The following is a 115,343-nucleotide window of genomic DNA, read 5'->3' on the forward strand; positions in this document are numbered from 1 at the left end:
AGGTAGGCACGTGCCTCATCTGCCGAGCGGAGCGCAAAGTGCCGCGCTGTCGCGGAATTCCCAAGGCCCTCGAGTTGCGGAAAAATGTACCACATCCAGTGGCTACGCTTTTGCCCGCTCCGCAACTCCTTGAGCGCTTGCGCATAGCCCTCTGCCTGTGCAGCGAGGAAACGCCCTAGATCCAGCTCCGGATCGCCGTCCATCATCAAGTCCTCCTTCTGGTCCGAGGCGGGGCCCCGTTGAGACGTTGCGCTGACTTTGCCCACCAGATCCACCGCGCCGCCCTCCCCGCGTTAAATCTTGACCTTTGAGCAATGTTCGTTAACAAGAACGTGAGGCGCCGTGGTTTCAGCATCACCGCGTCCAAACCTGGTGCCGGGCCCCTCTGGCGAGAGTTTACGGCGCTCTCGTGATGTCGGTACCGCCAGCAATTTGAGCCGGCGGATTCTAAAACAATGAACACTTGGATCATGCTTCATGCGAAGGCGTGCAGGGCACTTCGCATCTCGACTCTTGCCACCTCCTTTCGCCTGGAGGTCCGCTCATGAGCACTTCATCAGCAACGGGCGCAAAGTCCACCCTCGGTTATTTCCGCTGGGCCTTCATCGTCACGGTCATTGGCCTCATCCTCGGCGGCGTCCTCGGCTGGCAATCGACCGGCACCTTGGGCGGCATGGCGACTGTCTTCTTCATCTGCGCGGTTCTGGCCGTCCTCGAGATTTCGCTCTCCTTTGACAACGCGATTGTCAACGCCAACAAACTCAAGGACATGACACCGGTCTGGCAGCATCGCTTCCTGACCTGGGGCATCATCATCGCCGTATTCGGCATGCGCATCGTCTTCCCGCTGCTGATTGTGGTCATTGCCGCCCAGATCGGCCCGATCGAGGCGATCATTCTGGCAGCTCGCGAGCCGGCCGAATACGCTCGCATCATGAACGATGCGCATCTTCCGATCGCGGCCTTCGGCGGCACCTTCCTGATGATGGTTGGCCTCACCTATTTCTTCAACCATGAAAAGGATGTGCACTGGATCGAGTGGCTCGAGAAGCACATGGCACGCTCGGCCTCCATCAAGGGTATCGAGATTGCGCTCGTCTTGCTCCTGATCCTGTTGTTCTCCTACCTTCTCGACGGCGAAGAAGCGACGACCTTCGTCTATTCGGCCATTTACGGGCTCGTGACCTTCCTGGCCGTCGAAGTGCTGGGGGGCCTGCTTGACGCCTCGCAGAAGACCATGAGTGAAGCGGCCAAGGGTGGCCTCGGCGCCTTCATCTACCTTGAAGTACTCGACGCCAGCTTCTCGTTCGATGGCGTCATCGGCGCCTTCGCGCTGACGCAGAACTTGTTCATCATCGCGATCGGCCTCGGCATCGGCGCCATGTATGTGCGCTCGATGACCATCATGCTGGTGGAGAGGGGCACGCTGGCCGAGTACCGCTATCTCGAACATGGAGCATTCTACGCCATCCTGATCCTCTCCGTGATCATGTATGTCCAGACTCTCTTCCATATCCCGGAAGTGATCACCGGCCTTGGTGGCGCGGCCCTCATCGGTATCTCGCTCTGGTCCTCCATTAAATACAATCGCGAGGAACGGGCAGAGGAAGAACGTCTCGCCCACGAAGCCGTCGCCGAGAACATCTGATCACGTGCGTACGAGACACATCAGAAGGCCGGCGTTTTCGCCGGCCTTTTGCGTTGCAGTGATGGCTGCTCAATCGGGACCCACATCGGTACCGCGGGAGCCGACTTTGGGCAGCGACCCCGTTCCCGGTGTCTTCATGGGATCCTGAAGCTCCGGCTTGTCATGGGGGCCGGCGGCCGGCATGCCCTCAGCCTTGGACTTGTCTTTCTCCGCCCGGTGCTCGCGCGGCTTCTCGCTCTCTTCGCTCATGGGATATCTCCGTTCCTGGGACAGGAGAAACATGCGCCGAACCTTCATGGTTCCGGGTTCACCTTTGAGAACCCCGCTAATTTTTGAATCTGGAGAACAGTCGCTGCCTATGGCAGCAAAGCAAGAACGTCATGAGACCGCTGATGAACCCCACCCAAGTAGCTACAATGTCTTCGTCACAGGTATGAACTTGCAATCGTCGCCGCCGGCAATCTTGTCCAGACCACTGACCGGAGCCTGCTCGGCGCCCGTCCTCCGAAACCATGTGCGAAAAAAATTGGCTGAGGATGGAATAGCATCACGTCCAGCTCCGTATACTGGAGCATGACGACGAATTCGAACCCGTTCAACGTGATCGGCCAGCTCGCAGCCCTGCGACGCTACGCCCGTTCGCTCGTCAGAAATCCGGACGAGGCGGAAGATCTGGTTCATGACGCCCTCGTACGGGCGCTGGAGCGCAGGTCGACCTTCAGGAGTGACGGCAGCATCCGCAACTGGCTGATGTCGATCCTGCACAATACCCATATCGACCGGCTCCGCCGCGACCGTTCTGTCAATCGCCGTCACGACGCAGCCCGCGAGCTGTCCGAGACGGTGACTCCAGCAGGACAGGAACACACCGTGCGCCTCTCACAGGTGCGAGACGCCTTTCTCGCCCTGCCGGAAGAGCAGCGCGAAGCACTGCATCTCGTGGCCATCGAAGAGCTTTCCTATCAGGAGGCGGCTGATGTCCTGCACATACCCGTGGGAACGCTGATGTCCCGCATATCGCGTGCCCGTGCCCGGCTTCGGGCCATGGAAGGCGGCGAGGATGCGAACCCCGTTTCCCACCTTAGAATTGTTGGAGGAAACCCCGATGACCAGCCATGACCCCGTGATCGAGGCCGACCTGCACGCCTATGTCGACGACCAGCTGGATGTCGGTCGTCGCATCGAGGTCGAAGCCTATCTGTCGGAGAACCCATCCATCGCTGCCAAGGTCATGGCAGATCTCCGGGTCCGTGATGAATTGCGTCTGGCATTGGCGGGCATGCCGACAGCGGTGCGCCAGGAGACACGCGATGCGGCACGGGTCCTCGAAAACGCCATGAACCGCCCCCGGACCGTCGACGTGATGCGTCGTGCGGCGGCCGTCGCTCTGCTCGTCGGCGCCGGCTGGGTCGCCCATGGCTGGATCGACCCCGGCAGCATCGGCGAGGTGGTGGCCTCGGTTCCGCCGCCGCAATTTGTCGAAGAAGCCATGCGCGCCCACCAAACGGCGGAACTGCGCAAGCAGATGCCATCGCAAATCGAGGCAGGCCGCTTCGATCCCGCAGAAATCCGAGCGGCGACAGCGATCGTGCTTCCTGCCATGCCGACGGAATGGTCCGTGCGGGATGCGCAGGTTTTTCCCTCGACCTATGGCCCGAGCGTTGAGCTCGAAGTCGAGCCCCAATCCGGTGAAAGGATGTCCCTTTTTGCCGTCCGGCCTGGCAATTTTTCTGTTCAGCAGGTGCTGCTGAAGCAGGAGGGTCAGACCAACGCCGCCTACTGGCAGATCGGCGAGGTAGCCTACGCGCTGATCTCCGAAACTGAAAACGCGGACAAGCTGGCCGAACAGGCCCGCAAGCTTGCCCGCACCCTTTACTGATCCCAAGGAGGAAACTGACTATGGATCCCATCCAGAACCGCTTCGGCTACGGCGCTCAGGCCCAGTCCGCTGCACTCTTCGACGAAGGTCTGCGCAAGCACATGCTGCGCGTCTACAACTATATGGGCCTCGGGCTGGTCATCACCGGCATCGTCGCCTTCTTCGTCAGCCAGACACCGGCTCTCTATGTGCCGATCTTCTCGACCCCGCTGAAGTGGGTCGTGATGCTGGCACCGCTTGCCTTCGTCTTCTTTTTCTCATTCCGCATCCACGCCATGTCAGCCGCCACCGCGCAGATGGCCTTCTGGGCGTTTGCGGCCGTGATGGGTCTGTCGCTGTCATCCGTGTTCCTGGTCTTCACCGGAACCTCGATCGCCCGCACCTTCTTCATCACCGCCACCATGTTCGGCACGATGAGCCTCTACGGCTACACGACCAAGCGTGACCTCTCGAAGTTCGGCTCCTTCCTGGTCATGGGTCTGATCGGCGTCATCATCGCCTCGGTCGTCAACATGTTCCTGGGCTCAAGCGCCCTGCAGTTTGCGATCTCCGTCATTGGCGTTGTCGTCTTCGTCGGCCTGACCGCCTGGGATACACAGAACATCAAGGAACAGTATGCCGAGAACGTCGACCAGGAGAGCCAGCAGAAGCTCGCCGTCTTTGGTGCGCTGTCGCTCTACCTCAACTTCGTCAACCTGTTCCAGCTGTTGCTGAGCCTGACGGGCCAGCGCGAGGAATAACAATAAACGCGTCGGGAGAACGACGAAAGAAGACGTGCCCGGGTCGCAGGCCCGGGCACGTCCGTGTTCGAGGCGCAGCAGAACTTTCTCTAGCTATGGCTTTATCTTGGTCGAACGATCCAGCCTGTACCGCGTTATACGGGCGACACAAACCCAATCGGAGTTTCCATGGACGTCGTTCGCATTCTTCTCGCAATCCTCCTGCCGCCGGTCGGCGTTTTCCTCCAGGTGGGCATCGGACTGCACTTCTGGCTGAACATTTTGCTGACGCTCTTCGGCTACCTGCCGGGCATCATCCACGCGATCTGGGTCATCATTCGGAAATAACCCGTCGGATATACCGAGGCTTGCAGGCAGAGCGGGAACGAACGCCCGCTCTCTCGCATCGGCACGCCGTGAGAACAGCCGGTCCGCGTCCAGCGACCTATCACGGGCACAACATTGGGAATGCCTGGCCGCCTACGCGACGCTTCTGGCAAGCAGGAATTGCCAGGTTCCGTGCGCCGTCAGAGCGTAACGACCAGAGCGGCCAGGAACAGGATCGAGATCGCAACGGCCGCCATTGCCACTCGCTGCCGACAGATGTCGAGTGAGTGTGTGGATTTGGATTCACCGAAAATCTTTGCGATCGCATCTGACATGGCAGTCTCCGACGACGCCCGGCCATTCATTGGCCCCGGCTTATATCGACACATTTTCGTCATAATTGGGCCGAGGTCAATAATCACGACTAGATTGGTATTCTAAAGATTCCACGCGTTGGAAAAACAGCACCCAACTTGCCCCCAGCCTTGAAAATTTCAGCGTCTGCCCGGCCTCAATACCCTTTGAACGGCGTTTTCATCTGAGCAGCGGTCGGTTTGGCGAGAATTGCGGTGATGGTAAGTGAGTTCGTCGCCTCGTCGACGTCGATTGCGGGGAGAGAACATCGATGGTGCTGACGATCTCAGGCGCGGTCGGGATGCCAGACTCAGATCGCTCTTCGCGACAAGACGGCTTCAGGCCATGGACTTGATGAAAGCTGCCTCAGCTCCTGCTCGCGAAGTGCAGCGACAGCCTCGTTTCCGACTTGCCAATTTTCGAATGATCGGAGAAAACAATCAAATTTGTCAGGCAACATGACAAAAATGAAACCCGGCTGGGATCGACTTGGGAGGAGTGATGACGATGCGCACGACTGATGACCGCGGGCAAAGCGCCTTGCGTTTTGCCGGCATGGCAGGCCCGGCCGTCATGCTGCTCGGTATGCTGCTCTTCGCCATGAACGACGCCATGGGAAAGTGGCTCGTCGCGAGTTATGGCATCGGGCAGGTCATTCTGATCCGGAGTATCGCGGCTCTGCTCATCCTTGCGCCCTTCCTCTGGATGGCCGGCCTCAAACCGGTCGTCGAGGCGGAGAGACCGGGACTGCAGCTGATGCGGGTCGTCTTCTCGACCCTCGAGCTGTTCTGCTTCTACTATGCGGTCATGTACCTGCCGCTTGCCGATGTCATGACGTACTGGCTGGCGGCCCCGATCTACGTGGCTGCGGCAGCGCCATTCCTCTTGGGTGAAAAGGTCGGCTGGCGGCGTTGGGGCGCAATTGCCGTAGGCTTTATCGGTGTCGTCATCACGCTCGAACCGTCGAGTGCAATGTTCACGGCACCAGCATTGATTTCCATCATCGGCACGGCCGCCTTCGCACTCATGATGCTCACCGGGCGCAGCCTCAGGGGCACACCCGACAAGACCCTGGTGCTGTTTCAGACAGGCGGCGCGGCCGTTGTCGGACTGATCGCTGCCCCCTTTGGCTGGGCTCCGCTCAATTCCGGGACGGAAGTGCTTCTGCTTGGCCTGCTCGGCATCGTCGCGATGAGTGCGCATATGCTGGTCAACCGGGCGCTGAAGATTTCGGACGCAGCGACGGTCGCTCCGCTGCAGTACACGCTTCTGCTGTGGGCCGTGGTGTTCGGATACGCCTTCTTCAACGAAGTCCCCCGGCTGACCATGCTGGTGGGCGCATCGCTGATCGTCGGGTCCGGCCTTTTCATCTTCTTCCGTGAACAGCAATTGAAGAAGAGGGACAAGGTTCTGCCCGCCATCCCGGAATAGCAATGAAAAAGCCCGCAGCGGAATGTCCGCTGCGGGCTCTTTCTGGTGCGGCTCCTTAAGGAGAGCCACGACCAGGGAGGTTTTACTTCCGGATTTCGGCGAGCTGAGCCATGATGCTGTCGACTACGTCAGCGCCAATCGCGTCCTTGTGCTTCTCGTAGACCACCATCGACTTTTCGCGAATACGTGCCTGTTCCTCGTCTGACAGCGCGTTCACTTCAAGGCCGGCAGCCTTGATCTTCTCGAGGGACTGCTTGTTGAGGTCGGCGATGACACTGCGCTCGACGTCACGGCCGACCGTCGCGCATTCACGCAAGGCTGCCTGCTCTTCCGGCGTGTAGGTGTCGAAGATCGCCTTGGAGAAGAGGAACAGGAACGGCGTGTAGGCGTGGTTGGTCTCCGTGACATACTTCTGCACTTCGAAGAACTTCGAGGTGTCGATCGTCACATAGGGGTTTTCCTGCGCATCGATGGTCTTGGTCTCGAGCGCCGAGAACACTTCACCGAACGCCATTGGCGTTGCATTGGCGCCGAGGTTCTGGAAAGTGTCGAGGAAGATGTTGTTCTGCATGACGCGAACCTTCATGCCCTCGAAGTCTTCCCACTTCGTCACCGGACGAACCGAGTTGGAAAGGTTGCGGAAGCCGTTTTCCCAGTAACCCAGATTGACCAGGCCGACGGCCGCCATTTTCTCGTTCATCATCGTGCCGAAGTCGCCGTCCAGCACCGTGTAGGCTTCCTGGGCGTTGGCGAAGAGGAACGGCAGATCGAAGACGCCGAGCGCCGGCTCGATGCCGACCAGCGGCGATGACGATGTCACCACGGCTTCCTGAACGCCGGAACGCAGGGCCTGCGTTGCCTGAAGGTCGCCGCCGAGGGCACCGCCCCAGAAAGCCTGCAGCTTCAGCTTGCCGCCGGACTTGTCATCCAGGCATTTCTGCATGGCTTCAATTCCGTTGCCGACCGGATGGTCGGCATTGATGCCGTTCGAGACGCGAATGGTGCGCTCGTTGAATTCGGCGAAGGCCGGAGCGGCTCCGGAAACGGCGAATGCCATTGCTGTCGTTGCGAGTAGTATCTTTCTCATAGTGTATCCTCCCTTGGATTGAAATGAGTGGGTTGAGCTTGGGTCGTTACCGGAGCCATTGCGCCGGCACGATGACGATGTCGGGGAATATGACGAGCAGGACCAGAACCAGAACCTGCGCCAGCAGGAAAGGAACGATACCCGTCACGACCTTGCCGAGCGGTACGCGCCCGACCCCGCTGACCACGTTGAGCACGACGCCGACGGGCGGCGTGATCAGGCCGATGCAGCAGTTCATGATGAACATGACACCGAAGTAGACCGGGTCGATGCCTGCCTGCTTGATGATCGGCATCAGTACGGGTGTCAGGATCAGGATGGTTGGCGTCAGATCGAGTGCTGTGCCGACCACAAGAACCAGCGCCATGATGACGAACATCAGAAGCATGGGACGATCGATCAGGGGCTCGATGTAACGCGTGATCTCACCGGGAATGTTCGCGGCGGTAATCAGCCATGCGGACACGAGAGCAGCGCAGACCAGGAACATGATGATCGAGGTTGTCTTGGCTGCCTGGAGAATGACCCGTGGCAGATCCTTGGGCTTCAGCTCGCGATAGATCACCATACCGACGAACATGGCATAGGCCGCCGCGATGACTGCCGCTTCCGTAGGCGTGACCACACCGGCCTTGATGCCCCCGAGGATGATCACCGGCATGCCGAGTGCCCATGCGGCACGCCCTGTCGCGCGCAGTCGATCTTTTGCCGGCGCCTTTGGCAAGGGCAGGACTTTGTCCTTCCGCACCACGACCTGCCAGGCAATGACAAGCGCGATCCCCATCAACATGCCAGGAACGATGCCGGCCATGAAGAGCTGCGTGATCGAGACATTCGCCGCCACACCGAAGACGATGAATGCCATTGACGGCGGGATGACGGGCGCGATGATGCCGCCGGATGCGATGAGACCAGCGGAGCGCGGCACGTTGTATCCGGCCTTGGCCATCATCGGAATGAGGATCGCGGCAAGAGCTGCCGTATCGGCTGCGGCCGAGCCGGAGATGCTGGCCATGATCACGGCAGCCATGATGGCAACGATGCCGAGGCCGCCCCTGATATGCCCGACACAGGCAATGGCGAATTCGATGATGCGGCGAGACAAACCGCCGGAATTCATCAGTTCACCTGCCAGGACGAAGAACGGGATTGCGAGCAGCGTGAACGTGTCGGCGCCCGCGATCATGTTCTGAGCGATGATCTGGCTGTTGAACATGCCCATGTACCACATGAGCGTGACGCCGCAGAACATCAGCGCAAAGGCGACGGGAACGCCGATGGCCATGGCGCCGAGGAGAGAGACAATAAAGACGACGAGGGTCATCAGGCGCGCTCCACCAGCTTCTCGATGCCGTGGTGTTCGCCTGCAAAGGCGGCGATTTCACTTTCGGTGACACGCCCGGTGACCAGGCGGAAGAGGCGTTCGAGTGCGATGAGGCTGCAGCCGGCGCCAGTGAAGAAGCCGATACCATAGACCCATCCCATGGAGAGGCCCGTCACGGGCGCACTCATGCTGGCATTGATCGGCAACTGCTTCCAGGTCCCCCAGAAGAAGATCGCCGAAACGCCGAAAATCAGAAGATTGGACAAGATCATGCAGGTTACGCGTCCGCGTCGACCGAAGGTCGCGACCAGACTTTCAACACCCATATGTCCATATTCGCGAAATCCGACGACAGCGCCGACGAAGGTCAACCAGACAAAGAAGTATCGGGACATCTCATCCGAAACCGTGAGACCGGAATTGAAGCCGTAGCGCAAGATGACGTTGACAAACACCATGATTGCCATGCCCGACAGGAGCAGGATCAAAAGCAATTCAAGGAACTTGTAGAAAAGATCGACAGCTCTGGTCATACGCATCTCACGCCTTGTCGAGCAGGCCGCGCTGGGCCAGGTTGCGGAAAAGGGCACGCGTCCCGAAGACCCATTCCGGACAGGAATCCGTGCGATCGACCCAGTTGACCAGACGTCCCAGCTTCGGCGTGGCAATCTCGACGCGATCTCCCACTTCGTGGGTAAAGCCGAGACCGGCGCCACGTCGGTCCTTGACCGGGGCAAACATGGTCCCGAGAAACAGAACCGCGCCGTCGGGATATTGATGGTTTCGGTTGCGCAATTGGGAAGCCAGATTTTCCGGCGTGCGACTGATCGCTTCCATCGGACTTTCCCCCGTCATCTCGAAGCCGTCTTCTCCGCGCACGAGCAGCGAAACACGAACCTTGCGCAACACATCCATCGTGAAGCTGCCGTGGAAGAGCCGGATGAAGGGCCCGATCGAGCAGGACGCGTTATTGTCCTTCGCTTTTCCGAGAAGCAGTGCAGACCGGCCTTCGACATCCCGCAAATTCACGTCGTTGCCGAGCGTCGCGCCGATGATCTTGCCGTCGGAACGAACTGCAAGAACGATTTCCGGCTCCGGATTGTTCCACTGCGAAATCGGATGAATTCCGACGGCGTCACCGCAGGTGACCGAGGACATCGGCTGGGCCTTGGTGAAGATCTCGGCGTCTGGCCCGATACCGACTTCCAGATATTGCGACCATAGCCCCATGTCCTGCAACAGCGCCTTGACCTTGGCTGCCTGTTCCGAACCTGCGACAAGCCCACGAAGACTGTCACCCAATACTGGCGCCAGCTCCTTGCGGATGGCTTGGGCGCGGGCCGCATCACCCTTTGCCTGCTCTTCGATCACACGCTCCAACATGCTGTCAGCGAAGGTCACGCCGGCAGCCTTCACGGCCTGCAGATCGATCGGTGCAAGCAGACGTCCCGCCTGACCGGAAAGAAAATCGTCGAGCGTACCGAGTACGGGAAGGTCGTCCTGCGACGAGAGGCGTTCTGCCAGGTCTTCGATCTCGAACAGGCCGGAGGCCGTGGGCGCGATGGCCGTCAGGTCGAGCACTTCGCCGTGGCGAACGAGAACCACGCAGGGACCGCCGGCGACATTTGACCAGACGCGACCAACCAGCAGCGCTTCCGATGCATCTTCCGGCAGAATATATGCGGATTCCAGGCGTACTCCAGACTGCAAGACGGACCTCCTCCCTGTCCTTGGGCCGGGACTGACGTCGCCTTGCCCTATTGTCAGGATGTCTGACAACTCTTCATGTGCATTCTTAAGGTCAGAATTTCAGGCTGTCTACCCCGTAGAAGCACCTTGTTGACAACCCGCCCACCGGTTCGGCGGTCAGAACTGCTCGAGACTGAGGTCGATACGGCTCGCGGCGCCATGCAGATGGGCCCGCATCGCCTCGCGTGCCTCAACCGCATTGCCGCTTGCAATCGCGTCCCTCAGGCGAACATGCTCGGCGATCGTCACCTCCACGATCTCCTCGAGAACAGCACGGGACCGGGCGGCATTGATTGCGAGGCTGATCCGCTCCGCAATGAAACCGATGAAAAGTGCAAAATATTCGTTGTGCGTCGCCTCGGCGACCGCCCGGTGAAAGGCGAGATCCGCAACAATCCCCTGCTCCGTCCACTTGGCGGCCCCGGTCATATGCGACAGGGCGTCGTCGATCCTGGCGAGATCATCTGGCGTATGGTGGACAGCCGCCAGACCCGCCGCCTCGATTTCGAGCGGCACGCGCAACTGGAAGAGCGCCCGGAAACTCTGCGGCTCGAACAGTTCACCATCCTTTATCCGGATCGGCCGGGCAGAGGGTTCGCTGACGAACGCGCCCACACCCTGGCGGGTTTCGACGAGCCCTTCACTACGCAATTGCGCAATCGCTTCACGGACGACCGAACGGCTGACGGCAAGCGTCTTGGCGAGAACATGCTCCGTGGGCAAACGCTCGCCTGGCTTCAGCCGCCCCTGGCTTATCTCATCGGCCAATTGGGCGGCGATGCGAGCAGGCAGGTGCTCGCTGCGCCTGATTTGTCCGAAGTTGATCTGCCCGAGGTCGATCGCCATACCTGCTCCTCTCCTTGCCACCGCTCCGGTATTTCATGAATCCGTATCGGAATTCAATTGGCAACCCGGGTTCATGATCCAGTCCGGATCGATTGCCTGCTTGACGGCGGTCAACAACCGCCGCTGGACGGGTGGCAGGCGCTGGAGGAAATCGGCCTTCTTCAGGCGACCAATCCCGTGTTCGGCGCTGATCGACCCTCCAAAATCATCGAGCACCGCATTGATCACGCCTTTCGCCTCATAGATCTGCTGCTGAACCTCCTCACCTGAGAGCCCGCCAGGAGGGAGCACATTGAGATGCACGTTCCCGTCACCGACATGGCCATAGGAGACACAGATGCAGCCGGGCAGACGCACCGTGACCGCAGCCTCTGCCGCCTCGACGAAAGTAGCCAGACGCGACAGCGGGACAGAGATATCGGTTCGCAAATGGGGCCCACGCCTTGCCTGCCCTTCGTTCATCCCCTCCCGGAACAACCAGAGGTTCTTCGCCTGGCTTCGGGAGGCGGCAATCACCCCGTCCAGCACCAGACCATCCTCCATCACGCCTTCCAGGAAGCGATGCATGAGGTCTTCGATATCGACGAGCCCGGAGCCCGAGATCTCCATCAACACATATGCCGGATAGTCAGCGCTCATGGGCATTGCGAGATCGGGTATCGCCTCTTGCGCCAGAGTGAAGGCGATCGGAGGCATGAACTCGAAGGCGGACATCAGATCGCAGCAATCGCGGCGCGCCCGACGATAGAGCGCGATCGCATCCGACAGCGTACCCAGACCCAGAAGTGCCGTCGCAACCTTCTCGGCCGGAGGCATGAGCTTCACGGAAACGGCCGTGATGATCCCCAGTGTTCCCTCAGCACCGATGAACAACTGCTTGAGATCGATCCCGCGATTATCCTTCCTGAGCGTCGACAGGCCTTCGAAGACCGAGCCATCCGGCAGCACGACTTCAAGGCCCAGAACCAGTTCACGCGTCATGCCGTAGCGCAACACGTTGATACCGCCGGCATTGGTCGAGACATTGCCGCCGATCCGGCACGACCCCTGCGCTCCGAGCGCCAGCGGGAAGTAGAGACCCGCTTCCTCCACCCGATCCTTGAATTCCGACAGGATCACGCCTGCCTCGACGACGGCGGAAAAATCATCCTCGTCGATCCGCCGGATGGCCGTCATGCGCTCCAGGCTGACAATCACCTGGCGACTTGGATCGTCGGGTGTGCAGCCGAGCACAAGCCCGGTATTCCCCCCTTGAGGAACGATCGAAAGGCCGAGGGCACGGATGGCGCGAACGGCGGCACAAACCTCCGCTGTCGAGCGGGGCCGGATCACCGCGACCGCTCCGGTCGTCACGTCACCGTGCCAGTCGCGGCAGTAGCGCTCTATGTCCTGACCGCTCAGGACGAGATCGCCTCCCAATGCTGTGGCAAGGGCAGCGACCATCTCGCTGGACGAACCGCTGGTTTTCATCTGGCCATTTGCAGCCTGCATCACTCTTGCTCCTCGACACTTGGGACCGGGCGAATATCCAAGAATTGGGTTTTCAAACTGATGATATAAGGTTATCAGACAACCTTACAATTGATTTTTTGAGTTTCCGCCCTTGCCTCATTGTTTGGCCGGGCGGATGAATGCCAAGGGAGGAAATCACAAAATGCACGTGCTCATCATCGGCGCGGCCGGCATGGTCGGTCGCAAGCTAGCAGAACGCCTCACCAGGGATCGCACCCTGGCCGGCCAGACCGTCGAGGCCATGACGCTCGTGGATGTCGTGGCGCCGGAAGCACCCGCTTCGTTCACGGGGAAAGTGTCGCTTCAGACGCTGGACCTGTCCAATCCGGGCTCCGCCGAGACCCTGATCGCGTCTCGCCCCGATGTGCTCTTCCACCTCGCCGCCATCGTCTCCGGAGAAGCCGAACTCGATTTTGAAAAGGGCTACCTGATCAATCTCGACGGCACGCGCCACCTGTTCGAAGCGATCCGATTGGCCCATCTGGCCGATGGCTATCGCCCGAGGCTTGTCTTCACCTCCTCCATCGCGGTCGTCGGCGCCCCACTGCCCTACCCGATCCCTGACGATTTCCACACGACGCCGCTGACCAGCTACGGAACGCAAAAGGCGATCTGCGAACTGTTGCTGTCGGACTATTCGCGGAAGGGTTATTTCGACGGCATCGGCATCCGGCTGCCCACGGTCTGCATTCGCCCCGGCAGACCGAACAAGGCCGCATCCGGCTTCTTTTCCAACATCCTGCGAGAACCTCTCGTTGGCCAGGAAGCCATCCTACCGGTGAATGAAGATGTGCGCCATTGGCATGCTTCGCCACGCTCGGCGGTAGGCTTCCTCATCCACGGCGCTACCATCGATCTCGAGGAGGTCGGCCCGAGACGCAATCTCTCCATGCCGGGGTTGAGCGCAACCGTCGGCGAACAGATCGAGGCCCTGCGGCGCGTTGCGGGTGAAAAAGCCGTCAAGCTCATCCGCCGCGAGCCGGACGAGACAATCATGCGCATCTGCGCTGGCTGGGCTCCCGGTTTCGAGGCGACCCGCGCACGCGCACTCGGCTTCACTGCGGAGAACTCCTTCGACGAGATCATCCGCGTTCACATCGAGGACGAGCTGGGAGGAAGCCTGTGACCGCAAGAGCCATACGACAGATAGCTTTTCTCGGCACGGGGCTGATGGGCGCCCCGATGGCGAAACGTTTGCTCGCCGCTGGCTTTCCGGTAACCGTGTGGAACCGTGATCTCCGCAAGGCAGAAATATTGGCGGCCTTCGGCGGCGCGATCGCACAGAGCCCGGCCGAAGCAGTCAATGGCGCCGACATCGTCTTCACCATGCTGTCGGACGGCGCGGCCGTCACGGACGTGCTGTTCGCGCAAGGCGTTGCCGATGCCCTGAAACAGGGCGCCGTCGTCGTCGACACCTCGTCGATTGCACCTCCCATCGCAAGGGAGCATGCATCAAAACTCGCCGATCGCGGGGTCGTCCACATCGACGCTCCCGTCTCCGGTGGGGTCGTGGGCGCCGACGCCGGCACGCTCGCAATCATGGCCGGCGGGGATGCGGACATCGTCGCTGAGCTTGCCGAGGTCTTCGCCCCGCTGGGCCGAGTGACGCATGTCGGCGGCTCGGGTGCCGGACAGATCTGCAAGCTTGCCAACCAGCAGATTGTCGCCATCACTATCGGTGCGGTTGCTGAAGCCATGATGCTGGTCGAAGCGGGTGGCGCATCCCGCGAAAAATTCCGGGAAGCGATCCGGGGCGGCTTTGCCGAGAGCCGCATCCTCGACTTGCACGGCCAGCGCATGGTCGATCGGAACTTCAAGCCGGGAGGCCTTTCACGCCTGCAGCTGAAGGATTTGAATGCCGTTGCGGCCATGGCCGAAGTATTCAAATTGGAGCTGCCACTCACCGCAGACATCCGGCAGGCCTTCGAGACATTCGTGGCCGAAGGAAACGGCGAACTGGACCACAGCGCGCTTCTTCTCCACCTTGAAAAGATCAACCACCGCAAAGGTGCCACCGATGACCGAGACTGAAAAGCCGAAACGCCGGCTGCGCTCGCAGGACTGGTTCGACAATCCTGATCATCTCGACATGACAGCGCTCTATCTCGAGCGCTTCATGAACTATGGCACCACGCCAGAGGAGTTGCGTTCCGGCAAGCCGATCATCGGCATCGCCCAGTCAGGCTCTGACATCAATCCCTGCAACCGGCATCACCTCGATCTTGCCAAGCGCGTACGCGACGGCATCCGCGACGCCGGCGGCATCCCGATCGAATTCCCTTCGCATCCCCTTTTCGAGAACTGCAAGCGCCCAACTGCGGCCCTCGACCGGAACCTTGCCTATCTCGGCCTTGTCGAACTGCTCTATGGCTACCCCTTCGACGGCGTCGTTTTGACCACGGGCTGCGACAAGACCACACCATCCGCCCTGATGGCCGCCTCGACCGTCGATCTGCCAGCTATCGTCCTGTCCGGCGGACCAATGCTCGACGGTTGGCACGACGGCGAACTGGTCGGATCCGGCACCGTCATCTGGCGGTCACGGCGCAAATACGCCGCCGGTGAAATCACTCGGGAAGAGTTCCTCGAACGGGCGCTCGATTCCGCCCCCTCCATTGGCCATTGCAACACCATGGGCACGGCCTCGACCATGAATGCGATCGCGGAGGCACTCGGCATGTCGCTGACAGGCTGCGCCGCTATCCCGGCCGCTTATCGGGAACGTGGTCAGATGGCCTACCGCACCGGCAGACGGGCAGTGGAACTGGTCCTGGAGGATGTTCGCCCCTCTGACATCCTGACACGAGAGGCCTTCCTCAACGCCATACGGGTCAATTCCGCGATTGGCGGCTCGACCAATGCCCAGCCCCATCTGATGGCCATGGCAAAACATGCCGGCGTGGAGCTGCTGCCTGAAGATTGGCAGGTTCACGGATATGACATCCCCCTTCTGGCCAATGTCCAGCCCGCTGGCGCCTATCTCGGTGAGCGGTTCCACCGGGCGGGCGGCGTGCCAGCGATCATGTGGGAACTGATGCAGGCCGGCAAGATCGACGGGGATTGCTCGACAGTGACCGGGCGCACCATGGGAGAAAACCTCGAGGGCCGCGAGGCGACAGACCGCGAGGTGATCAAACCCTATGGCGAGCCCATGCGCGAACGAGCGGGCTTCGTCGTGTTGAAGGGCAATCTCTTCGATTTCGCCATCATGAAGACAAGCGTCATTTCGGAAGGTTTCCGCATGCGCTACCTTCAGGAGAAGGGACGCGAGGGCATCTTCGAGGGCCGCGCGATCGTCTTCGACGGATCCGAGGATTATCATCGGCGGATCAACGACCCCGGTCTCGACATCGACGAGAACTGCGTTCTGGTCATTCGCGGTGCCGGTCCGCTCGGCTGGCCGGGTTCGGCCGAAGTGGTGAACATGCAGCCACCGGACCACCTCATCAAGCGCGGGATACTGAGCTTGCCGACGATTGGCGATGGCCGGCAATCGGGCACGGCGGACAGCCCCTCCATCCTCAACGCCTCGCCCGAAAGTGCGGCCGGTGGTGGCCTCGCATGGGTGCGGACCGGCGACCTCATCCGGATTGATCTCAATCAGGGTCTCTGCGACATGGTCGTTGATGATGCCGAGATCGCGCGGAGAAAAGCGGAAGGGATTCCGCCGGTGCCCGCAGACGCGACACCGTGGCAAAGGCTGTATCGTCAGACTGTGACACAGCTCTCCGATGGAGCCACGATCCGAGACGCGCACGAGTTCAGGCAGATCTCAAAGGTTCCACCTCGCCACAATCACTGAAAGTGCGTTTACCAAACGACCCGCAAAAACAAGCTGCAATCAGTTTCACCGGGAACCGCATGCCGAGATTTTCATTCTCCTGTCATGACACGACAGAGGGAGATCCCGATGAAACCCGTTCTGGAACTGCTTGCAGCTTCGGCCCTCTCGGTCGGGATGGTGATCGGCGGCGTGGTGGTTGCCTCGGCAGCATTCGCGCCTGACGAGGAAAAACAGCACCACTTCACCGGCCTCGACATCGCCGACCTGTGGACGTCTGAACCGGTTCGCGTCGATCGCAGCCAGCAGAATTTGGAGCGCCTGCCCCCGCGTTATGCCAGCCATGTTGTGATGACGGAACCGCAGGCGACAGAACTTGCGGACCAGGCAAAGCATGGGAACGTCGGATCAGGCGCCGACGGTCTCGATTTCGCCTCGACCAGTTCCGTTATGGACGCCTCAACCGACACAACGTCTGCCGCCCTGGCACCGCAGCATGTCTCGTGGTGCAAGGAACGGTACCGTTCCTATGATCCTGCTAGCAACACCTATCGCAGTTTTAGCGGAGAGTTGCGTGACTGCGCCTCGCCTTATCAGGTGTACAATGCACCTGAGGAAGCCGGCGAAGGACGACTGATCGCCGTCAGCAGCGATCAGACGGAGGTTGCCCCTTCCATGGCTGACAATCAGAACATTCGGGCCTGCATGGAACGCTACCGCTCGTACCGTGTGGAGGACAATACATATCAGCCTTACGGGTCCGGTCCCCGCAGGCAATGCCAGATCGTCTCCTTCTAGAGAGATGCCAGCTCCAGATATATCGTTTCTAGAATCCGCGCCTTGAAGCTCGGTTCGCAGTCCTGCTGGAAAAGCGTCAGGAGGCTGGCGCGCGCTCGCAGAGGATGAGGCCGGATGGAGCGGCGGCCTCAAGGCCGGCGACCGTTGCCGCGATGTATGTCAGAGCGTTCTGCAGTCCGTTCATTGTATAGGGCTTCTCGATCGCACCGAGCGCACCGACGAAATCATCTGGAATCCGTTTGACGTTGCCCGTCACGAATACGAACGGGATCTCACGCTCGGCCAGGCGCCGGCCGATGTCGATGCCCGTTGGGCCGTCACTCAGGTGGACGTCCACGAAGGCGAATTCGGGAACGCTTGTTTCTATGATGTCGAAGGCAGCCTTTCGCGATGCTGCGGTCCCAACGACCACATGGCCAGCCGATTCCACTTCGAGTTCCAGCTCCAGAGCCAGCAGCGCCTCATCTTCGACGATCATGATCTTCAAGTGTTCGTATCCTCTTTCTCTTCGACCAGCATGGTGACCAGCACATCCGTACGATGCCCGTCCACCTCCCGACGGATTTCGGCACCCAATTGCCGGGCACAGGTTTCCAGCATCAGCTTGCCGAATGCATCTTCCTCCGGATTGACCGACACCGGTGTCGTGGTGTCGGTGACCCGGATCAGGAAATGTCCGTTCGTCCGCTTCACCTGCAGATGGATGTCGCCACCCCCGTCGCTCAACCCGCGCCGGACGGCATCGAGCACCAACTCATTGATGATGAGCGCGAGTGGCGAGGCCTTCACCGCAGGAACGAGAACCGGAGAGAGATCGGTCACGACACGAATGTCGTCGCGCTTGAGGGCGCCGACGAGATCCTCGATCAGGTCCTTGGCAAATTCGGAAACATCGAATCGTCCGAGATCACTGCTGGTGAACAGCTTGCGCTGGACAGTGCTCAGCGCCTCTACCCGGTTAAGCACCGAGAACAGCGTCCGTTTGACGACTTCGCTATCCGACATGCGTGCCTGAAGCTTCACGATGGAGGCGATCGTCAGGAGATTGTTCTTCACGCGATGATCGACTTCATGGACAAGAATCGTCTGAGCCTTCAAGGCTTCCGACAGGTCATGAGTACGCCTGGCCACTTCCTCCTCGGCGAGGTTGCGGGCCTCGGCGAGCTCGCGTTCCTTGCTCTTGATCGTCGTGAAGTCGAGTTGCGATGCGAAGAAATAGATGACGTCTCCATCGACATTACGAACCGGACTGACAAACAGAGCGTTCCAGAAGGATGTTCCATCCTTTCGGTAGTTGAGGATATCCAGCGCGACATCCTCCTCTGCCGCGATCGCTTTACGCAGTGTGTCTACGGCCTCGGGAGAGGTATCCGGTCCCTGCAGGAGGCGGCAATTCCGCCCGATCAGTTCGTCGAAGGAGTAGCCCGTGAGTGTCACGAAAGCCTGATTGCAGAAGATGATAGGGTTGTCGGGCTGCCTTGGATCAGTGATCAGCATGGGCATGCGCGTGGCCTTGAAGGCCGCAGGAAACGGATCTTCGGCCAGATGCGAGGCAAGCAGTCTGTCGCCAGCATCCTGTGCGCCGCGTTGTGAGGAGTTTTGTTCGGTCATTCACACCCTGCCTTGGATCAGGCCGCTGACTAAATGATGCATTCCGGAAAAAGTTCCAGGCCCACGCAAGGATTCTCAGCCTAGGCCCACTTGCGAAGCAGACGATCCAGGCCCACACCTAGCCAGTTAAGGGAATGGACTTGCATCCTTATTTCCCCTATCTCACGAGAGTAAAGCCGAAAAGCGCAGCTCAACGCAGTAGGAACGAATGTCCACCGACCCGCAACGAAACGCCACACCCGGCTTTCTGAAGAATGGCGGAGCGATGGCGGAGCTGATCCGCAATCGCGACTGGTCCGATGGCCTTGGTCCGTTGGAAGAGTGGCCTGCAGCACTGCGGTCTGCTCTTTCGATTTGTCTGAACTCGAGCTTTCCCACCGCCATCTATTGGGGTCCGGAACTCCGATTGCTATACAACGACAGTTGGTCGCATATCCCTGGAGAGCGCCACCCATGGGCCCTGGGAAGACCTGGAGCCGAAGTCTGGTCGGACATATGGGAAGTGGTCGGGCCTCAGTTCGAAAAGGTGATGCTGACCGGCGAGGGCTTGTCCACCTACGATCAGATGCTTCCCATGGTACGCCAGGGGGTCCAGACCGAAAGCTACTGGAATTACAGCTTCACCGCCATCCGCGACGAGCTTGGTGAGGTTGTCGGCGTTTTCAATCAGGGCAACGAGACGACAGCCGCGGTGTTGGCGAGGCGTGAGGCACAGGAAGAGATCGCCCGTCTGGGGCGGCTCTTTGCTCAGGCCCCAGCGGCGATTGCCATTCTCGAGGGCTCATCTCACACCTTCAAACTCGTGAATCCAGCCTACGAGGCACTCGTACAGCGCACGGATCTTGTCGGGAAGACCGTGTCGCAGGCACTGCCTGAAGTGCAATCGCAGGGCTTTATCAACATTCTCGATGCCGTTTATTCAAGCGGCGAGCCTTACCAGGGCAAGGCCGTCCCAGTCGAATTCCTGCGTCCGGACGGCGAGCGACAACTGCGTCATGTCGATTTTGTCTTCCAGCCGATTACGGACACCTCCGGCGAACGCGTCGGGATCTTCGTCCAGGCCACGGATGTCACCGAGGCGGCCAATGCCATGGCTGCCCTCAGGGACAGCGAGCAACGTTTCGAAGCGATCGTTAACTCCATCGACCAGATGATCTGGTCGACATTGCCCGACGGCTACCACGACTATTTCAACCAGCGTTGGTACGAATATACCGGTGTACCGGCAGGTCAGACCCATGGAGTGGAATGGGAGAAGGTCTTTCATCCGGACGACCGGCCCGAGGCCTGGGAGAGATGGAAACACAGCCTGGCGACGGGTGAGCCCTATCACGTCGAATACCGCCTGCTGCATCACACCGGCGTGTACCGCTGGGTGATCGGCCGTGCCCAGTGTGTGCGCGACGGAAACGGCGAGATCACCCGGTGGTATGGGACCTGCACCGACATTCATGATCTCAAGGTCGCCGAGGAAGAGCGCCAGCTGCTGTTGCGCGAGCTCAATCATCGCGTGAAGAACCTGTTTGCGATCACTGCAGGCATGATCACGATGACCGCCCGCTCCTCTGCGTCCGTGGCTGCGATGGCCGAAGCCTTGCAGGGCCGGCTGCAGGCTCTGGCCAAGGCGCACCAGCTGATCCAGCCCGCCATCATCTCCGGGTCTCAACGCGGCGAAACAGTCGCTTTCCGCTCGCTGATCGAAGAAATCCTCTCGCCGCATCTTGCCGACCGGGCTGCTCAGCTATCGCTTGCAGGACCGGACCTTCATCTCGGCCCGCATGCATCGACAAGCTTTGCCCTGATATTCCATGAGCTTGCCACCAACGCGGCGAAATACGGACCGTTCCGAGATGCCGATGGCCGTCTCGACGTCAGATGGCACATGGATGGATCGTCATTCAATCTGGAATGGCGGGAAATGGTCGCACGATCTCAGTCTCAGATTACCGCGCCCACAATGGAAGGGTTCGGCAGTAAACTCGCACGCACGAGCGCGACCCACCAACTGGGCGGCAGCATCGATTTTCAGTGGTTGCCCGGTGGTGTCAGCATTGCGTTGACGGCAGCGAGCGATCGCCTGAACACATGAGACGATGACATCCCCGTCCCAAAGCGTCCGCCAAAACGCAAAACGGGCCTCGCGGCCCGTTTGATCGTCCTGAGGGCGCTCGACGAGCGCCCGAGAGTTCATCCCCGTGAGGATTAATAACGCGGAAAATCTGCCGGGTTGATGCCGAGCGTCTTGAGGTGGTGATCCTTCGGACGACGGTGTCCCTCGACAGCGGCCGCTGCGGAACTTGCAGCGCCGATAACGGCGATCGCACGACCGAGGAAACCCTGCTGGATGGACTTGCGGAGGCTAGACATTTCTTTGCTCGCTTTCTTTGTTTGCAAGCAGAAGATGGTCCTCCGACGGTAGAAATACAATGCACGGGAAGTCACGCCAGCCATGCAGCCGATGCAGACCCTGCGAACGAGGCCCTGCATCGGCAGCAGGCGTGATAAGGCTCAGTCCTCGCTGCCGGCGACCTGCGCCAGGACCTGGCCCTTGCCCCGTGCTCGGAGGATCAGGGGGAGGAAAAGCGCGACCGCTGCAAGTATCAGCAGCACGCCCGCAATCGGCGAGGTGAAAAGGACCGTCGCGTCACCCTGGCTGATCGACAGCGCACGGCGGAGCTGTTGCTCGGCCATCGGCCCGAGGATCAGGCCGACGATGACAGGCGCGATCGGATAGCCGAAGACACGCATGAAATAGCCGAGCACACCGAAGGTGAGCAGCAGCCCGAGCTCGAACACGGACGGATTGGCACCGATTGTCCCGAGCGTTGCGAACACCAGGATGCCGGCATAGAGCCAAGGCTTCGGAATGGTCAACAGACGCACCCAGAGGCCGATCAGAGGCAGATTGAGCACCAGCAACATGAAGTTTGCGATCAAGAGCGAAGCGATAAGGCCCCAGACGAGCTGCGGATTGGTGGCAAACAGAAGCGGTCCCGGCTGGAGACCGAATTGCTGGAAGCCTGCAAGCATGATCGCAGCCGTCGCGGTCGTCGGCAGGCCGAGCGTCAGCAGCGGAACGAGCGTACCCGCGGCCGAAGCATTGTTGGCCGCCTCCGGTCCGGCAACACCCTCGATGGCGCCATGGCCGAATTCCTCGGGATGTTTGGAAAAGCTCTTCTCCGCGGAATAGGACAGGAAGCTCGCCACGTCGGCGCCGCCGGCCGGCATGGCACCGATCGGAAAGCCGATCGCCGAGCCCCGAAGCCAGGGCATCCAGGAGCGCTTCCAGTCGGACTTGTCCATCCACAGCGAGCCCTTGACGGCTTCGACCTTTTCCGGAGCCCGATCGCCTTGCGCAGCGACGTAGAGCGTCTCTCCGATGGCAAACATGGCAACGGCGAGTGTCGTGACCTCGAGGCCGTCGAGAAGATCCGGAACACCGAAGCTCAGGCGTGTCTGCCCCGTCAGCTGGTCGATACCGACGATCGAGAAAGCGAGACCGACGAAGAGCGCGGTAAGACCACGCAGCGTGGAATCGCCGAAGGCAGCCGAGACCGTGACGAAAGCCAGCACCATCAGCGCGAAATATTCACGCGGCCCGAAGGACAAGGCGAACTTGACGACAAACGGCGCGATGAAGGCAAGCGAGATCGTGGCCAGCAAGCCGGCGACGAACGAACCGATAGCCGCCGTTGCGAGTGCCGGGCCGCCACGGCCCGCGCGGGCCATCTTGTTACCCTCGAGCGCCGTGACGATGGAGGCACTCTCGCCGGGCGTATTGAGCAGGATAGACGTGGTCGAGCCACCATACATGCCGCCGTAATAAATGCCGGCGAACATGATCAGCGAACCCGCAGGATCGAGCTGATAGGTCACGGGCAGCAATAGCGCGACGGTCAGCGCCGGGCCGATGCCCGGCAGGACGCCGACAAGGGTCCCGAGCGTGACCCCGATCAGCGCATAAAAGAGATTCATCGGCTGCGCGGCAATCGCCAGCCCCTGGAGAAGGAAATCAAACGTATTCACGGGGTTCCCCTCAGAAGAACAGCCGTTCAAGTGGGCCGGCTGGCAAGGAAAGTTGCAGGAAGCGCGCGAAAATGATCCACACGACAAACGAGAGTGCGATGCCCGCAGGTAGCGAGATCCAGAACTTCTTTTTGCCAAATCCGGCGGCCGTCATGGCAAACAGCACCCCGGTGGCGAGCGAAAACCCGGCAGTCTTCAAAAGCAGCATCTGCGCGGCGAGCCCCGCGACGATGAACAGGACGGGAGGAAGCTCCTGATGCTCCCTCTCGGGGAAGTCACGACGCATCGCAGCGAAGACCGTCCATATGCCAAGCACGATCAACCCGATGGCGATACCCTTCGGCACGGTGGCTGGACCAAGACCGGAATAGATGTTGCCACCCTGGAGGCGCGCGACATCGAAGAAGATCAGGCCGGCAACCGCGAACATCACGATCGCGATGGCCAGCGCCGCCCAATCAGGGCGGCGCGTGCGATGCTCGGAAGAACGCTCTTCCATGCTCATTTCACGAGACCGATGTCTTTGAGGATCGTCTCTGTGGCAGCGATGTCCTTGGCCAGCTGCTCTTCAAAGGCCGGGCCGGCAAGGTATGTATCCTGCCAGTTCTTGGTCTTCAGCGTTTCCTGCCAGGCAGCCGATTTGGCGAGCTTTTCGACGTCAGCCATGACCGCAGCCTTCTGCTCGTCGCTCAGGCCCGGAGCAGCGGCAACCATGCGCCAGTTCTGCAGCACGACATCGAGGCCGCTCTCCTTGAGCGTCGGAGCATCGGCGCCTTCAATGCGCTCGGCGCTGGAGACGGCGAGAAGGCGCAGGGTGCCGGCAGCAATCTGGGCCTGGAATTCGCCGTAGCTGGAAATGCCGACCGTGACCTGACCGCCGAGAATGGCCGCAAGCGCTTCACCACCGCCCGAATAGGCGATGTAGTTGATCTTGGTCGGGTCAACACCGGCAGCCTTGGCAATCAGGCCGGCACCGATGTGGTCGGTACCACCCGCCGAGCCACCAGCCCAGGAGACGGAACCCGGATCGGCCTTCAGCATCTCGACCAGCTGGCCGATGTTCTGAACTTCGGAATTGGCCGGAACCACGATGGCTTCGTATTCGCCGGTCAGGCGCGCAATCGGCGTGACATCGGCGAGAGTGACCGGAGACTGGTTTGTCAGGATCGCGCCGACCATGACGTAACCACCCACGATCAGGGCGTTCGGATTGCCCTTCTGCTGGCTGGCGAACTGGGCGATACCGATCGTGCCACCGGCGCCGGGCACGTTCACGACCTGAACATTGCCGGAAATGCCTTCGGACTGCATGACTTGCTGAAGCGAGCGGGCCGTCTGGTCCCAGCCGCCGCCAGGCGCTGCCGGAGCCATGATCGTGTAATCGGCAGCAACGGCCGGAAGGGCCAGGGCGCCTGCGAGAATGGATGCCAGGAAAAAGTGCTTCAAGATAGTCCTCCACCATCAATGCGGCTCTTGCCGCTTTCAACTGATCTGTGGGGAGAACGCAGGTTTGCTCACTGCGGATAGAACCGCTTCAGGCTGTGCCCGCTCCTCCCATGTCCCATCTGTCCCGCCTCCACGGGACGATGTGACCATACGCCTAGCAGCAGAACCTGTCACCCACCTGTCACCGGCCGATGGCAGCTGTGCGAGATGTGGAAAGCCCGGATAGCAAGCCTTGTCGAAGCCTTCGCCTCAGGAAACCCGGGCCCGATCATTCAGGTCACGGACCAGCCTCTGGTGGCTGCGAAGACTGGCCAGAACGTCACCGAAGCGTGACAGTCCGCGCCCGGCCAGCATGTCCTTCAGCTTGATGAACACATCCGCAGTCGCAATGGCGTCACCGAGGGCCGTGTGCCTGTCCTCCTCGTCGATGCAGACACCGAGCCTTTCGGCGAGAGCATCAAGGGTATGGGTCTCGGCGCGACCGAAGACCGTCGCCGACACAAGCACGGTATCCAGGATCGGGTTGAGGAAACGCAGGCCCAGTTCCTTTTCGCGACGGGAGAGGAATTCCATGTCGAAGGGCGCATTATGCGCCACGAGAACTGCCCCCTCGGCGAAGCGATGAAACTGCCGAACGGCCTCCTGAACGCTCACGGCATCGGCGACCATCGCATCTGTCACCCCGTGAATGGCCGAGGATGACGGCGGGATGGGTCGTCCCGGATTGACGAACAGGTTGAAAACCTCGCTCTTGACGCGCTTTCCGTTGACGATCCGCACCGCTGCAATCTGCACCATCTCATCCCCCTGCTCGGGCAGCAGGCCTGTGGTCTCCGTGTCGAAGACGACATAGGTCAGGGCATCAATCTGTGCGTCCGATATCTTCTCGTAGTTGAGGCGAGACAAGAGATCGAAGTCGTAAACCACATGACGGGAAAGGTCTGCTCCGATCGAACGCAGTCGCTCGACCGAGCGCAACCGCGTCAAGATCGCCGGCCTATCATCGGCACGATCGACGACAAGAACATTGCCATGCGCCTTCAGGATCGTCTCGCAAGTCATTCCGCCTTCGAAGACAGCCTCGCCGAGCCAGGCATTCAGGGCCTCAGGCGGGATCATCGAACCGGCCCAGGAAAGGACGACATCTGCAGCCCCTCCGGCATCCGATATGACCAGACGAAAATGCGTGGCTGAGGTCACGCCGTGGATATGCGAAACGAGGTGAGACAGCAGGTTGACGATATCGAACACGTTGCATCGCACGGCAAACTCGCCGACGTCGAAGTCGAGCATGAGCCCTTGACCTTCGACTGCTCTCCTCACTTGCCCGGCAAGCTCCCGTGTGTCCGTCGCGGCCATCGGCCAACCATCGGAGCGACAGGTCTCGAAGCGCGCTTCGAGTTCGGCGAGCATCTCATCCAGAGCCTGCAATTGCTGCACGACAGGGTCATTCGCGAGACCTGACACCGCTTTTGTCTCCGCAGCCCGTCGCAGATCCGACAAGGCCGGACGAACCTGCTGGAAGACGTCACCGAGCAATGCGTCGCGCCTTGCATAGGCTTCGAAGTCGTTGGTGACATCCCGCAGGGTCATCACGTAAGCCGCATGGTCCCCGCCATTGTCACCGGCGAGCCGCATGCGACCGGCAAGACGGCGACGCCCGCACGGGCTCAGACAGATGAATTCGACCACAGCATCGGGAACGGCCCCCTCGAGCAATCTGTGGTGCGCGTCGCGGATCGGCCCTTCGGTCAGATAGTCGAAGATGTTGCGGTCGAGGCAGACCGGCCGCTGGGATCCGGCCAGGAATTGCTGCGCAACACCGTTGTAGAAGACCAGATGATGCCGGCCCGTGCAGAGAAGAACCGCAGGTGGAACATCGGCCAGCAACTGTTCGAGCTTGTTTTTGTCGGAAGACAGGCGTGTGGTTTCCCGCTGAACCTGCTCTGCCAGCGCGCCGCGGGTCTGGGCAAGCGTGGTCGCGGTGGCGGAGGCGGCGGCGGCAAGATCGCCCAGGTACCGCGCATCCTCGGCCTCGAAATCATGCGCGACGTCGGCATGTGCACGAGCCCGCATCGCGGAGGCTACCTTGTCGATCGGCCGTGCAAGATGTGTGTCGAAGAGAAACCAGACCCAGGTCACCAGCGCCAGAATCAGAAAGCCGGCCGCGATCGCGCTCTGCATGAAGGCATTGAGCATATCCTGACTGCCGTCGCGGTGGTAGCCGAACCACAGACCCAAAGCCAGGGCGACGACCGTCCCCGCAGCCAAGGCCACGAAGAACATCAGGATACGTCCGCGCAAGCTGATCCTGGTCATCTCTCCCTCACCCGCTCGAACATGCAATCTTCAAGGCAGCATCGTCCGGCTCGACCTTGATCCACTCGGCGCCCACCAGACGGCCGTCGTCGGCGATGTTCATGCTGGAATCGATGAGATCCGCGCGCCGGGCATTCTGGCAATCATAGACCACCTTGACCGGCTTCACCGGTTGCCACCGCGCCGCAAGCAGGATGTCGACCATGACCAGGCCCGGCTGGGCCGGATGCCGCTTGGCACCTTTCAGATCGACCGCGGTGAAACGTGTGGTGACGGGCTCGATATAGGACCAGGGCCGCCAGAACGCCGTCTGCTCGTTCTTCCACGAAACCGCAATGCCAGGCAGAGCAATGTTCATACGGTCGAACCAGCTGTATTCGCTCCAGATCGAATAGCTCAACATGCCGACGCCAGCCATGGCCGGGATGATCCACTTGGGCAACCGGCCACGGCTCAACCAGCGCAGCAGCATCGCCAATCCGGCCAGGGCAACGCCGGCAACCACTGCGGCAATCAACTCAAACAGCATTCTTCATTCCTCTAGACAGGCGCCCGTCCGCCATTGGCGAGCGCCGATTGCATGGTCCTGACGACAACGAAGGCGTCGCGCAGATGAGAGCGCTCGAAATCGCCGAAATCATAGGGCGCAAGAAAGTTATCCGGCTTTTTGCCGTCACGCACTTGGCGAAACTGATTTCGCAGCCGCATGTCTGCGATGAGGTCATAGGCCGCAATCAGATCACGCGCGCCGGCGCCCGAAATGATCCCCGCCTCCTCCGCCGCCAGCAATCGCGCGCGGGTGTTGACGGGAGGGAGCCGCCCCATCAGGGCATAGACCCGTCCCAGATCCACCACCGGAACGACGCCATTGTGCTTCATGTCGATCTGGTTGCGATGCTCGCCACTGCGGATGGTCGCAAAGCCACGGAGCAGCCCGAGCGGCGGCGCGTGCTTCAGGGAATTGCTGATCATGTGGGCGGTGAAGATCGAGTTGCGGCTCGCCTCTTCCAGTGTTTCCGCCTGCAGATCCTGGTAAAGCGAAGACGCACCGCAGATCGGCCGAAGATCGAACATCACGCTGGCCAGCATCTGCGCAGTCGGGTCCGGCTTGTAGATCCAGTCGCGGAAATAGCTGCGCCAGACGGAGACCGGTTGGCACCAGCGCGGATTGCTCGCCATCATGTCCCCTGGGCAATAGAAATAGCCGCAGATATCGAGCCCTCTGCTCACCTTGGCAGCCAGTTGCTGGTACCAGGGCATCTCCTCGGGCTCGACGCCATCCTCGATGAAGATGCAATTGTCCTGATCGCTGACCCCACTTTGCTCCTGGCGGCCCTGGCTGCCGCAGGCGAGCCAGACGTATGGCACCGGTGGTGGGCCCAGCTCACGCTCGGCGAGCATGATCAATCTGCGTGTCACACTGTCGGCGATGTCGGTGATGAGGCGGGTCACGACCTCATGCGCATTGTTGCTGCCGACGAGCTGGACCAGCAGTTGCGGGATCCGCGCCGTGATCGCGCGCATGTCCTCGGCGCGATCGGCAGACGCGATGTCCCTGATCAACTGGGCCGAACTGATGGCGTGGAAGCGGATGAGATCCGTCTGCGTGATCATGCCGATCAGCCGGTCCCCCTCCACGACAGGAAGATGACCGACGCGGCGCTCCAGCATCAGATGCAGGATGTCCGAGCCGAGCGCCTCGCCACGCAGGCCGACGGGATGGGGTGTCATGACCGCCGACACCGGCGTCGTCTCGGGATCGAGCCCTTCCGCGAGCACCCGGCCGGTCAAGTCGCGGGTCGTCAAGATCCCCTGAAAACGTCCGTCCTCGACGACACCGAGACTGGAGACATGCCGCTCCCGCATGAGTGTCGCAGCAGACCGGACGGTGTCGGACGGCGAACAGACGATCGGCGGTCGCGACATGAGCTCGCTGACCTTTTGAATCGTCATGTCGCCGCGACGGCTGTCGGCAAATCTGCCGCGCGTGAAAAAGCGGGAAAAGACGGGCTGCTCCTGCATCAATCGATGAAATTCATCTTTCGGCAGGATCAGAAGCGTGCAGGCGCTCCGCGCCGTGGCCGTGGTGGCTGCAAAACCGTCGGCCAGAAGGCCACGTTCGCCGAACGAGTTGCGCGGGGCGAGTTCGGAGACCACCGTATTGGTGACATCCATGATTTCGACCGCACCGTCCATGATCAGGTAGATGCCCGGCAGAGGATTTCCGCGGTGATAGATTTCTGCACCAGCTGAAAAGGAAATCTCTTGAAAGCGGGTAGAGACCCGCTCGATCTCATCTTTCGGGAGACTGTCATAGGGATGGACCGTCTCGAGAAAAGCCAGCACGGCGGACTGCAACTGGACCATGTGCCTCGCCCTCATTGGGCGCCCTGGCGCCTTGTTTGTTTGAGGGACAGGAGGGGCGACTGTGCCGCCCCTCCCGATAGGTTGATATCAGTGACCGGTCGCCTGACCCGCACCGCGCGGAACGCGGATGGATTCGACGAGATCCTGGACATGCTGCGGCGGAGCTTGCGTCATCATCGACACGACGTAGGCCGTGGCGAAGTTGAGCAGCGCACCGATCGGGCCGAACGCCGTCGGCGGAATGCCGAACAGGTAGTTGGCCGGAACGTTTTCGAGCATGTTGGTCCCTGCGACGAAGAACCAGCCCAGATAGGTGAACAGGTACAAGCAGGTGACCACGAGGCCGACGATCATGCCGAGCGTGGCGCCGAGCGAGTTGATGCGCTTCGAGAAGATGCCCATCATCAGAGCCGGGAAGATCGTTGCAGCGGCAAGGCCGAAGGCGAGTGCAACGGTCTGGGCAGCAAAGCCGGGCGGGTTGAGACCCAGGAGCGTTGCGACCAGGATTGCGCCTGCCATGGCGACACGTGCCGCCATGAGTTCTCCCTTTTCCGAAATGTCCGGCTTCAGGAAGTCCTTGATCAGATCGTGGCTGATCGCCGACGAGATGGCGAGAAGCAGGCCGGCTGCGGTCGACAGAGCGGCTGCGAGACCACCGGCCGCAATGAGGGCGATGACCCAGCCCGGAAGCTGTGCGATTTCCGGATTGGCGAGAACGAGGATGTCGTTGTTGATCGTCAGCTCGTTGCCCGTCCAGCCACGCTGAGTGGCCGTGTCGGTGAAGCCGGCGGCAGCATCATTGTAATACTGCATGCGGCCGTCGCCATTCTTGTCCTCGAACTTCAACAGACCCGTAACTTCCCAGTTACGCATCCAGTCCGGGCGCTCTTCGTAGAGAACCGCTTCCTGCTGCGTGCCACCCGGATAGATGGTGTCGATGATATTCAGGCGTGCCATGGCGCCGACAGCCGGAGCCGTCAGATAGAGCAGCGCGATGAATACGAGAGCCCAACCGGCGGACCAACGCGCATCAGACACCTTCGGAACAGTGAAGAAGCGGATGATGACGTGCGGCAGACCAGCCGTACCGATCATCAGCGACAGCGTGAACAGGGTCATGTTCAGCATGGAGCCTTGAGCGGTGTAGGCATTGAAGCCGAGATCGGTAACCACCTGGTCGAGCTTCTGCAGGAGCGGAAGCGCGGATTCCGTATGCGTGCCGAAGAGGCCGAACCACGGGATCGGATTGCCGGTGAGCTGCAGCGAGATGAAGATCGCCGGGATGGTATAGGCGATGATCAGAACGATGTACTGTGCGACCTGCGTGTAGGTGATGCCCTTCATGCCGCCGAGAACGGCATAGACGAAGACGACCGCAGACGCGATCCACAGACCCGTCGACACATCAACTTCCAGGAAGCGCGAGAAGGCAACGCCGGCACCCGTCATCTGACCGATGACGTAGGTCACCGAAATGACAATCAGGCAGACGACAGCCGTCAGGCGAGCGCCCTGGCTGTAGAAGCGGTCACCGATGAACTGCGGAACCGTGTACTTGCCAAACTTGCGCAGGTAGGGCGCGAGCAGCAGTGCGAGCAGCACATAGCCGCCGGTCCAACCCATGAGGTAGGTCGAGTTGCCGTAGCCGACGGTGGCGATGAGGCCGGCCATGGAGATGAACGAAGCCGCCGACATCCAGTCGGCCGCGGTTGCCATGCCGTTCAAGACCGGGTTGACACCACGGTTTGCGGCATAAAACTCGGCCGTGGTTCCGGCTCGAGCCCAGATGGCGATGCCGACGTAAAGCGCAAAGGACGCGCCTACGATCAGCAGATTGAGTGTATACTGATCCATTATTGGTCCGCCTTACTGCTCATCGACGCCGAATTCGCGGTCGATCTTGTTCATGTAAATCGCGTAGCCGAAAATCAGAGCGATGAAGACCACGATCGAGCCTTGCTGGGCGAACCAGAAGCCGAGATCGGTTCCACCGACGGCAATACCCGACAGAGCGGGGCGAAGCAGGATGCCGAATCCGTAGGATACGATGCCCCAGATCGCCAGGCAGATGTAGATGATGCGAATGTTCGCTGACCAGTAAGCGTTAGACGAAGATTTATCCGTCACGAGTGCTCCTCCCTTTCCTCGACGAGACGTCCTCCAAGACCCCTCGTCCTCCACGTCTTTTCCGCCAATCCTTGTCCCAAGGCGGAATAGACAATTGTCTAGGAGTAACGAATCCGGTGCAGATCGTACATTCTCCGTTAGTCGCAGGGCAGACCGTTGCCCACAACAAGCTGTGCCGCAACGAAACGAGACGAAACGCGGGTGCAGCATCTTAAGATGACGTCAACCATGTCGATTAGATCAGGCTTAGGACTTTCATAAACCCAAACATCCGAAAACCCGGAAATTCCAATGAACAATAGCGTTTGAAATCAGCATATTACGCTAAATTTCATACGGTCAGAATCCCACATTTGCGTCACGGGAGAGCCCCGTGACCTTAGCAATTTACTAAGAAATACCCCCCTTTATGCCGGATGTTCCTTGCGAGGGATCGCCGCAGATGACGCTGCGGTGGGGTGAAACATGGGGTTTGGCACATGATGTGCGTTGCGTTGCCCGCGATCTTTGCGGGCCTTCTTGGTGTGTTCCTGCTCTGGCTGCCAATCAGCCTCCAGGCGCAACTGGTTCTCAGTCTGGCCATTTTGGGGCTGATGCTCCTGTTCATGATGCGCCCGCAGAACAAGACTTTCCGTCTGATGACCTTCGTCTTCTCGGCCGTCCTCGCGTTGCGCTATGCTTTCTGGCGCACGACGGAGACACTGCCGGACATCCACGAGCCGTTGAACTTCATTCCCGGCATCATTCTCTACGCGGCGGAAATGTATTGCCTGGTGATGTTGGCGATCAACTTCTTCATCGTCGCCGATCCCCTACAGCGCAACCCGGCACCACGGCTGCAGGACAGCGAAAAGCCGACGGTCGACGTCTTCGTTCCATCCTACAACGAATCTGCCGACCTGCTCGCGCTGACACTTGCAGCTGCGAAATCGATGAACTATCCGGCGGACAAGCTGACTGTCTATCTTCTGGACGACGGCGGCACGGACGCCAAATGCAGCCAGTCCGATCCGCGCGCCGCGATCGCTGCCCGGCGGCGCCGGGAGGAACTGCAGGCGCTCGCCGCGGCCCTGGGCGTTCACTATCACGCCCGTGCCGAAAACAGCCATGCCAAAGCCGGCAATCTCAATGCCGGGCTTCAGATCTCATCAGGGGAACTGGTGGTCGTCTTCGATGCCGACCATGCACCGGTGCGCGAATTCCTCAACGAAACGGTCGGCTATTTCTCCAAGGATGAGAAGCTCTTCCTCGTGCAAACCCCGCACTACTTCCTCAATCCGGACCCGGTGGAAAAGAACCTTCAGACCTTCGGCAAGATGCCGTCGGAGAACGAGATGTTCTACTCTGTCGTGCAGCGCGGACTGGACAAATGGAATGCCTCCTTCTTCTGCGGTTCTGCAGCCGTGTTGCGCCGTAAAGCCCTGAAGGAAACCGATGGCTTTTCAGGTCAATCGATCACCGAGGATTGCGAAAGCGCGCTGGCGCTTCATTGCCGCGGCTGGCACAGCCTCTATGTCGACAAGCCGCTGATTGCCGGTCTGCAGCCGGAAACCCTGGTCTCCTTCATCGGCCAGCGTGTGCGCTGGGCGCAGGGCATGCTCCAGATCCTGACACTCAACCGTCCCTTTCTGCAACGCGGCCTGACCACGGCGCAGCGCATCTGCTACGCCGGCACGAACCTCTTCTGGCTCTTTCCGCTCACACGGCTGACCTTCATGTTCTCGCCGTTGCTCTACATATTCTTCTCGCTGCAGATCTTCGAAGCCAACATCACCGAATTCGTATGCTATTCGGTCACCTACCTCATCTCGTCCTTCGCCATGCAGAGCTATCTTTTCGGCCGCGTGCGCTGGCCCTGGGTGTCGGAACTCTATGAATATGTGCAGTCGGTCATGCTCTTCGGCGCGATCCTCAGCGTCGTGCGCAATCCGCGCAAGCCGACCTTCAACGTCACCTCGAAGGGACAGACACTCGACGAGAGCAAACTGTCTCCCCTCGCCCGCCCGTATTTCCTGGTCTTTTTCCTGCTGCTTGCGGCCAGCTGCTATGCCATCTGGCGCTACACCACCGAGGCCATGCCATCGGAACTGCTGCTGATCGTTGCCGGCTGGAACATCATCAACATGGGTGTCGCCGGTGCGGCATTGGGGTCGGTCTCCGAGCGCCGGGAGCGCCGACGCAACCAGCGTCTTCACGTGCGCCGCCACGCGATCCTGCATCTCGACGGCACCGGATACGCCGTCATCATCGGGGACGTCTCGAGCGGTGGCCTTGCCCTGCAGTTCATCGATGGCAAGCCGGTCGATGGGATCGACAAGGGGCATGAGGCCGTCATCGAAGTGCGTCGCCACGGTCGCAGCATGGAGGTCCCGCTCGTCTGCAGAAGCGTGATCCGACGCCCTGACGAGACGGACTTCGGCTTCGCCTTTGCCGAACGGACCCCCGAGACCTTCGTCGCCATTGCCGAGATGATGTACTGCGACCAGCAGCCGCTGCAGGATCGCTGGAACCGTGTCCAGAAGCACAAGGGCTTTTTTACCGGCACGATCCGGTTTGCCCTGTGGACGATCACCGAGACGCTTCGCGGCTTCACCTATGCACTCCGTCTGGTGCGGGAAACCACGGAAGTATCGCATCCGGATGCGCCGATGGTCATCCATGCTCCGGGCTTACGCCGGGACACTCCCGCCGCCGTGTCGGCGACACAGAGAGGAACGGCATATGCGTAAGCGAAACCTGACCGTTTTTTTGTCCGCCGCAACCGCACTCTTGCTGGTAGCACCGAACCTTTCGACCGTCGCGAGCGAGCTCACACCGCCGACGATTTCCTCCGGCGCAACCGCACCGGTTTCCGGTGGCCAATCCCAATTGGTGTCGTTTCGCCAATCGGCGAGCGAGATGCGGATGGAGGGCGAAGATGCCGTCCGTGAACTCACATTCTACCTCTCGCCCGACCAGGCAGCGACCAGCGGCGCATTGCGCCTCAGCTATACGAATGCGGTATCGGTCCTTCCCGACGATGCAACTGTCGATGTCGAACTGAACGGCAAGCCGCTTTCGAGCTTCCCGATCCGCTCACCGCACGGTCCGACAACCCATGATTTGCCGGTTGCGGCCAAAGACCTCGTGACCGGTTGGAACACTGTTCGGATCCGTGCTCGCCAGCACCACCGCATCGATTGCAGCATCGAAGCGAGCTATGAATTGTGGAGCCAGTTTGACACCCTCGTGAGCGGCTTCGTGGCCGGAGTCCCGGCAAAGGACGGCGATCTTGCGAACCTGCTTTCGGTCGGCCGCAATGGAGATGCAGCAACCGAAATCCGACTGATTGCAAAGTCGGAAACGGCACACGCCGCCCTCCGGGATAGTCTCCCACTGATGCAGACGCTTGCTCTGGTCCTCGGGCGCAAAGACATTGTCGTCAGCCTTGGTGAACTCGAAGGCACGGGGCCGGGCATCGACGTCTACGTGGGGGACCTGGATGATGCCGATCTGCCGCAATCGGCGCACGATGCGCTGGCGGGGGCGCCGCGCGGCCTTTCCGTGCGCCGGGGCGATGCCGGTCGGTACGCCGTCACCCTGCGTGCCTCCGGCAAAGCCGAGACCCAGGCATTCCTGCTGGCCGCCGTGAATGGTCCGCTCCAACCCCTGATTCGGGCTAACAAGTTGGCGGCCGCGCGCGGCATCATTGACGGCAACCAGCCGGGCACCCACGAACTCTCCGAGGTGGGCTACCGTACCACCCCATTTTCCGGGCGCCTGTTCCAGACGAGTTTCGACATCGTGATGCCGGCCGACCTCTACCCGGGTGACTACGCCACGGTAGACCTGCATCTGAATGCGGCAACGGCACCGGGCCTTGCTGCGGGAACCCAGATCCTCGTGCGCGTCAACGAGCGCGCGGCGGCAAGCCAGATTCTCCACGACCCGGAAGGCGTAAGGCTCGAGAACAAACCCCTCGAACTGCCGCTGCGGGCCTTCCATCCTGGCGTCAATCATGTCCGCATCCTCGCGGAACTGCCGACATCAGGCGATCTCGCCTGCGATCCGGCGGCACGCGATGAAAGCCGCTCCCGTTTCCTGCTGCTGCAGGAGACCACCGTCAAGATCCCGCCACTGGCACGCGCAGGGCGCTTGCCGGATCTCGCAGCATTCGCCGGAAAATCATTCCCCTTCGCCGGCGCCGGCGCATTCGACATCTACGTCGATGCCCCAACCCCGGCGCGCCTGGGCTCGGCACTGTCCGTCTTTGCGCGCATGGCGATTTCGGCAGGCCACCCCTTGCCTGCCGAGGTGAAGATCGGTCGCCCGGACCCGGCCAAGACGACGGGGAACGTTCTCGTCGTGAACGTCGACGGAGGCGCGATGGAAAGCGCTGAATTGGTAGCCCCCAAGGGAAATCGACTTCATATGGCGGCGACCGACGCATTGGTCACGGCGTCCATCGGCGGAACTGGTCCGTCGTCCCACTCCGAGGCACTGCTCAACGCTTTTCAGGTGGAGACCCAGCTGGAAGAGGACAAACTATCCGCGAAAAGCCGGATCACGGCTTGGCTGTCTGCGGCGGCAACCACGGTAAACCGCTGGCTGACCTACAGAGAGATCGGCGACGACGTCCACATCGAGACCCAGGACCGTCTGGTGAGCTTGACGCAGTCTAAAGTGCCGGACAGCGATGCCGTCTGGACCATTGTCAGCGCAACCGATGAAGTCTCACTTTCACTGGGTGTGGCCGCCCTGACAAGGCCCGGAACATGGACTGCGCTTGAGGGCGAGGAGTCCGTTATCCGCCGTTCCGATCTGGAACTCGTCAACCGCAAACCCCAAGCCTACAGCTTTTTCCCGATCACGGACACGAGCCCCGCCAATCTCAGACGCCTCGCGGCAGCCTGGCTCTCGGACAACTTCATGATCTACGTCGCGCTCGTCGTTTTCTTGATGGGCGGGTTTGGCTGGTGGATTGGCTACACGGTGCCGCGCAAGGGCGTGAGGACAGTCGAATGAACAAGAACAGCAGAGCCGCCGCACTGTGTGCCGGCACGATACTCACCACATTCGTCTTGGCCATGCCCCTCACGGCGACGCCATTGGTCGTTCGTCAGGCCGCATCGACCATGGCGCCACCATCCATGGAAGCGGTGAACGAGGCCGCGAAGCCGCAACCCAAGTCAGCACCCGATAGCGTCGATCTTGCCGCACTCTACTTCTATGCGAAGAATGGCGAGGCCGATCGGGTCGAGGCTGAAACCCGCCGCCTGGAAGTGAGGTTTCCCGACTTCGTTCTTCCCGCAGATCTTTACGCCCCGGACGCCGGCAACACGGTGGATGAAAGCAGCCTCTGGCAGCTGTACGAGCGTGACGACTATGCCAGGATCGACCAGGAGACCAGCCGGATCGCGGCCGCAAATCCCGGTTGGGAACCGTCTGACGACTTCCGCATGAAGCTCGAACGCCGAAAGCTGCGCAACACAATCACAGCGGCCCATGAGGCCAAGGATTTTGCGACACTCGTTCGAATTGGCGCTGGCCTCGATCCGATGCAGGAGACCGAGATCGACCTGCTCTGGATGATGATCGATGCCTACAGGGCAAACGATATGCGCGACGCCCTGACAAACCTCTACCGCGGCATCCTGTTTCGCGGGCAGGACAAGGCGTTCTCCAAGGAGCTCGTGCTGACGACCCTGCAGAAGGCGATCGAAGACGTTTCGGCCGCGGACCTTCGCGAAGCCATGCAGGTCCTGTCGGCCGATCCCGACCTCGCACTCGGCATGGGGCCCCTGCAACTCGACCTGATGCGTCGGGAGATCGGGGACTATGCCGCGAGTGTCCCGGGCGCACCGCGCCCCGATGACGCGGTCCTGGCTGCAGTCCGGCAGGTGGCCGAAACGGCCGGGTCCCCGAAGGATCTCGCACTGATGGGCTGGTATCTGCTCAGGATCGAGCAGCCGAAAGAGGCATCGTCGTGGTTTGAGCGCTTGATGGAGGATCATCCGACGCCGGAAGCCGTGCGCGGCCTCGCGCTGAGCCATGTCCATCTCTCGGAGGATGCGGAGGCCTTTGCCTTCGTGTCCGAGCATCTCGATTTCTTGAGTGCGGAAGACGCATTTCTCGCGGATCAATTGTCGTTCGCCTTCAAGGGCGAAGGCAAGACGAAGATCGATGACCGGGTTGTTACCCGCTATTCGGAGGCCATCCAGAAGACGGAGTCGGCAGACCATGCCCGCCTTCTCGGCTGGTATGCCTACAACTCCCGACAGTTCCAGCCGGCCAGCGCCTGGTTCGCCAAGGCATTCGACTGGCAGCCGGAAGCGGACAGCCTGAAGGGGATGCTCCTGTCAATGACGCGGCTTGGTCAGAAGGCCGAGATCAACGAACTTCGCGCACGGTACGGGGAGGTCTATTCTACCGTTTTCGCCGAAATCAAGTCTGCTGCCGAGCCCAAAGGCAAGGGTGGCAAAGCCGTGAACGCTCCGGGCGGGATCGAAGCGCGCTATCTCTCCAGCCTGCAGAAGAAGGACTATGGCGCCTGCATTGCAGACCTCAGGAAACTCGAGGCAAGAGGGCAGCTCAGGCCGGACGTGCAGGTGTCCAAGGGGTGGTGCCTTCTCGGGCTCAATCATCTGGCCGAAGCCCGCCAGGCATTCACGGACGGCCTGGCCCGCGGCGGCGGCAAGGCGGATGATGCAGCTTACGGCTTGGGCCTCACATTGCTCCGCGCCAAGCTCACCGATGATGCCGAAGCCCTTTTGATGAGACAGCCCCTGACGCCCCTGCGCGAACGTGAACTGCGGGCCGAACTCCTGTGGCAGAAGGCACGGAGCGCTTTCGACCGCAAGCAATATCGCCAGACTCTCGAAGCGCTCAATGTACGCCTTCAGCTCGTGCCGGAACCGGTGGGCATCAGCCAGATGCGTGCCTGGAGCCACTACCACCTCGGCAATCTCGCCCAGTCCCGATCAATATTCGCGCAGCTCAACCAGGTTATGGCGGACCCGGCCAATAGCCGCGGCATAGCGGCGATCAACGAGCGCATGGGGATCACCCGATGAAGGCATCCGGTCTCCTTATCCTGGCACTCCTTGGGCTTCACGGTTGCACCACCGTCGAAGATCCCTTTCTCGACGGCATGACGTCGGCTGCCGGAACGGCGCAAACCGGCAACCGCGAGCTACCGGCTCATATGGCCCGCGCGAGCCTCACCAGCCTCGGCGAAGCCCCGCTCAGTGTGCGGCAATCCATGGGCAGCGACGGAACCACGCAGGACATCATCTATGTCAACAGGACCACCGTGCCCGGCGACAACAGGCTCACTCTGATTGCAGCATCGGCATCGACCCGATATGGCCAACGCGGGCCAAGCCGGAATGAAATCGCCAAGGCGCTTCAGGCCGACTTTCCCGGCGTCCGCATGAGCATCGACCCCGTCGTCGGACGAAACAGCTATGGGCCATATGGCACGGCTACCGGAAAACTCGGCAACAAGGGCGGCTGCGTCTATGCTTGGCAGGCCCTCGACAAGACTGCCTCCGTCGCGCTCGCGGAACCCATCACAATCCGCCTCCGCTACTGTCACCCCGACATCGGGCCGGAGATATTGGCAGGCCTTCTCGGCGGACTGACACTTGGAGGTGCAGGGGCACAGCCCGGACTGGCGCTGGGATCGCTTCACCAGACCACAACCACCTATGCCTATTCGGCCCCGGCTGCCGACGCGGCACTCACAAGAGCACCAGCCCCCGTCTCACGCAGCGAGCCATCTCGCGACCAGCCTGAGCAGGCTGTGGCTTCGAGCGAGCAAGCACTACCGTCAACGGCCACGGCAATTCCAATGCCCCAGTGAAAGAATTGTCCCCGGCCTCTCAGGCTTCAGCGCAACAGTCGTTGAAGCCGAGGCCGGATCCGAAGGAAACCGCGATAAGCCGCGTCGAAGGCCGGTGTGAGAGCTGGCCAGCCGGCCGCGATCCCAAGCGGACGGAGCACGGGAATGGCCCGCCACATCGCGGCGAAGGCCGCCGCCCCGGACAAAAGCCGGCCATTCTCCTCCGCATGGAAGCGAGTGAGGATCTCGGCACGATCGACCGGACAGCCGACCGTAGGATCGCAGGCATCCAGGAATTGGATCGCCCCGCGCCGGTCGAGGCGTCGCATGAATGCAATCTCGCGCTGACACAGCGGGCAACTGCTGTCGAACCAGACGGTGACCTCGGGGTGCATGATCGGCTTTCCACAGTTGAAGTACAGACGCGATCGTTATCTGGGGCGGAGCAGGCACATCGACAATGCGTCTTCGCGTCGCGATTGCCTCGCAAGCGTGCTCCAGCGTGAGCACTGCGCATTCAGGGCGACAGAGCGACAGGGCGACAGGGCGACAGGGCGAGACAAAAAAGGAAGGACCAGGAATGAGCATCCCGGTTTGGTCTTTTGACGCCATGCGCAGCGTCAGGGAGGCCAGCGCGCATGTCTGCGAGCGCAATTAGGCAACGGCCCGCACTGAATATGATGCTTTTCGCAGCCCGCTGTTTTGTCTTATCGATCGGAAGAACGAGACAGCGAGGCACGGCCATGGCGAAACCCTTTTTCTGGAATGAACTGACCACGACGGATTTCGCCACTCTGCCTGCGGATACTACGATCGCCATTTTGCCGATCGCCTCGACCGAGCAGCATGGCCCCCATCTGCCGATCGCAACCGATGTCGCGATTGCGAACGGCATGCTGGCCGAACTGAAGGTTCAACGTCCCGATGACCTCGACTTTCTCGTCCTGCCCACACAGGAAATCGGCAAGGCCAATGAACACGTCTACGGCCCCGGCAGCCTTTCCTTCGGTCCGGAAATTCTGATCCCCGCCTGGACCGCTATCGGCACCAAGGTCGCCGAAGCTGGCATCCGCAAACTTGTCATCGTCAACTCCCATGGCGGCAATGTCGATGTCATGAGCATCGTCGCCCGCGAATTGCGCGTCCGCCACCAGATGGCCGTCGTCTCCACCCAATGGGGCCGCTTCGGCAATCCGGACGGCATGATCTCCGAGCATGAAAGCCGCTATGGCATTCATGGTGGCGAGGTAGAGACCTCGCTGATGCTGCATTTTCGTCCCGAACTGGTGCGCATGGACAAGGCTCAGAATTTTGTCTCCAGGGCCGAGGAGATGAAAGCAAATTCAAAATTCCTCACGCCCCTGCCGCCACATTCCCTCGCCTGGATCGCCCATGACCTCAACCCGCACGGCGTGGTCGGCGATGCCTCGAAGGGCACGGCGGCAAAGGGCGAAGCGATCTGCAGGCACCAGGTCGCAGGCTTCATCGAGCTCCTGCGCGATCTCGCGGACTACCCGCTCTCCAGTCTCTACGCTCCCGACTAAGGCCCACCAGCGAACCTCAGCCTTGACCGCGAATGGTCTCAGGGATGTGCCCCTGCGCCTTCAGATCCTGAACCTGTGCCAGCAGCTCCTGCATCAGATACTCGACAAAGAGACTGGTCGCAGAATCGAGCGGCGCCCGCGCCCGGGCAAACAGCTTCATTGGCTGGTGGCGGATATGCGCCTCGGTCAGCGGCCGGAAGATGAGCTCACCGCGCCGACACTCCGCCACAGCATCGAGCGGATTGAGCAAGGTGAGCCCCGTCCCGGCCTTCACCAGCTGTTTCATGAGCTCCGATGAGTTCGTCTCCACCACAGGCTCGACCAGCAGCGGCAGCGGCGCGAGCGCGAGATCGATGATGTTGCGAAGGCTGGTACCGGACTGCGCGAGGATCAACGGCTCTTGCACCACCTCAACGAGATCGACCGGCCCCTCTTCGCGTGCCAGCCGATGCCCGGGCGGCAGCACGACGCCGACGGGCACATCGAAATTGGCAAGCGTGCGAATGCCGGGCGTTGCCGGGATGTTGAAGCCGAGACCGAGATCCACCTCGCCGGTCAGGACCGGGTTGATTGTCGTCGAGCCGCCATCATTGCGCAGCTTGATCTGCACGCGGGGATGTTCGGCAATGAAGCCCGCGAGAATTGCCGGCAGAGGGCCTGAGGCGAGGCCAACGGTCGTCACCAGCGAAACCTTGCCGGCATGCGGTGTCTTGAGGCCCCGGATGCGCCCCTCCAGACGCTCGTAGTTCTTCAGCACGTCACGAATATGCTCTACGCAGAGCTCGCCGGCGGCCGTGAGGCGCAGACCTTTGGGAAGGCGTTCGAAGATCGGCGCACCCAGCTCCTCTTCGAATGCGAGGATCTGGCGGTTGACTGCTGATGATGCGACATTGAGGCGCGCGGCGGCTTTGCGGATTGAGCCACAGCGCACGATTTCATTGATGTAGAGAAGCTTTCTGGAGTGCAGCACGGGACCTCCGCTGCGTAAAATTTAGCCATGCCGCATCACTATGCAGCATTCATGCGACCAGTGCAAAAAAAGCATCGATGCAGGCGAATTTTGATGCTTTTCAAGGCGCATGACACTCGATCAAATGATTAAAAAGGAGCCCGGAACGGGCCCTCCAACGAACAGGGGAACAATCAATGCGCGACATGCTCACCAAGACCAGCCTCTTTGCCCTGATGGGCCTTGCCGCTTCGCTTGGCTCCACCTCCGCAGCGCTGGCCCTCGATGAGGTCACCTACGGCACCAACTGGCTGGCCCAGGCGGAACACGGCGGATTCTATCAGGCCGTGGCAGACGGCACCTATGAGAAGTACGGCCTGAAGGTCAAGGTTATCCAGGGCGGCCCGCAGGCAGCCAACCGCGCACTTCTGATCGCCGGCAAGGTGGATTTCTACATGGGCAGCCCGCTCGGCGAAATGGACGCGGTGAAGGAAGGCATCCCGCTGATCGATGTCGCGGCCATCTTCCAGAAGGACCCGCAAGTCCTGCTCGCCCATCCCGACCAGGGCATCGAGACGTTCGCGGACCTCGCCAAGCTCGACAGTATCTTCATGGGCAAGGACGGCTACGTCACCTACTACGAGTGGATGAAGAAGAATTTCGAGGGCTTCACCGACGAGAAGTACAAGCCCTACACCTTCAACCCGGCCCCCTTCATTGCAGATCCGAAGTCCGCCCAGCAGGGCTACCTGACGTCGGAACCCTATGAGATCGAGAAGCAGGCCGGCTGGGCGCCGAAGGTCTTCCTTCTCGCCGACAACGGCTACAACCCCTATTCCACCATGATCACGACCACGACGACCATGGTCGAAACCAAGGCCGATGTCGTGCAGCGCTTCATCGATGCCTCGGCTGAAGGCTGGTACAACTACCTCTACGGCGACAACAAGGCTGCCAACGATCTGATCAAGGTCGACAACCCGGAAATGACCGATGGCCAGATCGAGTACTCGATCGCCAAGATGAAGGAATACGGCATCGTCGAGTCCGGTGAGGCGATGGACAAGGGCATCGGGTGCATGACCGATGAGAAATACAGGGCCTTCTTCGACTCCATGGTCCAGATCGGTGTCCAGCCGGCCGACCTCGATTACAAGAAGGCCTACACCACGCAGTTCGTCTGCAAGGGCGTTGGCATGGCGCTGAAGAAGTAAGGGGCAGCCCCTCATCCCGGGCGCAACGCGTTGCGCCTGAATTGCCGCCACCTTCTCCCCGCTTGCGGGGAGAAGGAGTTCCGGGCCGGCATGTGGTGACATCCCTCTCCCCGCATGCGGAGAGACGGTAAGGTGAGGGGCAAATTCCGAGCACTCCTGTTCATTCAGATACCAAGGCTGTCAATGTCACGTTCCGAAGCCCCCTTCACCCCGCCCCCTCCCGAACAGCGCCGGGCGCTCGTAGTGATGAAGGACGTGTCCAAGGTCTTCTCCAACGGTACGGCGGCACTCACGGGCATGTCGCTCACCGTCAACGGTGGTGAATTCGTCAGCCTTCTCGGCCCCTCCGGCTGCGGCAAGTCGACCGCGCTCCGGATCATCGCCGGCCTGGGCGACACAACAACCGGCACGATCGACTGGCCAAGCTCACGCATCAACTCCAAGGGCCTGCCCGAAGGCGATGTTTCCTTCGTCTTTCAGGAGCCGACGCTGATGCCCTGGGCAACCGTCTTCGGCAATGTCTACCTGCCGCTGAAGCTCCGCGGCATCTCGAAGGCCGCCGCCACGGCAGACATCCTGGCAGCACTCGACCGCGTTGGTCTGAAGGATTTCACCGGCGCCTATCCGCGCGAACTCTCCGGCGGCATGAAGATGCGCGTTTCGATCGCCCGCGCGCTTGTGACCAAGCCGAAACTCCTCCTCATGGACGAACCTTTTGCCGCATTGGATGAAATTACCCGCCAGAAGCTGAACGATGATGTGCTCAAGCTCTGGAAGGAAACCGGCATCACCGTCATCTTCGTTACCCATTCGGTGTTCGAAAGCGCTTACCTTTCGAGCCGCATCGTGGTGATGAAGGCGCGCCCCGGCCGCGTGCATGCGGATTTCCCGCTGCAGACCAGCCTCGACCGCGATGCCTTCTACCGGACCTCGGAAGACTATCGCCAGGCCTGTGAAACCGTATCCAAAACACTCATCGAAGCCATGGACGGGGAGCATCACTGATGACCGGGCCGGCCGAAACGCTACTGAAAATCCTTGTCCCCATCATCGTCGTCTGTCTGCTGATCGTGGTCTGGCAAGTCGGCGTCTGGGTGAGCGGCGTTCCGCAATACATCCTGCCCGGCCCGATTGTGGTCGCCGGCGCCCTGTTCAAAGACTGGGGCACGCTGTCGCCGGCACTCTGGGTCACCACCAAGATCACCTTGATGTCGCTGGGGCTGGCACTTCTGGGCGGGGTCGGCATCGCTGTCGCGCTCGTGCAGTCGAAATGGATCGAGATCGCCTTCTACCCGATCACCGTCATCCTGCAGGTCACGCCGATCGTCGCCATTGCGCCGTTGATCCTGATCTACTCCCCCTCCACGCAAGTGGCACTGCTGATCTGCGCCTTTCTCGTCGCCTTCTTTCCGATCCTTTCCAATATGATCCAGGGCCTGAAGAGCGTCGATCATAACCTGCTCAATCTCTTTGACCTCTACGGTGCCTCGCGCTGGCAGACGTTGCTCTATCTGAAGCTGCCGGCCTCGCTCCCCTATTTCATGACGGGTCTCCGGATCGGCGGCGGCCTCGCGCTCATCGCCGCCGTCGTCGCCGAATTCGCGGCAGGCTCGGCCGGCGCCGGTTCGGGTCTTGCCTTCCGCCTGCTTGAGGCACAGTTCCGTCTGAACATTCCGCGCCTGTTTGCCGCCCTCTTCCTGCTCTCCTGCCTTGGCGTCGTGATCTTTGCCATCACCTCCTTCATTTCCTGGCTGGCGCTGCATCGCTGGCACGAGAGCAGCCTGAAACGAGAAAACTGATGTCGAGTCCGATTACCGCCCTCCCTGCCGCAAAGCGCTTCGTTCTCGCCAATGCGACACTGCCCGAGATTTGTGTCGACGGGCTGGAGGCCCCCGCCTGCGAGGGCCTGTTCAACGCCGACATCGTCGTCGCAGACGGCAAGGTCGAGGCGATCCTGAGACAGGGAGAAGCCCCTGCCGGCCTGCCTTCCACCGATCTCAGGAACGGCATGGTCTGGCCGACCTTCGTCGACATGCACACCCATCTCGACAAGGGCCATATCTGGGAGCGCCGTCCGAACCCGTCAGGCGACTTCATGGGCGCGCTGGAAGCCGTGAAATCCGACCGGGAGGCCAACTGGACGGCTTCCGACGTCAAGGCCCGCATGGAATTCTCGCTGCGCACGGCCTACGCCCATGGCACCAGCCTGATCCGCACCCATCTCGACAGCCTGGCGCCCCAGCACCGCATCTCCTTCGAGGTCTTCGCGGAAATCCGCGACGCCTGGGCCGGCAAAATCGACCTGCAGGCCTCAGCCCTTTTCCCCTTCGACCAGATCACCGACGAGGCCTTCTTCAAGGACCTCATCGACGTGATCGTCGCGCATAGGGGCATGCTCGGCGGCGTCACCTATCTGATGCCGGACCTCGACCAGAAGCTCGACATCCTTTTCCGCACAGCCTCGGAAAACAGCCTCGATATCGACCTGCATGTCGACGAGACGCAGGACAAGGAAACTCTGACACTGAAGACAATCGCCGAGGCCAAGCTCCGCAACCGTTTCGAGGGTTCGGTCACCGTCGGCCATTGCTGCTCGCTCGCCCGGCAGGACGAGGATTTGGCGAAACGCACCATCGATCTGGTGGCGGAAGCCGGCCTCGCGGTCGTGTCGCTGCCGATGTGCAACATGTATCTGCAGGACCGCGTGTCCGGGCGCACACCCCGCCAACGCGGCGTCACCCTCTTCCACGAACTGTCAGCTGCGGGTGTGGCAACCGCCGTTTCCTCCGACAACACCCGTGATCCCTTCTACGCCTATGGTGATCTCGATCCCGTCGAGGTCTTCCGCGAGGCGGTGCGCATCATCCATCTCGACCATCCGCTCGACACCGCAGCAAGGGTCGTCACCCGCACGCCGGCCGACATCCTCAAGCGCCCTGACCACGGCCGTATTGCGGTCGGCGGCCGCGCCGATCTCGTCCTCTTCAGTGCCCGCCGCTGGAGCGAATTTCTTTCCCGTCCGCAGGCCGACCGCATCGTGATGCGGAATGGCATGGGCATCGACTGCAGCCTGCCGGATTACCGCGAACTTGACCCGTTGCTTGGAGTTTAGACATGGCTGACTACGCCAAAATCATCGAAGAGCTGGAAGGCATCGCCGTCGAAGACAATCCGGCGTTGGTCAAACAGAAGAGCCGTGACTTCTATTGGTATTCGCCGATCCTGAAGGAAGAACTCGACAATGTCGTCGGCGACCTCGTCGTTTCACCGACGACCGAGGAAGAGGTCATCCGCACCTTGAAGGTCGCCTTTGCCCATGGCGTCCCTGTTACCCCGCGCGGCGGTGGCACCGGCAATTACGGCCAGGCCATGCCCCTGTCAGGCGGCATCGTGCTCAACCTCATCAACATGAACAAGGTAAAGGAGATCCTGCCCGGTCGCGTCATATGCGAACCCGGCATCATCATCTCCGAGCTTGACCGCCAGACCAAGGAACATTCCGGCCAGGAACTGCGCTTCCACCCCTCGACCAAGCAGACAGCAAGCATTGCCGGCTTCATCGCGGGCGGCTCCGGCGGTGTCGGCTCGATCACCTGGGGCGGCTTGCGCGACCTCGGCAATATCCTGCGTCTGCGTGTCGTCACGATGGAAGCCGAACCGCGCGTGCTTGAACTGTCCGCATGGGACCTGCAGAAGGTTTCCCACGCCTATGGCACCAACGGCATTATCACCGAGGTCGAGATGCCGCTCGCCCCGGCTTATGATTGGGTCGACGTCATCGTCGGTTATGACGACTTCATGGACGCGGTGAAATTTGCGGATACGCTCGCCCACAAGAACGGCATCCTCTTGAAGGAAGTCGCCCCGATCGCCGCCCCCATTCCCTTCGACTACTTTACCCGCCACAAGCCCTGGCTGAAGGAAGGTCAGTCGGTCGTCGTGCTTATGGTCGCCCCCCATTCGATGGAAGCCTTCCTGGCGCTCGCCGACAAGATGAAGGGGGACGTGCGTTTCCGTTCTGACACGGTCGAGAGCATGAAGGGCATCCCGCATGCCTATGAACTGGCCTGGAATCACACGACGCTCCGCGCCCTGAAGCTCGACACCAACATCACCTATCTGCAGGTGCAGTATCCGGGCCCGGACCATGTCGAGAAGGTCCGCGTAATGACCGAACTCTTTCCAGACGAGGTGATCTGCCATCTCGAATTCATCAAGTTTGACGGCCACATCCAGTGCGCCGGCCTGCCGCTGGTGCGCTACACCACCAAGGAGCGGCTGGAAGAGATTATCCGCATTCACGAAGAAAACGGCTGCCCGATCTTCAACCCGCACCGCTACACGTTGGAGGAAGGGGGCATGAAGCAGACCGACCAGGTCCAGTTGGCCTTCAAGAAGGAAACCGATCCGAAGGGCCTCCTCAACCCCGGCAAGATGATCGCCTGGGAAAACCCGGACTTCGATTTCTCCGCCGGCAAGAACTACCTGTTTCCCGGGCTGGAGGTTCTTTCCGAAGCCTCATAGGGATCACGATCTGCGTTGCGGCTTCCCGTTCCGGAGCCGCAGCGAATAACCGCCGGAACGACCCCATTCCGAAGGTACTCCCGGCCGGCCCACCGGCTCATGCGACACACGACATGGCATCCCCCATCCCTCGGCATCAGGCGGCGAAGGACTGGGATTCTGGGACAAACGGCGCGGAAGTTTTCAACTGGACCCCGACTGCGAAGGCGGCGGGCAACGACTTGGAGCTTTTGACATGCGCGTACTCGTTCTCCACTCTCATCCCCTTGATGAAAGCTTCGGCCGGGCGCTTTACAAACTCACCTGCGAAAGCCTGGAAAAGGCCGGCCATGAAGTCGACGGCTGCAATCTCTATGAGGAGGGTTTCGACCCGGTGCTCTCGGCCCATGATCGCCGCGTCTATCACGACATTCCCGACAACCTTTCGCTGGTTCAGCCCTATGTCGATCGACTGAAGAAGGCGGAAGCGCTTGTCATCGTCACCCCCGTCTGGAATTTCGGCTTCCCGGCGATGCTGAAAGGCTATTTCGACCGCGTCTGGCTGCCCGGAGTTTCCTTTGATCTGGTGGACGGCAAGCTGACGCCGACGCTGCGCCACATCAGGAAGCTCACTGCCGTCATGACCTATGGCGCCACCCCCATGCGCGCCTTCCTCGCCGGAAACCCGCCGAAGAAAATCGTCAAGCGGGTGCTCCGTGCCCAGATCGGGATCGGCGCACCGGTGAAATACCTCGCCCATTACGACATGAACAACTGCACGGAAGAAACCCGCGCTGCCTTCATGGCGAAGGTGCGCCGGGAAATGGAAAACTTCTGAGAGAAGACTGGCGGTCAGACGACCTTGGCCGCTGTCACCTCGACTTCGACCAGGAATTCCGGTCGCGTGAAGCCACCGACCACCAGGAGCGTCGAGACCGGCTTCGGATCGAGCGTGTAGCGATCGCGCACCGCCATATAGGCTGGAAAATCTTCCCGTCGCGTGACGAAGCCGGAGACGCGGATCACATCCGCGAACGTCATGTCTGCCGCTTCGAGAATGGCCTTGACCGCCTCGAAACACAGCTCGGCCTGCGCGGTCACATCGGGCGGGATCGTATCATCAGGGCCAATGCCGAGCTGGCCGGAGGTTACGAGCAGGCTCGCACCCGGCGGCACGAGCAGACCGTGATTGTAATGCCCGAAAGGACGGCGGACGGAGGCAGGATTGAAGATCTTTTTCATGGCGAGAGCCTAGCGCGGCAACGCCCGCCGCGGAAGGGTAATCCATGGGTCCGCAGCCCTTTGCGAACAACAGAAACACTCACGCGCTCCACCGAATTCGCCATATCTCGAGGCCACCCCCAGGTTCATTGAAACGGTTTGGTATGCGTCGCTGTCGGGCAGGAGCCTTCACGGATGGGAGCCACGCCTGCGAATGCAAACTGCTCTTGCGTTACCGACAATCTCTCGCAAACACCGGATCGCAATCAGCCGTCCCCCCGCCTCAGCGATAGCGCTGCATGAAACGGCTGTCGGTCCGATGTTTCCACCGGGCCACCCAGTTTCCGGAGATCGCCATGCCCCATTTGTCTGCAATGGCACGCCCGTATCCGAGCGAGATCAGCACCAGCCAGAACCGTTGTGGGCGATAGACCGTCAGCGGCCTTCCCAACAGGTACCGATGAATGTTCTCCGCCAGAACGGGTCCCTGCCGGACGGCAAATACACCCGCCTTCGGGCGAGGATCCGGCAGCGAGGCGACATCGCCAGCGGCAAAGACATGCGGTTCGGACACTGACTGCAGCATGTGATCGACCTTGATGAAGCCGCTTGCGTCGAGGGAAAGCCCTGTTTGACGCAACCATGCAGGCGCGCCGCTCGAGGTGGTCCAGACGACCGCGTCCACAGCCAGTTGGCGCCCGTCGCGGGCTGTCAGTTCGTTATCCTTAAAGGCCACGACATCGAAAGCGGGATAATGGGCGATATCCGCCGCATGCAGCGCCCTTTCCACGAGCAGCCTTGCCCGCCGGCTGCGTTCTGGAACCGGCCCGGCCGCACGACCGGCGAGGGCGATCCGGATATCCCGCCCCTCGAAGCGACGCCTGAGCGCAAAGGCGATCTCGACGCCTGCGACCCCCTGCCCGATCACGGCGAGGCAAAGGGGGCGCCCCTCTGCAACCAGGGCATCGAGGCGCGACAGGCGCTCCGTGAAGCTCGAGATCGGCTTTACGGAAAGGCCACCGGAGATCCCTTCCGGAAGCGAGGGCGTCGAGCCGATATCGATCGAAAGCAGGTCATAGGCGAGGTCGCCGCCGCATGCGAACGACACCTTTTTGAGGTGGGCATCGATGCCAATCGCTGCGGTCTCGATAAAGGTGACACCGTTGCGCGCGCAGAGGTGAGCGAGATCGATGTGGAAGTCGTCGAATTCGTATTCGCCGGCAACATGGCCCGGCAACATGCCGGAATAGGGCGCATGGCGTGACGGCGAGACGAGCGAGATCTGCGCACCGAGGCCAAGCTGCCCCAGCCGGCGCACGACCTCCACATGCGCGTGCCCACCTCCGAGAAGGACCACGGATTGCCCCATTGCGCCGGCGTCAGCCATTGGCTGCTCCGATCCGATGCACGAACCCGCCAGCGGCCTCTGCATCAGCCTCGTCATGAGTCACGAGAATGACCGGCAGGCCGGCTCCCCGCGCACGCTCGAAGACGAGGGACCGCATCTGGGCGCGCAAATCCATGTCGAGCTTCGAAAAGGGTTCGTCCAGCAACAGCAGTCGGGGCCGGGAAACGAGAACGCGAGCGAGTGCGACCCGTGCCTTCTGTCCACCGGAAAGCGTTGCCGGGTCGCGGCCTTCGAAGCCTGCGAGATCCATCTCCGCGAGGATCTCGGCAGAGATCCGTCGGCGCTGTGACCGGTCGGAGATCTCTGCCGGGATTGCGAAGGCGACGTTGGCGCCGACCGTCATATGCGGGAAGAGAAGCGGATCCTGAAAAAGGATGCCAGCCCTTCTTGCTTCCGCAGGAAGAGAAAGAAGGTTGACACCATCGACGGAAACCGTCCCAGACGCATCGAAAACGGGATCGAGAAACCCACCGACAAAGGACAGCAACGTCGACTTTCCAGACCCCGACGGTCCCATGACGGTCAGGACCGCACCCGGAGGGACCTCGGCCGTAAGGTCGATCAAGCTGTTCCGCCCGAGACGGATCACGACATTCAAAAGGGACAGGCCGGCTGCGACGGTCTGGTGAAGCATTGTCAAACCCTCATATCCCGACGATTGCGGTGCAGCACGGCGGGCAGAAGGACCGCGAGCGCGAAGGCGAGGAAAGGCAGGATCGTTTGCAGCAGGGCATAAACTCCGATAACGCGGCGATTGTTGCCGGAGGCGAGCGCGACGGCCTCCGTTGTGATGGTCGATAAACGCCCCTCGCCAATCAGGAGCGTGGGCAGATACTGCCCGACAGATACGGCGAAGCCAACGGCTGCGGCCGTGAGGATCGGGCGGACCAGCATGGGAAGGCGGATGGAGACAAGCACCGCAAACCGAGACCGACCGAGCCCCGTTGCGATGATCTCGTAGCGGCGATCCAGCGCCCGCCACGGATCGGCAAGCGATAGAAAGACATACGGCAAGACAAAAACCAGGTGAACGAGGACGAGGGCCGCAAGGCGCTGCTCGCTGCCGCTGCCAATGAAGAGGAGTTGCAGGCCGAAGACGAAGGTGACCTGTGGGACAATCAGCGGCAGGTAGAGCATGAGCAATGCCTTCTCCCCACCGGTCCGTCCCGTCTGGTTCTCGCGCACCAGACAGCCCACGGCGAGGAGGACGGCGAGCAGCGTCGAGGCAAATCCCGTCACCAGTGTCGTCACCAGTGGATCGGCAACACGCGGCAGAGCATTCATCCAGCTCCGCAGCGTAAAACTCTGTGGCAGGAGATCGGGAAACTGCCAGAGGCCGGCGAGCGACCACATGGCCAGAACCGCAAGACCCGCGAAAACAGCAGCACCGATCAGACCGACCACCAGAATTGACGCAAGGCGCGGAAAACGGTCCCTGACAAACCGCCGCCCCGTTTCCCTCGATACACGGAGCAGAATGGCAAAGAGCCGCTCGAGACCGAACCAAGCCAGCAGGACCCCGAGTGTCACGGCCAGTTGCAGCACGGCACCGGCCGAGGCGAGGAGCCGCGCGGAAAGGTCCGCATCGTTCATCCACTGGACGAGGCGAGTGGCGAGTGTGCCCGGCAGGTTGGGACCGAGGATCAAGGCGACATCCACGACGGAAGACGAATAGGCGATGACGGCATAGACCGCGAAACGCATTTGTCGGTAGAGCGCCGGCCACAGCAGATAGACGAAGCCGGCGATCCGACCATAGCCGAAGGAGGCCGCGAGCCGGCGGGCAGCAGGAAGGTCGACCTGTGGCAGGGCCGCGAGCGTTACGAGAAAAAGGAACGGCGTTTCCTTGATCACCAGACCCGCAATCATCGTGAGCCCCATGGGATCATGCGGGATGAGAACGTCCGGTGGACGGTCGATGCCCACGAGAGGGGCAACGAGGCGGATAAGGAAGCCTGACGGCGCAATCAGGAAGGCAAAACCGAAGGCAGCGGCTGCATGAGGGACCGCAAGCAGGGGCGAAAGCAGATGCTGCAGCCGGGACAGCGTCGGCGTGCCCGCGTAGCTGGCAACAAAGATCAGCGTCACGCCGAGAGAGATGACCGTGGCGCCAAGACCCGTTGCCACACTCAGGACTACGGCAGTAGGAAGCCCCGGCGTCGCCAGAAGTTCACGAAACGGGTCGAGGCTGAGTGCATGGCCCCCGAGAGCCGGGAAAAATCCAAAGGCCGGCAGCAGCGTACCAAAGAGGCCGAAAGTGATCGGCAGCAGCAAGAGCCCGAGCGTGAGCACGACCACACTCCGGGGAAGGAGTGCGGTCAGTCGGTCGACGAGGGCGTGATCGGCCAGTCGGGCTGCCACGGATCAGTTGCCGCTTGCGTAGCGCCGACGCCACTCGACTTCGATGCGCTCCATCCAGCTTGAATGCGGTTCGGCAATCACCGGTCCGAGCTCGTCCGGCGCAAGGGTTGCGACACCGAGGTCAAGGGCAGCAAAGGCCGCACGATCCGGCTCCGGCAGTTTTGACATGGCAAGAACGGTCGGGTCACCCCAGGAGACAGGGTCTTGCTTGCGCAACTGTGCCTCCGGCGAGATCAGAAAGTTCGCCGTCAGCAGCGCTCCTTCCCTTGCATTGGCATTGTAGGGAATGGCAACGAAATGGGTATTGCCGAGCGTGCCACCCGAGAAGGTGAACGAGCGCACCGTATCGGGCAGCTCCCCCGCCTTGATGCCTGCGGAACCTTCCGAAGGATTGAATGCGAAGATGATGTCCAGCTCGCCGTCGGCCAGCTTCTGCTTCATGTCCGGATAGTTCTGCGGAAAGGTTTTCGCCGAGCGCCAGGCGACCGGATGCAACTGATCAAGATAGGCAAAGAGCGGCTCGACGTCGCGCTCGAACGTCTCCTCCTTCAGCGGCTTTGCTAGCTTGGCCGGATCATCAATCACCTCGCTCAGCACTTGCTTCAAGAAAGAGGATCCGACGAAATCCGGCGGAGCGGGATAGGAAAAGCGACCGGGGTTCTTCTTGGCCCAGTCGAGCAGTTGCGCGGCATTGTCCGGCAGTGCCGCGGCATCAGTACGAGCCTTGTCGTAGAAGAAGACCATTTTCGCGCCGCCCCAGGGGCTTTCGAGGCCTTCCGTCGGCTCGGTGAAATCGGTCAGAATGGTGGGCTGGTTCTCGATGTCGACATAGCGCCAATTGGGCAGTGACGTCGCCCAGCCCGGTGCGAGAAGCAGGCCCTGCTTCTTCATCGAGGCAAAATTTTCGCCGTTGATCCAGATGAGGTCGACAGAGCCGCCTTCATCCTTGCCGGCCGATTTTTCAGCAATCACCTTGGCGACGGCGCTCGCGGTATCGTCGAGTTTGACCTGAACGACATTGACACCGTAGCGCGCCTGCATTTCGGCGCCCACCCATTCGAGATAGGCGTTGATGTTCTCAGATCCGCCCCAGGCATTGAAATAGACCGTCTGGCCGGAGGCGGCCTTCTCGACGGCAGTCCAGTCTGCCAAATCCTGCCCGGCCGCAATGGCCTGCAAGCCGCTGACACCGGCGATCACGCCCGCAGCAAGAATTCGTTTCATCAGACGCATGATCTGCCACTCCCCTTGATAGAGATCAGATGACGCCTCGGGCGTGATCGATCCAACTTTGAAATACGTTGTCGAAATCATCCGGATCTCAGGTTTCTTCGCCGGAGCGCCCGGCGGCGCGCCAGGGCTTCCTGGATATCTTCGGCATATGCGGGCTCGTGCACGGCGACATCCTGCATCGCTCCCGCAATCTGGGTGAGATCACAGGTCGTCCGCATCTGCTGGATGAAGGCCCGGCAGCCACGGCACATGGCCAGATGCAACCTCATGTTGAGCAACGGCCAGAAGCCAAGCTCTCCATCAATCAGGCGGCTGGCACGGTCGGCGACTTCACTGCAGCGAAACATGGCTCACCCCTCCCCGGACATGTTGAAATGGCTCCAGAGCCTGACAGATTCTGTGGCCTCCACCCTCACCGCCGGTCTCCGCGCTTTCGAACCTGACGGATGATCGTCGGTATCAGAGCCACCAGAGCAAGTGCCAGGAAGGCAAGCGTGATGTCCCGCGTGACGAGATCGGAGATTTGCGCCTCTCGTCCGCTCGCCTGTGCGGCGACCAGCACGCTGTCGACGCCCTGGCCGAGATAGGCATAGGCGAAGGTGCCCGGCAGGATGCCGAAAAAGGTTGCCGCAAAGAAGCGTCCGAGGCTGATATCGAAGAGTGCCGCAGCGATATTGACGACGAAGAAGGGGAAAACCGGAGCAAGCCGGATGACGAAGAGATAGCCGAACGCATTCTCACGAAAACCGTCGGCGAGCTTGCGAAGGGAGCCGTCGACCCGGTGGCGCAGGAAACTGCCAAAGGCGGAACGGGTAGCGAGAAAAAGGAGCGACGCGCCGACCGTGGCCCCGACGGCAACCAGCGCTCCGCCGATCATCCAGCCGAACAGGAAGCCACCGAAGATGGTCAGGACAGAGGCAGCCGGAAACGAAAAGGCGACGGCCAGGATATAGACGATCAGGAACAACATCGATGACCAAAGGAAATTGGCATCAACATAGGCGCGCAGCGCCTCCCGTTGTTCGGCCAGGAAGCCGAGACTGAGATAGTCCTGCAGGCCGAGCGCATAACCGAGCGCGAGACCCGCAAGAACGAAACCAACCGGCGCATACCGCCAGACACGGGCCTTTTTCGGAGGAGGAACTGCCGGCGCCTCTTGGCTGGCCTTTGGACTGTTTTCGAGTGGAAAGCGCGTATCACTCATCGACTTCTCCGGAAGCTGTTTTCATGCCTTGTAAGATCACGAGGCCGGCATCGACAGAACACCAATTGTCACTATGGCTTGATGGGTCCGAATGCGGCTGGACATCCAAGTTGATTGTTTTGCTAAGTGTTTCCCGAATGGCGCTGGCGTGAAGGCAGGAGGCAATGTGGGGAAAGTCGAAGGAGAGGAGCACACCTTGGTGTTGCGCCTGATCAAAGGGGACCAACAGGCTTTCGACATGCTTTATCGGCGTCACAACGCCGCCATGGTCCGCTTCTGCGCCGGCATCGTCCCGGCGCGGGACATTGCCGAGGAGATCACACAGGAAACCTGGGTTGCCGTTCTCAGCCGCATCGATCTCTTCGAGGGGCGCAGCTCGCTGGCAAGCTGGATCTATGCAATCCTGATCAACAAGGCACGCACCCGCGCTCGTCGCGAGGGCCGCACTGTTTCCTTCGACGATCAATTGGGCGAATCCCCCTTCGCGATGGCTTTCGACGGGCGCGGAAGATGGCGCACCGTACCGGAACTCTGGGAAGAGCTCACACCGGAGCGCCATGTCGAAGGCCGTAGTGTCCTGCACCATGTCGCAGCGGCGATCGAAATGCTGCCGCCAGCTCAACGTGCGGTCATGATCCTGCGTGGCCAGCAGGAGCTCGACCCGGCCGAAGTCTGCGCCCTTCTCGGAATATCCGAGGGCAACATGCGCGTGCTTCTGCATCGCGCCAGATTGGCGGTACGCAACGCGCTGGACGCGGTGAACAACATCAACTGAAGCCGTCGAAGCGCCACTCATCGTTCCTGCTCCGAAAACGCCACCCAGCCCTGACGCCACCGGATGACGGTCGTCACCCCGCAGAGCGCAGCGAAGCCGTAGGCCAAGAAGGAAAAACTTCCCGGGAAGAGGCACATGGCGACAAAGACCGCGATCGTCTCGAAGCCTTCGGCCAACCCGCCGATGTAATAGATCCCCTTCGTCGGAAATTCGGGCGCCTTGCGACCGAGTTTCGCCGCGGCCGCAGAAAAGGCCAGAAATGAAGAGCCGGTACCGACGAAGGAGGCGATCAGCACGGCGGCCGGAAGCGCGTGGATCTCCGGCGCCTGAAGCGCAAACCCGAGTGGAACCAGCGCATAAAACACCATGTCGAGCGCGATATCGAGATAGGCCCCGCGATCAGTCGGCCCTTGGATCCGGGCAACGGCGCCGTCCAAGCCGTCCATCGCCCGGTTCACGAGGATGAGGAGAAGCGCCACCAGCCACGCCCCGAAACACAGGGCGGCAAAAGCCCCGAGCCCTGCCAGAAAGCCGACGAGGCTGATGTGATCCGCGCGCGCACCCCGCACGGCCAGGAACGCGGCGAAAGGCTGAAGTGCTGCCCGCTGAAGGGGCAGGATCCGCGCGTCGATCACCCGCGCCTCCAGGTCTGGAACCGCTCGAGCAGCGAAAGGAGGAAGCCGTTGATGTGTTTGCGGCGCCACTGTCCGGCCACCATTTTGTTGGCTTCAGCGAGCGTCGGATAGATATGGATCGTGCCGAGGATCTTGCCCAACCCATGGCCGTGCTTCATGGCGAAGACGAACTCCGCGAGCAGGTCTCCGGCATGTTCCCCGACGATCGTCGCACCGAGGATTTTGTCCTTTCCGGGGACGGTCAACACCTTGACGAAGCCGCGAGCGGCTCCATCGGCGATCGCCCGATCGAGATCGTCGATGCCGAAGCGCGTCACTTCGTGCGGAATGTTCTTCTCTTTCGCCTCGGCTTCCGACAGCCCGACACGTGCCACTTCAGGATCGGTGAAGGTTGCCCAGGGAATAACGCTGTAATCGGCCTTGAACCGTTTGAGATCGCCGAAAAGCGCGTTGATCGAGGCAAACCAGGCCTGGTGTCCCGCGACATGCGTGAACTGGTAAGGTCCCGCCACATCACCGGCGGCCAGGATGTTGGGATGCAGCGTCTGCAGGTATTGGTTGGTTTCGATCACGCGGTCGACCTTGATGCCGAGCTCCTCCAGTCCGAAGCCCTTGAGCCGTGGCGCACGTCCGACCGCAACGATGATCTCGTCGAAACCGATACGACGGCGAACGCTGCCATGCTCGACCTCGATCCACTTCTCATCGCCATTAACGCCGCAACCGACCGCCTTGTGGTTCGTGAGGACATTCACGCCATCCGCCTTCATCGATGCTTCGACGAGCGCGGACGCATCCTCGTCCTCCCGCATCATCAGGCGTGGTGCCATCTCGATCTGCATAACCTCGGAGCCGAGCCGGGCAAAACTCTGCGCCAGTTCGCAGCCGATCGGCCCGCCACCCAGAACGACGAGGCGCCGTGGCGCAGTCGGTCGATCACGGAGCCGCTCCCAGAGAGTGTCTGAGGTGAGATAACCGGACTCGGCGAGGCCGGGGATCGGTGGCACGAAAGGCTGCGCACCGGTTGCAATGATGATCGAACGCGTCGTCAGTCGCTGCGTGCTGCCGTCGTTGAGGACGACCTCCACCGTCCAGGGATCGATCAGCTTCGCATAGCCCTCGAGCACCTCGACACCGAGCCCGGTGTATCGCTCGACACTGTCATGCGGCTCGATCTCGGCGATTACCTTGTGGATGCGCTCCATCACGGCCGAGAACGGGACGTTTGGTTCGACCGCCTCCAGGCCGTAATGGTCCGCATGGCGCATCTGATGGGCCACCCTGGCGCTCTTGATCAGAGCTTTTGAGGGCACGCAGCCGAAGTTGAGACAGTCTCCGCCCATCTTGTTGGCTTCGATCAGGGTCACCTTTGCCTTGGCAGCCGCAGCGATGTAGGCCGAGACCAGACCAGCCGACCCTGCCCCGATGACAACGAGATTCCGATCGAAACGCTTCGGCCGGGTCCAGCGCGCGCTGGAGAAATCGTCATTCTTCTGTGTCTGATCCATGATGCCTCTGTGTGGCAAACGCCCTTGATAGCTACAGGACAAAGCAGATCAGGGTTTGTTACACTGCAGCAGAATTTTTCCGGGAAACCGTTCGTCCGCCGACCAAATCTCCCGATAGCCAGCGACCCTTCTGACAGAACAGGACCAGTCGTGCGCAGATCGATTGGCGGAGGGCGGCTCCATAGCCGGGGCACCAATACCCGTCACGTACAACCCGCCCTGACCATTTGAAGCGCAAACACATGCTTGAGCAATACCAATGCCGGAATGCCCATCCGCTTGTCGAGCTTCTACCACTGCCCGGCCGAAAGGATTAGCCCGGAGACAGAATGGCAACTCAATCTCTCTTCGAGAACCTGCCATATCTGGATGATCGAGTGATGGCGATCCGGATGGCTCCCGGCGGTCAGGATCGCTTCGATGTCGCTCTTGTATGTGGGCCGTTCGGGAATGAAGGCGCGATGATGTCAGTCAAAGTCAGCCGCAGGCGACCCGCGGGGGACCAGGTCATGTGGCCCCGGTCATGACGCAGATCGATACCGGCGACGATATCTATCCGGCTCCGGGCGGCAAGAGCAGCCCCCCGCTTTCCGAGCGAACGGTCAGGGCTGGGCTTTTGACCACGGGAGCGCGGCTCTTCACGAAATGCCTCGATTTTGTCACCCTGCTGATCCTTGCGCGGTTTCTCGGCCCGGCGGAATTCGGGCTCGTCGCAATGGCGATGACCGCCGTGCTGATTGTTGAGACCCTCTCCGAAATGCCCCTGGGAGCGGCACTCCTGAACCATCAGAATCCCACCGAGAGCATGTATGACACCGCACTCTCGCTGGCCGCGCTCCGCGCGCTGGCAATCATCGCACTCCTCTGTGTGATGGCATGGCCGCTGTCGCTGCTTTATCACGAGCCCCGCTTGGTCGCCTTGCAATGCGCCTTGTCACTCGCGCCCGCCATGCGCGGACTGGTGAGCCAGAAGCTGACGGAATATACGAGGGTCCTGGATTTCAGGCGGGATGTCGCGCTCGATATCATAGCCAAGGCTGGCGCGCTCGTCATTGCCGCCATCCTGGCGATCACCACCGGCAGTTACTGGGCGATCGCGATCGGCAAGATATCGAGCACGGCCTTGGCGATGATCGCCTCGTTTTTCCTCGCCCCCCAGCGCCTTCGCTTCACGCTGTCAGAATGGCATGTCTTTTCCGACATGCTGGGCTGGAACGCCGCTCGACAACTCCTTTCGGCCGTCAACTGGCAATCAGACAAGGTGGCTCTGCCCCGCTATGTGGATATCGGAACATTCGGTCAGTTCACCTGGGCGGACAATCTGATAGCCGTGCCGGCCCAGGCAATCATCCAGCCCATCACGTCGCCCCTGTTCTCCGCATTCGTCATGGCGCGCCAATCCGGCGGCCTTGGCAAGGTCTATCTGAAGGCCTCTGCAGGCGTGTATTCGATCATGGCCCCGCTCTTTCTCGCGATGGGAATGCTGGCAGATCCGATCATCCATCTGATCCTCGGCCCTGCCTGGCAGCAAACCGCCCCGATCCTGACCTGGCTCGCCTTCGCAGCTGCCGTGGGCTATGCGCCAACGGTCCTCTTGCCGGCACTTGCCATGTCACTCAACAGGACCCGTGTCGCCTTCGAGAAGCTGGCAATCGAGTTCTGTGTGAAGGTGCCCCTGATTGTCGGCCTGACAATGGCCATGACCTTGCAAGGACTGCTGATCGGCCATGCCATCGCCGCAGTGTTTGGCTTCCTGGTGAACCTCGTCCTCGTCGGAAAGTTGATCCAGCTCGGCATTCTGGCACAGCTTTCGAGTCTGGCCCGTCCCACAGTTGCCATGATCCCCATGGCGTTCTTCCTGCTGGCGACACAGCAATTGTTCAGCTCGAACGTCGGCGCGCTGCAGACCTTCTTCGATCTGGCCTGGGTCTCCGGGCTAGCCATGGCGATTTTCGCCGGGACAGACCTGATCCTGTGGAAACTCGTTGGTTCTCCGGACAGTTGCGAATCTCTCTTTCTGCGGATGGCCAGGAAGATACTGCGCTGCTGACGATGGTCTATGCGGTCCGCTGCGAACGAATGCCCGGACAGCAGGACATGCAGCCGCGCGCCTTGTTGGGTCGAGGCGCGCTCCTGAGGACGCTCAGCCAAGCAACGGGATGGAGACGGTCACGCGGCGGCTCCGGCGGATGGGAGCCTCTTGCCGTGTCCCGGCACTCTGGATCTGTTGCCGGTAGATGTCGAGAAGGCGGCGCTCCCAATCCTGCGAGGACAGGGCCAGCACCTCCCGATCGTGGAAACCCTTGACACTCATCTTCGCGATGCGGCCGTCGTCTGCTGCCAGATCCACCAGGGTACGGCTGAGACCGCCGGTTTCGTAAGGGTTGCAGGACAAACCGACGCCCTGTTCGAGGATCTCGTCACGCGTGGCTGCGAAATCGCTGATGATCACGGGGATGCCGGACGTGAAGGCCTCGTAGGCGACGAGCGAAAATGTCTCGCGTGAACGCGTCGGCACGACGAGGCAGCGCGTTTCGGCCGCAATCTCCTTCAGCCCGTCCCGATCCTTAAACCCTGCGATCCTGGCCGCCGGGTAGATCTCCGAGATCTCGGAAGCCAAGGCGCCTTCACCCACGAATGTGATGGGCACATTTGCCTGCTTTGCCGCTTCGGCAAGAAGCAAGACCCCCTTGTCGTGTTCGAGACGACCGACGAACAGAAAGCTGTGATTTGCCTCAGCATGCACGCGCGCGTCAGACCACGGCTGAACCGGATTCCGCAGCACCTTGATGGCATCGGCCGGGATACCGCCTCTCTCAAGCAGCGGAACCATGCCTTCGTGCACGGCAAGAACCATTGCCCCCGCCCCCGAGAGGTCCATCAGAATGCGCCTTTCGATATCCCGGGCTATCCGCCATATCTTTTCAAGGCGAGAGCGACGGTCACAATTGGCGCCCAGACACGACAGGGACAGCGGCCTAGTCGTGCAGGGCCGCCCTTCCTGGAAGTGAAAATAGCCACCATTCGGGCAGGCGAGAAAATAGTCATGCGCCGTGAGAATGACGCGGTTCATCACCGGCCGGAGCGCGTCAAAGATCGAGGGCGAGAGGATCTTGGACCAGTTGTGAACATGGTACAGCGTCTCCGGCGTGTCCTTCGCCCGGATGAGCGATTTCAGCCGTCGAGCCGCCGGGACATTGTAGAGCCCCTTGACCACGGCCCTTGCAAAGGAACTGCTGCGCAGATCGCTGGCACCCACCGCATGCAGGGTGATGCCGCATCGGGCCAGCTCTTCGTTACGGCCAAAATCACCACAGAAATACTCAACCGAAAGTCCGCGATCCGCGAGCATGCCGGCATTCCTCAACGCAATCACCGACGGCCCGTCCCTCGGCTCGGAAAGATCGCTGATCACCACAACCCGACGCGGGAGGCCTTCAACCCCGCTGGCATCCGTCAGTCCCGTCATCACGCGTTCCCCCCTCCCCTGAAATCAACACGCCCATGGTCCTCGCAGCCGGCCTCCCCGCAGGCTGCTTCCCATGTCGTTACGCAACAGGGCCACTACGCCCTTCCTGCACCTGCCGGCTTTCCATCGCTCGCGACCACCGTCCGCTTCTGGCCGAGACCGGCTGCCCTCTCCGGCGCCAACTCTCCCGTAACTCCCTCAATGATCGCACGAAGATTTCCCTTCAGCCGTCCTTTCCGGTCCACATAGGGTTCCGGCGTGAACAGCCGTCCCACATTGCTGGCCATGTTTCGAAAGATCTGGTTTGCCACGAGATGAGGTTTCATGGTCCCTTTCTTCAGCATGTACAGGGGATTGGCGACCTGTGAATAACCCAGGCGCTCGCCGCTGGTGCGGCCGCTCTTGACCCCCATATGCACACCCTGGCAGCCCGACCATCGAATGAGGCGTCCCCCCGTCTTGGCCAGTGCCGCTCCAAAGTCCCGGTCCTCCAGCCAGCCATAGAGGACAAGCCGGTCGTCGAAACGAAGAGGTCCGATGGCCTTCATGCGGAAGGCCATGTTGCAGCCATAGGGACTGAAGGGTTCGAGCCATCGACGGGCCCCTGCTTCCGCTTCGGTTGCGGCTTCCACTATGTGAGCGGCCTCGTCGAAGGCAATGCCCGGCCCCTTGATCCCATCCGCGATGACATGCCCGGTGATACCGGCAACAGAACTCTCGTCCTGAAAAACCTGTGCAGCTTCGGACAACCAGTCCGGGTGAGCGATGAAATCATCATCGAAGAAGGCGACAATATCCGTTGTCGCGTCAAGCTGGTTGAGGGCAGCATTCCGTTGGTTCGCCAATCCGACGGGTCCCAAGACGATTTTCACCCCTTCGAGATGAACAAGGTCCCCGGCATCCTCGGTCGTCGCGCAGGAAACGATGACCGAGGATGGACGAAGCCGTTGGTTCGATAGGAAGTGCCGTACGGTCTTCGAGACGACCTCCGGCCGCCCAAGCGTGGCAAACACGGCCGCAATGTGCGGCGCAGGCACCGAGGGCGAAACATGCCTCCTCGTGACCGCCGGAGATTCCAGCAGATCCAGATAGCCTTCAGCACTATCCTGCCAGGAGAAATTCCTGCACTGCTCCCGCCCGCGCCCGGCAAGGTCGGCCTGCAACTGCGCAGACATGGCAAGCATCTCGATGTGCCTGACCCATTGTGCAGGATCGAGCGGAGACGCCATGAGCGCCGCCGCGCCGCACACCTCGGGCATGCTTGCGCAATCGGATGAAATGACGGGACAGCCACGCGCCATCGCCTCGACGATCGGTAGCCCGAAGCCCTCCGTCAGGGACGGAAATGCAAGACATAGCGCGTGATCGAGCAGATAGGCGAGGTCATCGTCAGAAACGCGACCGCACTGGTGGACATTGGCGGGCAGCGGGGCTCCGTTCTGCTCACCGATCTCCTTGCCACCGGCTATGATGATGTTGATGCCCGATGCCTCGAGGCGCGGTGCAATCTCGACCAGCAACGACATGTTCTTGTGCTTCGCGCCTGAGCCTATGGCCAGGACGAATGGGCTGTCTCCGGCATGCACAGGAAGCTCTGCAGCGAGCCTGGCCTGATCCGGATTCCACAGAAGCGCATGCTCGTGACCATTTGGCAGCACCACGATCTGCGAGAGCGAAATCGGCAGATAGCGGGCAATCTGCCGCGCCGAAGCATGTGAGACGGTCGCGACCCTGACGGCCTGCCGGGCAAACAGGGGTTGGAGGCTCCGATAGACTGCTCGAAAGCCGCGTGTGTAACTGCCGGGTGAAGAAAGCACATTGGTGTCGTGGATGCAGACGATCTGCTCGCTCTTGATGACCGGTGCCATGTTGCAGAGGTTGAGGAGCCGCCGCCCACGCGCTGCGATCGGCAGTTCGACCTGCTCCCAGCCATAGCCGCTGAGTATGCCCAGCTCGACCGCATCCAGCCTTTCACAGCCAGGATGCCGGCTGCCCGTAGGGTGAAACAGGGTGGCTCCACGTGCCGCCTCGATGTGATCGAGCGCGCTCACGATGTTGCGGGCATATCTCTGAACACCGCTGAGATTCTGGGTCAGAAAGCGACCATTGACCACGAAGGATGCCGTCATGTCGCCGACCTGCTTTTGCTGCCCGCGGATACGCACCGAAATCGACCAAGCACGCCACTCTCCTTTACGCTTACGACTGTGTCAGAAGATGTCCGACACCACTCGTCCATTTCATGTTGCCGGCATTCGTCCTCGGATGGAGCACTCGGCCTATTCCCCTCCACGCGAGAATGCCGGCCAAGCCTCCGATTTTGCAGCCTATGGGCTGCTTCGCTCGAGTCCTATTCGGCACTTTCGGTGAAGCCACATCAGAAAGGGGTAACATCCGATTGCCCTTATGGGCGGAAGACACCGAACGCCGTCGCCCCGACAATCGCGCTCAGTGCAGGGGCGCGTGGCTCACACCTTCGAAGACGGGTGCGAGCGACGTCGCATATGGTTTCACATCGACGACCGTATGGCGCTCCGAAAGCGCCTGGTCGATGATCCGTTTCATTCCAGCCTTGAAGTTCGCAACGCTGAACTGGGCCGCGTGAAGCTGGATGAGTTCGGGGTAGAAGCTGTGTTCCATGGTCTCGAAGAGCTCGATGGAATCGGTCAGGGACTCCACCGTCTGTTCCTTGAACAACACGCCCGTGTGACCCGGCACGATCGTATCGAGGGCGCCGCCCCGGCCATAGGCGATCACGGGTCGTCCGCTCGCCATGGCCTCGACCGGCACGATGCCAAAATCTTCCTCGCCTGGGAAAATCAGCGCGCGGCAGCGGGCGAGATAGTCCTTGAGCTCTGTGAAAGATACCGGACCTGTAAACCGGATCGTCGGTCCGGCGATCCGCTTGAGCGCCGCGATATCCTGGCTGTCGCCGTCTCCGACCACCACGAGGTTCCGCTTGAGCTTCGTGAAGGTGCGGACGGCGAGGTCGACACGCTTGTAGGGCACGATCTGGCCAGCACAGAGATAGAAGTCGTCAACACTTGCCACTGGTGCGAATTCGGCGACGGCGACGGGTGGGTGAAGCACCACGGAAGAGCGGCGATAGTATTTTGCGATACGGCTGGCGACATGGTGGGAATTGGCGACGAAGTGATCCACCCTCAGGCTCGAATTCGCATCCCAGGCGCGCATCAAGGGCGCGACCAGCGGCATCATCATCCTCGCGACAAACCCGGCATTGCACCGATACAGATGATAATGATCCCAGATGTAACGCATCGGCGAATGGCAATAGCAAATGTGCACCGCCTGTGGCGGGGGGATGATCCCCTTGGCCGGTCCGGATTCGCTCGACAGGATCAGGTCGTATCCGCTGAGATCGAACGCCTCGAGCGCGAAGGGCATCAGCGGCAGCATCGACTGGTACCGCTTCTTTGCCCCCGGAATACGCTGAAGGAAGGATGTGAAGATCCTGTGTCCCCTAAGCTTGTTGGAGATCTTATCGTGGTCGCAAACCAGCGTGAAGATATCTGCCTCGGGATACATGTCGCACAGCGCCTCGACGACTTTCTCGCCGCCGCGCATCGACACCAGCCAGTAATGGACGATCGCTACCCGCATGCTTGTAATTCCCGTCAGTTGAGCATCGCACCTTAGGCAGGTGGCCGCCCCTACGCGAAGAACGCCCTAAGGTCAGCCGAGGGAACAATCCCTTCGAGATCCGGGAGAATTCTCGGCCGAAGGAAGCAGCCTCAGGGGAGATGTAGGCGTCCTGCCTCATCCATTTGGAGTGGGGACTTAGTCGCTCCTACCAAAAGTGACTAGGTCGTGACGAACTGCAGAGAATTTACTCGTGCAGGCAAGCCGCGATGATGGGAGCTGGAAGACCTCAGCCCCGGGATGAACCCCGTTGGCACCGGTACGACAATGACGGGACCGCACCATGCCGAAACCATTCACCGCCATGCCATCGAGGCCCGGAAGGCCATCCTCGAGAATGTTGGGGCTTGCCGTTGCAGGCGTGTTCTGCCTGTCCGTAGAGGCAAGCATCGCAGCCGAGGTACCGTTGACGCCGCTGACCCAGCTGCGGGTAACCATTGTGGAGTGGATCGCGTCTACCGGGGAGTACAAGGAATGGACCCCGCTTAACGGACAATATGTTGTCTCTCCGTCCAGCACCATCGCGATCCCCCTGCTCGGGGAGTTCTCCGTGGAGAACGAAACCCCCAGCCAGGTTGCGGGCAAGATCAGCGCGCTTCTCAAACAAAAGACCGGATTGGCCGAACCTCCGGCAGCATCTGTCGAAGTCGTTCGCTACCCGATGTTCTATGTATCAGGCGCCGTAGAGCGGGCCGGGGAACTGGAATATCGGCCCGGCCTCACGGTGACTCAGGCCGTCGCCATGGCCGGCGGGCGAGAGCGACGCACGGATGCCAATGGTTCCCGCGAACTCGAGCAGTTGCGATATGCCGGTGAGCTCAACAGCTACGATCTGAAGCTCAATCAGCTCATGGCAAGACGGGCCCGTCTTGAGGCGGAACTCGCGGAGCGCACCCGGATCGAATTCCCACCGGAACTCGCCCACGCACGAGACGGAAGTGCCGGGAAGATCTTCGTCCAGAGCGAGACCGACCTCTTCGTCGCAAGGGCGGAGGCGCTGAAACGCCAACTGACCTCGCTCTCCGAGCTGCAGGTTCAACTCCAGAACGAAGTCAACGTTTTGAATGAAAAGACGGCGGTTCAGGATCGCCAGATCGCAATCGCCGAGGATGAACTGGCGAGCATTTCATCCCTCGTGAATTCAGGCACGCTCGCCAAGTCGCGCGAGACCGCCCTCGAGCGGGTCGTGGCGGATCTGAGCAGCGCCAAGCTGGACCTCGTGATTGCCGCCATGCGTGCCAGACAGAAGCTGAGCGAAACCGAACGCGATGCGATTGCCCTCAAGGGCCAACAGCGCACCGAAGCCGGCCGCGAGCTCCAGGAGATCGTCGCCGAATTCGAAGACACGAAACTGAAGCGCAACACGGTGATCGCCCTGCTGCAAGCCGCAGGTGCTGCCGTCTCGCGAGACGCGGCACGCGTGGCGGCCAATACGCAGGCCCTCGAATACTGGGTGACCCGGGCGGGCGGAGACGGCATCGCCGTGAGGCTGCCGGAGTCGGCGGAACTGGCGCCGGGAGACGTGCTCGACGTGCGCTACGATATATCCGCAGCCACCGTTGCCAGCGCCTCGCCCCCGGCAATCGTCGCACAGCCCTCACAATGATCGCCGGATCCTGAGCCTTGGAAAGGATAGAGCAGATGGCAGTCCACGAGCTTGCAACGATCGACGGTCTTCCCGCCCCCGACAGGTCGGAAGCGATGAGATCGGAGGCCGTATCGTTCCGCGACCTGGTCAACTTCCTGCGTCGCAACGCGCGGCTCATGGCGCTGTCGACCGTAGTTGGGCTTTTGCTCGGCGTCATCTACATCGCGAAGACTCCATCCAGCTACGAGGCCCATGCGCGTCTCGTCATCGACCCGGAGCAGAGCCGCATTCTGTCCCAGGACGCGACCACCGGCACGGTTATCATCGAGTCGGCGGAAATCGCCAGCCAGGTGGAGATCGTCAAGTCGGAGGCAATTGCCGCCGACGTCATTGACAGACTGGGTCTCCTGAATGACCCGGAGATCGTCAGCACCTCGTCCTTGTACGGATCCTTCCGTCGGAATCTGGCATTGGCCATCGATTTCGTCTCTGGCGGCAGTGGGCCCGATGAGACGCCGCAAACGGACGAGGAACGCATGCGGCGAACCATGGAGGGTTTTCTGTCACGTGTGTCGGTGCGCCGCGTCGGCCAATCCTATGTTCTTGAAATCGGCTATCGATCAGGAAATCCCGAGAAGGCGGCCGTGACCGCCAATGCTCTTGCCGAAGCCTATATCCGCAATGGCATGAACGATCGTGCCGCCGCTGCCAAACAAGGCGCGCTCTGGCTGGAAGGGCGCCTCATGGAGGTCGGCCGGAAGGCACGCGAAGCGGCCCTTGCCGCCGAGGAGTATCGGAACCAGCACGACATCACTGCCATGGCGAACGCCACGACGCTCGATCAGCAACAGCTCTCCGAGGTCAGCAGCCAGATGCTGGCTGCACGAGCCGCAACGGCAGATGCTTCGGCGAAACTGTCGACGCTCACCAGCATGATCCAGAATGACTCGACCGATGCAAGCCTGCCGGAACTCGTGGACAATCAACAGCTGATGAAGCTGCGCGAGGAAATGCGCCTCGCGGAAACGCGCCTCGCCGGGCTGAAGGAACGCTACAGCGCTGGAAATCCGGCCATCACGGCGGCGGCGGCCGACATTGCCAGGATCCAGTCCAGCCTCGTCGACGAACTGCGTCAGGTCGAGGCGCTGTATCGCTCGAACCTCGAAATCGCCAGAAGCAGGGAGGCATTGGCCGAGCAGCAGTTTGCCAGTGCCAACCGCCAGGGTGCGGACAAGAACATCGCACGCGTCGAGCTGGCCGAGATCGAAAGCCGCGCAAGCACCTACCGGCAGATATACGAGAGCATACTGCAACAGTTTGTCGGCGCCTTTCAGACCCAGTCCTTCCCGCTCGGAAAGGCCCGCATCGTTACGCCGGCAACCGAGCCGCTGAGCCGCACCTGGCCAAAACCCTCCGTGCTCCTGCCCTTTTCAATGGTTCTGGGCATGTCCTTCGGCCTGCTCGCGGCCGTCAGCCGTCACGTGCTGGATCGGCGTGCAGGGTCGGGAGAACGCCTCCAGCGGGAACTCGGCCTCGCATCGCTGGGGCATGTTCCGATCTACCGGCAGAATGGCCGAGCAGGCGTCGACACGGAAAACCTCCCGGCAACCCTATTGCCGCTCAGAGCGGTTCTGGACACACCATATTCGCCCTTCTCGGAGGCTTTGCGAGGCGTGAAGAACTCGCTCGACTCTCTGATACCGGCGGACGGCTCGATGGTGGTCGGCATCACCTCCGTCGGCAGCGGTGAAGGAAAGACGACGATTGCCACCAATCTCGCACAGCTCTTCCAGAATGAGGAGCAATCGGTACTGTTGGTCGATGCGGACTTCGTTTCGGCGAGGTTGACACGGCTGGCCTACAACGCAGCGCCGGACTTTGCGATCAAACCGATCGCAGCCACAATGCTGGGCGAGCAGTCGGAGGGCGCCACAGTATCGCGGCTCCCTCGCTCGCCGCGCCATCCGGAAAGGGTCGTGATCGATCACGATCCCGACTATGGCTCCGAAGAGAGCGCCGTTCCGGTTCCCTTGTTGACGGTGGAGCAGACGCGCCGCATGGCCGTCGCTCCTTATCGCTACGGGCACCTGTCCGCACTCAAGGAGGCCCTGGCGAAGCTGAGGACGCAATACAAGCTGATCATCGTCGACATGTCCGGCTTCGAGGAATCGGCCGACGCACGGGCGATCTGCTCACATGTCGATGGCATCATCCTGGTGATCGGCAACAGCCGGAAACTGACCATCGAACGTCTGGCAGACGCGCTCAAATCCTTCGGCCGCTCGCGGATCTCGTTGCTCGGCGTAATCTCGAACCGCAGCAGTTCAGGCTCGGGACGTCGATCCTCCTTCAGGGGCATGTTGGGATAAATGTGCAAACGATGAAGCCCAGGTCGCTGCCTCCACTCAACAATGCAACGCTCTTTCCCGCATTGACCATAGTCGTCGGCATACCGAGTTCCGGACGTCGGGAGATCGTTTCCGCCGTCATTCCCGATCTGGCGCGCCAGAACAGAAAACCGGATCAACTGTTGATCTGCGCACCTGCATCTGACGATGTCGATATGGCGGCATTGGCCAACCTGCCCTTCCCTGTCCAGTTTATAAAGTCGGAACCTGGCCTCTGCCGCCAACGCAACGCCATCATCGACGCGGTTCCAAACGCTGACATCATCCTGTTCCTCGACGACGACTTTCTGCTCGCACCCACCTACATTGCCGAGCTGGAGAGGCTGTTCTTGCGAAATCCAGATGTCGATGTCACGACCGGGACCGTGCTTGCCGATGGCGCGACAGGTCCGGGAATTCCTGTCGATGAGGGGCTGGCGCTCTTGCGCGATGCGCATACGCCCGCTGAAAACCTTTCCATACGCGAGACCTATAGCGGCTACGGATGCAACATGGCCGTCCGCATGTCGACGGTGCATATCTGCAGGCTGCGCTTCGACGAGAAATTGCCCTTCTATGGCTGGCTTGAGGACGTCGACTTCAGCCGCGTTGTCTCCCGCTTCGGCCGCGTCGTCGTTTCCCCCCACCTGCTCGGCGTGCATCTGGGAACAAAGACCGGCCGAATGTCCGGCCTGCGCCTCGGATATTCGCAGATCGCCAACCCGATTTACCTCGTCGGCAAGCGGTCGATGACCTGGCGTCACGCGCTCACTCAGATGACGAGGAACCTCGCCTCCAACGCGATCCGAGTCTGGCGTCCGGAACCATGGGTCGATCGGCTGGGTAGGCTGACGGGAAACCTCCTTGCGATCAGCGATTTCCTCAGGGGACGATTGTCACCCCAGAACATCCAAGGCATTGACTGAGGATAGGCGCAGCCTTGCTTCGACCGAAGCAACGAACGCGGCACCAGCGTCTATCTGCAGCCGCGGGTTTCGCCAATGCTGTGAGCCCGCGGCATTCAGGTCCCACGAGGTGTCAGCCTGAAATAAAAACCGGCACTTTCACTTGCTCCGATCTCCGGATGCGTGTCGATGAGATGCGACAGCGCCGGAATGGACCAGCGATCGATCTGCTCATAGCCGAGCCTCTGAAGATCCTGCACGAAGCTTGCTTCGTCGCGCATCTGATAGGGCACATAGGCATTTCCGATACGCTCGAGCGTGACGACAGGTTTGCCGTCCCGACGGAAAGACACCTTGTTCAGCAGCAGATGAGGGGGCAGTCGGGGAAGGTCCGAGAGAAGGCTCGACAGCGGTCGATCCAGATATTGCATCAAACCGGATCCGAGGAACACCGGAAGCGCGGGGGCTGCCGACAGATCGTCGATGAAGCGCAGCTGCGTTATCCCCTCCTGCGCCGCGCGGCGACGCCCGGCTTCGGCGATCTCGGGCAATTCATAGATCACCCACGGGTAACTGTCTGACAGACCGAGAAGCCCACGAAAGGCGCGAAACTTTGTACCCATATGTCCACCGGCATCCACGAGCCCCTCGGCTTCGTCGCGCAGCCGAGCCAGCCAGAAAAGCACCGGATAGTCCCACGGAGCGACCTTGCACATTTCGTCGAAGGAGACCGGTGCTACCTCCTGATGATTGTAGCCGGCAAGCCTGCCGGCCTTGTGGGCAGCAGCATTCGCTTCCTCGAACGAGCGATATGCGCCTGTAAATCGGCGGGGCAGTGGCGACAGATAACGCAGCCTGCCACCAAGTGCCCTTGCCGGCTTCACAGCCTGACCAAGCGCGGATTCAAGGTTACGAAACACGGTGCGGGCAATCCTTTTGACTAGGGCCGCCCAGCGCCCCATTCCTTCATACTCTGTTTGCAACATGCTCAATGCCGTCACCCCAGTTTATCGTTCCAGCAGGCAGAAACCTGCGCGAGATCTTGTAGAGCAGAGCGATCGTGGCGCCGTAGGCGAGACAACCGGCCAGCATCTGCAGGATATTGAAAGGCAGACCACCCTCGATCGAATGCGTTCCCACCTTGCCCAGCAAAACGACGACACAGGCCATCGCAACCGATCCCAAAAGGGGTAGCAGGCAGCCTCTCAGGACGCTGCGCCACTGGACGGCTCCGTATCGGCTCTGCAGCCAGGCGGAAACGTGGAAGGAGAAGACAGCCGCGATCAACTGCCCGGCGGCTGCGGCCACCACACCCAGCGGCGAGAAGACCAGGATGAGCCCCACGGCGACCAGACTGTTGACGAGGATCGCCGTCGGAACCTTGCGGATGGCGTCGCCAAGCGACAGCAAAGGCTCGGTCACATAACCAGGGACGAGCAGGATCTGCTTGATGGAAAGCAGGCTGACCAGGATCGCTGCCGGAGCCCATCCGGCGCCGAGCAAGATGTCAACCAGCGTGCCGGACATCAGGGCGAGGCCGAGGTAGATCGGAGCCGAGATCACCATAAGCAGGATGACGAAACCGGTCGCCTTGCGGCCAAGTGCGGGGGACGCACCTTTTCCTCCGGAGGCAACTCCCCCATCGGTCATCGCAACTTTCCGAAACGAGCTCCAGGCGATCTGCCGTGCCGGCTCTGCGACAATATCGGAGAAAGCGGAAACGATGCGTTCTGCCGCACGATAATAGCCAGCATCCGCAAGGCCAAGCACGCTACCGACGACCAGCGTGCCCGAATAGGCCCGGATGAGAACGAGAGCCCGATTGTAGGTGATATGTTTCGAAAACTCGAAGAGTTCGCGAAGGAAGACAAGCTTGATCTTGAGCGCAGGAAGCCATTTCAGAACAGCCAGCGATGCGACCATGCCGACCACCTGGCTTACGAGCTTTCCAGCCGCCAGGGCATAGATATTCCAGCCATGGAGCAGACCGTAGATGGCGACGATCATTGCGCAGCATTCAGCCGCAATACGAATGATGCTGAGTTCCTTCAGCCGCGCGTCCGCAATCAGCATGCCCTCACAGACGGACGAAAACGGCGTCGGCAGCAACCAGAAACTGAAAATGACGACGAGCCAGGCCTCGGCTTTGAGATCGAACTGAATATCAAGGATTGCTGCCGCGCTGAGACCGACGACGGTTGCCCCCATGCCCGCAATCAGGGCCACGGTGGCAATCTGATCGAGCCGCCCGGCTTCATGCGTCGTCTTCATGACGAATTCCCGCCAACCGCCCTCCGCCACGACGACAAGCAGGGTAACCAGGGCAGCTGTGTAGGAGAAGAGCCCGAATTCGGCCGAGTTCAGCACCCTCGCCGCAATGATGAAGGTCGCAAGTTGGCTGACCTGCATGACCACTTTGGCGGTGAACGTCCACATGGCGCTGCTGAACATGGTCTGGCCATCACGCCTCCATCGCCCGAGAAGGCCATCTCGGGTAAGCCACGTGCAAGCCTTTGCGAATATTCCTGCCATCGGCATTCCTGCCTTATTCATCTTCTACGTTGTGCTGAGTGGAAATGCGTTTCGGGTTCCCTCTCGCGGCGTTGAGGATCGGGGATTACTTTAGATTTTGTTAACCATTCTGCGGTGTAATTCAGGTTTTAAAGGAAGCCCGGACGGTTCAGGCGCTCTCGTAACTGTCCTTAGGATTCTTCAAGTCACGGCGCTGGCGAGAGGCACATCAATGAGCGAGATTGCTTTGAGACTTCAACTCAGATGGCTCGTCCTTCTCTTTTGCCTGAGCTTTTGGGTGGCTGTCGCCTACTGGGCACTCTGACCGCGGTTTCAACGGTCGTTTCGAGCGAAGAGAACGACGATGATCGTCTTCATGATGATCGACAGATCCGTGCGCATCGAACATGATTTGTAGTATTCGACATCGAACTGGATACGTTCCTCGTAGGACGTGTCCGGCCGCCGCGAGACCTGCCAGAGCCCGGTGAGGCCGGGCGTCATGGCAAGATAGCAGTTCAGGTTCGGACCGTATCGGTCAAGTTCGTCAGCAACGATCGGACGCGGCCCAACGATGCTCATGTCCCCTGCGAGGATATTGAAAAGCTGCGGCAATTCGTCAAAACTCGTGATCCTCAGCAGCTTGCCGAGCCAATGGATGCGGGGGTCGTTCTTGAGCTTCTGACTGTTTTCCCATTCCTGCCGCCGCTCCGCATCGGTCTCCAGGAGCTCGGCCAGAACCTTGTCGGCATCTTTGCGCATGCTGCGAAATTTCAGGCAGGAAAACGACCGCCCACCGCGACCAATTCTCTTATGGCGGAAAATGATCGGTCGGCCATCGATGAGCAGCAGGGCGATTGCGATGACCACCAGAGCAGGCAACAGGAACAGCGCTGCCAGCAGCGAGAAGACAATGTCGAACACGCGTTTCAGGCTCCACCGCGAGATCTCCGGCGGCGCCACGAGCTCAGCATCACGCTGGGCAAAATTGTCTGAATACAGCGACATTCCCTGTCCTTTCGATACCCATAGGCTGCCTTCCAAACTGCTGGGAAGCAATTGATCCAGGCAGGCAACGGTTAGGCCGATAGGGGTAGATCCGCCGCCGATCCTCGGCCGAAAAGGCGAACGCGGCGGACAATGTCGCTCGTCCGGGCCATCGGCAGGTCTGGGTTGGGGAAAAGAAATCGAACTCGGAGCGCAGACCAGTGGTCTCAGCGGTTCGGACCGTCAGGCCGGCTCGGCTGCCGGGCCCCTGACACCGCGAGGAACCGCACTTCGCAGTCCCGCCATGATGAAGAAGACCAGCCCAAGGTCCACGGTTGAGCCGGAAATCAGCGCGCCAACGATCAGGCAAAGACACCCATTTCGAGCCGCGAGCCCGACATCGGCCTCATATGTTCGCGGCGTCCCGCGCGGCATGAGAATCCCGGTCAGCAGGAACAGCAGGAAGAACAGCGTTCCCGGCACGCCGACATTCGACAGCAAGGCGACGGCAAAGGACGAGGTTCTGACCGTGCCCAGGCCGACCCCCAGACCATAGGAATCGAAGAAATTCGAAATCCCGGACGCGTTCCAGCTTCCCCGCTCGAGAGCCGACAGGGACGTCGGTTTGCTGAGGATGATCACATCGATGAAATTATAGACCAGCTGATAGACGTCACGGCTCAGGACCAGCACGAAAATGAAGAGCAGTGCCGCAATCGGGAAAGCCAGGACCACCGCAAGGCTGGCCCGCGTCCCGGTGGGACCACCGCATCGGAAGAGGCTTGTGGCATAGAGTATGGCCAGACAGACCGGCAGGCCCGCGATCCCACCAGACGATGTGGAGCGAACGATCAGGATGCAGGATGCGATGAATAGATACCCGCTGACCTTGTTGTGCCGACCACAAATCCACAAAGTCCCGCAATAGCCGATCACCGCCATGCTGGCGCCGGCAAAGGCCGACGCCTCCGGCCACGAGCCGATGATGCGTCGCATGCCGGCCACCAGTTCGTCCGCATGAAACGTGTAGGAGGCATTCCGAATATAGGCGAAGAGACCCTCGATAGGCGTACCGGGGCTGATCAGATCCGCGATCCCGAAAAATACATTGGCCGCACCGAAGCCCATCAATCCGATCGCCACATGCCGGAAACCCTTTGGTGTCGAAGCAACCGCCAGGATCAGAGTGAAGGTCACGAGGTCCGCGAAGAGATAGACCGCCTGGGTGAAATTGCCGCTGACCGGGCCGAGAGGAATGGTGCCATTGATGCCGGCGCCAGCCTGTGGACCGAGCGGCACGATGGTCATCGTATCCTGCAACAGGCGCGGAGCAAAGTAGCCGGCGAGCACGCCATAGAGCACCAGCAAGACCAGCCAGGCGAATGGCTGGGACCGAAGGGCACGATCGACCGTAGAACTCGGATTGCCGTGCAGCATCAGCGTCGAGAGCAGAAGGAGACCGAGAAAGAGGTGGCCTGGCTGGATACCCGTCGAGCCAAGTAGAAGCGCTGCGGCACCGCCGAGCACCGGAAAGATGGAGAAGGCGATGACCGTCGGACCGCTACCCCGCAGGAGGCAGAACACGCCGACCAGCAGTGTCACTATGCCGATAGGCTCAACACCCATCCACGCCCCCTCGATTGCGGCAGAGAATGATCTCCGGCAGGAATACCCGTCCGACGATCACGCCAGTGTCTTCACAGTTTGCACTGCGGCTGTCGCCGTTTGCAACTCCGCCCCCTCGCGCAGGATATCGTGGCTGATCCGGACATGGTTGTGAATGTACTCGTCTGCCCCCAGCCCGCCGGGCCCCATGCGTCCCTGCGCGCGGACCGCCATCTTGCAAGCCTCTTCGGGGCAATCGCGAACATGGAGCAACGCGTCCAGCAAGGCAGGTCGATCGCCTGGAGGAACGTAGATGATCTCCTTGTCGGAGAAATAGTGCCGCAATCCGCCGGTATCCGAGGCGATGACCGGAACACCGGCGAGAACCGCTTCCTCAATGGCCGTGATCCCGCTGGCATGCAGGTTTTCCTGCAAGGGGACGCAGACGACGCTGGCAGCGTCGAACCCGTCGGTCAGTTCCCGGGTCGATTTCGCCAGGCGGACTTCGACATTGGGAATGCCCGCGACCACCCGCCTGGGCACGGTACCGGAGAGGATGGTCAGTGCAAAATCAGGCTGCCCTCTCACCACGTCGACCAGCGTCCTCCAGTCCCGATGCCTGTCATTGCCGATCGCCAGGATTTTCATCGGCTTCTGGTGGCGCACCCTAGGCGCGACCGTCGTCTCCGCCGGGATCCCGAAGGAAACGAGACGCAGATCGGAATCGGGAAACAACGTGTCTGCAACCTGCATATTGGCAGGCGACAAGAAGGTCAGGACGTCGACCCGCTTGATCAGGAAGGAATACAGGTACCGCTTCGGCGCGGAGAGCATGTTCCAGGAATCGAAGAGCCAGACCGTCTGCCCGATGATCTTCGTTCGGATGCCCCTGAGCCTCGCCACGGCTGCGACAGCCAGATACTGGGATTCCGTATGGGTCCAGATGACGTCTGCATTCTCGAATTCATGCCGCTGGCGCCAAGCATGCACGAAGTCAAACCCCAGCAGCAACCTGAGGCCATAGCGGAGCATCTTGCCAGCAAGCGTCTCGCGGTGAGCCTTTGAAAATGAAACGGTGCAACCGAGCGCGTTCGCCCGCCCATAACCATAGGGCGTGTCGTCATTGATCCCGACAAGACTTCCGTCCGCAAAGCCCGCTTTCCAGCGACCGGCATCCTTGTTTTCCGCGAGATGAATAAAGACCCGAAGCTTTGCATTGGACGTCTGGAGATCGACATGACTGACTGACATCGAGCTCACCCGAAGCAAGAATGGAACAAACTTGGCCGCCCGAACGAATATGACATGACCCATCCGGGCTGCTGCCCGTGAGACCCGTCTGAAGTGAAGCCGCACGGTGGCTGTTGTTCTGCTTAACACGGCCCGCCTGACGGGAAAACTCTCCTATCGGTCATTGCCGGGGCGCTTGATAGCCTGTACTTTTGGATGAGGTGGACAAGGGGATTTCGACTTGAATATCCAGTGCATTGTCTATGTGACTGACGAAAACTATTTCTTCCCCACAGCTGTCTCGGCACGCCAGGCCAGAGATGCGGCTTCCTCGTCGACAGACGTCGTCATCGTATTGACAGAGCGCTTCAGCCACAGGGATGAAGCGGAAGAATTCTGCAAGTCATGCGGCATCATCTTGCTCGATTGCTCGCAATTCCTGGCCGGAAGATTCGACAAAGTTGACCGGCGGGAATTCGGGGCTCGCATCAGCATCGCGGCAATGGGCCGCCTCCTCCTTTCCGATCTGCTTCCCGAACACTATCGCCAGGTCATCTATATCGACAGTGACACGCAGATTGTCGGTGACCTCGCCGCGCTGGAGGAGGTGGAAGTCCCCAGGGGCAAGGTTCTTGCCGCATTGGACTACATGTCCATCATGGAGGCCGCCCGCACGGGGAAACCACAGAGCTATTTCAATTCCGGTGTTCTGAAATTCGATCCCACAGACTGGATCGGCCCTGCGGCCTTTCAGTATTTCAGCGAACACGGGGGCCATCTTCATGATCAGGGCGCGCTGAACACTGTCGCGGGTGACGCCACGATCGTCATGTCCAACCGGTGGAACTTCCCGAGACAGTTTCTCCATCTTGCCGAGGAATACCCGACAATCATTCACTTCGCATCCCATCCCAAGCCGTGGGATGGGGTATACTTTCCATGCTCGCGCCGAGAGACCGTCGTCTACGAACAGACCTTGAAAGCCTATCCATCTCTCGGACCTTTCGTCCGAAAGGTCTCTCTGCCCAGACGTTTGGCGTATCGCCTGCGCTCGATTAGGGACCGAATAGCCAATTATCTGCCCTTGCCGCGACGTGGTACAGATCCGAAGGCCATTCGACGCGTGGTTTGCGACTGGCGCGCCGACCAGACAGCGCTATCGCCTTCCCGCCATGTCGATGCGCCAGTCTAGCCACAGGACGTAGGTCGAGACGTCGGGGTGGCTGGCCCGGCTGGCGGATCTGCGAGCGAGGAGAGCACTGGATGACGAATGCAAGAGACACGAAGCCCGGATATCTCCGGACGGTCGCCAAGCTGGCGGCGGGTGTCATTCTGACGATTGGCGGGACGCCCACGGTGCCTGCGGCAGCCGGCGAAGTCCTGGCCCGGCCCACCGCCACCTTCTTGGACAGCATCGGGGTGGTCTCCACCTTCGAGGACCGAGGACAGCCATATGAGAAAACGCTTGAAATGCTCCGCTTCGGCGGCTTTCGGTGGCTCCGCGGCGGAATTGAAGGTCTGAGGGAGGACGGCCCCCTGAAGATCGACAGCTTCTTGCGTCTGCACAAGGAAGCGGGCGTAAAGATCAGTTGGGGGCTTGGTAGTGGAATTGGCGACCTCGATCGCCTGCTGTCGACGGGGCGCATCCTGGCCGAGGCCGGCGCTCTCCTCGCCTTCGAGGGCAACAACGAGCCGAACAACTGGCCAGTCACCTACAAGGGGCGTGAGGGCGGTGGTCGGGCATCCTGGCTGCCGGTGGCCGAACTCCATGCCGATCTCTACCGCGCTGTCAAAAGCGACCCTGTGCTGGCCGACTACCCGGTATGGTCGGTTTCCGAACCTGGCGCCCAGACGGACAATGCCGGCCTGCAATTTCTGGAGATCCCTGAAAATGCAGGTACCTTGATGCCATCAGGCACCCGGTTTGCCGACTACGCCAACGTCCACAATTACCTTTATCACCCGAATGTGCCGGACCCGGCAGACAACAAGAGCTGGGATGCAGCCGATCCCACGAGTGCCACATCGGTCGATGGCCTCTTTGGCAACTTCGGCAGGACATGGGCCAATCGGCACAAGGGATACCCTGAAGCGGCCCTGGCAGACCTCCCACGCGTGACGACCGAGACGGGTGTGGCAATCAAGGGTGCGGTGGATGAAGCCATGCAGGGTGTCAATCTGGTCAACCTCTACCTGTCTCAATTCTCGCGAGGATACAGCTACACCTCGGTCTATATCCTGCGTGACCGCACGGACGAGCAGGGAGCCCAGACCTATGGCTTCTTCCGACCGGACTTCACCCCGAGGCTGGCAGCCGACTACCTGCGCAATCTCACCCGAATCCTTGCCGATTCCGGTCGCCGGGAAGCACCGGACCGACTCGATTACGAGATCAGCCCGCAACCTGCGACAGTCCATGACCTGCTGCTACAGCACAGTGACGGCGCCTTCCAGCTGGTCATCTGGGGGGAAGCCCTGGTGGGCGAGAGCAAGGTTCAGGTCACCTTCCGCGAGAAGGCGAAGCAGGTCGAACTATACGATGCCATCAAGGGCAGCACGCCAATTGAGACATGGACAGACACATCGCAAATCGAACTCGGCGTGAGCGACCATCCCCTGGTGCTTAAACTCGTGTTCTGATGCTGGTAGCCGACCTGATCGGGAGGAAGGCTGACCAAGTAAAAAAGAGCCCGGCATCCTCAAGGGTGGCGGGCTCCGATATCTGATCTACGCTGACCGCTTCTCCGTCAGCGAGGAGGGGACATTTTTGTGGCGTCAGCTACTTCAGCTTGAAGGCAACTTGCGTACGGTTGGTGACATTCAGCTTCTTCATGATGTTGCGGATATGCACTTTCACCGTGCTTTCGCAGAGGTTCATTTCATAGGCGATGATCTTGTTCGCCTTGCCGCGACGCAGGGACTCGGCGACTTCGATTTCGCGTGGAGTGAAACCTTCATGCAGGTAGCTTGATCCCTTGACCACCGAGTTCAGCGCCTCGCGGTTGGCAAGAAGGCTGCTTGCGGGAATGAAGACCCCGCCCGCACGGGCTAGCGAGATCGCCTCTGCCGCAACGCTGATGTTCACGCTCGTTGGGATATAGCCGCGTGCACCGCAATCGATCGCCTTCAGGATGTCTCCGAGATCGTCTGAGTCGGCGATCACGATGACCGGGCTCAGCTTGAAGGCTGCTGTCACGGTTTCGATCTTTTCGGACGCAACCGTCTCGGAGGAATTGGTGCCCGCCAGGACGAGCAGGATGGCCGACGGATCGGCAGGAAACTGGCGTTTGCGCCATTCTTCGACGGTCCCGACTGCAGCAATCTGCATCGTCGGGTCATAGCCCGAAAGACTGCGAGAGAGACACTCGCGATCCAGCACTCGGCTGTCGAGAATGAGAATATACTCGCCTGACTTGCCCTCGCCCTCCTGGCTGCCCGTCAGCGAACTTATGTAATCGATGTCGGCCTTTGTGACCTTATTGTTATTCGTTGAGGTCGACGCATAGGTACCCATTTCATACCCCTCACTCTGATTTTCCGAGCCGCACGGCGTCTCGAAGTCAAAAAAACCCCGCCCCGAAAGGAGCCCACACTGTCATGTCTAAATTTCCTAAGATTACAGGGGTAAAGTTTCACGGATTTATTAGGAGTGCATTAACCTACGTTAAGTCGCCCCCAAAGAAGCCATAATTCACCCATTTATGGTCGATCAGGGCGGATTTTGGACAGCCGTTAGGCCGAATAATGCCGATTCTTGGTCCAAATTGAGGCCTTGGGAATCAGCAATCAAGACTGATGGATGTCCTGGAAGCCAGCGGTCTCGCTACCATCAGCAAGATAGCTTGGATCGAAATCGACCATTTCGATCAGTTTTCGCCGATTCAGAAACTCGACGATTCCGTTGCGGAAAGAGAGCAGTCCGCCCAGACGCATCTCCTTGAGGACGCGATTGACGTGAACGGTCGAAAGGCCAAGGGCGTCGCCGATCTCCGATTGCTTCAACGGGCATTCGAACCCATCCAGCCCGGGCCGCGCGGAATTGCCGGCACGAATGGCGAGCTCCAGCAGCAAGTGCCCGGTGCGACCAAAAGCATCGCGCCGCCCGATGCTGGCGAGGCGTTCTGCGATACGCGCGTGGCGCTTCATCAGTTCGATTGTCATGATCAGCGGCAGTTGCGATCCACCATCGCCGCCGGAACCAGCCATATGGCCTTGGAATTCATAGCAGTTGACGTCGGAGACGGCATGGACCGTCTCATGCGACATACTCGTTGAGGCCGACGAAAGAACATCTCCATGCAGGAAGAAGTCGGTCACGATGCGAGTACCGTTCAACATCGTCTTGCTCGATATCGTCCAGCCGTTCTCAATGAACAAGACACGTGACAGAGGGCTCTCGACGTCGAAGATCGTGGTGCCTGCAGGAAAGTGGCGCAGAACGGCGCGACTGGGTCGAGCACCGGATTTCCGATGTTCCTGCGCCATTGCTTGGCCTAGGTTAAGTTGATCATCGAACCGCATCAGCTTGCTCACATGTCCGCACCTCACGAACTAACACTTTATTAACACAATTACTTCTCGGGGTAATCATATTCATTCTGAATTCTGCCAATGTGATTACCCGTTTAGGTTAAGATGACGTCCGAGATAATGTTCCATGGCGCCAGCGCTGGCTGAAAAGCCAAGATCACCGTGACATTCTGTCAAATCTTGTGCGGCGGAACAAAGAGCCGGGCCATACAACATTTAAACAGGCCCCTGAGCGGCCACTTCTACCACCGGGCCTGTCCGAAATTGGTAGATATCCAGTTCAGATACTCCTTTCGGACAGAAAGCTGATTGCGCAAAGATTCCGAATCGACAGGCGTCTGCGAAGATCGCCAGGCGGGGGCAAGGTGATGTCTCGCCTTTTCTGAATGGAGCGCCGGTCGCGCGCAGAACGAGCGCCCAACCGATTGGAATCCGGTCTTCCTTATCCCGCGCCACCGCCCTTACGGCTGACAGCCCGGAGGAATGTTACACCTCACTGGCCAAACGGCTTAGCTCAAGGCTAGCCGACCGACCCAATTCACCCCAATGACCAGATTTTCATTTCACGGACGCGTGAAATTCTGACGCTCGGGGATTGCCTTGCCGAAAGGTCTCTCGGCCGCAAAGCCGCATCGAACGAGGTTTCGGCACAGCCAACCAGATGGAGCGGGATGACAATGACTGAGCTTCAGGACGAATTAGGGAGCATGAAAACGACGGCCGGAGGCATGCCTCGACCGCCAGCCCACTTCGACAGGAAGCAGGGCGTGCCGGAAATCGTAAAGGGGCATGCCTCGGCATTCCCCAACGCGCTTGCCATCATCTGCGATGATGCTCGTTTGACTTATGGCGAACTCGATGCGCTTTCCGACGGTCTTGCGACCTACCTCGTCTCGTGCGGCGTCAAAAAGGGTGATGTCGTATGTCTGCTCGTCCCGCGCGCGCTTGAAACAGTCGTTGCAAAACTGGCGATATTGAAAGCAGGAGCAGGATATCTTCCGCTCGATCCGGCCTATCCGGCGGACCACCTGCAGTACGTGCTGGATGAATGCCGCCCCAAGGTTGTCTTTACGTTTGCCAATCGGAGCTTGGACCCAGGCATACTCAGCGGCTCCGGCAGTCGCGTTGTCGACCTGTCCACGGTTCTGCAAAGCCTGGGCTCTGGTGATCCGTCCCGCCTCCCGAACATCGAGGGAGGAGACCTCGCATATGTCATGTACACGTCGGGATCGACCGGGCGGCCAAAAGGCGTCGCAGTTCCCCACCGCGGCATCACGCGCCTCGTCCTCGACCAGAACTACATCGAATTTCGGCCGGGAGACATGGTCCTCCATTCCACGACCATCTCATTCGATGCATCGACGGTCGATGTCTGGGGCGCCCTCCTGAATGGATCCACTCTGGTCATCATGTCGAAGGCGAACTTCTCGCTGACCGACATGCGGGATCTGATCAGGAAGCACGAAGTGACGTTCATAAACTTCACCACGGGCCTCTTTAACATCTTCGCAGACCATGCAGATGAACCCATGCCCAGTCTGCGCCATGCGATCTTCGGGGGCGAAGTCGCCTCGGCACCGCATGTGAAGCGTTTTGTTGCTGCGCATCCAGGCTGCTCACTGACGAATGTCTATGGCCCGACAGAAGCCGCCTGCATCGCAACCACTTTTACCGTCGCCCCAGATTTCTCCGCATCAGAACTGCCAATTGGCAAAGCGATTGCCCATACCGATGTCTTTTTGCTCGACGACGATCTCCAGGTCGTACCACCCGGCATCGAAGGCCAGATCGCGATCGCCGGTGATGGGCTGGCCCTTGGATATTTCAACCGGCCCGACCTGACAGCTGAACGTTTCATCTCGGTCGATACGGCTGAGGGCATCAAGCGCTGCTATCTGACCGGAGATCTGGCGATCCTGGACGAGAACGAGACCTTTCACTTCCGGGGCCGCAGCGACCGTCAGGTCAAAATCAACGGCAAACGTATCGAACTGGAAGAGATCGAGACGGCGCTGCGCCGCCACCCACGTCTTGCCGAGGCGGTGGTCGAGTGCCGGGAGGCCGGCGGCGTCAAACGGATTATCGCCTATCTCCGCCCGCGCGAAGCGCAGGACATGTCCAATGCCAATCTCATCCCCTCGGTCATGGAGCGGCTGCGCAACAGTTTGCCAGCCTACATGATTCCGAGCACCGCACTCGTCATGCCCGAGTTTCCCCTGACACGTGCCGGCAAGATCGACAGGGCACGCCTGCCACTGCCGCCGATCGAGGACATCCAGCCAGCGGCCGTCCGCAGCCGCACCGAGGAAATTCTCATGCGACTTTGGTGCGATGCCCTCGGATTGGAAATCGTTCCGGCCGATCGAAACTTCTTTGACCTGGGGGGAACCTCGCTGCAGTTGATGCGCGTCCACGCGGGGCTTGAGCTCGAACTTGGGCAGCGCTGCGAGGTGCTGGCTCTCTTCAAGCACACCACCGTACGCGATATGGCGCGTTTCCTGGACGGCCATGAACAGGCACGCCCCAGGGCTGCGGCATCCGACCAGCGCGCCGCCCTGCAGCGCAGGACGATGGGCCAATTTCGCCGGAGCACCCCATGACCTTTGACAGTCGGCCAAATGGCCTCAATCCGGAAACCGAAACCGCAGGCGATCATGACCTTGCCGCTGGTATTGCAATCATCGGGATGTCGGGCCGGTTCCCGGGCGCACCCGATATCTCCACGCTTTGGGACCTCGTCAAACGTGGCGGCAACGCATTTCGCATCTTCGCCACGGACGAACTGGAAGACGGCTTCACAGACGAGGAACGGGCATCCCCTGAATACGTCGCATGTCGCCCTCACCTTGCCGATGTGGATCGGTTCGATGCTGAGTTCTTCGGCATGTTCGCCCGTGAGGCCGCCCTGACGGATCCTCAGCACCGTGTCTTCCTCGAGATCTGCTGGGAAGCGCTCGAAAGCGCGGGCTATGATCCCTACAAGAGCCCCGGCCTTGTCGGGGTCTTCGCCGGTTGCTCGATGCCGACCTATCTCCTGAACAATGTTCTCGCCGACCGCGCGGCCGTGGAGGAGGTAACATCCAACTACCAGATCGGTTGCTACAACCAGCTGATCGGCTCTCTCGGCGACGCCCTTGCCACCCGGATCGCCTACAAGTTCAACCTCCGCGGCCCTGCTTTCACGCTGCAGTCTGCCTGCTCCACGTCGCTGCTCGCCGTTTCTCAGGCATGCCAGAACCTTCTGACCTACAGTTGCGACATGGCGCTGGCAGGCGGCGTCTCCATCTCCATTCCCCAAAAGCGTGGCTATATCTATCAGGAAGGCGGGATGGTTTCTCGCGACGGCGTCTGCCGGCCCTTTGATGCGGAAGCTTCGGGCACCGTCTTCGGCAGCGGTGCTGGGGTGGTGTTACTGAAGCGCCTGGAGGACGCTGTGGCGGACGGCGACGTCATCTACGCGACCATCCGCGGTTACGCCGTCAACAATGACGGCTCCGACAAGATCGGGTTTACCGCACCGAGTGCAGAAGGACAGGCTGATGCCATCAGCGCTGCGATTGCCCATGCCGGCATCGACCCGGCAACCATCGGCTATATCGAATGCCATGGAACGGCGACGCCCCTTGGCGACCCCATCGAGTTCTCCGGTCTCAAGGAAGCCTTCACAGGCGCGCATCACCAGAAGGAGACATGCGCGCTCGGATCGCTGAAAGGGTCGATCGGACATCTCGATGCGGCCGCCGGCGTCGCGGGATTGATCAAGGCCACACTCGCCTTGCATCACCGCAAGATCCCGGCCATGCCGAACTACAACACACCCAATCCGCGGATTGATCTGGACAATACCCGCTTTCACATTCCACGCCGGACAACGGACTGGTTTTCGGGCTCGACGCCCCGGCGGGCGGGCGTGAGCGCCTTCGGCGTCGGCGGAACCAACATTCATGTCGTGCTGGAAGAGGCACCGAAACGGCTGGAATCCTCAGCCCAAGTCGCCGGCCCGATGATCCTGCCGCTTTCCGCCCGCTCCGAGCCTGCATTGGCAGAAATGCGCAAGAACCTTGCAAGCCACCTGGAGGAAAACCGCGACATCCCCCTGCAGGCCGTCGCAACGACGCTTCAGCATGGCCGACACGCTTTCAAGAGGAGAACAGCCGTTTCGGCGGCCACGGTCGATGAGGCCATCCAGGCCCTGAGACGGGACGGCTTGGTTACGGCGACCGCCGAGGATCAACCGCCGCCGATCGTCTTCATGTTCCCCGGGCAGGGCGCACAGTATGTCGGCATGGGAGCAGCCCTCTATGAAGGCGAGCCGGAGTTTGCCCGCTGGATCGATCGCGGCACCGAGCTTTTGAAGATGCGCTTCGGCATCGATCTCAAGGAATATATCTGCCATGCCGGCGCCGTGAGTGGCGCGATGGCGGCAGAGCAGCGGGAAACCCGGATCGCGCAACCCTGCCTCTATCTCGTGGAATACGCCCTCGCGCAGCTTTGGATGAGCCGTGGTCTGCGGCCAACGGCCATGATCGGACACAGCGTCGGCGAGTTCGTCGCGGCCACGCTCGCCAATGTCATCTCGTTCGAGGACGCCTTGACCCTGGTCGCAACCCGCGGGCAACTGATGCAGGATCAGGAGCCTGGCGCGATGCTGTCCGTTCGCGCAGCGCCCGAGGTGCTCCGCGAACACCTTGAGGGGCGCGCGGAGATTGCCGCGATCAATGCGCCGAAGCTTTGCGTCGCCTCGGGCCCTCTCGACGACATCGAGGCACTCTGCTTCAGGCTCGAGAAGGCAGGGGTGGCATTCAGCCGACTGCATACCTCTCATGCCTTCCACTCCGCGATGATGGAGCCCTGCATCGATGCTTTGCGCGATGTCGCCTCGAAAGTGACCTACGGCCGGGCCACCATCCCCTACATTTCCTGCGTGACGGGCGACTGGCAAAACGACGCAGTGGGATCGTCTCCGGACTATTGGTCTCGGCATTGTCGCGAACCCGTGCGTTTCTCCGATGGACTTGTTACCCTGTGCAAAGATCAGAGCCCTATCCTTCTCGAAGTGGGACCTGGCCGAACCCTTTCGGTCTTCTCGGCACAGACCATCGGGCGCGACCAATTGCCGGCCATTGTCCAGTCCCTGCCCGAGCACGACAACGCCGCTGCAGCCCGGCACTTCGTAGCCGACGCCCAGGCTCGTCTTTGGATGGCGGGCAGCGAGATCCCCTGGCCCGCCATGCCGAACGAAGCTCGCAGAGCCGTATCCCTGCCGACCTACGCCTTCCAGCGGCAGCGACACTGGATCGACGCCCCACCGTCCATCCGACGGGCCCGCGCCGCGCAATCCGCACGTCAGACAGAACCCGAGAGCATCAAGAGCGAGCCTTTCGCAAGAAATGAGGTGGAAACCATGAACGCCATCAGCACCATCACGGTCGCCGGCCGCACTCCGGAGCTTGAGACTGCGCTGATCACCCTTTTGAGCGAAATGTCGGGCGAACCGATAGACTCGGGCAACGTCAACGACAGTTTCCTCGAACTCGGCTTTGATTCCCTGTTCATTGGCCAGTTCGCCCAGAAGATCGACAAGCAGTATCGCGTGAAGATCTCCTTCCGCGAACTGCTCGGCAACATCCCCTCGGTCGCAGCCCTGGCTAAATATCTGGACCAGGCCCTGCCACCGGAGCCTGCAAAGGTGGAGGTTGCGCTTAGCCCCACGCCTGCAGCCGACATGCAACCAATCTCTGCCCAACCTGCCATGGCCCCGGCTGCGCCACAAATTCCGGCACCGGTCCAGACGCCACTTCCGGGCATTGCCGCCAGCGTCCAGACCATGCCGGCGGGCAACATCCCGGTCGGTGCAGGTCTTGAGGCGCTGCTGCAATCGCAGCTTTCTCTCACGCAGAACCTCTTTGCCCAACAATTCCAGCTTCTCCAGGGCGCAGCATCGGCGCCTGCAGGCGTCGTGGCGACGGCAAAGCCGGAAACGGCTCCGCCGATTGTCGCGCCGGTCGCCGTGGCCGCGCCCCAGGCCGCGGCGACACCGCAGGTCATGCAGAGCAACCATCCAGCAGAAGAGATCGGCGGAGATCGATATCGCCACTATCAGCAGGGAGGATCAAAGGCCAAGACAGACATCACTCCTGAAAAGGAGACCTTCATCAATGATCTGGTCATCGCCTATTCCAACCGCAACAAGCGGTCCAAGGAATATACCCAGACGCACAGGGCCCGGCTTGCCGATCCCCGCACGGCCTCCGGTTTCCGCGCAGAATGGAAGGAAATGATCTTCCCCGTAGTCTGCGATCGCTCGAAGGGCGCCCGCATCTGGGATATCGACGGCCATGAATACATCGACCTGGTCAATGGTTTCGGCCAGACGGCATTCGGCCACGCGCCGGACTTCGTTGTCGACGCCATGAAAATCCAGATGGACGATGGCTTCGCCATCGGCCCCCAGACGCCGCTCGCCGGCGAAGTCGCCGAACTGTTCGGCGCCATGACCGGCCATGAACGCGTCACCTTCTGCAACACTGGCTCCGAAGCCGTCATGGCAGCCATGCGCCTCGCCCGTGCTGTAACTGGCCGCGACCGCATCGTCGTTTTCGCCAACGACTATCACGGCCAGTTCGATGAAGTTCTGGTGAAGGGTCGCGCCAAGGCCAAGGAACCGATTGCCCTGCCCATCGCGGCCGGCATACCGTCCGGTTCCGTCGGCAACATGATCGTGCTCCCCTATGGCGCGCCGGAAAGCCTTGATTGGATCAGGGCGAATGCCGAGGATCTGGCTGCCGTGATCATCGAGCCGATCCAGAGCCGCCATCCCGAACTCAGGCCGCGCGATTTCGTCGCCGAATTGCGCAAGATCGCCGACACATCGGGCTGCGCGCTCGTCTTCGATGAGGTGGTCACCGGCTTCCGAGTCGATCCCGGCGGCGTCCAGGCCATATGGGGCATCAAGGGCGACATGGCGACTTACGGCAAGGTCGTCGGCGGCGGCATGCCGATCGGTGTCCTGGCGGGCAGCAGCCGCTTCATGGATGCACTGGACGGCGGACACTGGAACTATGGCGACGACTCCGTGCCGAATGTGGTCCCGACGTTCTTCGCAGGCACCTTCGTCCGCCATCCCGTGGTGCTGGCAGCGGCCCGCGCCGTGCTTCACCATATCCAGGGCGAAGGCGCGGCCCTCTACGACCGTGTCGCCCGGCGCACGGAAGCTCTGGTCGAGGAGATCAATTCGGAACTCGCCAAGCGCGGCGTCCCGCCCTGCCTTCGCGGCTACAAGAGCTGGTTCGTCACCGATTTCGGCAGCCAGGATCCTCTTGGCGGCCTCTTGTACCCCTATCTGCGCATGAACGGCATCCATATCCAGGATGGCTATCCCTGCTTCCTGACGACGGCCCATACCGAAGAGGATTTCACGACGATCGCAAGAGCGTTTCGCGACGCGATCGACGCGCTGCAATGCGTCGGCATCTTCTCCCCCAAAACCGAAAGCGAACTCGCCGGCCCTGCAACCACACCAGACCGTGGTCCCAAGCCGACCTTGCATCAGGCACCCCGCGCCGAGAGCGCCGCGTTGACGGAAGCACAATCAGAGATCTGGCTGGCAGCGCAGGCGGGTGACGAAGCATCGTGCTCGTTCAACGAGTCCCTCTCGCTTGAACTGAACGGTTCTTTGGACCGCAAGGCCTTGCTTGCCGTCATCGATGCGGTCGTTGCCCGGCATGACGCCCTGCACATCCGTTTCGACCGAAACGGCGAACGGTTTCGCTTCATCTCCAACTTCAGGCTTCCGGTCGAAGTCGTGGACCTGACAGAAGAGGCTGACGCCAAAGCCGCTCTGGACGACTTGATCGAGACCGACGCTAGGACACCTTTCGATCTGGTCGAAGGCCCGCTGGCTCGCGCCTACCTCGTGGCGCTCACGCCGGAGCGTCATGTGCTGGTCTTCACTGCGCATCACATCATTTGCGACGGCTGGTCACTGAACGTCATCATCAACGAACTGGCCGCGACCTACTCGGCCGCATTGAAGGCGGAAGAGCTCTCGCTGGAGCCGGCCATGTCTTTCGCGGACTATGCCGAAAACCATGCGCCCGGCGCGGACGTCAACACCACGACCTCTCAGTTCTGGCATGAGCAATACAAGGAATTGCCGGAACTGCCGGACATGCCCTTTGATCGCCCCTACCCCGATCGACGCAGCTATGCCGGCGGGACTTGCACAGTCATCGTGCCTCCGGAAGTCACGACTGCAGTCCGCAAACGAGGCGCACGAACAGGGGCGACCATGTTCTCGACCATGCTGGCGGCCCTTCAGATCATGCTGGCGCGCCTGTCCGGCCAGAATGATGTCGTCATCGCTGTACCTTCTGCCGGACAGAGTCTGCTCGATGAACGCATCCTCGTCGGACACTGCGTGAACCTGTTGCCGATCCGCCAGATGGTCGATCCGTCGACTTCGTTCGAAGATCACCTGAAGACCACGCAACAGCTCGTCCTCAAGGCCTTCGAGCATCAGGACTACACGTATGGCACACTGGTGAAGACGCTGGGGGTCAAGCGCGATCCGCGCCGGCTGCCCCTGACGGGCATCCAGTTCAACCTTGAACGCATGGCGGCGAACGCGGAATTCGATGCGCTCGACGCGACGATCGTTCCCAATCCGAAGTCATTTGCGAATTTCGACATGTTCCTCAACATGATCGAAAGCAGGGACGGTATCCGCATCGACGTGGACTACAATGCCGACGTCCTTGACCGTGAAACGGTTGAACGCTGGATCGGCCATCTCGTCACGTTGATCACCGCGCTGGCGGAAGACACCAGCCGCCCCGTGACCGACCTCCCTCTCCTGTCTTCTCGGCAGGTGAAATGGTTGGCCCAAGACCTCAATCAGAGTGCCCTGGACTATCCCAAGGATGAATTCGCATTCTCGCTCATCGCAAGAAGGGCGCAATCGACCCCCGAAGCCGTCGCGGCGCGTCACGGGGAAAAATCCATCACCTATGCCGAGCTCGAGGCGAGAACAAACCGCTTTGCCCGGTATCTCGGCAAAGCCGTCCCCGGCCAGGGTGAACGCGTGGCCCTGCTCGAAGAACGCTCACTCGACCTGCTGGTGGCCCTTATCGGCATCATGAAGGCAGGACACGCCTATGTCCCGCTCGATCCCGGTCATCCCGAGACACGGCTTCGCCAGACGCTTGCTGCGGCAAGACCGGCCGCCCTTGTCTGCGGGACCGAGGCAGCAGCGGCGCTCGCCACGGATGGCATGGTGACCATCCGCCTGGACCAGGAGGCCGACAGCATTCAGGCCCTTTCCGGCGCTCAGCTGGAGCGCGTTCCAACCAGCACGGAATCGACTGCCTATGTGATCTTCACCTCAGGCTCCACGGGAACGCCGAAGGGTGTGGCAATCTCCCATCGTTCGCTGACCAACTTCCTCCTGTCCATGGCCAGGGAACCGGGCTTCACCGCCGACGACGTCATCGTCGCCGTGACAACCATTTCCTTTGATATCGCCGGCCTGGAACTCTACCTGCCGCTTGTTGCGGGCGGCAGCGTCGTCATCGCCGACAGGTCGGAGGTCGAAGATGGTTTTGCCCTCGTTCGGCTGATCAAGGGCAGCAAGGCGACCATCCTGCAGGCAACGCCGACCCTTTGGCAGATGCTGGTGGAAGCCGGGCTCGATGGCGACAGCCCCTTGAAGAAGCTGTGCGGCGGGGAAGCTCTGCCCAAAGCGCTCGCCCGCACACTTGCCGCCATGCAGGGCTCGCTCTGGAACATGTACGGCCCCACCGAAACGACGATCTGGTCTTCCGTCGCGCATATTGAAGACGGAGAAGCACCGATTACCATCGGCCACCCGATTGCCAATACCCAGATGCACATTCTGGGCGCGGACGGTCGCCTCGCGCCTCCCGGCATCACCGGCGAACTCGTCATCGGAGGCGATGGCTTGGCCCAGGGCTATTTCGACCGTCCCGACCTCACCGACGCAGCCTTCGTTTCGCTCGACATCGGGACCGACTCCAGGCAACGCCTTTACAGGACGGGCGACCTGGGGCGGCGGCTGGAGGATGGTTCCCTGCAGCTGCTCGGCCGCCGGGACAACCAGGTCAAGCTGCGCGGCTTCCGCATCGAGCTCGGTGACATCGAAGCGGTCGTCTCGCAGGTCGAGGGCATGCGCCAATGCGCGGTTGTCGGCGCGAGGAACGGTCGCGGCGACCTGGTTCTCGCCTGCTACTTCGTGGCCGACCCCGACACCCCGGCAGCCGATGCGACGCAATTGGCCACCGCGGTCCGTGCCCAGTTGCCGGCCTATATGGTGCCCGCCGTCTGGTCTCTGGAGACGGAGCTGCCGCTGACGAGAAACGGAAAACTGGACCGCAAGACATTGGAGTCCCGCGAGCTGAGGCGCGACGAAAACCAGACTGCAGCGCCCAAGACCGCACCCCGCACGCCGATGGAAGAAAAGCTCATGGCGATCTGGAAGGGCGTTCTGGAGGTCGATCAGATCGATGTCGAGGACAATCTTTATGCGCTCGGCGCGGACTCGCTGACGATCTTCCGCATTGCCGCACGCATGCTGGATGCGGGCCTGCCGCTCGAAGCCAAGCACCTGCTCCGCCATCCGTCGATTGCCGAGCTCGCCGCCTATGCCGATGAAGCGGCCAAGGCCCCGACATCCACCGGCGGGGTCGTCTACCAGATACCCTCGCTCGCCAGCTTCCGGAATGGTGCGCGGCGCAGGATGGAGAGCTTGTCATGACCCAGCAAGAAAGCCAGGCCACATCGTCGAGCGCAGCACCGGAGGTCATTGGCGAGTTTCCCTGCACGCAGACCCAGCTTCGGTTTTGGATCCTCGACCAGCTGCAGCCTGGAAATCCGGCCCTGAACGTATCGGTACGCTGGGAGATCAGAGGATCGTTCAAGGCATCGACGATCGAGGCCGCCTTTCGCAAGATCATCCAGCGTCACGAGATCCTGCGCACGCGTTTCGTGGAGCGGGAAGGCAATCCGTATCAGCAGGTTCTCGATGCAGTAGACTTCAAGCTGTCGGTCATCGACCTCAGGAGCATGCCACCGGAGCAGCGCGAACAACGCATCCTGTCGATCGGTGAGGAAACAGCGTCGGCCCCTTTCGATCTCACGCGCGGCGGTCTCTTTCGCGTCGCCTTGCTGATGGTCGAGAACAACCGCGCCTTTCTGCTGATCACCGCGCATCATACCTGTTTCGACGGCTCCTCCATCCGCGTCATGGGCCGCGAACTTGGTGAAATCGCATCGGCCATGGAAGCAGGCCGCGCACCTGTCCTGCCGGATCTATCCCTGCAATATGGTGATTTTGCCCTGTGGCAACAGGAATATCTGTCGAGCTACGGCTTCGAGACGGAGCAGAGCTTTTGGACGGAAACCCTGGCAGGCGCGCCGTATTTCGAGGTGCCGAGCGATCACCCGCGACCAGCGATCAGGACCACAAGCGGAAACATCATCTCCGTCGCGAAATCGGTGGAGTTCGGCGAGCGTGTCGAGGCCGCCGCCCGCGATCACAAGGTTTCGCTCTTCGCCTATGGCGTTGCGGTGCTCAGCACCGTCCTCCACCGGTTGACCGGGGCAGACGATATCCTGCTTGGCACCCAGATCGCCGGGCGTGAACAGTCCGATCTCGAACCGATGATCGGCGTCTTCATCAACAATCTGGTGCTGCGTCTCCCGGTCCGACCGAACGTGAGCTTCGAAGATCACCTGAAAACCGCAACCAAGGTGGTGAGTGCCGCTGTCGACCACCACCGCATGCCCTTCAACAAGCTGGTCGAAGTCATCAACCCGGCGCGAGATCCCTCGCGCACCCCGCTGATCTCGGTCAACTTCAACCTGTCCAAAGCCTTTATGGAGGATCGCCACTATGGCGACTTCGAACTGATCAGTGCGGCGTCGCAGTCCCCGGGCGTGGTCTATGACATCGGCTTCGGCATGGTCGGACGCCCGTCCGGCTGGCGTATGTCGATCGAATACAATACCGATCTCTTCGATCCGTCCACGATCGAACATATCCTGCAGCTTTGGCAGGATGTCTATGAGCAGGCGCTGAGCGCCCCTTTCGAACCCCTGTCGCCCGACAGCATCAGCGAGCAGACGCCCGCCTCCGCAACCCCGGCAATTCTCGACTCTTCCGCAGTTCCGCTTTCAGGCAGCCACGCCACAGCCCCGGTCGACGCCATTCCGCCCGGACCTGAAAACATGGCGGCACTTTCGTCCGCCGACCGTATCAGGCTCGTCGGCGAGATCTGGGCGAAGGTCCTCGACGTCGAAAAGGTCGGACCGGAGGGTGACTTCTTCTCGCTTGGTGGACATTCGCTGCTGGCGCTTCGCATGCTGTCTGCGGTCAGAGAGCGGTATAGGGTCAAGCCGGATCTCGCCTTGCTTTTCAGGCATTCGACGCTCCGCAGCTTCACGGAGGCCGTAATGGGGCCGGCGGAGGCCGAAGTGCGCGCGCAAGCGAAAACGGCGGCCCCTGCCTGGGAGCGCAACAGCTACAAGCAGGGAACAGGCCGCTGTGCGATCTATACGATCAATCACCCGTTTCTCTACTACCATCTCGCCAACCGCCTGAGCGATGACATCTCGGTCTACAACGTCAACATGTTCAGCGCGGCGGAAGCCGAAATGGCGGCAGAGGTGACGCTGGAGGATATTGCCGCATCAGCGATCCGCGCGATGGACATACGGGCTGATGCCGGACCGGTGGGCATCATCGGATTGTGCGTGAACGGAAGTGTGGCGCTCGAAGTGGCGCGCCAATTGCGCCAGTCCGGCGTGACTGTCGCCTTCACGGCTGCAATCGATTCCTGGGCGCCGGGATATTTTAGCACTCTGCCCTGGCTGAACAAGCGACTCTGGATCGCCGAACGCCGGATAAAGCGTCTTGCCTATTTCGTCCGGAAACTCCTGTCTGGCCGGATGCGCCCCACCACCTTCCTCAAGGAATTCCGCGTGACGCGCTGGCTCCTCGGTATGTTCAGCCCGGATCGGGCGAAAGCGAGCGCCGAGGAAAAGACCAATTCCCGCGTCACCGAGTTTCTTGTGCGCAGCGCCCGGAATTTCAAGGCGGAACCGGTCGGCGATTTTCTGATCTTCCGCAGCGAAGCAAGCCCGGCGCGAGCGAGAAAACTCCTGTTCGGGTGGAACGCGGATGTAGCGGGAAAGTCGTCCGTCATCGACCTGGAAGGATGGCACGAGGACTCACTCACCGTCGGTGGAATGCGTCGACTGGCCAGCGTCATCGAAGAGCGTTTCGCACACGGAAAACACTGAGATGGACGCATCCACCGCATCCAAGGCAACAGCCACTGATCGACCTTCGCTGGCGCCCCTTCGGATCGGCTTGCTGACCGATGGACGGCACGGCCTCGCAAACTGGCAGTTCGCCCTGATAGACCGGATTTTGGCCGATGACCGGTTTAGCCTGAGGGCCATGATCGTCTGTCCGCCGAAGGTTGGCGCGGCACCGGTCGCCTTTCGGCTGGCCGCAGCGGTGGAACGCAGGACCTTGGGGCGCCAGCCGGTCTACCGCCCCAAGGGTCCCGGATTTGCGGCCATCACATCGGTCACGCTCGGCGAGCAGGTCGGCCGGGACGGAGGCTCGGAGTTGGATCTGGTTCTGGCCATCTCTCCCTTGGACTTGCCGCAGGATGCCTTCTCGGACTTGCCCTTCGGCTCCTGGCAATTTTCCTTCTCGCATGCGGCCAACGCCGATGCAGACTGGTACGGCTATCACGAAGTGATCGCCGGAAAACCGGCCACGGAACTGCGCATCACCGTTCGCCGCGCCGGCCGGGAAGACGAGACGTTGGCCATGGCGGAATTCAACACCAAATTCAGCGCCGCCCGCAACGCTGACTTCATCAAGGAACGCGCGGTGACACTGGCCATGCGGGAACTGCGCAAGCTCGCGGACGCCCGTGCCCTTACCGTTCTGCCCCCTCCGGCGACCATGCCCGCCCCTCGTCCGCCGGGCCTCAGCAAGCTATTGCCCTACGCCGCCTCGCTCGGGCGCAATCTTCTGGCGCGGGGACGGCAGGCGGTGGAGGAAAAATTGGGGATCGGGGCAGCGCCATGGGTGCTCTTCGTCGGCGATGGGCGCCCGGAAGACTTTGACCCGCGGACCTCTGTCCTGCTGGAGCCTGATGATGACGAGCTCCGAGCCGATCCCTTCCTGTTTCCACATGAGGGAGAAACCTATGTCTTCTACGAAGCCTATACGCCAAGCAACACCAAGGCGCATATCGCCGTGGGCCGGCTTGTGGGAAACAGGCTTGAGAGACTGGGCATCGCCCTGAAAGCGGAGCATCACCTCTCATATCCCTTTACCTTTCGTCACGATGACGGGATCTTCATGATCCCTGAAACGAACAGGGCCCGCCGGCTGGAAGTCTGGCGCTGCGTCGAATTTCCCCTGCGCTGGGAACTGCATGCGACAGCCCTCGAAGGCCAGTCCTCGGCCGATTCTGCTCTTTTTCTCTTCGATGGAAGGTGGTGGCTTTTCACCAATCTCTCCGAGTTCCATGCCTATGAGGATCATTGCAGCGAATTGCATGTCTTCGAAGTGGATGGGCCGGACCTGAAATGGATGAAGCCCCATCGCAACAATCCGGTGGTCATGGGCAGCACCGAAGCGCGCAACGGCGGACGGCCGTTCGAGCAAGGAGGGCGGCTCTACCGCCCGTCCCAACGAAATGAATACGGCATATATGGCTACGGGCTGAACATCATGCAGGTCGAGGAACTCGACCTCGAGACCTACAGCGAGCGCTGCGTGCGGACCATCAAACCGGACTTCGCACCTGGCATCGTGGCCTGTCATCACATGGACGCTTCGAACGGCCGCTACATCATCGACGCCATGTTCGCGGACCAGGCCGACCTGCGGCGGTAGTGGACCATGACCTCACGACCGGCCGAACAGACGGCGAGCGCACCAGAAAAACCATCGACCACGTGGAGATTGAGGAGGGCCCACTCAGACAGCTGGCCTATATCCCGGTCCAGACGCTGGAGCAGACGCTGGCCCTCCACGGCCTCTATCGAAACATCGAACCTGTCCAGCGGAACCGACAGACCTGCCCCGTGCGCCTTCACGAAGGCCTCTTTTCGTGTCCAGCACCGGTAGAAGCCCGCCAGTTGCTCCCCGCCCGGCAGAGCTGCAAGGGCCGCACATTCGGATGCCGAGAAGAAGCGGCTGGCAATATCCTCCTGGAGTGGCCGGATCTCTTCGATGTCGATGCCGACTCTAGCATGCGCCGAGACGGCGAGCATCGCCTCGCCGGCGCTGTGGCTCAGATTGAAGTGAAGCCTGCCCCGATCGGCGAGATCAAATTCAGGCTTGCCCCAATCGTTGTAGCCGAAGCGAACAGCCCTGGGATCAATCCCGAGATAGGTCGCAAGGATCAGGCGAAGGCCGGCGCGTCCGACGATGTAATGTTGACGGTCGCCGTCTTTGAGGAAGCGCTGGGCTCGACCGCGTTCGTCCTCGCTGAGCAAGCTACGCGCATGAGAGGGGTCCGCAAAGGACTGGTCCAGGGACCAGTTCCAGATATCGACCGCAACGGGATCTGCTGAACCAGGATCGCTTGGCATCGGCAACAAGGGCTTTCGACCGAGGGGACGGAACTGTCATCCCGAACTGCCCACGACCCTGCCGCGCTTGACGTGAAGCGTCAACACGCCCTATCGGTCAGGTCTATCCGTCTTCGGACGGATCCGCTCGGGCCCCAACCTCTCACCCGAAAATGGCACTGCGATCCCGGCAGGCTTTGCCTTTTGTGATCAATGCTCGGCGCAACGACGAACCCAATCCGTGAGAGGTTACGGGCCAAGCGTTTTCGCACGCGCCAGCATGTAGGTCTCGGCGAATGCCATGTGCTCCGTCGCAATGCGGCGCGCATCATCCGCGCGACCATCTTTCAGCGCAGCCATCAGACGATACTGGAAAGACAGCCCCTCCTCCCGGGAACTCGGTGAGGGATCGGCATAGATTTGCCTGGCCAAAGGCAGATCGCGCAAGAGATTATGCATCAGGCCGCAGAGGAAGCCGAGCAGCGGGTTGGGGCTGAGTTGCGCGAGCTGCGAGTGGAAATCGAGTTCTGCCACGCGCTGGCGATACCGCTCCTTGGAATCGGTCGGCGGATGATCGTAGATAAGGATCGTGCTTTCGAGGAGCGCCAACTGTTGCGCTGTCATGCGGCCCGCCAGCAATGCCGCGACTTCGGGCTCCAGCGCCTTCCGGATCGCGTAGATATCGGACAGACTGGGCGGATCGAAGAAGAAGTGGGTCGCCAGCAACTCCATAGCATGCTGGGCGGAGGGTGCGGCAACGAACGCCCCACCACCGGGGCCGCTGCGGGTGAAAATGAGGCCCTGTGTTTCCAGCGCCTTCATCGCCGCTCGCACGGTACCCTTCGCAGCCTTGAAGCGGTCGATCAGTTCACGCTCTTGTGGCAGGCGGCTCCCGGGAGCAAGGTTCTGCGACCGGATGAAGTCCTTCATCAGGTCGGCAATCGCCTCCGGCCGGCGCTTCGCCTTGCCGGCAGGAATAAAGAGGCTTTTGCCGTCTGGGCCGACCTTGTCCGGCTTCTCCTGCATGGCCTTCATGTACAGTCACTCTCTCCCAATGCGAGGCGCACTCGCGACAAGCCGTCTTGTATAGGCGTGCTCTGGATTGGCAAAGAGCCGTGCCGCCGGCGCCGTCTCGACGACCTCGCCGTAATACATGACTGCCACGCGGTCGCTGATCGCCTCGACGACGGCGAGATCATGGCTGATGAAGAGATAGGAAAGGTCGAACCGTGTTTTCAGATCGCTGAGGAGCAGCAGCACCTGCGCCTGCACGCAGACGTCGAGCGCACTCACCGGCTCGTCGAAGACAATGATTTCAGCTTCCGCCGCCAGCGCCCTTGCAATCGCGATACGCTGCGCCTGGCCACCGGAGAATTCGTGCGGATAGCGGGTGAGCGTGTCAGCCGGCATCTGGACTGCGTCCAGAAGCTCCGTCATCCGCGCGCGGCGCCTCGATGGCTCGTAGCCACACAGCAACTTGAGCGGCGTATCGAGAATTTCCCTCACCGTCTTGCGCGGATTGAGCGAGGCCACCGGATCCTGAAAAACATACTGGATCGTCTTCCCGAAGGCGCGTGGCCCATCGCGACGCAGCGCAGCCGCATCCTTTCCACCGATCAGCATGCTGCCCGAAGTCGGCCTTTCCAGACCGACGAGCATGCGGGCAAGCGTGCTTTTGCCGGAACCGCTCTCACCAACGACCGCAAGCGTTTCGCCGCGAGCAAGGTCAAGCGATACGGAGCTCACCGCCTTGATTTCGTGGTGCTTCTTGCCGAACAGGCTCCTGCCACCGCCGAACGACTTGGAAAGATCGCGGACCTGGATCGCGGTACTCGTCATGACACCTCCATCTCGCTGCGTGCGAAAAGTCCAGAGACGCGTTCGAGGAAGGCGCCGCCCGTACCGAGTTCCGGCACGCAGGCGATAAGCCGTTTCGTGTAGGCATGCTGCGGGTTGGCGAGCACCTCGCGGGTCTCTCCCGTTTCGACGATCTCGCCATCCTTCATCACCGCCACCCGGTCGCAAATCTCCGAGACGACACCGAAATCATGGGTAATGAACAGCAGGGCCATGCCGCGCTCCCTCTGCAGGTCGCGCAGGAGTTCGAGTATTCGCGCCTGCACGGTCACGTCGAGGGCCGTCGTCGGCTCGTCGGCAATGATGATGTCGGGGTCGTTGGCAAGCGCCATGGCAATACCGATACGCTGGCGCTGCCCCCCTGAAAGCTGGTGTGGATAATGCTTTGCCCGTTCCTGGGCTTCCGGTATGCCCACCTTTTCCAGAAGCTCCAGCGCCTTTTCACGACACGCCGTAGCACCAATCGACTGGTGCGCGGAAATCGCCTCCTCGACCTGCCGCCCCACGGGATACAGCGGGTGGAGCGTCGTCAACGGATCCTGGAAGACATATGCGACACGATTGCCGCGCATGGAGATGAGGCGCGTCTCCGGCATGGCCAGCACATCCTCATTGCCGACATAGATCGCGCCGTTTTGGATGACGCCTGGCGGCGACGCCACCAGCCCCATGACGGAAAGCGCTGTCACGCTCTTTCCCGAGCCGCTTTCGCCAATCAGACCGAGACACTCGCCCGGCTTCACATGCAGTGAGACCCCACGCACTGCCGGAACGACTTCGCCACCACTGCGGAAATTGGTATCGAGTCCTTCGATCGAAAGGGCTGCATCCTCCACGGTATTCGATCGAATTGCTCGGTCATCCGCGATGTCCGTCACCGGCCCTGGCCGCGAAAGCGCCCCGGAACGCAGGCGTGGATCGAGCACGTCGCGGATCCCGTCGCCCAGCACATTCAGGCTGATGACGACGAGAAAGATCATCACGCCAGGCACGATGGACACATGCGGCGCCGTGAAGAGTTGTGCTCGCCCTTCGCCAAGCATGGAGCCGAGATCGGCTTGCGGCGGCTGGGCGCCAAGACCGAGGAAGCTCAACCCCGCCGTCTCGAGGATCATCCAGCCTGCCGTCGTCGACATGGTGATGACGATGACCGGCGCGACGTTCGGCAGGATCTCGGTGAGCATGACCGATAGATGCCCCTTGCCGGATAGCCGTGCTGCATCGACGAACTCGCGATGGACATATCCGAGCGTCACGCCGCGCACATTGCGCGCGAAGAACGGGATATTGACGATGGCGATGGCATAGAGCGCATTCATCAGGCCTGGACCCAGCGCGGCCACGATTGCCAGTGCAAGCAGGATGTAAGGAAAGGCCATCAGCATATCGATGCCGCGCATCATGGCATTGTCCGTACGCCCGCCGACGTAACCTGCCGCGATGCCGATGGCCGATCCGACGAGTGCGGCGATCAGGGTGGCGGCAAAGCCGACGGTGACCGAGAGACGCGTGCCCCATAGCAGCCGGCTCAAGATGTCGCGGCCGAGTTGGTCAGTGCCGAGCAGATGCCCGGCCGTCAACAGCGGCTTCAGACGGTTGGCAGGTGCGGTTGCGTCGGGATCGGGCAGCGGCAGGATCGGCACCAGCACGATCATGAGAGCGATCACCCCCAGCAGCAGGAGGCCGACGAAGGCCAGGCGATTGTTGAACAGAAGCCGCCAGGACGATATCCGCCGGGATACCGGGGGAAGAGATGTGTCGACAGCGATGGTCATGTGCGGATCCTTGGGTCAAGCATGGATTGCACGACGTCGGCAAGGAGATTGAAAAGCACATAACTGGCAGCGACCACCAGAACGCCCCCCTGCACCAGGAGAATATCTCGGGTCGAGATTGCCTTGACCAGCATCGCGCCGATGCCCGGCCATTGGAACACGGTCTCGATGTAGACGGCACCGCCGAGCACGAAGCCGGACTGGATCCCGATGACGGGAATGATGCTGACGAGCGCGGCCCGAAAGGCGTGCGCATAGATCACTCGTCGCTCCGGCAAACCCTTGGCACGTGCCGCACGGACATAGTCCTGCCGCAGCACCTCCAGCATGGCGCCGCGAGTCAGTCGGGCGATGACGCCGGCAGCGACGACCGCCAGTGTGACAGCCGGCAAGATCAGGTGAAGCAGGAGATCCGGCAGATCACCACCGCCATAGACCGCATACATGCCCGAGGCCGGAAGTACGCGCCAGTGTACGGCGAAGAGGTAGATGAGCAAGAGGCCGAGCCAGAAGGAGGGCATCGAAATTCCGGCCAGAACGAGGAAGGTGATCACCCGATCCGCCCAGCCGAACTGCCGAACGGCAGACACCACACCCGCAAGCAGGCCAATCACCGAGCAGAGCACCAGGGAAACCCCCGCCAGAACCAGCGTCGCCTGGAAGCGCTCCAGCACCTCGTCCAGCACGGGGCGGTTGAGCGCGAAGGAACGGCCGAAATCGCCGTGCAGGACATTGCCGATCCAGATCAGATATTGCTGCACCAGAGGCTTGTCGAGGCCGAGATCGCGGTTGATGCGCTCCACGTTTTCAGGTGTGGCATAGGCGCCGAGGATGGCCGTGGCGGTGTCGCCGGGGATAAGTGCCATCACGAGGAAGACGATCACGGAGAGCCCGAACAGCACGGGCACGACCGCGATCAGCCGCTTCAGAATATAGGCCGGCATGGAAACCTCCGGGGCATCTGTCGCTGCCGCTGCCGGCAAGACTTGCCGGCAGCGGGTCAGCGCACGAGGATCACGGCTTTGTCACGCCATGCAGATTGAGCAGGAAGGAGGGCTGCAGTTTGAAGCCCTGCACCGCGGCAGTAGTGACCGCGTTCTGCTTCCAGTTGGCAACGAAAAGCCAGGGTGCATCGTCATGCACGATCTGCTGCACCTGCCCGTAAAGCTTGCCGCGTTCAGCCTGATCGGTCGACGTCCGCGCTTTTTCCAGAAGCTCGTCCACCTCGGGATTGGAGTAATAGCCCGAGTTGAAGCCGCCCTTGTCCGGCATGGCGTCGGTGCGCAACGCCAGATAAGGCAAGGTGTCGGGATCATTGGTCATCCAGGCCATTTCGGCCATGTCGGCCTTGCCCTCGAGGCCTTCATTGACCCGGCCGAGGAAGGTGTTCCATTCATAGGTCTCGATCTTGACCGAGAATCCAACGGCCTGGAGATCGGCCTTGATCGCCGCCCCCATCGTGATCGGATCGAGCATGCCGGAGCCGCCCTCGGTGACATAGAAAGTCAGTTGCGGATTCTCGACACCCGCCTCTGCAAGCAGCGCCTTCGCCTTCTCGGGATCATAGGCATAGGCATCGACTGCGCCTTCAACCCAGTTGAATGCTGGTGGAATGGGTCCTGCGGCCACCGTCGCGGTCCCCTGGAGGACATCGTTGACGAGGGTTTCCTTGTTCACCGCATAATTGGCCGCCTGACGCACGCGCTTGTCGGCAAAAGGACCGCTCCGGGTATTCAGGATACCGAACCAGACATGCGGACCCGCTTGTTCCGCAACGGCGAAACCTGCATCCTGCTTGAACGTCGCCAGATTGTCCGGCGGGACCTCGACCATGACATCGATGCCCCCCGCCATCATCTCAGCCACGCGCGTATTGGCATCGGTGATCGGCCGGAACACGACGGCTTCGAGGCTGGCTGCACCATCCCAGTAATCCGGGTTGCGTTCGATGACGACGCGCTGGCTAGACTGCCACTCGACGAACTTGAAAGCCCCTGTACCCGACGGATTGCGACCGTAGTCCGCACCGTGCTGCTCCACGGCGGCCGGCGAGACAATCAGCCCTGTCGGATAGGCAAGATTGGAAAGAAACGGCGCAAAGGCCTCGCTCAACTTGAACTCGACGGTCTGAGGATCGATCGCATTGACAGCTTCGACCGAGGCGAAGTTGAAGGACAGCGGAAAAGGTCCGGTGCTGTAGAATGGATGATCCTCCTTCAGCATGCGGTCGAAATTGAATTTCACCGCTTCCGCGTTGAAATCGGAACCGTCGTGGAATTTCACACCCTGGCGCAACTTGAAGGTATAGGTCTTCCCGTCTTCGGAAACATCCCAGCTTTCGGCAAGCGCCGGCTCGACTTCCAATGTGCCATCCTTGAAGCGCACCAGTCCGTCATAGACATTGACGAGGATCCGGAAGTCATTCGTCGCAGTGACCGTGTGCGGATCGAGAGACTTTGGCTCTGCGATCTGACCGACCACGAGTACATTGGGGGGAGTCTGCGCGCTCGCGGACGCAGCAGCAACCGTGGCGGCAAAGAGGGAGGCGGCCGCAAGGACGCTCCGAAACAGCCTCTTCATGGGAAAGATCCTTTCGATTTGGCATCGTTCGTAAAGCGCTATTTATAGCTATAAATACTCAACAATCAAATATTTATCATTATAGATTTCAGGAAGACGCAAAACGTCGCCCCGCCGCACATGGCAAATGTGCTGCATCTGAAGCCCTGCAACGATGGATGATAGGCTCGGTCGGATGCGATCAGGACTCGTCAGTTTCGTCCGCGCTGAGGCTCTGTTCAGCGGGCGCAACCTTCTGCCGGGTAAAGCCGCGCAAGCCCGAGACTTCCTCGGAATCACGCTCGATCTGAACTTCGCTCGCCACGTAGTAGATCACGAGTTTTGCCACCGACATCAGTGCATGGAGATGGATGCGCTCATATCCGTGCGAGGCGTCGACGCCGAAGGCCAGAAGGGCAGTGCGCACATCGTGTCCGGCCTCCACTGCCGAGGCAGCGTCGGAGCGATAGTAGCGGAAGACATCCTTCTGCACCCGGATCCCGTGCTCGCCACAAAGCTCGTAAAGCTTCTTGGACAGGTGATAGTCGAAGGGACCCGTTTGATCCGCCATGGCCAGCGTCACCCCGAATTCGTCGGAATTCTGGCCCGGCGCAGTCGTGCCGTTGTCTACCGCAACGAGGGAGGCGATCTCCGGCAGCAGGGCGGCTGAAGCACCAACGCCGACCTCCTCGCCGATCGTGAACAGCCAATAGGTATCGACGGGCGTTTCAATCTTTTCGCGTTGCATGGCCTCGAGTGCGGCCAGCATGATTGCCACCCCGGCCTTGTCGTCCAGATGCCTGGAGACAATGAACCCATTCTCGAGGAATTCCGGCTGAGGATCGATCGCGACGATATCGCCGATGTCGATGCCGAGTTGCACGATATCGTTTCGGTCGCGCGCCAGAGCATCGATGCGCAATTCCACATGCCGCCAACCGGTCGGCTGCGTGTCGATCTCTTCGTTGAAAGTGTGGCCTGAAGCTTTCAGCGGCAGGATGGAGCCGCGATAAATCCCCTTGCCGGAAAAAACCGAAGCGCGGGCGCCCTCGGCGAACCGCGCGGACCAATGACCGATCGAAACGAGTTCGAGCCGGCCATTCTGCTTCAGCGACTTGACTTGAGCGCCGAGCGTATCGAGATGGGAGACGATCGCGCGCGCTGGTCGCTCCGCAGCGCCGGGACGCCTGGCGCGGATCGCGCCGCGACGAGTGAGCTTGACCTCAAGTCCGAGACGTTCCAGTTCGCGCGCCGTATGCCGAACGGCCTCGTCGGTGAAACCGGTGGGGCTGGGAATGGCGAGCAGTGCTTTCAGCCGAGCTCTCAGATATTCCGGATCGATATTGATCGGTGTCTGCATAAGCGCTTTGTCGCAGCGAAAGGGGAACAGGTCAACCTGAGCGTTTGTGCAGACATGGGGTGTGGAAGCCGTCTTGGCCTTTGGTCCAGTCCGAAAACCGGCACGTTAGGGCGCCATTTTTCGGGATCTGAAGGACACCGGTGCATTACCTTCCGGCCCGTCTTCTCGCCGGCACCAGGCCCTTGCGCCAGACCGCAAAGACGGGAATTACGGGACGCGTCTTGACCGAAGGGTTCGGAGATCAGCCCCTATCGACAGACCAGCCACGCCTCCTTGAGAGGTGGCTGGCATGAAAATTCGGACCGTTATATTGAGAAAAAGCCGCATAGTGAGGCCAAACGTCCCGGTGGATGACCGAGTCGGACTTGCTGATCGGCTCCACAACCGCTATGCGATCTTGTCGCATAAATTCCACGAGGACATCATGGCTACTGGCATCGTAAAATTCTTCGCTCAGGACAAGGGCTTCGGCTTCATCACCCCGGACAATGGCGGCCCGGACGTCTTTGTTCATATTTCCGCAGTCGGCTTTGGCGGCGCGTTGCAGGACGGCCAGAAGGTCAGCTACGACGTAGGCCAGGATCGCAAGACCGGCAAGTCCAAGGCAGAGAACGTCACCGTTATCTGATACGCCGCTCGGCACAGACAAAGTGCGACGCGCCTTGGGACCTCCCATCTGGCGCGTCGCTCGACACTCCATCCGAGACCGTGACGCCCGACATTCGAACAGGCCCGCTACAGCCTCGGCACCCGGATCGCGATTGCCTTCCAGCGGCCTGCAATTGACATAGGCTGCACGACCCGCTCTGCTCTCCCCTTTCTGGCCGTGTCATCGGCACCTTCGCGTGCAGCCTTGACCGCAGCGTCAAGCCTTCGGCAAGCCGGCGTGTGCCGGCGCCAGTGCATCGATCAACCTTCGATCGCCGCCCCAACCCCGACTTCCTGCATCCGCGAAAGCCCGGCCCTCAGCGCGTCACGCAGGCCATCGGCAAGCGCCACGACGGACACCGGATTGCTCCTCGGAAGTCCTGACCAGGCGGACGGACATTCGGGGACCAAAGCCTCCGAGATTGGGATCAGCGCCTAAGGCTGGCGCCGTCCACCACCGGAAGCGCGATCCGCCTCATGTGGGTCTGGCTCAAGCATTGCGAATGAATCGCATCGAAGCGAAATCTTTGAACTGGCCATGCAGGCCCACGGCGAAGCCACGCTGTCGCCACCGAATCGATTCGTCGCCCGTCCGCGCCGTCCGCATTTTCGCGCTGGGCGCTGCCCTACTTCGGAAATCCATACTTCTCGGTTATGTGCCAGAAGGACTGGTTGATCCTGACCAGGGAGCGGATGCTCTCGCGGATGCGCTCAATTTCCTGATCGTCGAGTTCCTCGATCTTGCCGTACTTGATGTCGTCCCGGCCCTCGAAAATGCGCATGGACTGGGTCAGTCCGCGGCCGCTGTCCGGGTCGAACGAATAGATGCAATGATTGTATTTGTTGCGAAGCTTGGCTTGCTCCGACAGGCGTCGCGTGGAATCCAGCACATCGGCACGACAATCCGCCGGTGTCTTCTGCATCTTGGCCAGGCGCTCGACGAGATCAATGCGCGCGCGCGGCGTGTTCAACGTCAGAAAAATGACGATCGCGGTCTCCTTGTCCGAATGGGCAAGGCCGGCGATCATGTGGATCAGGAGACTTTCGGTGTTGGTCCAAGTGTAGTTCAACTGCCCGATCAGCAGCAGCACATCTTGAAATCTACGCATCGCCGCCAGGCGCCGGATTGCTGCTCGGCCTTTGAACATAGCCGGAGCTTGAACCGTCGCCATCCCTGTCCCTGTGCTCGAAATAAAGCGCGACCGCTTCTGTTCGATTATGCACACCGAGCTTGGTAATGATGTTGTGGATGTGGATCTTGACCGTGTGTTCCGACACACCGAGGGCTGCGGCGATGATCTTGTTCTGGTTGCCCAGGGCGATTCGGCCCAGAATCTGGTTTTCGCGTTTGGTCAGCTGGTGCATGATCTTGCCTTGCACCTCTCTCACAACCCGCGGTTTCGTCACGTCTTGCGAGCTATCACCTTCGTTTCTCCAGCGAATGCCGTCCTGGTTTCGATAGGCGATTGACGGAAAATAGGTCCCGCCCCTCAGGATGATCCGCAGCATTGAAAGCAGGACATCGAGGCTGACGTTCAGCGGCAGGACACCCTGGACATGGCTGGTGTCGATCTGATGGAACCGCTCGACGCTGCCGCGCAAATCGCTGTCCGTGACAATTGCGATGGCGGCAGACGGATGCTGGCCAAGCAATTCATTGGCACACTCGCCCAACTCCTGCGCATGGAGCAGATCGACCAGCACAAGCCGCAGCGGAACATCGAATTCCTCCAGAGCCGATTGCATGCTGACACTTTGGGAGACCCTTAAGAACGGGAATTCTCTTTGGATGGCCGCAGCCATCGCCCCGGAAATAACATCCGGTGGACCAACATACAGAAGCGTCCGTAGATTGGGCATCGCCTCCAGAGAAGCCACCAAATCCGCACCGTCGCTCCAGACGTGAGGCGCAAGTTGTTTCATGCAGCATGCCTCCTCAAAACACAATCAAGGCGTGCAAAAATGGCACAACCTTCGTTGATTTAGGAAACGGTAAACCAAACAGCAGCGGTTGGGAATAGTCCGAACGATCTACTGGACCCGCGCCTAGACATCATGGGCGAGAATATTTTCTGCAGAAGCCAGGATGCGGCGCAATTTCCGTCGGAAAAACAAGCATAAATCTAGATCATCTACACAAAACGAGGGAGATACTGGTGAGGACCTACGCCTTTTGATCCCGCTTCGGCGCCGTAAACTGGCGGTGGAGGCGGGCAGCTTTGGCGCTTAAGGCCCTCAGCCCACGGCTTCAACACGCGATTCGGGCGCGAGTATGGGCGAGAAAAATCAACCCTGAGATGAAGTTCTAGAACAATGTCATTTAGGACCAATATTCCTGTGGACGAGCTCGATCGCAGAACAGTCAAGGAATTTTGCGGCCCATCGATAGTCTAGTCCCTGCCGGGAAATGCTGCGGCGCACATTACTAGCTCCATCTATCAGCTTATCTTCTGCCTCAGACAGGGACAGACTTGGAGATGAGGCGGTGACCTGGTTGTTCGCGTTGAGCATGCCGCTCCAAGACATGGTCCGAACGAGGATCTGCGCCTCATGACTGCATTCAGGAGGAACACATAAACACATCAACAACCGTCCCCATGGCGATGTCGATACCGACCTCGTGGGGAATCATCTTTCAACCACAGATCAATCCGGAATTCGCATGTGAAGACCGTATAGAAGATGAATAACGGTCAAGCAGTCGCGGAATCCGATGACGGAGGATACGACTATGGCAGGCAGATCGAGGCAGCACTACGACAACGGCAATGAGCAGGAACAAGAGCAGGCGCAGAGCGAACTGCAGGCTCAGGCACAGGCTCAACTCGAGGCTCAAGCCCAGGGACAAGGCCAAGGACAGCATCAGTCGAGCACGTCCGAAAGCCTCAACGGTAACGGCAACCTCAATGGTAACGGCAATCTCAACGGCAACGGCAATGGGAACCTGAACGGTAACGGGAACCTGAATGCCAATCTCAACGTCAATGAAAACGTCAGCTCCACAACGGTTTCCGTCGGCGTGACGGTAGATCCCGGGATTGAGGGCTACCTCCCCACAGACGATGATTTCGCCGATATCGATGTGTCCAAGGGCTCGTCCGTGGACGGCCTGTTCAATGTCCAGTTCGAGGACATCATGAATGGTGCTCTCACCGGAGAAGGCAACGACAGTGGCAATGTCTTCAACCAGATCGCCAATCTCCAGGACAATGACAGGCTGGACAATGCCGAAGTCAGGAACGAAGCCAGCTTCGCGGTAGATGCCAGAGCCAATGGCGGCAGTGCCAAGGCCGAAGAAGGCATCAGTGGCGGCGGTGAAGGCGGAAACGGTGGCGGCAATGCCGACGCTGACGGTGGCAATGGAGGAGACGGCGGCACCACATTCGGCGGCTCGGCACTCGGCGGCATCGGGCTTGGCGGCCTGGCGCTCAGCGGCGCTGAGGGTGGCGATGGCGATGGCGGCGACTCCGACGGCGGCGACGGTGACTCCGGCAGTGCTGACTCCGGCGCTGCATTCGGCGGCATCGGCATCGGCGGTGACGGCGGCCATGGCGCATCTGGCGTCGGCCTTGGCCTTGGCCTCGGGCTTGGTCTGGGAGCCGGTCTGGCTATGGCTGGCGAAGGCGCGAGCGGCAGCAATGGCACAGGCAGCGGTGGCGAAGGCGGCAACGGCGGGGACGCTGAAGGCGGCGACGCGGACGACGCCGGTGACAGCGAAGCCACAGGCGGCGAAGGCGGCAACGGCCTCGGCCTGTCGCTGGGCCTGATCAACCCGATCCTCATCGACAATGAAGGCGGCAATGCCGGAGGCAGTGGCTCCGGTGGCAGCAATACTGGCGGCGCAGCAACCGGCGGTGGCGCCGGAGGCGCTGGCGGTGGCAGCGGCTCGGCAACCAATGCCGGCAATGGTGGTGACGGTGGCGATGCCGGCGGCATGGGGCTTGGCCTCGGCGCGGGCAATGGCGCGGGCCTTGGTGTCGGCGGGGACGGTGGCGCAGGTGCTGCGGGCAATGGCGGCGGCGGTGCATCCGGCAATGCCAACAGCGGTGACGCCTGGGGCGGTGCATCCTGGGCAGACGGTGGCGATGGCGGCGCGGCTCTCAGCGGCGCCTGGACATCCGGCACCGGTGGCGGCGCAGTCGGCGGCTGGGCTCAGGGCGGCGACGGCGCATTCGGCGGCGCGGGCGGCAGTGCGTCCACCGGTTATGGTGGCGTGGGCGATGGCGGCTCCTGGGGCTCGGGCAATGGTGATGACGGGTTTGTCACCGGCAACAGTTCTGCGAGCGCAGATGCTGGCATCGACACCAGTGCCTTCAACCAGGACATCGTCATGGGCGCCAACCTGCAGCAGAATGCCATCGACATGACAGTTGTCGGCGGCAGCCTGACCAGCACGGTCGTGGGCGAGGATGGCGACGACGGCGTGTAAGCCTGGATCGTACTTAGCCACGAGATAGACACCACGGGGCTGCGCAGGCTTCCTGCGCAGCTCCTTTATGCCTCATGACGCGCAGTCATGCCGGCACCGCAGGAACAAGGAGTTACGGCCTTGACAACGATGGACAAATTTACCGAAGAGATCAGTCACTTCATCGGCTTCTTCCACATCAGCGTCGAAAATGCTCGGGCCCGGGAAGCTTACACTGAATTCGGCTTCACAAAGGCCGAGTTGCACGTCGAGAAGCTATCGGTCCACAGCAGCGATTTCGGGGCTCCCTTCGACCTTCTGGGGTTTGATCCGGGTTTCGGCTATCGTTCTCCGGCGCCCGATCACTGGTATGTCCCGACAAGGCTCGCTGACGCACCGCCCCTCCCTGCCGGCAGAACGGTCGGCTATGCCATGGAAGGCCGCCCATTTCCCGATACGCTCAGGGATGCTCTGGGCGCGCCCATGAAGACGGTGCAGTCCTTCTCCGCAGAGATCGACCCGCCGGGATCGATCGTCAATCATTTCAGCCAGGCCATAAGCCTGTCCGATGACGACTACTTCGGCGTCGGTGGACACGGGTTGACCTTCAATGCTGAAGCCGTCGATGACGCCACCGTACTGGAGGGCTTCGAAAAGGCTTCTGCTCTGTCGCCTCTCGGAGACTTCGCACGCGCGGGTTCGAGCGAAGACCTGATCGGCGTGATCAAGACAATCATCGAACAGTTGGAGGATGTACCCGACGACAGTGACGCGGTTCAGGTCCACATCAGCACAGCGTCAATTGACGGTACCTATGTCAACGGCGAATTGGTCGAGGAGGTCCCGCTCATCGAGGACTATCATTCCATCGGCCGCGACGAGAGCGAGGAAGAAGACACCGACAACGGGGGCTCCAACACCTGGATTTCGGACAACGGCACCATCGCCATGAACGCTTCTGTGGAAGTGCTTACCGGCGGCAATACTCTGATCAACAATGTCGTGCTGCAGAACTTCTGGACCGGAGCAACGACCACCCTCGTGGCCGGAGATCATATCGAGGTAAACGCGATTGTTCAGATCAACGCCCTTTGGGACACCGACTCGATCACGTCGACGGTCAGCAACTGGACCAATGATGCTGCCGCGAACGAAATTTTCAATGTCGCCACGTTCGATCATCTGGACACGTCCAACGGCTCGGCGACCGAAGCGAGCAGCGCCAACGGCTATCCTGCATTCTGGGCCGTTACCGAGATCCATGGCGACCTGATGATCGTCAACTGGCTTGAGCAGATCATCTTCATGAGTGACAATGATGTCGGAATCCTCTCGTCGTCCGGCGTCACCACGAGCGTGATCGCCGGCGACAATTTCGGCGTCAATCATGCTTCGGTCTTCGAACTGGGCTTTTCCTACGACCTGATCATCATTGGCGGCTCGATCTACGACGCGAACATCATCCACCAGATGAACATCCTGTTCGACAATGATCTGGTCGGCACAACGGCCGATTTCCAGACATCGGGCGAAGGCTCTTTTTCTTCATCCGGCAACCTGCTCTGGAATCAGGCCCGTATCAGCACGATCGGCGATGCCGACCGTTTCGACAGTCTGTCGCAGGACCAGATCGGCACGCTGGAGTCCTTTGCCGATGGCGAGGGCAATATCGCGCCGGAACTGCTGTCCAACCCGGACTTTGCCGGGCTTCAGGGCTTGCGAGTCCTCTATGTCAGCGGCGACCTGATAAACCTTCAATACATTCGCCAGACGAACATTCTCGGTGACAACGATCAGATCGCGCTGGCGATGAATGCAATCGCCCCGGATCTGGACGCCAGCTGGACAATCGAAACCGGATCCAACGCACTGATCAACAATGCAACGATCATTGATCTGGATTCGGTGGGGAAGACCTATATCGGCGGAGAACAATATTCGCAGGAAACGCTTTTTCAGGCGGAACTGATCTCGTCGCATCCCGATTTCGGCAGCCCGAATCCGGATGCCCTGGTCAACGAAGCCGTGCTTTTTCTCGATGATTCCATGCTCGACCAAAACGATCAGGCGACAACACACGATGCCTCTTGTCTGCCGTCAGACTACGACGGCCATACGGGTGATGGCGTGAACAGCATGATAGGCCATTGAAGGGGACTTGAATGACGGAGATCCGTAAGCGGCTGGAGCCCCCGAGCAAATCCGCAGAGGCCCCGGCTCCGAAAATGCCACGGTTGGAAGCATCGAACGATACCGGTGGCCCCTATGCCCAGCTCGAACAAGCCGTCGAAGACTATCTCAAAGCCGAAATCGACAGCTCCAAACTTCAGTCGTCAGTAGCGGCAGAGCCGAACCGCCCGCCGAACAACTTGCGAGTTGCCTACAGCCAACGCCCCGCTGCGGAGACATCTCTGGCCGAACCGGCGGCAGAGGCAGAGGCCAGGCAGGAGCCGCCGCCGGAGGAAGATACACCGAAGGCTCGTCCGCTCGAATCCAGAGCGCCGGACGGCATGAAGGTGATCGATGGGGATCAGGGCCCTGTCAAAGCCGAGCCGGCAAACCCAGACAGCTCGCCCGCAACAAGGAGCGGCAAGGGTGGCGGCGGGGGCAGCGGCACGTTCCACAAGCGGCTGGGACAGGTCGATTTCAATGCCAGCCTCAAGGCCGGGATTCAAGCGGTCAAGCGCAACCTTCTGATCGTCATGATATTTACTGTCGCCAGCAACGTTCTTGTGCTGGCCATACCGATCTATCTGTTCCAGATCTCGGACCGGGTCCTGACCAGCCGGTCTACTGATACGCTGATCATGCTGACGATCGTGATCGTCGGTGCAATCGTTCTACAGGCGGCTTTCGACGCGTTGCGCCGTTTCATCCTCATGCGAACCGCGGTGGAATTTGCAGCTCAACTCGGAGCACCGATCCTGAGTGCGGCAGCGCGGGCGTCCCTGCAGGGAAACGGGCGGGAATACCAGACCCTCGGCGACCTGCAGCAGGTTCGATCGTTCCTCGTTTCGCGCACGCTGCTTGCCTTCCTGGATGCCCCGATCGCGCCAATTTTCCTGCTCGCGGTCTTCCTCATCCACCCCCATCTTGGCTCCATCGTCGTGGTCTCGGCGGTGCTGTTGCTGGTATTCACACAGATCAACCAGCGCACGACCGCGCTACCGTTCGCCGATGCGAATGCGGCGCAGGTCAAGGCCAACCTGCATCTGGATTCGATGACGCGCAATTCGCAGATCATCAACGCCTTGGCGATGATCCCGGAGGCTGTGCACATCTGGGGCAAGGACACCGCCGCATCCCTCAAGGCGCAGGTGATTGCGCAGGACAGGAATATCGCGATCGCAGCCGTGTCGAAAGGCGTGCGCCTCCTCACTCAGGTGGCCATGCTCGGCTGGGGAGCCTACCTGTCGATCGAAGGCGAATTGACCGGTGGCATGGTCATCGCATCTTCGATCATTGCAGGGCGCGCGCTGGCGCCCATCGAAGGCGCCATCGAAGGATGGAACCAGTATAGCCAGTCGCGCGCCGCCTATGGTCGGATCGCCACTTTGCTCAGAGCCTCGCCGCTCAATTTCGAGCGCCTCAACCTGCCGAAACCAGAAGGGCGACTCGACGTGGAGCGGCTGCTCTACGTGCCACAGGGGACCAAGCGGGTTGTGCTGAACGGAATTTCCTTTGCTCTGCAGCCCGGCGAGTCGCTTGCCGTCATCGGAAATTCCGGTGCGGGAAAGACCACGCTGGGCAAGATGCTCGTCGGATCGATCCTGCCCACATCCGGCAATGTCCGCCTCGACCTGATGGATCTGCGCAACTGGGACCAGCGCCAATTCGGCGAAAACATCGGCTATCTGCCGCAGGACGTGCAGCTGTTCCCCGGAACGATCAAGGCCAACATCGCCCGGATGCGGTCCGATGCGGACGATGAACAGATCTATCGCGCTGCAATGCTTGCCGACGTGCACGAGATGATCGCAAGTCTTCCCCATGGCTACGAGACGATGGTGGCTGCCGATGGCTCTCCCCTGTCCGGCGGTCAGAAGCAGCGCATCGCCCTGGCGCGTGCCTTTTTCGGAGATCCCCATCTGGTTGTGCTCGACGAGCCCAATTCCAACCTCGACAGTGCCGGCGACGTCGCGCTGATGCGGGCTTTGCAGCATGCCAGGGAACAGAAGATCACCATGATCACCGTCACCCAGCGGCCGTCCCTGCTCGCCAGCGTCGACAAGATCCTGCTGCTGGTCAATGGCACCGTTGCCCTGTTCGGCATGCGCATGGATGTGCTGAAGGCGTTGCAGGCCCGCGGCATCGATATCGAAGGCGGCTCGTTTGGTCACCAGCTACAATAGGAGGCGACGCGCATGGCAGACATCGCCAAGGTCCACGACATCGAGTGGTATTCCGAAGTGCCACGATCGATCCGCAAGCAGACGATTGTCGGCCTCGTTCTCGTGGCCGTCGCCTTCGGCGGTTTTGGCACATGGGCATCGACAGCGCCGCTTGCCGCCGCGGTCCTTGCCCAGGGCAGCTTCGTCGCCACCGGCCAGAACAAGATCCTGCAGCATCTGGAAGGTGGCATCATCGAGCAGATTCTCGTCAGCGAGGGTGACGAGGTGGTCGAAGGGCAGGCTCTCGTGCAACTGGACGAGACTGCGGCGCTGGCGAAGAAGCGCGAACTTTTTCTGCGCCATATGCGACTCGATGTGACCGCAGCGCGGTTGACCGCTCAATTCGAGACCATGGAAAAGCTCGATCTCTCCTCCTTGGTGAAAGAATACCGCGGCGATACCGATGTCTGGGCGATCCTTGTCAGCCAACAACTCAGCTTCAGATCCCAACAACAAAAGCTGTCCAGCGAGATCTCCCTGCTGCAGCAGAATATCAGGGCGCTCGAATTCCGTGAGATTGGCTATACGAGGCAGCGCGATGCATCGATCCGTCAGCTCGATCTCCTGAAGGATGAATATGCGGCAAAGGAGATCCTGCTGAAGAAGGGTGTTGCACGCGCAAACGAGGTCAAGGCCATTCTCCGGGCGATTGCCGAGGCGGAAGGTCAGATCGGAAGACTGGAGGCGGAAATCGCCGAGACCCAGACACAGCGAACGAAAGGCGAGCAGGAGGTGCTGCGCGCCACAAGTGCCTATCGGGAAGACGCATTGGAGCGCCTGCAGGCCATACAGGGCGAGCGTGACATGGTGCGACAGCAGCTGCGGGAGGCGTCCAACATCCTGGAGCGCGCAACAATCAATGCACCGGTTTCCGGGACCGTCGTTCGGATCCACTATCACACCAATGGCGGTGTCATCGAAAGCGGCAAGGCAATCCTTGAGATCCTGCCGGCTGATGTACCGCTGATCATCGAGGCACAGATTTCGCGCAATGATATTGACAGCGTCAAGCTCGGGCAGGAAGCAACCGTTCGGCTGGTCGCACTGAACCAGAGAACGACGCCTGTGATCCAGGGGGAGGTCTTCTATCTCTCCGCCGACGCGCTTCAGCAATCGGGAAACGGATCAGCCTCCTCAAACGACGTCTACCTCGCCCGGATCAACATTGCGCCCACTGAGCTGGCGCGTGTGCACGGCTTCACACCGACCCCCGGCATGCCGGCGGAAGTGATGATCCAGACCAACGAAAGAACCTTCTTCAACTACATCGCAAAGCCCATAACCGACAGCATGTCGCGCGCCTTCTCGGAACAGTGAAACCCCAGGGAGACAATGGTGGGCGGAGATAGTGAGCTTGGCTTGACCGTTCGGCACCGGCGGCAAGCCCCCCCTCAAGCTGAGGAACATGCTCCGGGAGTGGGCTTCCGATATCGCCGCCACAACTTTTTGTGTTGGACGAACGATCATCCGCGTCACTGACACCAGGAAGCCGGAGGCTTCCAGCAGCCGGCTCTTGCACATCTGGTCGCCGCGCCTATCGCGCCTGAACCGGATCAGTACAGCAGATTTCAGCAGCAGCTGGAGGATGGTGATGGTTCAGGCACGCCGAGCGGGTTGGATTTGTACCCGCCCCGTCCGTCCGAACCACCACCTCTCCCCATGCCGTCAAACGGTCCCGCCGAGGGAACCTTCGAGCGTCGCCAATTCCTGACCGCCGGCCATCATGTCCTGAAGCTCTTCTGAAGAGATGTCGCCTCGCAAAGCCGTACCAAGTGTGCGGCCGCGGTTGAGAACCGTGAAGCGGTCACCCACGGCGAGCGCATGGCGGACGTTGTGGGTGATGAAGACCACGCCGATCCCCTGCTTGCGAACCTTGTCGATGGTCGCGAGGACGTTGGCGGTTTGGCGAACGCCAAGCGCTGACGTCGGCTCATCGAGGATCAGTACCTTTGCGCCAAAATGCACCGCCCTTGCGATGGCTACGGTCTGCCGTTCACCGCCAGACAGCGTGCCGACTGCCTGGTTGGGACCGCGCAGGCTGATGCCCATGTTGCGCATTTCCTCCATGGTCACCCGATCGGCATAAGCGTGGTCGAAGAAGTTGATGCCCAGCACCTTCTTGAC

At 60.8% G+C, this 115,343-nt stretch carries 89 protein-coding genes (2 of these 89 cut by a window edge); 38 read left to right on the plus strand and 51 right to left on the minus strand.

From position 1 onward, the window contains the following. Positions 1-206 carry the beginning of a DUF1810 domain-containing protein gene (locus tag QTL56_RS11680; protein WP_245137834.1) on the minus strand. Its footprint begins 235 nt before the window's first position, so only the first 206 of its 441 coding nucleotides appear in the window; its start codon is at positions 204-206; its stop codon lies beyond the left edge, outside the window. 338 nt (positions 207-544) lie between these two features. Here QTL56_RS11680 and QTL56_RS11685 point away from each other — a divergent pair, with 338 nt between their 5' ends. Beyond that, a complete protein-coding gene (locus tag QTL56_RS11685) occupies positions 545-1,648 on the plus strand; it encodes a DUF475 domain-containing protein (protein ID WP_229576073.1) in 1,104 nt (367 codons plus the stop codon). A 69-nt stretch (positions 1,649-1,717) separates the two neighbouring features. Here the strand turns inward: QTL56_RS11685 and QTL56_RS11690 are convergent, their stop codons facing one another. After that, positions 1,718-1,897: a hypothetical protein gene (locus QTL56_RS11690; RefSeq protein ID WP_229576074.1), complete on the minus strand. Its 180-nt coding sequence runs from the start codon at positions 1,895-1,897 to the stop codon at positions 1,718-1,720. A 324-nt stretch (positions 1,898-2,221) separates the two neighbouring features. On the opposite strand from QTL56_RS11690, the gene QTL56_RS11695 reads away from it, so the two are divergent. The 4 genes from QTL56_RS11695 to QTL56_RS11710 all read left to right on the plus strand — a co-directional run bounded on the left by QTL56_RS11695 (position 2,222) and on the right by QTL56_RS11710 (position 4,594). Beyond that, on the plus strand, positions 2,222-2,767 hold the full coding sequence (locus QTL56_RS11695) for a sigma-70 family RNA polymerase sigma factor (RefSeq protein WP_245137835.1): 546 nt from the start codon (positions 2,222-2,224) through the stop codon (positions 2,765-2,767). Then, positions 2,754-3,527 carry an anti-sigma factor family protein gene (locus QTL56_RS11700; protein WP_229576076.1) on the plus strand — a complete coding sequence of 258 codons (774 nt, stop codon included), beginning with the start codon at positions 2,754-2,756 and terminating at the stop codon, positions 3,525-3,527. Before QTL56_RS11695 ends, QTL56_RS11700 begins: the two co-directional genes overlap by 14 nt. 20 nt (positions 3,528-3,547) lie before the next feature. Further along, positions 3,548-4,267: a Bax inhibitor-1/YccA family protein gene (locus QTL56_RS11705; protein WP_229576077.1), complete on the plus strand. Its 720-nt coding sequence runs from the start codon at positions 3,548-3,550 to the stop codon at positions 4,265-4,267. Between the two features lie 168 nt (positions 4,268-4,435). Beyond that, positions 4,436-4,594 (plus strand): YqaE/Pmp3 family membrane protein, encoded by a 159-nt coding sequence (locus tag QTL56_RS11710; RefSeq protein ID WP_229576078.1) that lies wholly within the window; start codon positions 4,436-4,438, stop codon positions 4,592-4,594. Between the two features lie 179 nt (positions 4,595-4,773). On the opposite strand, the gene QTL56_RS11715 is transcribed toward QTL56_RS11710, so the two are convergent. Further along, positions 4,774-4,908, minus strand: coding sequence for a hypothetical protein (locus tag QTL56_RS11715; protein ID WP_267499075.1), 135 nt, complete (start codon positions 4,906-4,908; stop codon positions 4,774-4,776). Between the two features lie 526 nt (positions 4,909-5,434). Between QTL56_RS11715 and QTL56_RS11720 the strand changes: the two genes are divergently transcribed. Then, positions 5,435-6,358: a DMT family transporter gene (locus QTL56_RS11720; protein ID WP_370660284.1), complete on the plus strand. Its 924-nt coding sequence runs from the start codon at positions 5,435-5,437 to the stop codon at positions 6,356-6,358. A gap of 82 nt (positions 6,359-6,440) precedes the next feature. On the opposite strand, the gene QTL56_RS11725 is transcribed toward QTL56_RS11720, so the two are convergent. The 6 genes from QTL56_RS11725 to QTL56_RS11750 all read right to left on the minus strand — a co-directional run bounded on the left by QTL56_RS11725 (position 6,441) and on the right by QTL56_RS11750 (position 12,855). After that, positions 6,441-7,445, minus strand: a complete 1,005-nt coding sequence (locus tag QTL56_RS11725) for a TRAP transporter substrate-binding protein (RefSeq protein WP_229576080.1) — start codon at positions 7,443-7,445, stop codon at positions 6,441-6,443. A 46-nt stretch (positions 7,446-7,491) separates the two neighbouring features. Further along, a complete protein-coding gene (locus QTL56_RS11730; protein ID WP_229576081.1) occupies positions 7,492-8,769 on the minus strand; it encodes a TRAP transporter large permease in 1,278 nt (425 codons plus the stop codon). Further along, entirely contained in the window at positions 8,769-9,302 is a 534-nt protein-coding gene (locus tag QTL56_RS11735; protein WP_245137836.1) for a TRAP transporter small permease, read from the minus strand. Before QTL56_RS11735 ends, QTL56_RS11730 begins: the two co-directional genes overlap by 1 nt. Positions 9,303-9,309: 7 nt before the next feature. After that, positions 9,310-10,479, minus strand: coding sequence for a fumarylacetoacetate hydrolase family protein (locus tag QTL56_RS11740; protein ID WP_245137837.1), 1,170 nt, complete (start codon positions 10,477-10,479; stop codon positions 9,310-9,312). Positions 10,480-10,635: 156 nt separating this feature from the next. Next, positions 10,636-11,364 (minus strand): FadR/GntR family transcriptional regulator, encoded by a 729-nt coding sequence (locus QTL56_RS11745; protein WP_229576083.1) that lies wholly within the window; start codon positions 11,362-11,364, stop codon positions 10,636-10,638. 33 nt (positions 11,365-11,397) lie between these two features. Beyond that, on the minus strand, positions 11,398-12,855 hold the full coding sequence (locus QTL56_RS11750; protein WP_370660285.1) for an FAD-binding oxidoreductase: 1,458 nt from the start codon (positions 12,853-12,855) through the stop codon (positions 11,398-11,400). A gap of 163 nt (positions 12,856-13,018) precedes the next feature. Here QTL56_RS11750 and denD point away from each other — a divergent pair, with 163 nt between their 5' ends. The 4 genes from denD (at position 13,019) to QTL56_RS11770 (ending at position 17,455) form a co-directional block, all read left to right on the plus strand. Next, positions 13,019-14,002, plus strand: coding sequence for a D-erythronate dehydrogenase (gene denD / locus QTL56_RS11755; protein WP_245137838.1), 984 nt, complete (start codon positions 13,019-13,021; stop codon positions 14,000-14,002). A gap of 44 nt (positions 14,003-14,046) precedes the next feature. After that, complete coding sequence (locus QTL56_RS11760; RefSeq protein WP_245137943.1) at positions 14,047-14,907, plus strand: NAD(P)-dependent oxidoreductase; 861 nt, start codon at positions 14,047-14,049, stop codon at positions 14,905-14,907. Next, positions 14,894-16,678 (plus strand): IlvD/Edd family dehydratase, encoded by a 1,785-nt coding sequence (locus QTL56_RS11765; RefSeq protein ID WP_245137839.1) that lies wholly within the window; start codon positions 14,894-14,896, stop codon positions 16,676-16,678. The genes QTL56_RS11760 and QTL56_RS11765 overlap by 14 nt, the downstream gene beginning before the upstream one ends. Positions 16,679-16,786: 108 nt before the next feature. Beyond that, on the plus strand, positions 16,787-17,455 hold the full coding sequence (locus tag QTL56_RS11770) for a BA14K family protein (RefSeq protein WP_245137840.1): 669 nt from the start codon (positions 16,787-16,789) through the stop codon (positions 17,453-17,455). 76 nt (positions 17,456-17,531) lie between these two features. Here the strand turns inward: QTL56_RS11770 and QTL56_RS11775 are convergent, their stop codons facing one another. Next, complete coding sequence (locus QTL56_RS11775) at positions 17,532-17,942, minus strand: response regulator (protein ID WP_245137841.1); 411 nt, start codon at positions 17,940-17,942, stop codon at positions 17,532-17,534. Further along, on the minus strand, positions 17,939-19,066 hold the full coding sequence (locus tag QTL56_RS11780; RefSeq protein WP_245137842.1) for a PAS domain-containing protein: 1,128 nt from the start codon (positions 19,064-19,066) through the stop codon (positions 17,939-17,941). The genes QTL56_RS11775 and QTL56_RS11780 overlap by 4 nt, the downstream gene beginning before the upstream one ends. A 208-nt stretch (positions 19,067-19,274) precedes the next feature. Here QTL56_RS11780 and QTL56_RS11785 point away from each other — a divergent pair, with 208 nt between their 5' ends. Continuing rightward, a complete protein-coding gene (locus QTL56_RS11785) occupies positions 19,275-21,155 on the plus strand; it encodes a sensor histidine kinase (protein WP_245137843.1) in 1,881 nt (626 codons plus the stop codon). 113 nt (positions 21,156-21,268) lie between these two features. Here the strand turns inward: QTL56_RS11785 and QTL56_RS11790 are convergent, their stop codons facing one another. From QTL56_RS11790 to QTL56_RS11830, 9 genes are all read right to left on the minus strand, one after another. Beyond that, entirely contained in the window at positions 21,269-21,433 is a 165-nt protein-coding gene (locus QTL56_RS11790; RefSeq protein ID WP_172450246.1) for a hypothetical protein, read from the minus strand. A gap of 141 nt (positions 21,434-21,574) precedes the next feature. Beyond that, complete coding sequence (locus QTL56_RS11795; protein ID WP_229576091.1) at positions 21,575-23,092, minus strand: tripartite tricarboxylate transporter permease; 1,518 nt, start codon at positions 23,090-23,092, stop codon at positions 21,575-21,577. A 10-nt stretch (positions 23,093-23,102) separates the two neighbouring features. Beyond that, a complete protein-coding gene (locus tag QTL56_RS11800; protein WP_370660286.1) occupies positions 23,103-23,597 on the minus strand; it encodes a tripartite tricarboxylate transporter TctB family protein in 495 nt (164 codons plus the stop codon). Continuing rightward, entirely contained in the window at positions 23,594-24,538 is a 945-nt protein-coding gene (locus tag QTL56_RS11805; protein ID WP_245137845.1) for a Bug family tripartite tricarboxylate transporter substrate binding protein, read from the minus strand. The genes QTL56_RS11800 and QTL56_RS11805 overlap by 4 nt, the downstream gene beginning before the upstream one ends. Before the next feature lie 249 nt (positions 24,539-24,787). Continuing rightward, entirely contained in the window at positions 24,788-26,857 is a 2,070-nt protein-coding gene (locus tag QTL56_RS11810; protein ID WP_245137846.1) for a 3'-5' exonuclease, read from the minus strand. Positions 26,858-26,864: 7 nt separating this feature from the next. Beyond that, a complete protein-coding gene (locus QTL56_RS11815; RefSeq protein ID WP_245137847.1) occupies positions 26,865-27,386 on the minus strand; it encodes a hypothetical protein in 522 nt (173 codons plus the stop codon). A gap of 11 nt (positions 27,387-27,397) precedes the next feature. Next, positions 27,398-29,224 (minus strand): DUF294 nucleotidyltransferase-like domain-containing protein, encoded by a 1,827-nt coding sequence (locus tag QTL56_RS11820; protein ID WP_245137848.1) that lies wholly within the window; start codon positions 29,222-29,224, stop codon positions 27,398-27,400. Between the two features lie 87 nt (positions 29,225-29,311). Then, positions 29,312-31,078: a sodium:solute symporter family protein gene (locus QTL56_RS11825; RefSeq protein ID WP_245137849.1), complete on the minus strand. Its 1,767-nt coding sequence runs from the start codon at positions 31,076-31,078 to the stop codon at positions 29,312-29,314. Between the two features lie 12 nt (positions 31,079-31,090). After that, positions 31,091-31,351: a DUF4212 domain-containing protein gene (locus tag QTL56_RS11830; RefSeq protein WP_229576098.1), complete on the minus strand. Its 261-nt coding sequence runs from the start codon at positions 31,349-31,351 to the stop codon at positions 31,091-31,093. A 479-nt stretch (positions 31,352-31,830) separates the two neighbouring features. On the opposite strand from QTL56_RS11830, the gene bcsA reads away from it, so the two are divergent. From bcsA to bcsN, 4 genes are read left to right on the plus strand one after another with little or no spacing between them, the layout of a single operon-like run. After that, on the plus strand, positions 31,831-34,080 hold the full coding sequence (bcsA, locus tag QTL56_RS11835) for a UDP-forming cellulose synthase catalytic subunit (protein WP_245137850.1): 2,250 nt from the start codon (positions 31,831-31,833) through the stop codon (positions 34,078-34,080). Beyond that, positions 34,073-36,355 (plus strand): cellulose biosynthesis cyclic di-GMP-binding regulatory protein BcsB, encoded by a 2,283-nt coding sequence (locus tag QTL56_RS11840; RefSeq protein ID WP_245137851.1) that lies wholly within the window; start codon positions 34,073-34,075, stop codon positions 36,353-36,355. Before bcsA ends, QTL56_RS11840 begins: the two co-directional genes overlap by 8 nt. Beyond that, a complete protein-coding gene (locus QTL56_RS11845; protein WP_245137852.1) occupies positions 36,352-38,403 on the plus strand; it encodes a tetratricopeptide repeat protein in 2,052 nt (683 codons plus the stop codon). The genes QTL56_RS11840 and QTL56_RS11845 overlap by 4 nt, the downstream gene beginning before the upstream one ends. Then, complete coding sequence (bcsN, locus tag QTL56_RS11850) at positions 38,400-39,194, plus strand: cellulose biosynthesis protein BcsN (RefSeq protein WP_245137853.1); 795 nt, start codon at positions 38,400-38,402, stop codon at positions 39,192-39,194. The genes QTL56_RS11845 and bcsN overlap by 4 nt, the downstream gene beginning before the upstream one ends. A gap of 26 nt (positions 39,195-39,220) precedes the next feature. On the opposite strand, the gene QTL56_RS11855 is transcribed toward bcsN, so the two are convergent. After that, on the minus strand, positions 39,221-39,568 hold the full coding sequence (locus QTL56_RS11855; protein ID WP_229576103.1) for a thiol-disulfide oxidoreductase DCC family protein: 348 nt from the start codon (positions 39,566-39,568) through the stop codon (positions 39,221-39,223). Positions 39,569-39,916: 348 nt separating this feature from the next. On the opposite strand from QTL56_RS11855, the gene QTL56_RS11860 reads away from it, so the two are divergent. Further along, on the plus strand, positions 39,917-40,717 hold the full coding sequence (locus QTL56_RS11860; protein ID WP_245137854.1) for a creatininase family protein: 801 nt from the start codon (positions 39,917-39,919) through the stop codon (positions 40,715-40,717). Positions 40,718-40,733: 16 nt separating this feature from the next. Here the strand turns inward: QTL56_RS11860 and QTL56_RS11865 are convergent, their stop codons facing one another. Then, positions 40,734-41,687 carry a LysR family transcriptional regulator gene (locus tag QTL56_RS11865; protein ID WP_229576106.1) on the minus strand — a complete coding sequence of 318 codons (954 nt, stop codon included), beginning with the start codon at positions 41,685-41,687 and terminating at the stop codon, positions 40,734-40,736. Between the two features lie 176 nt (positions 41,688-41,863). Between QTL56_RS11865 and QTL56_RS11870 the strand changes: the two genes are divergently transcribed. The 6 genes from QTL56_RS11870 to QTL56_RS11895 all read left to right on the plus strand — a co-directional run bounded on the left by QTL56_RS11870 (position 41,864) and on the right by QTL56_RS11895 (position 48,221). Beyond that, entirely contained in the window at positions 41,864-42,880 is a 1,017-nt protein-coding gene (locus tag QTL56_RS11870; protein WP_245137855.1) for an ABC transporter substrate-binding protein, read from the plus strand. A gap of 183 nt (positions 42,881-43,063) precedes the next feature. After that, positions 43,064-43,885, plus strand: coding sequence for an ABC transporter ATP-binding protein (locus tag QTL56_RS11875; protein WP_245137856.1), 822 nt, complete (start codon positions 43,064-43,066; stop codon positions 43,883-43,885). Further along, on the plus strand, positions 43,885-44,679 hold the full coding sequence (locus tag QTL56_RS11880; RefSeq protein WP_229576109.1) for an ABC transporter permease: 795 nt from the start codon (positions 43,885-43,887) through the stop codon (positions 44,677-44,679). The genes QTL56_RS11875 and QTL56_RS11880 overlap by 1 nt, the downstream gene beginning before the upstream one ends. Further along, positions 44,679-45,992 carry a cytosine deaminase gene (locus QTL56_RS11885; protein ID WP_245137857.1) on the plus strand — a complete coding sequence of 438 codons (1,314 nt, stop codon included), beginning with the start codon at positions 44,679-44,681 and terminating at the stop codon, positions 45,990-45,992. Before QTL56_RS11880 ends, QTL56_RS11885 begins: the two co-directional genes overlap by 1 nt. Before the next feature lie 2 nt (positions 45,993-45,994). Then, positions 45,995-47,404 carry an FAD-binding oxidoreductase gene (locus QTL56_RS11890; RefSeq protein ID WP_245137858.1) on the plus strand — a complete coding sequence of 470 codons (1,410 nt, stop codon included), beginning with the start codon at positions 45,995-45,997 and terminating at the stop codon, positions 47,402-47,404. 235 nt (positions 47,405-47,639) lie between these two features. After that, complete coding sequence (locus QTL56_RS11895) at positions 47,640-48,221, plus strand: NAD(P)H-dependent oxidoreductase (RefSeq protein WP_229576112.1); 582 nt, start codon at positions 47,640-47,642, stop codon at positions 48,219-48,221. A gap of 14 nt (positions 48,222-48,235) precedes the next feature. On the opposite strand, the gene QTL56_RS11900 is transcribed toward QTL56_RS11895, so the two are convergent. The 7 genes from QTL56_RS11900 to QTL56_RS11930 form a co-directional block, all read right to left on the minus strand. Next, positions 48,236-48,625 (minus strand): RidA family protein, encoded by a 390-nt coding sequence (locus QTL56_RS11900; RefSeq protein WP_245137859.1) that lies wholly within the window; start codon positions 48,623-48,625, stop codon positions 48,236-48,238. A gap of 262 nt (positions 48,626-48,887) precedes the next feature. Next, positions 48,888-49,991, minus strand: coding sequence for an FAD-dependent oxidoreductase (locus tag QTL56_RS11905; RefSeq protein WP_245137860.1), 1,104 nt, complete (start codon positions 49,989-49,991; stop codon positions 48,888-48,890). After that, positions 49,984-50,646 (minus strand): ATP-binding cassette domain-containing protein, encoded by a 663-nt coding sequence (locus QTL56_RS11910; RefSeq protein ID WP_245137861.1) that lies wholly within the window; start codon positions 50,644-50,646, stop codon positions 49,984-49,986. The genes QTL56_RS11905 and QTL56_RS11910 overlap by 8 nt, the downstream gene beginning before the upstream one ends. Positions 50,647-50,648: 2 nt before the next feature. After that, positions 50,649-52,334 (minus strand): ABC transporter permease, encoded by a 1,686-nt coding sequence (locus QTL56_RS11915; RefSeq protein WP_245137944.1) that lies wholly within the window; start codon positions 52,332-52,334, stop codon positions 50,649-50,651. A 42-nt stretch (positions 52,335-52,376) separates the two neighbouring features. Next, positions 52,377-53,609 (minus strand): ABC transporter substrate-binding protein, encoded by a 1,233-nt coding sequence (locus QTL56_RS11920; protein ID WP_245137945.1) that lies wholly within the window; start codon positions 53,607-53,609, stop codon positions 52,377-52,379. Between the two features lie 74 nt (positions 53,610-53,683). After that, positions 53,684-53,953, minus strand: a complete 270-nt coding sequence (locus QTL56_RS11925; protein ID WP_245137862.1) for a zf-HC2 domain-containing protein — start codon at positions 53,951-53,953, stop codon at positions 53,684-53,686. 65 nt (positions 53,954-54,018) lie between these two features. Continuing rightward, positions 54,019-54,810 (minus strand): TVP38/TMEM64 family protein, encoded by a 792-nt coding sequence (locus QTL56_RS11930; protein WP_229576117.1) that lies wholly within the window; start codon positions 54,808-54,810, stop codon positions 54,019-54,021. Positions 54,811-54,976: 166 nt separating this feature from the next. Here QTL56_RS11930 and QTL56_RS11935 point away from each other — a divergent pair, with 166 nt between their 5' ends. Continuing rightward, positions 54,977-55,585, plus strand: coding sequence for an RNA polymerase sigma factor (locus QTL56_RS11935; protein WP_229576118.1), 609 nt, complete (start codon positions 54,977-54,979; stop codon positions 55,583-55,585). 17 nt (positions 55,586-55,602) lie between these two features. Here the strand turns inward: QTL56_RS11935 and QTL56_RS11940 are convergent, their stop codons facing one another. Together QTL56_RS11940 and QTL56_RS11945 are read right to left on the minus strand one after the other, a co-directional pair. After that, positions 55,603-56,220 carry a CDP-alcohol phosphatidyltransferase family protein gene (locus QTL56_RS11940; RefSeq protein ID WP_245137863.1) on the minus strand — a complete coding sequence of 206 codons (618 nt, stop codon included), beginning with the start codon at positions 56,218-56,220 and terminating at the stop codon, positions 55,603-55,605. Beyond that, the gene (locus QTL56_RS11945; protein ID WP_245137864.1) at positions 56,217-57,728 is read right to left on the minus strand and encodes a dihydrolipoyl dehydrogenase family protein; all 1,512 of its coding nucleotides are present in this window, start codon (positions 57,726-57,728) and stop codon (positions 56,217-56,219) included. The genes QTL56_RS11940 and QTL56_RS11945 overlap by 4 nt, the downstream gene beginning before the upstream one ends. A gap of 523 nt (positions 57,729-58,251) precedes the next feature. Between QTL56_RS11945 and QTL56_RS11950 the strand changes: the two genes are divergently transcribed. Continuing rightward, the gene (locus tag QTL56_RS11950; RefSeq protein WP_245137865.1) at positions 58,252-59,778 is read left to right on the plus strand and encodes an oligosaccharide flippase family protein; all 1,527 of its coding nucleotides are present in this window, start codon (positions 58,252-58,254) and stop codon (positions 59,776-59,778) included. 93 nt (positions 59,779-59,871) lie between these two features. On the opposite strand, the gene QTL56_RS11955 is transcribed toward QTL56_RS11950, so the two are convergent. The 3 genes from QTL56_RS11955 to QTL56_RS11965 all read right to left on the minus strand — a co-directional run bounded on the left by QTL56_RS11955 (position 59,872) and on the right by QTL56_RS11965 (position 64,821). Next, positions 59,872-61,197 carry a glycosyltransferase family 4 protein gene (locus tag QTL56_RS11955; protein WP_245137866.1) on the minus strand — a complete coding sequence of 442 codons (1,326 nt, stop codon included), beginning with the start codon at positions 61,195-61,197 and terminating at the stop codon, positions 59,872-59,874. A 95-nt stretch (positions 61,198-61,292) separates the two neighbouring features. Next, entirely contained in the window at positions 61,293-63,326 is a 2,034-nt protein-coding gene (locus tag QTL56_RS11960; RefSeq protein WP_245137867.1) for a glycosyltransferase, read from the minus strand. Between the two features lie 319 nt (positions 63,327-63,645). Beyond that, entirely contained in the window at positions 63,646-64,821 is a 1,176-nt protein-coding gene (locus QTL56_RS11965; RefSeq protein WP_245137868.1) for a glycosyltransferase, read from the minus strand. A gap of 376 nt (positions 64,822-65,197) precedes the next feature. Here QTL56_RS11965 and QTL56_RS11970 point away from each other — a divergent pair, with 376 nt between their 5' ends. From QTL56_RS11970 to QTL56_RS11980, 3 genes are read left to right on the plus strand one after another with little or no spacing between them, the layout of a single operon-like run. Further along, positions 65,198-66,466, plus strand: a complete 1,269-nt coding sequence (locus QTL56_RS11970; RefSeq protein ID WP_245137869.1) for a polysaccharide biosynthesis/export family protein — start codon at positions 65,198-65,200, stop codon at positions 66,464-66,466. A gap of 35 nt (positions 66,467-66,501) precedes the next feature. Continuing rightward, positions 66,502-68,817: an exopolysaccharide transport family protein gene (locus tag QTL56_RS11975; protein ID WP_245137870.1), complete on the plus strand. Its 2,316-nt coding sequence runs from the start codon at positions 66,502-66,504 to the stop codon at positions 68,815-68,817. Positions 68,818-68,828: 11 nt separating this feature from the next. After that, positions 68,829-69,761: a glycosyltransferase family 2 protein gene (locus QTL56_RS11980; RefSeq protein WP_245137871.1), complete on the plus strand. Its 933-nt coding sequence runs from the start codon at positions 68,829-68,831 to the stop codon at positions 69,759-69,761. Positions 69,762-69,856: 95 nt separating this feature from the next. Here the strand turns inward: QTL56_RS11980 and QTL56_RS11985 are convergent, their stop codons facing one another. From QTL56_RS11985 to QTL56_RS12005, 5 genes are all read right to left on the minus strand, one after another. Continuing rightward, positions 69,857-70,660, minus strand: coding sequence for a methyltransferase, TIGR04325 family (locus QTL56_RS11985; RefSeq protein ID WP_245137872.1), 804 nt, complete (start codon positions 70,658-70,660; stop codon positions 69,857-69,859). Between the two features lie 46 nt (positions 70,661-70,706). Continuing rightward, on the minus strand, positions 70,707-72,191 hold the full coding sequence (locus QTL56_RS11990) for an oligosaccharide flippase family protein (protein ID WP_245137873.1): 1,485 nt from the start codon (positions 72,189-72,191) through the stop codon (positions 70,707-70,709). Between the two features lie 393 nt (positions 72,192-72,584). Beyond that, positions 72,585-73,259 (minus strand): sugar transferase, encoded by a 675-nt coding sequence (locus tag QTL56_RS11995; RefSeq protein ID WP_229576130.1) that lies wholly within the window; start codon positions 73,257-73,259, stop codon positions 72,585-72,587. 222 nt (positions 73,260-73,481) lie between these two features. Continuing rightward, positions 73,482-74,864 (minus strand): hypothetical protein, encoded by a 1,383-nt coding sequence (locus QTL56_RS12000; protein ID WP_245137874.1) that lies wholly within the window; start codon positions 74,862-74,864, stop codon positions 73,482-73,484. Positions 74,865-74,921: 57 nt separating this feature from the next. Beyond that, positions 74,922-76,094 (minus strand): glycosyltransferase, encoded by a 1,173-nt coding sequence (locus tag QTL56_RS12005; RefSeq protein ID WP_245137875.1) that lies wholly within the window; start codon positions 76,092-76,094, stop codon positions 74,922-74,924. 220 nt (positions 76,095-76,314) lie between these two features. On the opposite strand from QTL56_RS12005, the gene QTL56_RS12010 reads away from it, so the two are divergent. Then, entirely contained in the window at positions 76,315-77,265 is a 951-nt protein-coding gene (locus QTL56_RS12010; protein ID WP_245137876.1) for a glycosyltransferase family 8 protein, read from the plus strand. Positions 77,266-77,336: 71 nt separating this feature from the next. After that, on the plus strand, positions 77,337-78,713 hold the full coding sequence (locus tag QTL56_RS12015; RefSeq protein WP_245137877.1) for a glycosyl hydrolase: 1,377 nt from the start codon (positions 77,337-77,339) through the stop codon (positions 78,711-78,713). A gap of 139 nt (positions 78,714-78,852) precedes the next feature. Here the strand turns inward: QTL56_RS12015 and QTL56_RS12020 are convergent, their stop codons facing one another. Together QTL56_RS12020 and QTL56_RS12025 are read right to left on the minus strand one after the other, a co-directional pair. Next, entirely contained in the window at positions 78,853-79,587 is a 735-nt protein-coding gene (locus QTL56_RS12020; protein ID WP_229576135.1) for a response regulator transcription factor, read from the minus strand. 272 nt (positions 79,588-79,859) lie between these two features. After that, positions 79,860-80,606: a Crp/Fnr family transcriptional regulator gene (locus QTL56_RS12025; RefSeq protein ID WP_229576136.1), complete on the minus strand. Its 747-nt coding sequence runs from the start codon at positions 80,604-80,606 to the stop codon at positions 79,860-79,862. Positions 80,607-81,370: 764 nt separating this feature from the next. Here QTL56_RS12025 and QTL56_RS12030 point away from each other — a divergent pair. The 4 genes from QTL56_RS12030 to QTL56_RS12045 are packed head-to-tail and all read left to right on the plus strand — an operon-like array spanning position 81,371 to position 95,541. Beyond that, positions 81,371-83,203 (plus strand): non-ribosomal peptide synthetase, encoded by a 1,833-nt coding sequence (locus QTL56_RS12030; protein WP_245137878.1) that lies wholly within the window; start codon positions 81,371-81,373, stop codon positions 83,201-83,203. Further along, on the plus strand, positions 83,200-91,374 hold the full coding sequence (locus QTL56_RS12035) for a non-ribosomal peptide synthetase/type I polyketide synthase (protein WP_245137879.1): 8,175 nt from the start codon (positions 83,200-83,202) through the stop codon (positions 91,372-91,374). The genes QTL56_RS12030 and QTL56_RS12035 overlap by 4 nt, the downstream gene beginning before the upstream one ends. Then, on the plus strand, positions 91,371-93,920 hold the full coding sequence (locus tag QTL56_RS12040) for a condensation domain-containing protein (RefSeq protein ID WP_245137880.1): 2,550 nt from the start codon (positions 91,371-91,373) through the stop codon (positions 93,918-93,920). Before QTL56_RS12035 ends, QTL56_RS12040 begins: the two co-directional genes overlap by 4 nt. Position 93,921: 1 nt before the next feature. Then, the gene (locus QTL56_RS12045; protein ID WP_245137881.1) at positions 93,922-95,541 is read left to right on the plus strand and encodes a glucosamine inositolphosphorylceramide transferase family protein; all 1,620 of its coding nucleotides are present in this window, start codon (positions 93,922-93,924) and stop codon (positions 95,539-95,541) included. On the opposite strand, the gene QTL56_RS12050 is transcribed toward QTL56_RS12045, so the two are convergent. The 7 genes from QTL56_RS12050 to QTL56_RS12080 form a co-directional block, all read right to left on the minus strand. Continuing rightward, complete coding sequence (locus QTL56_RS12050) at positions 95,493-96,242, minus strand: 4'-phosphopantetheinyl transferase family protein (RefSeq protein WP_245137882.1); 750 nt, start codon at positions 96,240-96,242, stop codon at positions 95,493-95,495. The genes QTL56_RS12045 and QTL56_RS12050 overlap by 49 nt on opposite strands. A 228-nt stretch (positions 96,243-96,470) precedes the next feature. Further along, on the minus strand, positions 96,471-97,247 hold the full coding sequence (locus QTL56_RS12055) for a FadR/GntR family transcriptional regulator (RefSeq protein WP_370660361.1): 777 nt from the start codon (positions 97,245-97,247) through the stop codon (positions 96,471-96,473). Positions 97,248-97,262: 15 nt separating this feature from the next. Then, entirely contained in the window at positions 97,263-98,060 is a 798-nt protein-coding gene (locus tag QTL56_RS12060; RefSeq protein WP_229576143.1) for an ATP-binding cassette domain-containing protein, read from the minus strand. Continuing rightward, positions 98,057-99,853, minus strand: coding sequence for a dipeptide/oligopeptide/nickel ABC transporter permease/ATP-binding protein (locus QTL56_RS12065; RefSeq protein WP_245137884.1), 1,797 nt, complete (start codon positions 99,851-99,853; stop codon positions 98,057-98,059). Before QTL56_RS12065 ends, QTL56_RS12060 begins: the two co-directional genes overlap by 4 nt. After that, positions 99,850-100,797 (minus strand): ABC transporter permease, encoded by a 948-nt coding sequence (locus QTL56_RS12070; protein WP_245137885.1) that lies wholly within the window; start codon positions 100,795-100,797, stop codon positions 99,850-99,852. Before QTL56_RS12070 ends, QTL56_RS12065 begins: the two co-directional genes overlap by 4 nt. A 70-nt stretch (positions 100,798-100,867) precedes the next feature. Next, on the minus strand, positions 100,868-102,433 hold the full coding sequence (locus QTL56_RS12075; RefSeq protein ID WP_245137886.1) for an ABC transporter substrate-binding protein: 1,566 nt from the start codon (positions 102,431-102,433) through the stop codon (positions 100,868-100,870). A gap of 181 nt (positions 102,434-102,614) precedes the next feature. After that, complete coding sequence (locus tag QTL56_RS12080) at positions 102,615-103,772, minus strand: osmoprotectant NAGGN system M42 family peptidase (RefSeq protein WP_229576147.1); 1,158 nt, start codon at positions 103,770-103,772, stop codon at positions 102,615-102,617. A 424-nt stretch (positions 103,773-104,196) separates the two neighbouring features. Between QTL56_RS12080 and QTL56_RS12085 the strand changes: the two genes are divergently transcribed. Next, positions 104,197-104,400, plus strand: coding sequence for a cold-shock protein (locus QTL56_RS12085; RefSeq protein WP_136560531.1), 204 nt, complete (start codon positions 104,197-104,199; stop codon positions 104,398-104,400). Between the two features lie 646 nt (positions 104,401-105,046). Here the strand turns inward: QTL56_RS12085 and QTL56_RS12090 are convergent. Beyond that, entirely contained in the window at positions 105,047-105,529 is a 483-nt protein-coding gene (locus tag QTL56_RS12090; protein WP_229576148.1) for a hypothetical protein, read from the minus strand. Next, positions 105,522-106,343: a helix-turn-helix transcriptional regulator gene (locus tag QTL56_RS12095; RefSeq protein WP_245137887.1), complete on the minus strand. Its 822-nt coding sequence runs from the start codon at positions 106,341-106,343 to the stop codon at positions 105,522-105,524. The genes QTL56_RS12090 and QTL56_RS12095 overlap by 8 nt, the downstream gene beginning before the upstream one ends. Positions 106,344-107,151: 808 nt before the next feature. On the opposite strand from QTL56_RS12095, the gene QTL56_RS12100 reads away from it, so the two are divergent. The 4 genes from QTL56_RS12100 to QTL56_RS12115 all read left to right on the plus strand — a co-directional run bounded on the left by QTL56_RS12100 (position 107,152) and on the right by QTL56_RS12115 (position 114,536). Continuing rightward, entirely contained in the window at positions 107,152-108,849 is a 1,698-nt protein-coding gene (locus QTL56_RS12100; protein WP_280640747.1) for a hypothetical protein, read from the plus strand. Between the two features lie 129 nt (positions 108,850-108,978). Next, positions 108,979-110,979 (plus strand): hypothetical protein, encoded by a 2,001-nt coding sequence (locus QTL56_RS12105; RefSeq protein WP_245137946.1) that lies wholly within the window; start codon positions 108,979-108,981, stop codon positions 110,977-110,979. Between the two features lie 11 nt (positions 110,980-110,990). Beyond that, positions 110,991-113,180, plus strand: coding sequence for a type I secretion system permease/ATPase (locus QTL56_RS12110; RefSeq protein WP_245137888.1), 2,190 nt, complete (start codon positions 110,991-110,993; stop codon positions 113,178-113,180). 12 nt (positions 113,181-113,192) lie between these two features. Then, entirely contained in the window at positions 113,193-114,536 is a 1,344-nt protein-coding gene (locus tag QTL56_RS12115; RefSeq protein WP_245137889.1) for an HlyD family type I secretion periplasmic adaptor subunit, read from the plus strand. Between the two features lie 348 nt (positions 114,537-114,884). On the opposite strand, the gene QTL56_RS12120 is transcribed toward QTL56_RS12115, so the two are convergent. Further along, positions 114,885-115,343: the 3' portion of an ATP-binding cassette domain-containing protein gene (locus QTL56_RS12120; RefSeq protein WP_229576153.1), read on the minus strand. It continues 321 nt past the right edge of the window; only the last 459 of its 780 coding nucleotides appear in the window; its start codon lies off the right edge, out of view; its stop codon occupies positions 114,885-114,887.

It is taken from the genome of Peteryoungia algae, from assembly GCF_030369675.1.
Taxonomy (GTDB): domain Bacteria; phylum Pseudomonadota; class Alphaproteobacteria; order Rhizobiales; family Rhizobiaceae; genus Allorhizobium; species Allorhizobium algae.

What these genes read in the sequence shown, in the direction of transcription:
- QTL56_RS11685 (WP_229576073.1), top strand. Translation starts at nt 545, where the DNA reads ATGAGCACTTCATCAGCAACGGGCGCAAAGTCCACCCTCGGTTATTTC.
- QTL56_RS11690 (WP_229576074.1), bottom strand. Translation starts at nt 1,897, where the DNA reads ATGAGCGAAGAGAGCGAGAAGCCGCGCGAGCACCGGGCGGAGAAAGAC.
- QTL56_RS11695 (WP_245137835.1), top strand. Translation starts at nt 2,222, where the DNA reads ATGACGACGAATTCGAACCCGTTCAACGTGATCGGCCAGCTCGCAGCC.
- QTL56_RS11700 (WP_229576076.1), top strand. Translation starts at nt 2,754, where the DNA reads ATGACCAGCCATGACCCCGTGATCGAGGCCGACCTGCACGCCTATGTC.
- QTL56_RS11705 (WP_229576077.1), top strand. Translation starts at nt 3,548, where the DNA reads ATGGATCCCATCCAGAACCGCTTCGGCTACGGCGCTCAGGCCCAGTCC.
- QTL56_RS11710 (WP_229576078.1), top strand. Translation starts at nt 4,436, where the DNA reads ATGGACGTCGTTCGCATTCTTCTCGCAATCCTCCTGCCGCCGGTCGGC.
- QTL56_RS11715 (WP_267499075.1), bottom strand. Translation starts at nt 4,908, where the DNA reads ATGTCAGATGCGATCGCAAAGATTTTCGGTGAATCCAAATCCACACAC.
- QTL56_RS11720 (WP_370660284.1), top strand. Translation starts at nt 5,435, where the DNA reads ATGCGCACGACTGATGACCGCGGGCAAAGCGCCTTGCGTTTTGCCGGC.
- QTL56_RS11725 (WP_229576080.1), bottom strand. Translation starts at nt 7,445, where the DNA reads ATGAGAAAGATACTACTCGCAACGACAGCAATGGCATTCGCCGTTTCC.
- QTL56_RS11730 (WP_229576081.1), bottom strand. Translation starts at nt 8,769, where the DNA reads ATGACCCTCGTCGTCTTTATTGTCTCTCTCCTCGGCGCCATGGCCATC.
- QTL56_RS11735 (WP_245137836.1), bottom strand. Translation starts at nt 9,302, where the DNA reads ATGACCAGAGCTGTCGATCTTTTCTACAAGTTCCTTGAATTGCTTTTG.
- QTL56_RS11745 (WP_229576083.1), bottom strand. Translation starts at nt 11,364, where the DNA reads ATGGCGATCGACCTCGGGCAGATCAACTTCGGACAAATCAGGCGCAGC.
- QTL56_RS11750 (WP_370660285.1), bottom strand. Translation starts at nt 12,855, where the DNA reads ATGCAGGCTGCAAATGGCCAGATGAAAACCAGCGGTTCGTCCAGCGAG.
- denD (WP_245137838.1), top strand. Translation starts at nt 13,019, where the DNA reads ATGCACGTGCTCATCATCGGCGCGGCCGGCATGGTCGGTCGCAAGCTA.
- QTL56_RS11760 (WP_245137943.1), top strand. Translation starts at nt 14,047, where the DNA reads ATGGGCGCCCCGATGGCGAAACGTTTGCTCGCCGCTGGCTTTCCGGTA.
- QTL56_RS11765 (WP_245137839.1), top strand. Translation starts at nt 14,894, where the DNA reads ATGACCGAGACTGAAAAGCCGAAACGCCGGCTGCGCTCGCAGGACTGG.
- QTL56_RS11770 (WP_245137840.1), top strand. Translation starts at nt 16,787, where the DNA reads ATGAAACCCGTTCTGGAACTGCTTGCAGCTTCGGCCCTCTCGGTCGGG.
- QTL56_RS11780 (WP_245137842.1), bottom strand. Translation starts at nt 19,066, where the DNA reads ATGACCGAACAAAACTCCTCACAACGCGGCGCACAGGATGCTGGCGAC.
- QTL56_RS11785 (WP_245137843.1), top strand. Translation starts at nt 19,275, where the DNA reads ATGTCCACCGACCCGCAACGAAACGCCACACCCGGCTTTCTGAAGAAT.
- QTL56_RS11790 (WP_172450246.1), bottom strand. Translation starts at nt 21,433, where the DNA reads ATGTCTAGCCTCCGCAAGTCCATCCAGCAGGGTTTCCTCGGTCGTGCG.
- QTL56_RS11800 (WP_370660286.1), bottom strand. Translation starts at nt 23,597, where the DNA reads ATGAGCATGGAAGAGCGTTCTTCCGAGCATCGCACGCGCCGCCCTGAT.
- QTL56_RS11810 (WP_245137846.1), bottom strand. Translation starts at nt 26,857, where the DNA reads ATGACCAGGATCAGCTTGCGCGGACGTATCCTGATGTTCTTCGTGGCC.
- QTL56_RS11815 (WP_245137847.1), bottom strand. Translation starts at nt 27,386, where the DNA reads ATGCTGTTTGAGTTGATTGCCGCAGTGGTTGCCGGCGTTGCCCTGGCC.
- QTL56_RS11820 (WP_245137848.1), bottom strand. Translation starts at nt 29,224, where the DNA reads ATGGTCCAGTTGCAGTCCGCCGTGCTGGCTTTTCTCGAGACGGTCCAT.
- QTL56_RS11825 (WP_245137849.1), bottom strand. Translation starts at nt 31,078, where the DNA reads ATGGATCAGTATACACTCAATCTGCTGATCGTAGGCGCGTCCTTTGCG.
- bcsA (WP_245137850.1), top strand. Translation starts at nt 31,831, where the DNA reads ATGATGTGCGTTGCGTTGCCCGCGATCTTTGCGGGCCTTCTTGGTGTG.
- QTL56_RS11840 (WP_245137851.1), top strand. Translation starts at nt 34,073, where the DNA reads ATGCGTAAGCGAAACCTGACCGTTTTTTTGTCCGCCGCAACCGCACTC.
- QTL56_RS11845 (WP_245137852.1), top strand. Translation starts at nt 36,352, where the DNA reads ATGAACAAGAACAGCAGAGCCGCCGCACTGTGTGCCGGCACGATACTC.
- bcsN (WP_245137853.1), top strand. Translation starts at nt 38,400, where the DNA reads ATGAAGGCATCCGGTCTCCTTATCCTGGCACTCCTTGGGCTTCACGGT.
- QTL56_RS11855 (WP_229576103.1), bottom strand. Translation starts at nt 39,568, where the DNA reads ATGCACCCCGAGGTCACCGTCTGGTTCGACAGCAGTTGCCCGCTGTGT.
- QTL56_RS11860 (WP_245137854.1), top strand. Translation starts at nt 39,917, where the DNA reads ATGGCGAAACCCTTTTTCTGGAATGAACTGACCACGACGGATTTCGCC.
- QTL56_RS11870 (WP_245137855.1), top strand. Translation starts at nt 41,864, where the DNA reads ATGCGCGACATGCTCACCAAGACCAGCCTCTTTGCCCTGATGGGCCTT.
- QTL56_RS11875 (WP_245137856.1), top strand. Translation starts at nt 43,064, where the DNA reads ATGTCACGTTCCGAAGCCCCCTTCACCCCGCCCCCTCCCGAACAGCGC.
- QTL56_RS11880 (WP_229576109.1), top strand. Translation starts at nt 43,885, where the DNA reads ATGACCGGGCCGGCCGAAACGCTACTGAAAATCCTTGTCCCCATCATC.
- QTL56_RS11885 (WP_245137857.1), top strand. Translation starts at nt 44,679, where the DNA reads ATGTCGAGTCCGATTACCGCCCTCCCTGCCGCAAAGCGCTTCGTTCTC.
- QTL56_RS11890 (WP_245137858.1), top strand. Translation starts at nt 45,995, where the DNA reads ATGGCTGACTACGCCAAAATCATCGAAGAGCTGGAAGGCATCGCCGTC.
- QTL56_RS11895 (WP_229576112.1), top strand. Translation starts at nt 47,640, where the DNA reads ATGCGCGTACTCGTTCTCCACTCTCATCCCCTTGATGAAAGCTTCGGC.
- QTL56_RS11900 (WP_245137859.1), bottom strand. Translation starts at nt 48,625, where the DNA reads ATGAAAAAGATCTTCAATCCTGCCTCCGTCCGCCGTCCTTTCGGGCAT.
- QTL56_RS11905 (WP_245137860.1), bottom strand. Translation starts at nt 49,991, where the DNA reads ATGGCTGACGCCGGCGCAATGGGGCAATCCGTGGTCCTTCTCGGAGGT.
- QTL56_RS11910 (WP_245137861.1), bottom strand. Translation starts at nt 50,646, where the DNA reads ATGCTTCACCAGACCGTCGCAGCCGGCCTGTCCCTTTTGAATGTCGTG.
- QTL56_RS11925 (WP_245137862.1), bottom strand. Translation starts at nt 53,953, where the DNA reads ATGTTTCGCTGCAGTGAAGTCGCCGACCGTGCCAGCCGCCTGATTGAT.
- QTL56_RS11930 (WP_229576117.1), bottom strand. Translation starts at nt 54,810, where the DNA reads ATGAGTGATACGCGCTTTCCACTCGAAAACAGTCCAAAGGCCAGCCAA.
- QTL56_RS11945 (WP_245137864.1), bottom strand. Translation starts at nt 57,728, where the DNA reads ATGGATCAGACACAGAAGAATGACGATTTCTCCAGCGCGCGCTGGACC.
- QTL56_RS11950 (WP_245137865.1), top strand. Translation starts at nt 58,252, where the DNA reads ATGACGCAGATCGATACCGGCGACGATATCTATCCGGCTCCGGGCGGC.
- QTL56_RS11955 (WP_245137866.1), bottom strand. Translation starts at nt 61,197, where the DNA reads ATGACGGGACTGACGGATGCCAGCGGGGTTGAAGGCCTCCCGCGTCGG.
- QTL56_RS11960 (WP_245137867.1), bottom strand. Translation starts at nt 63,326, where the DNA reads ATGACGGCATCCTTCGTGGTCAATGGTCGCTTTCTGACCCAGAATCTC.
- QTL56_RS11965 (WP_245137868.1), bottom strand. Translation starts at nt 64,821, where the DNA reads ATGCGGGTAGCGATCGTCCATTACTGGCTGGTGTCGATGCGCGGCGGC.
- QTL56_RS11970 (WP_245137869.1), top strand. Translation starts at nt 65,198, where the DNA reads ATGTTGGGGCTTGCCGTTGCAGGCGTGTTCTGCCTGTCCGTAGAGGCA.
- QTL56_RS11975 (WP_245137870.1), top strand. Translation starts at nt 66,502, where the DNA reads ATGGCAGTCCACGAGCTTGCAACGATCGACGGTCTTCCCGCCCCCGAC.
- QTL56_RS11980 (WP_245137871.1), top strand. Translation starts at nt 68,829, where the DNA reads ATGAAGCCCAGGTCGCTGCCTCCACTCAACAATGCAACGCTCTTTCCC.
- QTL56_RS11990 (WP_245137873.1), bottom strand. Translation starts at nt 72,191, where the DNA reads ATGTTCAGCAGCGCCATGTGGACGTTCACCGCCAAAGTGGTCATGCAG.
- QTL56_RS11995 (WP_229576130.1), bottom strand. Translation starts at nt 73,259, where the DNA reads ATGTCGCTGTATTCAGACAATTTTGCCCAGCGTGATGCTGAGCTCGTG.
- QTL56_RS12000 (WP_245137874.1), bottom strand. Translation starts at nt 74,864, where the DNA reads ATGGGTGTTGAGCCTATCGGCATAGTGACACTGCTGGTCGGCGTGTTC.
- QTL56_RS12005 (WP_245137875.1), bottom strand. Translation starts at nt 76,094, where the DNA reads ATGTCAGTCAGTCATGTCGATCTCCAGACGTCCAATGCAAAGCTTCGG.
- QTL56_RS12015 (WP_245137877.1), top strand. Translation starts at nt 77,337, where the DNA reads ATGACGAATGCAAGAGACACGAAGCCCGGATATCTCCGGACGGTCGCC.
- QTL56_RS12020 (WP_229576135.1), bottom strand. Translation starts at nt 79,587, where the DNA reads ATGGGTACCTATGCGTCGACCTCAACGAATAACAATAAGGTCACAAAG.
- QTL56_RS12035 (WP_245137879.1), top strand. Translation starts at nt 83,200, where the DNA reads ATGACCTTTGACAGTCGGCCAAATGGCCTCAATCCGGAAACCGAAACC.
- QTL56_RS12040 (WP_245137880.1), top strand. Translation starts at nt 91,371, where the DNA reads ATGACCCAGCAAGAAAGCCAGGCCACATCGTCGAGCGCAGCACCGGAG.
- QTL56_RS12045 (WP_245137881.1), top strand. Translation starts at nt 93,922, where the DNA reads ATGGACGCATCCACCGCATCCAAGGCAACAGCCACTGATCGACCTTCG.
- QTL56_RS12050 (WP_245137882.1), bottom strand. Translation starts at nt 96,242, where the DNA reads ATGCCAAGCGATCCTGGTTCAGCAGATCCCGTTGCGGTCGATATCTGG.
- QTL56_RS12055 (WP_370660361.1), bottom strand. Translation starts at nt 97,247, where the DNA reads ATGCAGGAGAAGCCGGACAAGGTCGGCCCAGACGGCAAAAGCCTCTTT.
- QTL56_RS12060 (WP_229576143.1), bottom strand. Translation starts at nt 98,060, where the DNA reads ATGACGAGTACCGCGATCCAGGTCCGCGATCTTTCCAAGTCGTTCGGC.
- QTL56_RS12065 (WP_245137884.1), bottom strand. Translation starts at nt 99,853, where the DNA reads ATGACCATCGCTGTCGACACATCTCTTCCCCCGGTATCCCGGCGGATA.
- QTL56_RS12070 (WP_245137885.1), bottom strand. Translation starts at nt 100,797, where the DNA reads ATGCCGGCCTATATTCTGAAGCGGCTGATCGCGGTCGTGCCCGTGCTG.
- QTL56_RS12075 (WP_245137886.1), bottom strand. Translation starts at nt 102,433, where the DNA reads ATGAAGAGGCTGTTTCGGAGCGTCCTTGCGGCCGCCTCCCTCTTTGCC.
- QTL56_RS12080 (WP_229576147.1), bottom strand. Translation starts at nt 103,772, where the DNA reads ATGCAGACACCGATCAATATCGATCCGGAATATCTGAGAGCTCGGCTG.
- QTL56_RS12085 (WP_136560531.1), top strand. Translation starts at nt 104,197, where the DNA reads ATGGCTACTGGCATCGTAAAATTCTTCGCTCAGGACAAGGGCTTCGGC.
- QTL56_RS12090 (WP_229576148.1), bottom strand. Translation starts at nt 105,529, where the DNA reads ATGCGTAGATTTCAAGATGTGCTGCTGCTGATCGGGCAGTTGAACTAC.
- QTL56_RS12095 (WP_245137887.1), bottom strand. Translation starts at nt 106,343, where the DNA reads ATGAAACAACTTGCGCCTCACGTCTGGAGCGACGGTGCGGATTTGGTG.
- QTL56_RS12100 (WP_280640747.1), top strand. Translation starts at nt 107,152, where the DNA reads ATGGCAGGCAGATCGAGGCAGCACTACGACAACGGCAATGAGCAGGAA.
- QTL56_RS12105 (WP_245137946.1), top strand. Translation starts at nt 108,979, where the DNA reads ATGGACAAATTTACCGAAGAGATCAGTCACTTCATCGGCTTCTTCCAC.
- QTL56_RS12110 (WP_245137888.1), top strand. Translation starts at nt 110,991, where the DNA reads ATGACGGAGATCCGTAAGCGGCTGGAGCCCCCGAGCAAATCCGCAGAG.
- QTL56_RS12115 (WP_245137889.1), top strand. Translation starts at nt 113,193, where the DNA reads ATGGCAGACATCGCCAAGGTCCACGACATCGAGTGGTATTCCGAAGTG.